We start from the raw sequence: 114322 nt of genomic DNA, 5'->3' as shown, positions 1-114322 counted from the left end.
GAGACGGACCTGCCCCACTTCGACGACGGCGCCGTGTCGCTTATCGGCACCGCGACTCTCGAGTGGTGCGCGCGCGAGCTGGGCGTCGATGCCGATGCGCGCCGGCTGCGCACCAACATCGTGGTCGCCACGTCGGAGCCCTTCGAGGAGGAAGCCTGGACGGGTCAGGTGCGCATCGGCGACGTGGTGTTCAGGCCCGCCGGGCGGGTCAAGCGCTGCCGCACGATTGATCTGGCGCAGGACGGCGTGGACACCACTACCCGCTGGCTCAAGGCTCTGGGTGCGGAGCGTGACATGCGCGTGGCGATCTACCTGGACGTGGTCGCCCCGGGCGAGATCGCGGTGGGCGACTCGGTGGAGTTGCTCTAGCAGCGCCACCCCCTTCGCCGCGCGCTGGAGGGACATGAGTGCAGGATTCGAGCCGGATCTCGCACTCATGTCCCTGTAGCGCGCAGTGGCGGGGCACGACCCAACGATTACCGGCTGCCGCTCCGTTGTCAGGGAGTAAGTGGGATGGTTCTGACGAGCGAATGGAGTGGCGATGGCGCGGTGGGAGCCGGTGCTCGACGAGGTGATGCGGCAGCGCACACCCCGCCTGCTCGCCTACGCGAGGCTGCTCACTCGGGACGACGCCGAGGCCGAGGACGTGCTTCAAGACGCGTTGGTGCGGTCGTTCTCGAAGGGCCGCGCCTTCCAGGACGCGGATCGCGCCGAGGCCTATGTGCGGCAGGCCATCCCTCACGTGTTCGTGGACCGGTACCGCTCCCGCCGTTCCCGAGAGGCCGCTCACGAGCGCCAGGCTCGGGCGGCGGGAGGCCACGCAGAACTCGGTGACCGAGCCGCGGTCCTCGACGTCCGCGCCGCGCTCGCGGAGTTGCCCCCGCGGCAACGCGCATGCATGGTGCTGCGGTTCTACGACGACCTCACCGTGCCACGGATCGCCGCCGAGCTGAGGCTCGCGGAGGGCACCGTGAAGCGCTACCTGGCGGACGCATCGGCCCGGCTTGCCGAAATGCTGGATGCGGAGGCGGACTGGGAGACGGAGCGCGAGCACGCTCCCGTGCAGGACGACGCGAAGGGAGGCCGGTGATGGACCGGCTCGAATCGATGATGGCGCAGTCAGTGAACGCTGATGCGGCGGGGCTCGATGGCGAGGCGTTCACCGCCCGCCACGGCGACACAGTGAGCGGACGGGTGCGCCGCAAGCGTCGCGGTCGCGCCGCGGGTGGAGCGGTCGCGGGACTCGGCGCGGTGGGCGCGGTCGCGCTCGCGGTGCCGATGCTCGGGAGCCCGGGCACGGTGCCCGCCACGCCTCTGGCGACCCCCTCGAGCAGCGCGAAGGCGTGCCTGACCGAGACAGTGTTCGACGACATCGATCCAGGAGCGTATTGGGACGTGATGTACCCGACGCCCCAGGCCACAGGCGCGGGGCAGTCGCGCTTTGTGGCTATGGCCAACACCGCGACCACTTTCGAGTACGACCCGGACCGTCCGTACACGTCCACGTACTACATATGGGACGTGCAGCGGCAGGCGTACCTGATGAGCGTCACGCTCGACTCGGCGGCCGCGGCGACCGTGACGCTCGCCGACGGAACCGAGATGGCGATCGATCCGACGGCAGACGAGCAGGGCGCGGACCAGGCGGTGGCGGTGGAATGGACGGACGTGGGTCGCTTCTCGATCGACTTCGGGTCGAGCGGCGACACCTTCAGTTACCGCACGGTCGACTCGGCCCAGACATCCGACCTCAGACCGGCCGACATGCTGGACGCCTCGGTCACCTCAACGCCTCCGTGCCCGTGGGCGCATCCAGCGGCAACCACCGAGCCTCCCCCTGGCCCGCCGGGATCCGCGAGTCCGACGCCCGAGCCATCGTCGAGGTGGGATTCAGGGATCGAGCCCGTGCCGCGCGCGACACCCGTGCCGGAATGGAGGGCGCCGAGCCCGCCACCCGAGTCCTTGATTCCGGACTAGCGGTCGTGCCGCGCGCGCTGGAGGGACATGAGTGCAAGATCTGGCGCAGATTCTGCACTCATGTCCCTCCAGCGCGCTGCGCGGGGTTGCGCTGCGCGGGGTCGCGCTGGGTGGGGTCGCGCTGGGCGGGGTCGCGCTGGGCGGGGTTGGGGTGAGCGCAGAGGGTGGCAACTCAGCGCAGGTAGTCGTCCACCAACTGCTCGGCCAGCCCCACGTAGGAGCCGGGTGTGAGCGCGGCCAGGCGCGACGCGGTCTCGGCAGGCAGCGGCAGCGACCCCACAAACCTCTGGATGGCTTCGGCGTCGATGACCTGGCCCCGCGTCAGGTCCTTGAGCCGCTCGTAGGGGTCCCCCATGCCGGCCACGCCCGCGATGGCGGCCGCGCGCATCGCCGACTGAATCGGCTCGGCAAGCACCTCCCACGAGGCGTCCAGGTCGGCGGCGAGAGTGGCCTCGTTCACGGTCAGCGTCTTCAGGCCGCGGCGCACGTTGTCGATCGCGAGCAGCGAGTGGCCGAACGCCACGCCGATGTTGCGCTGCGACGTCGAGTCGGTGAGGTCGCGCTGCAGTCGTGAGGTGACCAGGGTCGCACCCAGGGTGTCGAACAGCGCGGCGGAGATCTCGAGGTTCGCCTCGGCGTTCTCGAAGCGGATGGGGTTGATCTTGTGCGGCATCGCGCTCGAGCCGATCGAGCCCTTTGCTGCGGCCTGCGCGAAGTAGCCCAGCGAGATGTAGGTCCACACGTCGGTCGCGAGGTTGTGCAGCACGCGGCCGAAACGTGCGACGTCCGCGTACAGCTCGGCCTGCCAGTCGTGGCTCTCGATCTGCGTCGTCAGCGGGTTCCACGTGAGCCCCAGGCCCTCGACGAAGGTGCGCGACACCTGGATCCAGTCGGTGCCGGGGACGGCGGCCGTGTGCGCGCCGAAGGTGCCGGTCGCGCCATTGATCTTGCCCAGGAACTCCTGGCCGCGAACGCGGGCGAGCTGGCGCTCGAGACGATGCGCCAGGACCGCGATCTCCTTGCCCAGCGTGGTGGGCGTCGCGGTCTGGCCGTGGGTGCGCGACAGCATCGGCGCCCCCTTGGACGAGCGCGCGAGCGCCGCGATGTCCGCCACCAAGGACTCGGCGGCCGGGGTCCACACCTGCTCGACCGCACCCTTGACCATCAGGGCGTACGACAGGTTGTTGATGTCCTCCGACGTGCACGCGAAGTGCACCAGCTCGCTCAAGCCCGCGAGCGACGTGCCCTCGAGCCGGCGCTTGATGAAGTACTCGATGGCCTTGACGTCGTGGACCGTGACCTTCTCGATCTCGGCGTGCTCGGCAATCTCGTCGGCACCGAAGGTCGCGGGGATCGACCGCAGCAGTGCGACCTCGTCGCCCGTGAGCGCACGCACGCCCGGCACAGCATCGGTCGAGCACAGGTGGATGAACCACTCGACCTCGACGTGCAGCCGCGCGCGGTTGAGCGCGGGCTCCGAGAGGTGGTCGACCAGCGGCGCGGCCACGGGGCGATAGCGGCCGTCGAGGGGCCCCAGCGCGATGGCGGGCTCCACGTCGGTGAGGGGCACGAGGGCGGAGGGGTTCCAGTCGGTCACGGCGACCATTGTTCCACGCGCGCCCCCGCTCACCCCCGCGCGGGCCCGGACACTATCCACAACCCTCGCGCGACTGCCCCGAGAGCGCGCGGCGGAGCGCCCTAACGTCGAGCCATGACCGACCTCGCCACCGAATCGCCGGCCCCCGCGCCACTGCTGCTCCCGAGCCACCCGCTCGACGAGGCCCACGCGACGTTGGCGCGCGCGCTTGCGTCCCTTGCCGGCGCCCAGGACGTGGACTGGGTCTCGACAGCGGCCGCGCACTACCGATCGGAGCTCGCGGAGATGGAGGTTCAGGTGCGCCGGCTGATGGTGGCGGTCGACTGGGCGCGCGATGACTGGCACCGCGCGCGCACCCTGGCCTGGATGCACGGGCAGTGAGCGCCGGCACCCCTCCCCCGATCACCATCGGCGGCGGTGCCGGCGGCCACGCAGCGCTCACCGAGGACCTCGAACGCGCAAGCCGGGCGCTCGAGGGCGCCGCGTCCGAGGTCGATGAGGCTGCGCGCCAGTTGCGCATGGCCGTCTTCTGGCTCGAGCGCGCCATGGTGGATGCCCTTCCCCCGGTGCGGGGAGCCCTCCACGCGGCCGATGCGGGGGTCGCGGACGCACTCAACGGCACCGGCGGCGCAGGATTCGTCGCGGCCGAGCTGGCCGATGCGGGCGCCCGGCTGGCAACGGTCGCGCGCGCCTACGAGCAAGCGGAGGGGGCGGCCCAGCATCGCATCGGTGCCGGCGCGTGGATCAGCCGGGCCGGCGCCGACCTCGTCCACACGGGGCTGTTCTTTGCGCGCACGAACCTCGGGGTGGCCTGGAAGCTGAGCCCGCTGGGACTCGTGAGCGCCGCCGTGGTTGACGACCGCATCGGGGACGCGCTGTTGCCGGACGCACCGCCGCCCACCACCGGGTACCTCAATGGGCGCACCGTCGGCGCGGTCCTGGGCACTCTCGACGCGCCGCGCGGGCCCCTGCCCACGCAATACGAGGCGTCCGTCGGCTCGCTGGCGGCGGTGCTGGGCCTTCTCGAGTGGATGGGCGACGAGCCGCGCTACACGGGTGCCGTGCCGCGCATCGGGAGCGCCTCGGAGCGCCCCGCTCCGACTGGGGTTGCTGACCTGGTCGCAGGGATCGACGAGGTGCCCCTTGGCGGAGATGGCGCGGTCGCGATCGACACGATTGCCAGGGCCGACGGCTCCCGCGCTCACGTGGTCCGCATCCCGGGCACCCAGGACTTCTCCGTCACGGCCGCCTCGCCCTTCGACAACCGCACGAACACCGCGGCCGTGCTGGGCGGCGACACCGATGCTGCGCGCCTGGTGCGGGACGCCATGAGAGCCGCAGGCGTGCTCCCCACGGAGCCTGTGATGCTCGTGGGCCACAGCCAGGGCGGCATCGTCGCGGCCACGGTCGCCGCGAGCGGTTCGCCAGAGTTCGCCATCACGCACGTCTTGACGGCGGGCTCGCCGGTGGACCGGATCGCTCATCGTGAGGACGTCCAGTACCTGCACCTGTCGAGCGAGCAGGAGGTGGTACACCAGCTCGACGGCCGCGCTACCAGGGACCGGCCCCACGTCACGACGGTGGTCGCGGACCTGCGCGCATCGGCCGACACTGCTCTCGCGGGAGCCGCGACCGGACTGGTCTCCGCCCACCTCGTCTCGAGCTACGCGGCCACGGGCAGGGCCGCCGACGTGTCGCGCCACGGCTCGATGACCGCGTGGCGCGCGGGAGCCAGCGCCTTCATCGGCGACGGCACGGCATCGCGGCGCGAGTACGCGCCTACCTTCGCCGAGCGGCGTCGCACGCGGCGGGACCGAGGTACCCGCGCATCGGCCCCCTGCAGAGGGTTGCCGTGAGGCGAGGCCTCAGTCTCGGTTCGCCCCCACGATGGCGCTCATGATGGCCGAGGTGATCCCGATCACGATGGCCGCGAGCAGCGTCTGCCAGAACCCGCCGACGGACAGCGTCATGAAGTCCACGAACGACGACAGCCACGCGGTGAGCCACAGGATGAACCAGCTGATCACCAGCGCGAAGAGGCCGAGCGTGAGGATCGTGATCGGCAGCGTCAGCACGGCCAGGATCGGCTTGATGATCCTGTTAAGCAGCACGATGACGGCGCCGATCCCCAAGTAGGCCAGCGCGCGCGTCCACCACTCGGCCTCACCCCCGGAGACCTCCAGGTCGAGCGGCAGCAGTGAGGTGATCCATACGGCGACTGCGGTGACCGCCACTTGAGCCAAGAATTTCATGGCTACGAGTCTGGCACACCTGACATGCTGGGCACATGAATCTTCCCCGCCCCCGGCCAGCGATCGCCGCGCTTCCCAAGTACGTCCCCGGCGCTCGCGGCGAGGCCGATCGGCTTCCGCCCGTCAAGCTGTCGTCGAACGAGACGCCGTACGCGCCGCTGCCGTCCGTCGCGGCCGCGATCGCGGGCGCAGGTGAGGTCGCACACCGCTACCCCGACATGTTCGCGGTGGAGTTGCACGAGCGCATCGGCGAGCACCTGGGGCTCAGCGCGACATCGGTCGCGGTGGGAGGCGGATCGGTGGCCGCTCTGCAGCACGTGCTGCAGGCATACGCCGGCCCCGGCGACGAGGTGATCTTCCCGTGGCGCAGCTTCGAGGCGTACCCGATCCTCACCGCGGTGACCGGCGCGACCGCGGTGACGGTCCCCCTGACGGCCGATGCGCGCCACGACTTGGGTGCGATGGCGGCGGCGGTCACGGAGGCCACGCGCGTGATGCTGCTGTGCTCGCCCAATAACCCCACGGGGCCGTCCGTGCGGCTCGACGAGTTCGAGACCCTCATGGCCTCCGTACCCCGCCGGGTGCTGGTGGTGCTCGACGAGGCGTACGTGGAGTTCGTGCGCGACGGCGACACCGTGGACGGCCTTGCAGCATTGGGCCGCCATCCCAATCTGCTCATCGCGCGCACCTTCTCCAAGGCGTACGGCCTTGCGGCGCTGCGCGTGGGCTACGTCGCCGGATCCGAGGCGCTCATCGCGCCGGTGCGCGCCTGCGTCACGCCGTTCTCGGTCTCTGCTCCCGCCCAGGCTGCGGCGCTCGTGTCGCTGGCCGCGCGCGACGAACTGCTGGAGCGGGTCGACTCGCTCGTCGCCGAACGCGCCCGGGTGGTCGATGCGCTACGCGAGTCGGGCTGGGACGTTCCCGACGCGCAGGGCAACTTCGTCTGGCTGCCCGCGGGCGAGCGGACAGGCGAGATTGCATCGGCTCTCGCGGCGGAGGAGCCGGCCATCTTGGTGCGCCCGTTCGCCGGCGAGGGCATGCGCGTGACCATCGGCACACGTGCAGAGAATGACGCACTGCTGGCGGCGCTTGCGCAGGTGTAAACGCGGATCGCGCATTCGCTTGCATTGCATCCACTAGAATTTGTCGAACTCGACGGGCATTCGATGCGGCCCTTTCTCCGAATATCGCGAGGTGCACGTGGTGGGACAGGACACTTTGGCGGTGTCCTACGTAGTTCCGGTGCTGAATGAGGAGCTTTACGTACGGGCAACTGTCGAGAGCATCCTTTCGCAGGTTGGCGTGAAGGACCCTGAGGTCTTCCTGGTGCGCGGCACCTCGACGGATCGCACCGACGAGATCATCGACGAGCTCGCGGCGGTCCATCCCGAGATCACCGTCATCGAGAACCCCCGCAACGGCATCTCCATCGCCATGAATCTGGGCTTTGCCGCCGCCACCCGGGACATCGTGGTGCGGGTCGATGCGCATTCGGTGCTGCCGCCCGACTACACGCGCACCATGGCCGCGGCATTGCGCGAGTCCGGCGCCGTGAACGCGGGCGGCCGGATGAGGGCCGAGGGCCTGACCGCCTTCCAACGTGCCGTCGCGTGGGCCTACAACTCGCGGATTGGCCTCGGTGGAGGGATCTATCACGTGGGCGGTGCGTCAGGACCGGCCGAGTCCGCGTATCTGGGTGTGTTCCGCCGCGACGCGGTGCTCGAGGTCGGCGGATTCGACGAGACCCTGTCGCGCGGCGAGGACTGGGAGCTCAATCAGCGACTGCGCTCTGACGGCGGAGCGGTGTGGTTCGTGCCGGAGATCGAGGTGGTGTACCGGCCCCGGTCGACGGTCCGCACGCTGGCCAAGCAGTTCTTCGCCTCCGGCCATTGGCGCGGCGAGCTGATGCGACGCATGCCGGACCGCGTGTCCATCAGGTACCTGGTGCCGCCGCTGTTCGTCGTAGGGCTTGGTGCCGCGGTCGTGGCTGCGGGCGTGGCGCCCGCGGTCTCTGGTGTGGCGCGCACCGCGGCGCTCACCGTCGCGGCGCTGCCCGTCGCCGCGTACGCGGCATGGGTGGGAGCAGCCGTCGTGTCGCCCGGCGATCTGGACCGCTCGGCGCGACTGCGGCTGCTCGGCGTGATCCCGCTTACCCAGGTCTCTTGGGGAGTTGGCTGTTTGCTAGGTTTGGTCAGTCCGCGTCGCGGCCGTGGTGGTTTCCATGGGCGCTGACGGACCCGTGGAGGAGCACAGTGACTCAGACTGACTACAGTGAGCTGGCCCGTGAGGCGGGGCTCGAGCGAGTGGGGGCACGGCCGCCGCTCCCGGCGTACCTGAAGGATCTGTGGGCCACGCGGCATTTCGCGGTCTCGCTGGCACGGTTCCGCATCCAGGCGACGCTGGGTGAGAACCGGCTCGGGATCGGTTGGGTCGTGCTGCGGCCGATCCTGCTGGCGGTCATCTTTGGCACGATCTTTGGGCTCATCCTGTCGCGCGACACGCGTCCGGGCGTGAACTTCATCCCATTCCTCGTGGTCGGGATCTTCATCTTCGAGTTCTTCTCCAAGTCCTTCAGCGCGGGCGCGAAGTCCATCACCTCGAACTCGTCCCTGGTCCGAAGCCTGAGCTTCCCGCGCATGCTGCTGCCTCTCGCCCAGGTGATTCAGCAGGTGTTCGAGCTGATCCCGATGCTCGTGGTGATGGGCTTGATCCTGGTGATCTTCGGTGAGCCCGTGACATGGGAGTGGCTCATCGTGGTCCCGGTCATGGTGCTCATGACGCTGTTCAACGCGGGCATCGCGCTGATCGCCGCGCGACTGACGGTGCACGTGCGCGACGTGACGCAGATCATCCCGCTGGTGACGCGCGTGCTGTTCTACTCCAGCGGCATCTTCTACTCGCTCGAGGCCGTGCTCGAAGACCGGCCAGAGATCTTGGCTGTGGCGCAGCTCAACCCCGTGCACGGTTTCATCACGCTCGTGAGGCAGTTCACCGTGGAGGGATCGCCGCCGCTCGCGTATGGGGGCTGGATCGCCGTGGTGGTGGCCTCCGTCGTCGCCTTTATCGTCGGAGTGGTGTTCTTCTGGAGGGCGGAGGAGCGCTATGGCCACGACTGAGAAGGGCTCACCCGCGCTGACCGTCGTGGTCGACGATCTCCACGTCGACTACAAGGCGTACGCGTCTGGCAAGACCGCCAAGAGCCAGCGCGCCCTGATGACGCGGCAGCGTGGCGTCAGGGTGGTGCACGCGCTCAGGGGCGTGTCGTTCGTGGCACATGAGGGCGAGAGCATCGGCGTGATCGGGCACAACGGCTCGGGCAAGTCGACCTTGATGAGGTCGATCGCTGGCCTCACCTCCGCCACCTCGGGTGCCGTCTACGCCGCGAGCCGCCCCGCCCTGCTGGGAGTGAACGCCGCGCTCATCTCCGACCTGTCGGGCGAGAAGAACGTGATGCTCGGCGGTCTCGCGCTCGGCCACAAGCCCAAGGAGATCCGCGAGCGGTACGACGACATCGTGGAGTTCTCGGGACTCGAGGAGTTCATCGACCTGCCCATGAAGACGTACTCGTCGGGCATGCAGGCGCGGCTGCGCTTCTCGATCGCGCAGTCTCGCGACCACCAGGTGCTGCTCATCGACGAGGCCCTCGCGGTGGGCGACAAGGCCTTCCGAGCCAAGAGCGAGGCGCGCATCCGGGATCTCCGGGAGCAGGCCGGCACGGTGTTCCTGGTGAGCCACTCCATGCGTTCCATCATGGACACGTGCTCTCGAGTGATCTGGATCGACCACGGCGACCTCAAGATGGACGGCGACCCGCGAGAGGTCGTCGACGCCTACCAGGCATCCAAGTGAGTGGGGCCGCGGCGGCACCCGCATGACCCTGCACGCGTGGGTCGAGTCTCCGCTGCAGTTCCTCAACGCGGTGGAGTACGCGCATGCGTGTGATGCCGAGACCGTGATCCATCTGCGCCGGGACATCTCCACCCTGACTCGGATGGCCACTCTCCTCAAGCCTCACCTGCCGGCCGCCGTCTCGGTGGTGCCGGGCGGACGTTCGGCCGTGCTCTCGCGCTTCGCACTGTCTTCCGAGCGTGTCCTCGGCGACGCCTACTCCGGTCAGGTGCGCGCAGTGCTTGCTGGCGCTGGAGGCCGGCGCTGCGTGATCGTCGACGACGGCTCCGTGATGCTCGCCCTCGGGAAGCAGCTGGCCGACGGACGTCCCCTGCAGCGCCCGGGCAACGACGAGGGCTGGTCGATGCGGCGGCTGGGCGCCCTGGCGACGCGGCGGATCCGCCGCGGTATTGCCCGCGGGACGGTCGAGATCTTCACCGCGTACGGCTCACGCGCCCCGTTCCGCGAGTTGGCGCGGCTCGGCGCGCGTGTCACCAAAAACTCCTACGGCTGGGTGCGCGAGATTCAGCTGGAGGCCACTCGCGGCCTTCGCCCCACAGTGGTGGTCGGCGCCGCCTTGGTGCCGGATGGGCACCTTCGAGCCGAGCCGTATCTCGCCTGGCTGCGAGAGCGGGCGGCGGCGGGCGAGGTCACCTATATCCCGCATCGGCGGGAGCGCGGGCCGTGGCTGGACAGCATTGCGTCCATCCCGGGACTGGCCGTGCTTCACCCCGGCCTCCCGATAGAGGTGGTGCTGGCCGCCGCCTCGGATACCGTGGGGCACGTCGTGACGATGCCGTCCAGCGTCGTCGCCACCCTGCGTACGGTGCTTGCACCCGAGGTGAGCCTCGAGGTGCGAGTCATCCCGTCCGAATGGTGGTCGGATTCGGCGTCGCCGACGTTGAGGGCGATGATCGAGGCTATTTCGGAGGAGGACCCGACGTGACGGGAGATCACCCGCTGGCTGTGGCGGTCATCCCCGCGCGCGGCGGCTCCAAGGGCGTGCCCGGCAAGAATGTCGCTCCGGTGGGCGGCGTCCCCTTGGTGGCCCGAGCGATTCTGGCGGCGCGAGCCGCCCCCAGTATCGGCGCTGTCTATGTCACCACCGACGACGGTGAGGTCGCGGCAGTGGCCCGTGCTCACGGCGCTGAGGTCATCGACCGGCCCGCGACGTTGGCGACGGACACCGCGACGTCAGAGGACGCGCTGCTGCACGCGCTCGATCAGATCGAGGGCGTCACGGGCTCCCTGCCCACGGCGCTGGCCTTCCTGCAGTGCACGAGCCCGTTCATCGATTCGGGCGCCCTGGAGCGAGCAACGCGGCGCGTCCTGGAGGGCGATGACGACGCGGTCTTCTCCGCGTTCGAGACCTACGCCTTCCTCTGGCGGCAGGGGGACCAAGGCGCCGCAGGCGTGAACCACGACCACTCGTTCCGGCCCCGCCGGCAGGACCGCGAGCCCCACTTCCAGGAGACCGGGGCGTTCTATGTCATGCGGACCGCTGGGTTCCAGGAGGCCGGGTTCCGGTTCTTCGGTCGCGTGGGGCTCGAGCAGGTGCCGGAGGCTACCGCCGTCGAGATCGACACACCTGAGGAACTCGACGTGGCGCGTGCCATCGCGGCTCGGACCGGTGACACTGCGGGCGCGCGCCTCGACGTCGACGCGCTCGTCATGGACTTCGACGGGGTGCACACCGACGATCGGGTCACGGTCGATCAGGAAGGTGTCGAGTCGGTGCGCGTCAGCCGGTCCGACGGGATGGGAATCGGGATGCTGCGCGAGGCCGGACTGCCGATGCTGATCCTGTCGAAAGAGCGCAACCCGGTGGTGGCGGCCAGGGGGGCGAAGCTCGGCGTGGAGGTCATGCAGGGCATCGACGTCAAGGCGGAGGCGTTGCGTGACTGGTGCGAGGGCCGCGGCATCGACCTCGAGCGCGTGGCATACGTAGGCAATGACGTGAACGATGTCGAGTGCCTGCGCCTTGTCGGCTGGCCCGTCGTCGTCCCCGAGGCGAGCGCCGAAGTGGCGGCGCATGCGCGCATCGTGCTCACGCGGCCCGGTGGCGCCGGCGCGGTGCGGGAGCTCGCGGAGATGATCCTGAAGGGGCGCTGAGTGGAGTCGAACGCGCGCACCTCCGACCCCACGCGGAGCATGCTGGTGGTGGCCGACGCGGACTCGTACCTCAAGTGGGCGGTGACTCGCGCCCGCGAGGCTCAGGCTTCCTGGGACGTCGAGCTGGTGCTCGTGGACTCCGCCGTGACCCCCAGCGCGGAGCAGATCGCCGCGGCGGTTGACGGTCGGTGGCACGAGGTGCCCACGCCGATGTCGTTCGCAGACCTCGAACGCCGGCTCGTCTCGAGTCCTCCCGACGCCGTGCTCCTCGCCTGCAGGGGCCCCTTGATCGAGCTCGTGGTCGGCACGCTGTCGCGCGCGGGCGGAACGCAACCCGTGATCGCAAGCGGCATCCCGGGAATCTGGATGCCCCCTACGGCTCTGGGCCTCAGGCTGCGCAGCGGCACGGATGTGATGGTGGTGCATTCTCGCCGGGAGCGGCGTGCTGCGGCCGAACTCACGGGGGAGGGCGCGAGTCCACGAGAGTTCGCCCTCGCGAGTGTGGGAACGGCGACGACCCCTGTTGCCCCTGCGCCGCTGCGCTCAGTCATATTCGCTTCGCAGGCGCTCGTCCCGGCTGCCGCCGAGCATCGCGAGGCCATCGTGAAGGCGCTCGCGACGGTGGCGCACGCACACCCAGAGCTGTCCGTCGTGATCAAGGAGCGAGGCCGTGCGGGAGAGGAGCAGACCCACCGCGACCGTCAGCCGTTCCCGCAGATCCTCGACTCCGTGCCCGACAGGCCAGCCAATCTGGTGGTGGGGTACGGGCCGATGGCCGACTACCTCGAGCCCGGGGCCGCGCTGCTGACGGTCAGCTCGACGGCGGTGCTGGAGGCCGTCGCGCGCGGGGTGCCGGCGCTGTGCCTCGATGACTTCGGGATCAGCGTCGAGAACATCAACGTGGTCTTCGAGGGCTCGGGCCTCTTGGGCTCCCTCGATGACCTCGAGCGGCTCGACTTCCGGCTCCCGCATCCCGGGTGGCTGGACGACAACTACTTCCACGACCCGGCCGCGAACGATTGGCTTGAGGTGGTCGAGCGATTGGCGGACTCGGGCGAGCGGGCCGCAAGCGCCGGCCGCCGTGGTGGAGCCCGGGGTCGCATCGACGCAGTGCGCCGCGCGGCGCGGCGCTGGACGGCGCTGGGCTCCCGCGATGAGTGGTGGCGGCTGCCGGTGACGTGGACCGCAGCAGCGGTGGGAGTAGGCCTGCGCGTGGTGCGCCGCCACCGGCCTTGAGGCGCGCGGAGCGCGGCGCGTTACGATGGCCACTGCGACAAGTCCCGTAGCGGGGCAGATGTCTCGAGCACCTGGCGTGCTCGTCGCGTGAAGGGATTCGACCCGGATCGCGCTCCAAACCCGAAGGGAAATCAGTGTCTGACGCAGTGAAGATCGGCGACGTCCAGATCGGCGACGGCCAGCCCGTCTACGTGATCGCGGAGATCGGCCTCAACCACAACGGTGACGTCGAGAACGCCAAGAAGCTCATCGATGTCGCCGTCGATGCCGGCGCGCAGGCCGTGAAGTTCCAGAAGCGCACGCCGGAGATCTCGACGCCGGATCACATGAAGGCCACCCCCCGCGAGACTCCCTGGGGAACCATGACCTACCTCGAATACCGCTACAAGGTGGAGTTCGAGCAGGACGAGTACTCGGAGATCGACGCGTACTGCAAGGACAAGGGCGTGGTCTGGTTCGCCTCCCCGTGGGACGAGCCGTCGGTGGACTTCCTCGAGTCGATGGACGCGGTGGCCTACAAGATCGCCTCCGCCTCGGTGACGGACCTGGACATGCTGCGCAAGATCGCGGGCACCGGCAAGCCGGTAATCCTGTCGACCGGGATGTCGACCATCGAGCAGATCGACACGGCCGTGGAGACCCTCGGCAAGGACAACCTGATCATCCTGCACGCCACCTCGACCTACCCGCTTCCTGCGGAAGAGGCGAACTTGCGCACCATCCAGACCCTGAAGGACCGCTACGGCGTCCCGGTGGGGTACTCGGGCCACGAGCCGGGCCTGCAGATCTCTCTCGCGGCAGTGGCGCTCGGTGCGGTCGCGGTGGAGCGCCACATCACGCTCGACCGGACCATGTGGGGTTCGGACCACGCAGCCTCGCTGGAGCCGCAGGGCCTGCGCCACCTCGTACGCGACATCCGCATCATCGAGTCGGCTTTGGGCGACGGCGTGAAGCGCGTGTTCCCCGGAGAGCTCGCACCGCTCAGCAAGCTACGCCGCATCGGCGCCTGACTGCCTGGGCGCGCGGCGAGCGCGCCGCGCACCCGTCGCTTACAAGCGCACGCTGAACCACAGCGCCGCGAGCACGTTGCGCACACTGCGGTAGCGCCGTCGAGGGGACGACGCCCCGATCCGGCCGAACACGCCTTCTGCACGAACGGCGGCTGGCTCGCGGCGCGGGTGCGCTCCCGCAGGAGCGTCGACGAGTTGCTGCGCTCCGTCGCACGCTCGTACCGCTTCGAGGGCGGCGGAGTCCGGGCGGCGGTACCGGCGCGGTTGCATGTCGTGACACAAAACGTCGAGAAGCGACTGTGCCTCGACATCGAGCGGCGGATGCTCGCCATTGTCGAAGGTCGGAAGCATCACGCGGGTGAGCGCGAGGGCCACCCGTTGCGGTTCGTCCTCGCGGGTCATTGCCCGTGCGACATCCGCAGTTCCCACACTGAAGGCCGGTATGCCATAGACGGCCGATGCGATCGCTAGGGCGGTCGAGGAGGAGCCGAGCACAGCGCCGGGTCGGGTGCGCTCGAACATCACCTCGGCCGGCTCCGGATCGGTGAGCACGCGGAAGCGGATCGACAGCCGAGCCGCTCGCTCCGCGAGTGCCCCGTGGTAGCCGGGGCGCGAGTTCGGGTGGGGCTTGAACGCCACGGCGGAGTATCCCGCCTCCGCCGCCGCCTCGATCATGGCCAGCTGGAGCGCATCCTGCTGCGCGGGGGTGAGGATGCCGAGATCCGCAAGGCGCTCGCCCAGGATCCACGCTTCTTCGAGGTCTTCGGCCGCCGGGGACCCGGCCATCGCGCCTATCGCCCGGCGTAGCGACTCCGTCGCCACGGGGACCGGCGTCGCCCCGACGTTCCCGAACATCCGGGGCGTCGTCCCGGGTACGAGATCCGCGTAGAAGACCCGCTCCACTCGAGCCGAGATGTCGCGGTTCACATGCGCCGGCGCGGGGCCGTACGTCGCAAGTCGATCGGCGACCACGTCGACCCGTGCTTGGGGGAACATCTGGGTGAAGGCAGCGGAGGGAAGGTGATCGAGCGACGGTACGACGACCCGGTCGACGGTCTCCACTGCTAGCTGGGCGATCCGTGCTCGGGCGCTGCGAGCGGGAGGGCCGTCAGCCGCCCAGCCCCGCGGGTGGAGTGGCGCGATGGCCTCGTTGAGGCTCACAACAGCGTCGAACCGGGAGGCGAGCGACGCGAATCCAGGGTGATCGGCAATGTCGGATGTGATCTCGGGAATCGCGGCATCGTTGATCGTGACGAGGATGCGGCGACCCGGGAGATGACCGTCGTCCACGGTCGCCGCGATCATCGCGCCCGCCAGGAGGTGAGGCACCAGCACCGCTGTTGTCATGAGGCTCGACCCCTCCTGACGAGTGCGCGAGCGACCATGCGTTGCGACAGAGAAAGCGTGCGGATGGCGTCATCCATGGTGCTGTGCGGGTAGGAGGCGAGCAGTGACGCCGAGCGGAGGAACAGCTCGGCCTGGAGCTCGGGAGAGAGCCGCGAGCGGCGAGTGACGTGGAAGGCGCAGATGCGTGCCGCGGCGTAGGCGGCCTTCGTGGTCCACTCGGCGCGTCCGGCGGGGACGACGAGGTCCCGGATCCTGGCGGAAGCGTCGAGGAAGTGCAGTGTCTGCGCGTTCCCCGCCTGCGTCAGCGCCCGCGGGTTGTGGTCCTTGCGGTAGAAGTACCCGTGCAGGTCGACCACGGCCGTGGATTTTGCCTTCATGTACAACCGCCAGAACCATGGGCGGTCCGCAGCCGTCCGAAGGCTCTCGTCGAACAGGAACAGGTCGCGCGGCAGGCGGGTCGTGTCGTAGATGCCGGCCCACAGAAACGGGTAGTCGACCATCGCATTGGAGCCGGCACGGCCGATGCCGGACGCTGCCTCGAGTGGAACGCCGCGGTGCTTCTCGGGTGCACGATCCAGCGTGCGCTGGTAGCCGTCGACGCGGACGTGATCGGTGCGGACGAAGTCCACCTCAAGGTCTTGAATGGCTCGTACGAGAGCCTCCAGGTGTCCATGTCCGTACCAGTCGTCAACATCGAGGTAGGTCAGGTAGCGACCATCGGCGACGTCCAGTGCAATGTTGCGTGACCGCGCCACGCCCACATTGGTGTCGTTGCGGACCACCGTGAGCGTGGGCATGCGCCTGACCGCCGCATCGAGGATGTGAGGGGTCGCATCGGTCGAGTGATCATCCACCACGATGAACTGGGTGCCGTCGTCACCGCTGCGCCTCATGACCTCGAGGCAGGTCGGCAGAAAGTCCTCGGCGTTGTACGTCGGGACGATCACGCTCACGGTATGCACGACGAACTCCTGAGGGATCGGATGACCGGCGAACCGGCCTGCACCATCTTAGGGTGACCGTGCCCCCCGGCCGGGTGAGGGGGGCGTGTGCACTGTCACGCTCGGCGCGCGAGCACGCTCGGCGCTCCGACGCGCTGATACGCTCGTATTCGGTTGCATCATTCTCGGAGGAACGCGTGCGTAAGGTCTCGAAGTTCATCGTCGTGGCTGCAGCGACCCTCATGGTGGGGCTCGCGGGAGCGCTCGCCGCGGCTCTCGGGTCGGTGCAGCTGGGAGTGCTCGCGGGCAATCTCACACTCGTCCTTCTTGCGATGATGCTGGTGATCATCGAGCGTCGTTCCGCCGCCGTCGAACGGCGGGTGCGGAGAAACGATGCCAAGTTCGACGCGCTGCAGAGGCGCGTGCTCGGTTCTCTGAAGGCTTCGCGCGTGGCCAACAAAGCCACGCTCGACATGATGCAGAGACGGGTCGTCGGTGCATTGGAGACGGCGCGCCTTGAAGCGGAGGACAGAGACCGCAGTGCGCGCGACGAGCGCTAGCGCGCGCCCCTCGTCGCGGATCGCCGTTCGGCGGCCGCGAGGGTGAAGCCGGGGCACCAGTACAGCGAAGAGGGATTCGACCCGAGGCATGGGAGAACGAAGTTGACAGTAGACATGGTGGTTCTGGGGCTCGGCTATGTGGGCCTGCCTCTCGCCCGCGAGGCGGTGCTCGCGGGGCTCACAGTCCGGGGCTTCGATCCCAACAGCGCCGTGGTCGATGGTCTCAACAGTGGTCGATCCCACGTCGACGACCTCAGCGATGACGACGTGGCGGAGATCGTCGCGGCGGGATTCAGCTCGACAGCGGACATCGAGAGCCTGCGAGGGGCGCGCAGCGCAGTGATCTGCGTCCCGACTCCACTGAGCAGCTCGGGCGGCCCCGACCTCTCGGCGGTTCTCGCCGCCACGAGGTCAGTTGCCGCCATCCTCGAACCGGGCATGCTCGTCGTGCTCGAGTCGACGACGTACCCGGGCACCACGGAAGGCCCCGTGCGCGAGGAGCTTGAGCGCACGGGACTCGTTGCTGGTCAGGACTTCCACCTGGCGTTCTCACCCGAGCGGATCGATCCGGGCAATGCGCAGTTCGGAATGAAGAACACCCCGAAGGTCGTGGGCGGCCTCGACAGCGCGTCGACGGACCGGGCCGCGGAGCTCTACTCGCGGTTCGTGGATACCGTGGTCAAGGCCAAGGGCACCCGCGAGGCTGAGACGGCCAAGCTCCTCGAGAACACCTACCGGCATGTCAACATCGCACTCGTCAACGAGATGGCGAAGTTCTGTCATGAGCTCGGCATCGACCTGTGGGACGTCATCGACCTGGCCAAGACCAAGCCCTTCGGCTTCCAGGCGTTCTATCCGGGACCCGGCGTCGGCGGCCACTGCATTCCTATCGATCCGAACTACCTGAGCCACCGCGTCAAGGAAGAGCTCGGCTATCCCTTCCGATTCGTGGAGCTCGCACAAGAGGTGAACCTGGCGATGCCGAGCTACGTCGCGCAGCGTGCTCAGGACCTCCTCAACGACGCCCAACTCGCGATCAACGGGGCATCGGTGCTGATCCTCGGGGTGACGTACAAGCCGAACATCGCCGATCAGCGCGAGTCTCCCGCGATTCCACTCGCCTCCTCGCTTGCCCGCAAGGGAGCGCGAGTGCAGTTCCACGACCCATATGTGGAGACGTGGAGGACAGCCGATGAGGACCTCCCTCGCGTGGAGGAGCTCGACACGGCGCTGGCCGCAGCTGACCTGGTGATCTTGGTGCAGAGCCACCGTGATTACGACGTCGACGCGCTCGCGGGAGCGTCGCGCATCTTTCTCGACACCCGGGGCGTGACGAGCACCGGGAGCAGCGCCCACCGTCTGTGATCAGTGGCGGGATGGGGCGCTGCCGTTTCCTCGGAGGGCAAGGCAGGCATGGAAGGGCGTGACGTCATGATGGACGTGTGGCTGCGGGATACGCGGTGGCGCGCCTCGAGTCCCGTGGCTCACGCGAAGGCGGTCGCCAAGGAGGCGCGCGGCACGCGCTCGCACCTCCTACGTGAGGCGGTGATGCGTGAGGCTCGCTTCGATGCCCACCCGGATGCATTGCACGAGTCTGGCGGCGATCCCGTCCTCGCCACGTGGCGCCTGGAGTCTGCACGGCTGACATTTGAGATCGATGCGGACGTCCAGCGCGACTTCCGTGCTCTCCAGCAGTTCGACGCCGCGTGCGCCGCGGATCCAGCGCTGCAGTACTCAAGCCACGTTGCGCAGGAGGCGGCGACCGTCCTGTGGAACCTCGGGGAGCACGAACGACTGGCACACGACCGGCGCATCTTCGACGCGCTGGACTCAGAAGAAACGGGCTACTTGGAGGCCGACCTCATCGGAGCCGCCCACGGTGTGGACTCCCCCGAGTGGCTCGCTCACGTGAACAGCCACCTTGGCGAGGTGTGGCAGCACACCCCGATGGCCTTTGCCGGCGACGGGGCGGACCTCTTCGACCGTCTTGAGGCGAGGAGCGAACGCGCGGTGACCGACGGCCCCCTGGTCTCCGTCATCATGCCGACCCATCGTCGCGGCCGCGAGATCGTCACGGCAGTGCGATCCATCCTCCGCCAGACCTGGAAGAACCTCGAGCTCGTGATCGTCGACGACGCGAGCGGACCCGAGTTCGACGCCCGGCTCGAGCAGGTCGCGGCGCTCGACTCGCGCGTGCGGCTGATCCGTCTGGATCGCAATGTCGGCGCTTACGGCGCGCGCAACGTCGCACTGGGGTCCGTAAGAGGCGAGTACGTGACATTCCAAGACGACGACGACTGGTCGCACCCCGAGCGGATCGAACGCCAGGTTCTGCCGCTCATCGGGGACTCGGGGCTGTGCTCGACCATCAGCCAAAGCGCTCGCGTGACGGATCACATGGTGTTCCGCTACCGGGGACAACGCATCCTCAGGCCCAACGCGTCGTCACTGATGTTCCGGTCAGCCGATCTGGGCGCGGTGGGCTTCTTCGACGCGACGCGCAAGGCCGGTGACACCGAGCATGCGATGCGCCTGGCCGCCATGACCGGCTGCACCCATGTCGATATCCCCGACGTGCTCGCGTTAGTCCGCCTCACCGGTGGTTCTCTTTCTCGGACCGACTTCGGGGTGGGTTGGCGCCACCCCTCCCGTTCCGAGTACCGCGAGGCGTTCGAGTACTTCCACGAGCGCCTGGCGACCGGACGCGCTCGGGTGCCGGGCGCCTCGGGGGCCCGGGTGTTCCCCGCTCCTCGACGGTTCCTGTCCGCAGAGCAGTTGAAGGACCGGCCCACTCGCTACGACGTGGTGGTGGCCCGGGACTGGCGCACGGTCGATCACGGAGGTGACCTCGCGGCAACGGTGCTGCGTTGCGCCAAGAACAGCGGCATGACCGTGGGGATCGTCCACATCCCGGACCCGCGCCAGCCGGGCACCTGGGCAACCCCCATTGCTCCCGAGCTTCGATCTCTGATTCACGACGGAGTGGTCGACCGTTTGCTCCTCACCGATGAGGTCGAGGTCGACTCGTTGCTGATCGAGGACCCGGCACTCCTGCAGGTCGCCGAGCGCAGTCGCTGGAGCATGGATGTCGAGCGGGTCGTCTTCGTCCCTGTCGACGTGCCAGTGGAGTCCGGAACGCCCTCGGCGTGGAGCGTGGACGCGGTGACGGCACTCGCGAACGAGGACGTCGGCACCGCACGCGTCGAATGGATCGGGGGGGACGACGCGTCGCGGCGCACGCGCCTCATGGCCAGCGCGCAGATCGGCCCGGTGCGTGATGGAGAAGGTCGCGCGGGGCGCCTCACTCCCCCTGCACTGCGCCCGGGTGGGTTGGTGGTGGGCACGGTCGGAGGGCTCCCGGATGTCGAGCCCGCTGTGGAATCGAGTGCGCTCGATGTGCGCGTGCTCATGGACCCCAAGGACGAGCAGCCGACGGACGGCGCATTCTCCACGAGCCTGGTCTACCGCAGGGGCGACATCGGATTCCGGGTTTTCATCAACCAGCTCGACTTCTACCTCCTCGGTGATCCCAAGGCGAGCGGCATCGCCTCGAGGGCGACGGCTGTGCGCGCGGCCGCCTTGGGGCGGGTGGTGATCGCCGACCCTGAGTGTGAACCCGACCTTGGGGCAGCGGCCCTCTACCGCCCGAGAGATCAGGTGGCCGGGGCCATTGCTGAACTGGCGGCGAACCGGGGTGCGTACGACGAACAGGTGGGGCGCGCTCAGACGTACCTGGCGAGCGCGAGCGACGACGTCGCTGTGCTGGCGTTGCTCGCCAGCACCGAGGAGACGTGGCGGGTCGGCCAGTCGTGAGCGCCAGCACCACTGGGGCGGCAGCCGCCGCGCGCTCCGCCCACGTCTGCGCCGCGACTAGCGTGAACGCACCGCGTCCTGAGTTGAAGAAGGCTCGCCGGTGACCGCGGCATCGGCGCTCGAAGCCGCGGAAGAGGGCACACGCACCGGTCAGCGCGCGGCGCGGTCGTTCCGCCCGGACATCGAAGGCCTGAGAGCTCTCGCCATCGGACTGGTGCTCGTCTACCACGCGGGCGTGACGTTCGTGCCGGGCGGATACGTCGGCGTGGACGTGTTCTTCGTGATCTCCGGCTTCCTGATCACGGGCATGCTGCTGCGAGAGTTCCGTGAGCACGGCCGCATCTCGCTGACGCGCTTCTATGCGCGCAGGGCGAAGCGCCTCCTTCCGGCCGCCACCCTCGCGCTCGGCGCCACCGCCGCTCTCACGTGGTGGCTGGCGCCGCCCCTACAGCGCGGCGTCTACGGCTACGACATGCTTGCGTCCGCGGTGTCCTTGGTGAACTGGCGGCTCGCGGACCGTTCCGTCGATTATCAGGCCGAGGGAATCGGAGCGTCCCCGGTCCAGCACTACTGGTCCCTGGCGGTCGAGGAGCAGTTCTACATCGTGTGGCCACTCGTGATCGTGGCTGCCGGCCTCGTGGCGGCCGTCCTTCGACTGCGCGCATCCACCATCGCGGTCGGTGCGCTCGCCGTGATCGTGGTGCTGTCCTTCGCGTGGTCGATCCACATGACGGCGGACGCCCCCGCCGAGGCCTTCTTCGTGACCACCACGCGGCTGTGGGAGCTGGGCATCGGCGGGCTCATGGCCGCCTCCCTCACGTTGTGGCGCCGCCTCCCCAGGAGCGCAGCGCTGGTCCTCGGGTGGGCGGGAATCGCGGCGGTGGTCGCCAGCGCGCTGATGTTCGACTCGTCGACAAGTTGGCCAGGAGCCGCGGCCTTGGTCCCCACCCTCGGAACCGCCGCCGTCATCGCGGCTGGCTCCGCCGAGCGCAGCGGTGCACCCGGACCGTTGTCGTGGAAGCCAGCAGTGTGGATCGGCGGCATCTCCTACTCGCTGTACCTGTGGCATTGGCCGCTGCTCGTCGCGGCTGGGTGGCACTGGGGTGAGATCGGGCAGAAGGCCGGCTTGGCTATCGTCACGCTGTCCGTCATCCCAGCCTGGCTGTCCTACAGGCTCGTCGAGAACCCGGTGCGCCGCGCCAAGGTTCTTGAGCGCATGCCCGTGCTAGCGCTGTCGCTGGGAGCGAACCTGGTGGCGGCGACCGTCGTGATCGCGTTGCTGCTCGCCGCCTCCCTGCCTCGATCGAGTCCCGCGCAGGCGGACGCTGCAGCAGAGGGGGGGACAGCTGGTTCCGAGTTCGGCGCCAGGACGCTGGACTACGACGGCGGGGCGGTGTCGGGGGTCGAGGCGTCCCAAGAAGTGGTGCCGTTCGTCCCCGACCTGGTCGCCGCACGGGAGGACTCCTCGGACGTCACCAAGGAGTGCCACGCAGACTTCGCCACGGTCGTACCGGAGCCCTGTGTCATGGGAGACCCCGACGGTCAGGCCCGCGTCTTCCTCGCGGGCGACTCGAAGGCCGCCCAGTGGGGCGATGTCGTCGAAGCCGTCTCGACGGAGCAAGGATGGGTGTTCGAGAGCGCCACCAAGAGCGCGTGCGGTTTCGCCGATGCGCTGCGCGACGACGCAGACGGGCGTCCCTACACGGCCTGCCCCGAGTTCAACGCGAACCTCATGGAGCTGCTGCTTGCGGATCCGCCCGATGCGGTGGTCGTCTCGCAGCGCCACAGCCAGGCCTTCGACGAGGAGGGCGAGCTCTCGGGCGACGTGATGGTGGACGCCCTGGCCGATTACTGGAGCACCCTCGAGGACGCAGGCATCGACGTGATCGTGCTATTGGACAATCCGTCGCCAAGTGACCTGGTCGGGGGCGACGACTCTGGAGTCTTGGATTGCCTCGCGGTACACATGGAAGACCCGTGGCTCTGTGCGTTCCCCCTCGAATCGGGCACCAAGTCGAGCGGCGCAGTCGCTCAGCGGGCCGCGGCGGAGCGCGTGCCGGGAGTGGATGTGATCGACATGTCCGACACCTTGTGCAACACGGAGGTCTGTCCTCCGGTGATCGGCGGCGTGCTGGTCTACCGGCAGGGATCCCACGTGACCAACACATACACGATGACCACCCAGCACGTCCTCGCGGATCGGCTCGCTCCGATAGTGAGCGGGCTCGACCAGTAGCTGGCGGGGTCCGGGTCAGCGCCGGGAAGTCTTCTTGGCCGCTGCCCTGAACACGTCCGCATACATCGCCGACGTGGCTTCGCGGTCCCGACCGTCGAGGGACGGGCCGTCGGGCGGCGTGTCGGTCCGGACGCTGCTCAGTACCTCGGCTGCGACGGCCGGGTCGAGAGGTGCAGTAGAGCGGTGCACCCATTCCGCGCCGACGCTGTCGGCGACGCTCCTCATCAGCGGGCTATCAGGCACGAGGACGGGACGGTCGAGCGACAGTGCGAGGAAGACCATGTGCAGGTCGTCAAGCTCGCCGGCGTTCGGCAGTACCACGAGCTCCGACGCCGAGATCTCCATGACCATGGCACCGTCGGAGACCCGCTCGATCCGTGTCGAGACGGAGTCCTTCCCCGTCTCCGCAAACTCGCGCAGACGTGCCGCGCGCGCCGGGCCGGCCGACCCCACCACGCGCAGGGTCGTCTCGCGGACGTCGCCTTCGACGTAGTCCCTTACGAAGCGCTCGACGCTCGTGTGGAGATGCGCGGCGATGCACAGCAACCGGCCCGGGACCTGGGGGCTGCGGGGGTACCCGACGAACCTCTCCCGGTAGTGCCCGTAAGGGATCAGGGTCCCGGAGGCGCCGTTCGGAACCTTGGTCGAGGGGTCGACGATCACGAACTCGGTCGTCACGCGGTTGAGGATCCAGTTGGCAAGGCGTGCGGAACGCCCTCCCGCGTCGTTCGCATCGGCGCCGTGCCACGTGCGCACCAGCGCGATCCCGTTGCTACGGATCCGCGCAGCGAAGGCGAGGGCGACGGCGACCCGCTTCTTGCCGCTTCTTGCGCGCGCCCCACCCAATGCACTGAGCCGGTGGAGGTGGACCACGTCCACGTCGGTGGCGCGAGGCAGGCCCGAGAAGGCCTCGAAGATGACGTCGTTCTGGTCTTCGCCGACGATCTGGTCGACGTATCCGACGCTCGGCGACATGAGACGTTGGGACACCAACACTCGAGTGGGCGCATGGGAGTGAGCGAGCGGCGGGTCGTTTTTCACCACGTCACTATAGCCGCGCGGACTCTCTCGGCCCCGATCACGGTCCCGTAGACTCCCCCACTATGCATTCCCACTCCACGCAGGACGTGTTCGTCAACCTGGGGGGCCAGGACGACAACCTTGGCGACTCGGTTCTGCGCGCCGCCTACTTCGAGGCCGCTCGCGGCGAAGGCCGTAGTTTCCACGTCCTGCTCGAGGGAAGGTCGAGCGACTACGTGACCGGCCTGCCACTCGATCCGGCTGACACGATCTACACCACCAGAGCGGCCTGGGTCCGTGCGAGCACCGAGGCGACGCGGCCGGTTCACCTGTTCGAGGCAGGTGAGATCAACCCGCGCAGCGCTGTCTATCCCGCCGAGAGCCGGTCCGCGCCGCTGCGACACGCTATCGATAGCGGGGGGGCCGTGATCGTCGCTGGGCTCGGCCTCAAGACGCCCGCGCAGTCCAGCCCCTCGCAGTTCGACCAGGTGCTCCGCGACGCCGCGGTGGTCTCGTGGCGCGATGCCGGGTCGCGGGACGCGGCGGGGTTCGGCGGCGTAGCCCCCGACTGGGCGTTCTCCTACGGCCCTCACACCACGGAGTGGTCCAACCCGGACTCCCGGCCGCTGCTGGCCGTGACTCTTCGCTTCGACAGGCCGTGGCCAGACGACTCGTGGCTCGAGGCCGTACGCGCTCTCGCTGCGCAGACGTCCACCCGCGTGGTCACCGTGGCGCAGGTCGCGAGGGACGCACCCCGGGCCGTGCGCGTCGCGGAAGCCCTGGGAGGCGAGTACCTCATCGCACCGAGCACCCGTCATAGCGACCTCGATGCCCACGTCCGGAGCGTCTTCGGGCAGTCGCTCGCGATCATCTCCGACCGTGCTCACGGGCTAATCATCGGCGCGACTGAGGGCGCGTACCCGATCGGCTCGGCTGCCGACCCGCAGAAGATCAGTCGGCTCCTCGCGGCTGCCGGGCTCAGCGATCTGGTGGGCTCGTATGACCAACTTGCCGAGTTCGGCACCGCGCTCGAGAGCAAGCTGCCTGGCCTGGCTCCGGCGATCGACAGCGCTCGCTCCGAAGTGGCCGACCTGGGCGCGCGCATCCAGACGGCCATGCGTGCCGTCGCCTAGTACCGCTGCACCATCGCCTTAACGGAGGCCCCATGTCATCACCGACCGACGTCTCGATCGTCATCCCCGTCCATAACGACGAGGAGTGGATTGCGACCGCCCTGGACAGTTGCCTCCGTCAGAGCCTCGAACGCGTCGAGGTGATCTGCGTCGATGATGCCTCGACAGACGGCACCGCCGAGGTCATCGAGCGCTACCAGGCCCGCGACCCTCGCATTCGTCTGATCCGGATGGAGAGCAACGTCTCCGCCCTGCAGTGTCGGAGGGCCGGGGTCGACGCCGCCGCTTCCGACTACATCCTCATGCTCGACGGGGACGACGAGCTCGCCCCGAACGCGGCCGAGCGTTCCCTTGCGAAGGCTCGCTCGAGCGATGCGGACCTCGTCGGCTTCGGCATCGACGTGATCAACCCGGACGGTCGTCCTGTGGGGGGCTACCAGGCGCGACTGCAGCCTGTGCACGCGCTGCTCGAAGGGGAGGGCGTTCTGCAGGGCCTGTTCCCCGTCGGCAGGCCCGCGCAGGGACAGTTGTGGCGCTACCTCTTCAAGACCGCCGTGCTGCGCGAGGCGTATGGCATGATCCCTGCGGATCTAATCCTGCGCAGGGTCAACGATCTCCCGTTGACGTTCCTCGCGGCGGCGCTCGCGCGCCGCTACGTCTCGATCCCCGATCACCTCTACCGGTACCACTTCCGTCGAGGCGGAAGTGGCCATGCCGTCGAGGAGCTCTCACAGTTCGAGTTCTACCTAGGCGCCATCGATTCCGTCGACAGCATCGCTCCTGCCGTGGACTCGATCGCCCGGCAGAGGACGGACAGCGCGCCGCTGCGCGCAAGCTTCGAGTCCGCACGCCTGTCGCTGGTAGGCAATGTGCTGGGGTATCTGAAGAACAGTGTGACGGGCACACTGCGTGCCGACTGCCTGGCATTGCTGCACACGCGCGTCTCCGAGCGCGACGTGGCGATGGCCGCAGCCACCTACTTCAAGGACGGCCTCGAGGTGCTTGCGGCGCACGGCACGCGTCTCGCGGTCGGGGAGCGGACAGTGCGCAGCGTGCTGCTCGTCACGGCAACCCTGACCACTGGCGGGGTGTCGGGCGTGCTGCTGTCTCAGGCGCGGTACCTGCTCGATGCGGGCGTCCAGGTGACCATTGCGGCTCGCCGTGCCGGCAGTGACCTCGAGGGACTTCCCGCGGGTGCGACGTTCGTCGAGGTGAGCGGCGAGGACCTGCCCTCCCGCATGACGGCGTGGGCGAACATCTGCGAGACCGAGTCCATCGACCTCGTGATCGATCACCAGGTGCTGTACAGCAGGGATTGGCCCGCCTACGCGCTGATTGCCAAGGCCATTGGCGTGCCCACCATCGGGTGGATCCACAACTTTGCGCTGCGGCCGGTGTACGACAACAATGCGCTGCTGACCTTCCTCACGACGCACCTCAACGTGCTGGCCACGCTCGTCACGCTGTCCCCGCTCGACGTGGCGTTCTGGAAGCTGCGTGGCGTCGCCCACTCCGTCTACCTGCCCAATCCCCCGTCCCCGATGCTCCTGGAGTCCGCCGGCATCGACGCGCCTAGGCGTGCCCCCGAGGGCAAGGTCGAACTGGTGTGGGTAGGCAGGCTCGACCAGCACACCAAGCAGGTGCGCCAGCTCGTCGACGTCGCCGCCGAGCTCAAGCGCCTGTCAGTGCCCTTCCACCTCAGCGTCATCGGCCCCGAGTGGGCTGGCCTCACCGTCGAGACGTTCGCCGCGGAGGTCGCGGACCGCGGACTGTCGGAGCACGTGACGGTGGTCGGCCCCCTCCGGGGCGAGACGCTCATCCGCGCGATCGACGCCGCAGACGTGTTCGTGTCGACCAGCATCATCGAGGGCTACCAGCTGACATTGGCGGAGGCGCAGGCCAGAGGACTGCCCGTGGCCATGTACGAGCTTCCGTGGCTCACGTTGGTGCAGGACAACGAGGGCATGATCTCCGTACCGCAGGGAGACGCGGTGGCGCTTGCACGTCAGATCGTCGCGCTGAGCGAGGACTCCGAGCGCTACGTCCAACTGTCGAAGGCGTCGCTCGCGGCCGCCGAGCGGGCCCGTTCGTACGACTTCTCTCAGTTGTATCGGCAGCTCGTCGAGGGCACGTTGCCGCCCGAGTTCTCGCCCGAGCCGACGCTCGCCGACGCTCAGCAACTGCTTGACCTCACCATCTTCTTCGCCGAGCGCAACGCCAAGCGCTCACGCAAGCCGAAGGCACGTGCGAAGAGCTCGTTGGCGCGGCGGGTCGTACGCGCCGTGCCCGGGCTCGAGCCGATCGCACGCCGGGTGAGGAGCGCTCTGCCCTAGTAGACGCCGCTCGCGGCCGTCGGGACACGGCCGACTTGAGTCATACTGACCCTGAAAGGGGTGTCAATGCTCAAGCAGTACCTCGCGCGGGCCGCACAGTACCTGCCCGTGACCGGTCGGCGCGCCGGCTCGCTCGCAAGGAAGCAACGGCTGCTGGCCGAGAAGCAGCACCGCGAGGTCATGGCCGGTCACGAGGCGCTCCGGTCCCAGCTTGTCCGCCTGGAGGAGGAGCTTCTCCCGCACGGCAAAGGCGCACGGGGTGGAGTGAGGCAGACGCTGGACGAGCTGGCCAGCGCAGTGGACGAGGTGGGCCGCAGCTCACGCTCTGCGGGGCGGACGGCACTCGAGTCCGTCTGGGCCGCCGTCTACCGCGATACCACCGACCGGAGCGACTGGCTCACCGACCAGACCGTCTCGCCCGGACGCTGGGCGGTGGGCTATCCATTCCTCTACGTCTTGTATCGCGTGCTCGATGAGGCGCGACCCACGTCGATTCTCGAGCTCGGACTGGGACAGTCGACCAAGGTGACGGCGCAATACGCGGCACACGCCACAGCAGTGGACCACACCGTCGTCGAGCACGACCCGGAGTGGATCTCGACCTTCGCCGCGAACTTCGCTGTTCCGAGTACCACCCGCATCCGCTCGCTCGACCTCACCACGGTGGAGCTGGACGACGGCAACACTGCGCTGAGGTACGACGGCTTCGCCCAGGCCGTCGGTGAGGCGACGTACGACCTCATCGTGATTGACGGACCGTTCGGCGGCGGGGCGGAACGCGCCCGCATCGACGTGTTGGACCTCATTCCGCAATCGCTCGCGGAGCGGTTCATCATCATCCTCGACGACTACAACCGTCCGGGTGAGAAGCGCACCGCGACCGCGATCGTGAAGGCCCTCGATGCCGCCGGCATCGCGCACAAGACCACCAAGTACTCGGGCGAGAAGGACCTGTGGGTCGCCACCTCCCCTGATTTGAAATTCTTCACCTCGCTCTGAGCCCGCGCAAGACTCCGGGCGAGGGGGCGGACGAGCCGGGAGCCCATGAGAAAGCTGTCACGCGCCAGCCGGCTGGCCCGCGTGCTGGCAGACTTGCCCCATGTCCTCCACGTCCCCGAGAGATTCCCGCGTGGTCGCGGTGGTGGTCTCGTACAACCGCCGTGATCTGCTGCGCGAGGCGCTCGCCGCGATCGGCAACCAGACGGTCGCCTGTACGCTCGTGGTGGTCGACAACGGCTCCACGGATGGCTCTGCCGACGTGGCACGCGAGGCCGCACCGGGCGCGGACGTTCTCGAGTTGGCGGCCAACACCGGCGGCGCCGGGGGCTTCGCTGTCGGCCTGCGACGCGCCCTCGAAAGCCACGCTGCGGACTGGGTGTGGCTCATGGATGACGACACCATCCCCGAGCCGACCGCCCTCGAGGAGCTGCTGAACGCCGCGACCGCGACGGGTGCGGCGATCGCCGGCTCGCGCGTGGTGTGGTTCGACGGCTCTGAGCACCCGATGAACACGCCACGCCCGCGCCCGCTCGACAGCCGCGCACGCCGCGACGCGGCGGCAGCACAGGGTTGCCTGAGCGTGCGGTCGTCCTCGTTCGTCTCGATGCTGGTGGCGGCCGATGCGGTGGCGGAGGAGGGCTTTCCCGTCGCCGACTACTTCATCTGGAACGACGACTTCGAGTTCTCGACCCGCGTGCTGCGCTCGCGGCTCGGGCTCCACGTCCCCGCGAGCGTGGTGGTCCACAAGACCGTCAAGCTGGGAGCCACCGACGTCGACCCCGGCGAGCGCTTCTACTACGAGGTGCGCAACAAGGTGTGGATGCTCCGCCGATCCCGCTCCCTGGGTGCGGTCGAGAAGGCCCTGTATGGCGCATCGTCCCTCGCGCGCTGGGGCCGCACGTACGCGCGGTCAGAGGACAGGACGGTGCTGCGATCCGCGGGCGCGCGTGGCTGGCGGGACGGCTGGCGGACGGATCCGCGTCCCAATGACGAGGTGCTGGCCGGCGTGACCGGTTCCGGACAGACGGACGGGACGTCCGATGACTAACGACCGCTTCACGCTGCTGCTGCCGTTCTACAAGGGGGACCGGGCCGAGTTCCTCCGCGATGCCTTCCGCACGAGCGTCGACGAGCAGACCCGCCCGCCCAACGAGGTGGTGCTGGTCCGCGACGGGCCCGTGGGCGCGGACCTGGACGATGCCGTCGCCGACATCGGCCGGACCGCGAGCGTGCCCCTTCGCCGCATCGAACTCGACGACAACGACGGGCTGGCGAATGCGCTGACCGTGGGGCTCGACGCCTCTGCTCACGACATCGTGGCCCGCATGGACGCGGACGACCTGTCGTTCCCGGAGCGGTTCGCGCGCCAACTCGACTTGCTGTCGCAGGGGCTCGACCTGGTGGGCTCTGGCCTCGTGGAGTTTCACGGCGACCTGCGCCAGACCATGCGCGAACGCGTCCCCCCGGCGGGCGGCGCCATTCGGGACTACGCGCGGTTCCGCTCGCCGTTCAACCACCCGACGGTGGTCTACCGCCGGGCGGCCGTGCGCGCCGCAGGCGGCTACCTGCCCATGGGCCAGATGGAGGACTACTGGTTGTGGGTGCGCATGCTCGACGCGGGCACGCGCGCCGACAACATCACCGAGCCGCTGCTCGGCTACCGCGTCGATTCGGGGGCCTATGCACGCAGGGGCGGCGTCCGACAGCTCGAGGCGGAGATCCGGCTGCAGCGGGGGATGCGGCGGCTGGGCTTCACGAGCCGCAGGCAGTTCGTGCGCAACGTCGCGATCCGCGGCACGTATCGCCTGGTGCCCACCGGCCTGCGGCGCCGTTCGTATCAACTGCTCACGCGCCGAGCGTCCCCCACGGGCGGCGCCTGACGCCCTGCGAGGCCGCCGCAGGCGCGCGAGATAGAATGTGCCGGTGAAACTCTTCGTCCAGGTGCCATGCCTCAACGAGGAACAGACCCTCCCCACGGTGCTCCAGAGCATTCCGCGCCAGATCGACGGGATCGACGAGATCGTCCTGCTCGTGATCGACGACGGTTCGACGGATCGCACCGGCGAGATCGCTCGCGAGCACGGTGCCCACGTGCTCCGTCACGCGCGACCGATGGGGTTGGCGACGTCCTTCCGCGATGGCCTCGATTACGCGCTGTCCCACGGTGCCGACATCGTCGTGAACACCGACGGTGATAACCAGTACCCGCAAGAGCGGATCGGTGACCTCGTCGCGCCGATCCTGGCGGGCGACGCCGACATCGTGATCGGCGACCGCCAGACCCACACCATCGAGCACTTCTCGACGTTCAAGAAGACGATGCAGCGGTTCGGATCCTGGGTGGTCAACAAGGCGGCGGGCACCGATCTGCCCGATGCGGCATCGGGCTTCCGGGCGTACTCCAAGTTTGCGATCTACCGGATCAACGTGGTCACGCAGTTCAGCTACTGCATGGAGACCATCATCCAGGCGGGCAACAAGCGGCTGGCGATCACCTCAGTCGAGATCGACACCAACCCCAAGACCCGCGAGTCGCGGCTGTTCAGCAGCATGGGCGAGCACATGATGAAGTCGGGGCAGGCGATCCTCCGCTCGTACATCATGTTCAAGCCGTGGAGCATCTTCGCGGCGCTTGCGGCGATCTTCATCACCGTGGGCCTGATCCCGTTCGTGCGCTACGCGATCCTGATGGCGATGGGCGACCAGGGCGACCACTTCCAGTCGCTCATCTTGGGAACCGTGCTGATCATCGGCGCGTTCTTGTCCTTGGCGCTCGGGGTGCTCTCGGACCTGCTCAAGACAAATCGAGTGCTGCACGAGCAGACGCTCGAGCGCCTCAAGGAGAGGCAGTACGGCCACGCTGCATCGGCAGCGGCGCGTAAGGAGACCCAGTGATCGGCAAGCTCAAGCGGTTCGCGAAGACAGCGCTCGCGAACCCGGTGGTGCGCCGCACCTACAACGGCGCGAATCGGGCGGTCCTCGAGGTCGCGGGCTCGACGCGCGTGGGCGCGACGCTGTACTCGCTGCCGGGCTTCATCACGCACAACCGTGAGCAGTTCGCGGTGCTCTCCGGCCGCCGCGCCTACTACCGCAATCTCGGACGGCACCGTTCGAACCACGTGGAGCTGCGCCGCAACGTGCACCGCCTGGAGAAGGGCATCCTCATGCAGCCCCGGCGCGCGGTCTTCGCGCGCGACTACATCGAGGAGACCGTGGAGTTCTATGCGCTTGCCATGGAGCGGCCCACCTCGACCAGCAACATCGACGCCGGTGAGATGCAGTGGGCGCACGACGTCTTGGCCGAGTACTTCTCTATCGTGACTGACGACGACCCGGGCATCGCGCGCTCGCGCCAGCGGTTCGATTCGCTGCCGCGCTACGGCACCCCGTCGAGCATCCACCCCTATCCCCAGAAGAACCTCAAGCGCACGGACATCACCTATGCGCAAATGCTCGAGCTCGCCATCAGCCGCCGCTCGATTCGCTGGTTCCAGGACCAGCCGGTGCCGCGTGAGCTCATCGACCAAGCGCTCATGGTGGCGCGCCAGTCGCCGTCAGCATGCAACCGCCTGCCGTACGAGTTCCTGGTCTTCGACGACCCCGCGCAGGTGAAGACCATCGCGGGCATCCCGTTCGGCGCCGCCGGCTACTCGCACCAGGTCCCGACGGTCATCGTCGTCAAGGGCGACCTGTCGAACTACTTCTCCCCGCGTGATCGCCACGTGCCCTACATCGACGCCTCGTTGGCGACCATGGGATTCATCTACGCGCTCGAGACCCTCGGCCTCAGCTCGTCCGTGATCAACTGGCCGGACTTCGAGCCGCTCGAGGCGAAGATGGCCAAGACGCTGGGCCTCAAGCCCCACGAGCGCGTCATCATGCTGCTCGCGGTGGGCTTCCCGGACCCCGATGCCCTCGTCGCGTACTCGCAGAAGAAAGACATCGAGAGTCTGCGCAGCTTCAACCGCCTTGGTGACTGACGCTCCCGGCGCCGAGCCGGGCCCCGACGGCGCGCCGCCCGCGCGCCGGGCTCCTTGGTGGCGGGGTCGCGCCATGCGCGGGGCCATTGCGACGCTCATCATCGGGGTCGTCGCGTACTTCTTCGCACGGTCACTGTCCGAGAACTGGGACTCCCTGCGCGAGGAGGACCTGTCCCTCGGGTGGTGGGCACTCGCCGCCACGGTGCTGTTCGTCCTCGCCGTCGCGGTCTCGGGCCTGCTGTGGGGCCGGATCGTTCATCGCCTCGATGACCAGCCCATCACCGCCACCGAGTCGATACGAGTCCACTTCTCCTCCTGGCTGCTGAAGTACGTGCCCGGCCAGGTGGGGTTCGTGCTGAACAAGGTGGTGTGGGGTCAGCGCCGCGGCACCTCGCGCCTGCTGGTACTGATCTCCGTGGTCTACGAGAATGCGTTCCTGCTGCTCGGCTCCACGGTGCCCATGCTCGCGATCCTGATCGTCGCGCGCGGCGACTCCGTGGAGATCACCGGCACCGTGTGGGTCGCGCTGGCGGCGATGATCCCGCTCGCGCTGATGACGCACCCCGCAGTGTTTCACCGCGTGGTGGCCCTGCTCGGCAAGCGGACGCTCAAGCGGCCCGTGCCACGAGAGTACTTTCTGCCGTTCGGCACCACCCTGGGCTTCCAGAGCGCATTCCTGATCCCCCGCATCATCAATGGGGTCGGCATCGCGCTTATCGCCGGGGCGCTGGCGGGCGCCGGTCCCGACTCGTGGGTCCCGCTGGGTGCGGCCTATGCTATTGCAGGAGCCGTCGGCATCATGGCCGTATTCGTCCCGAGTGGCCTGGGCGTTCGTGAGGCGGTGTTCGTGCTCTTCGCGGCCCCATACGTGGGCACGGAGAAGGCGATCATCATCGCCCTCGTCGCACGCGTGCTGGCCACTATCGCCGATGCCGTGATCGCTGGCGTGTACGGCATCCTGACACTCACGCTTAAGAAGAGGAAGAGACGCACATGAAGGTCGCCATCATCGCATCAGCCTTTTCCGGGAACCGGGGCGCAGCCGCGATGCTCGAGAGCTCCATCGCTCACCTCACCGAGCAGGAGCCGGACGTCGAGATCGTCCACCTCAGCATGTACCCCAAGTCTGACGCGGATCTCAACAGCCACGCCAACGTGCGGGTGATGGACGCTTCCCCGCTGCGACTGGGCGTCGCGATCAACGGCGGCGCACTGCTGTGGCGCCTGGTGGCGCCCGCCCGCGGCGCGATCCGCAAGTTCGTCCCCGAGGTCGGCGAGATCGCAGACGCAGACGTGCTGCTCGACCAGGGCGGCATCACCTTCGTCGACGGCCGCGAGAAATACCTGATCTACAACGTGGCCTCGATCCTGCCAGCGCTCAACGTCAAGACCCCGGTCGTGAAGTGCGCTCAGGCTTCCGGCCCGTTCGAGGGCACCCTCAACCGCAACCTCGCGAAGGTCTTCTTGCCCAAGGTGGCCGCGATCGTCTCGCGCGGAGCGATCACGCACTCTCATCTGGAGGGCCTGGGCCTCACCAACGTCACCGCCGGCGCCGACATGGCCTTCACTCTCGACGTCACCCTGCGCGACGAGGCGCTGGCCAACGAGGCCATCCCTGCCGACTTCTTCGGCGGCGGCGACGTCGTGGGCTACTCCCCGTCTCAGGTGCTGCGCGAGTCGGCAGAGAAGAAGGGCGACGACTATGTCGCCGAGGTGGTGCGCCACATCGATCACCTCACCGAGGTGATGGGACGCAAGGTGTTCCTGGTGGCGCACTCGACCCGTCCCAACCCGGACAAGCTCCACAACAACGATCTGCCGGTGTGCCGCGAGATCCTCGCGCACGTCGCGTCGCCGGAGAAGGTGGCGTTCACCGACCGCGAGCTCACCCCCGGGGCGCTCCGCGCGCTGATCGGCCGCTGCGACCTCTTCGTTGCGTCCCGATTCCACGCGATGGTCTCGTCGCTGGCGATGAGCGTTCCCACGCTGGTGCTCGGGTGGTCGCACAAGTACCGCGAGGTGCTCGACCAGGTGGGCCAGGCCGAGTGGGCCATGGCCGCCTCCGACGTCACCATCGAGTCGTTCTCGGAGCGCATGGCCGCGCTCGATGCGGCCAAGACCGAGATCAACGAGGTCCTGAACGTCAAGGTGCCGCAGGTCCGCGCGACGGCGATGGAGCAGTTCGGGATCATCGGCCGGGTGGCCCGCGCGGGATCCGCAGCCGTGCGCGCCGCGAAGGGCGCGGCGAGCAGCGGGGCTTAGCCCCCGCATCGGCCCTGCGCACGGTCACTGCGTGCCGCGCTCAGGGCGTGCGGAGAAGGCCCTCGTCCCGCAGCGTGTCCTGGAGGTCTCCGGGTCCCACGAAGACGGTGTAGCCGTACGAAGGGTCGCTGTCGAGCGGCACCGCACCGAAGTCATCGGCGCCCTCCCACCATTCGCACGCGAAGATCACGGGGGACTCAGGCTGCTCGCCGTCCGCGGCGTAGAACAGGTCGACGTCCGTGGGAGCGAACCAGTACCCCGTCCAGTTCAGCGCGGTATCGCGGCTGCGGCCCACATCGCACGTCATCTCGAACGAGATGACGTCGACGTTCTCGCCGGACGCCCCCTCGATGTCGTCGAGTCCGCGCTCGAGGTTGTGCGGCGCCTCGCGTGCGAGATCCTCGTCCGCCTCGATCGCATAGAAGGCTGTCCCCGCGATCAGCGCCACCGCGAGAATCCGCGGGAACCGCGCGAGCAGCACCATGCTCAGCTGGATGAGCACCATGGCGACCGAGGCGATGAGCCAGAATCGGGCCTCGTTGGTGAAGGAGGGAACAAGCGGCGTCGCGAAGGGCTCGGTGGGCCACATCTCTTCCCACGCGCGTATCGCGGCGATGTTGCCGGGACCGTACGACGAGCCCCACAGCGGGATGGTGTCGGCGATGGCGAACACCACCACGGCACTGACGGCAGCGGTCCCACCGATGGCTGCCGCGACGAGCGGCCAGGACATGCGCCGCAGCAGGGCCGCCATGCCGATGACCACCGCGACGATCACGAAGGGCGCGATGTACCTCGTGTAGACCCACGAGTCGAAGCGGGGCTGGCCGCTCGTGAAGTGGCTCTCCTCTGCCGCCCAGTTGACCCACGACAGCGCGGAGCCGCCCAGCGTGAGGCCGAAGAGGAACACTCCCGGGCCGAACCGGCGCTCGCGCACGACCTCGTTCCAGCCCCACACCACAAGCACGACCGCACCGAAGGCGAGCAGGCCCAGGGTGCCGAGGGTCTGCGCCCAGGATTGCAGGAATGTGGTCTTGAGCAGCAGCAGCAGGTTCGGTTCGGCCAGAGCGTTGAAGAGCGAGTTGCCTTGGCCGAATTCGTCGACGAGGACGAGCGACGCGAGGTGATCCGCCGCCACCTTGGTGGCGTATGCGAGGGGCAGCAACGCGATGACAGTGACACCGGCGCCGCGGCGGCGGGACCGGTCGAAGAGGAGGCCGCACAGCCAGATCGCGACCACGGCCACCAGCACGATCCCGCGCGGGTGGGTGAACAGCGCGGCGAGGGTGGCCCCCACGAGCAGCGCCCCAGACGCGACCGAGGGCGCCGCCCAGAACCGGAATGCCCCGTAGGCCGCGAGCACGATGAAGAACGTCAGCACCTGCTCGGAGAGCACGTAGTCTGCCAGGCCGGCGTATGCCGGCAGGCACAGCGCGATGGCGCTGACCGCGATCGCCTGAGGCGTCGCGAGGCCCACGCGACGCGCGATGGCGGCGAGGGGCGCGATGGTGGTGAGCGCCAGGATGTTCGTCAGCAGGTTCGCCCACCCGTACGCCGTCTGAGCGTCGCTCGTGAACCAGTACACCGGTGCGACGAGCACCGAGGTCCCCGGGTAGTAGCCGCGGGTCGCCATCAGCGGCACGTCGTCCTCGCCGGAGATCACGCGCGCGAGCTGGAAGATGCCGTTCTCGTCCCACGGCGTTCGCGGTGCCCAGGCGGTCTGGGCGACCACGACCATCACGGTGATGAGGGTGGCGACCGCCAGCCCCGCGATGACCCACCACCAGCCGTTCGCACGCGCAGGCCGCGGGGTGTCGCCCTCGGGTGTGGCGGGAGAGACCGGCATGGGTGAGGGGGCGTCGGTCATGAAGCAGGGCCTTCCTTGCTGGTACGCGCCTTGGGCGGCGCGAGCCGTGAGCCCGGGTGCTCGTGGGTCCTTCGAGCACGCATGAGAGGGGCCCTGCGCAGAATACCCGACGGCGCTGGCGCGCGCGGAGCGGCCGAGGCCGCTGTCGCATTCTCGCCGTGTGCGAGAATGCGCCCGTGCAGACGTCGGGGGCAGGAGTCACCAGGGCTTCGCGTGCGTGGCAAGTGGGCGTCGCGCTCCTCGTGGGGACCATGTTCGTGCTCGGCGCGGCATGGTCGCTCATGACCGCTCCGTTCAGCACGGTGGACGAAGGGCGTCACTTCAATTCGATCGTCCGGCTCTGGGAGGGCGGCGGTTGGCCCGCGCCGCGCGAGGCCCCGATGCTGGACGCGGTCCGCTTGGCGGCCGTCGAGGCTGGACGGCCGCTCGAGGGCGACCCGGAACTGCCGGCGCCCATTGCTCCCGGCGACCGCTCCACACTCGATTCCGTCTCGGGTGCCGAACGGGGGATCGCGGGCGACCCCGACTGGATGACGCAGCACCCGCCGGGCTACTACGGCCTCACTGCCATCATCCTGGGTGCCCTCGGCGCTCACGGGTGGAGCTGGGATCACGCGCTTGTCGGTGCGCGGCTCCTCGGCGACCTGTGGGTCGCTCTCGCGGCCGTGCCCATCGCCGTCGCTGCCCGCCGCATGACCGGCAGCCCTCGTAGCGCGCTGGTCGCGACTGCAGCCTTGCTCGCAGTGCCGCAGTTCTTCCACATCGGGGCGCTGGTCTCGAACGACTCGTTGTCCGTGCTCCTGGCCTCGTCTGTGCTGTGCCTGAGCGTGATCCTCATGGACTCTCCGCGGCCGGGGTGGCGGCTGCCGCTCGCGATCGGCGTCGCGCTCGGGGCCGGCCTCATGACGAAGGGGCTGTTCCTCGCACTGATACCGGTCGCCCTGATCGCCGTCGCCATCCCTGCGTGGCGCGAGCACCGTGCGCAGTGGCGCGTGGCCGTCGCTCCCGCCATCGCGATGCTCACGGCCTTCGTCATCGGAGGCTGGTGGTACGTCCGCAACCTCGTGGTCTTCGGTGCGCTCCAGCCGAGCAACTTCGGCACCGGACGCAACGAGATAGCCGTGGAGGGCTACGACCTCGGACACTTTATGGTGCGCTGGGCGGTCACGATGAACCACACCTTCTGGGGATCGCTGCGGGGCAGTCTCGACCTGCCGGCCTGGTTCGATGTCATCGCCTTCACTGCCGCGGCGCTGACGCTCGTGGTCGGGCTCCTCGCGGCCTCGCACCGGCTCCGCATCCTCATCATCGGAATCTATCCAGTGGCGCTCGTGGCGATCACGCTGCACCACGCGTGGGAGATCTACTGGAACACGGGGGCCTTCCGGGGCATTCAGGGACGCTACCTGTATCCCGCAGCAGCGGTCTTCGTCGTGATCGCCGCCTTCGCGTGGTCCGCCGTCACGCGCCGGCTGTCCGCGGGCCTGACACGAACCTTGTCGTCGCTGGCGGTGGCCGCGTTCGCCGTGGTCGGGGCCGCAGGCTGGATCTTCGCGATGCGTCGGCTCTGGCCCGAGTCCGCCGGACTGGCGGGCTCCCTCACCGACATGGGCGAGGCTCTCGGGGTGGCGGGGCCGGTCGCGGTCGCGACGGCGCTGGCCTACCCCGTGGCCGCGCTCGCCCTCGTGGCCTGGGTGGCGCACGCGCGGCTCACGGCCGAAGACCGCCGTGACCCAGCCGAGTCGCTGCCCACCCCCACACGATGACCGCCTGCCCCACAAAGGCATCGGCCGCCCGTTTTGCACCCTTCTCGCGGGCGCAGGTACTCTAAGCGGCGACTGTGTGCACGGCCGTGCGCGCCAGCGGACGATCTTGGGAGATCTCAGATGACGGACGTCGTGGTGGTGGGCTCGGGTTTCTTCGGGCTGACCGTTGCCGAGCGACTGGCCGAGGAGCACGGCGCCAACGTGCTCGTTCTCGACCGGCGGTCGCACGTGGGTGGCAATGCGTATAGCGCGAACGAGCCAGAGACGGGGATCGAGGTGCACCAGTACGGTGCCCACCTGTTCCACACCTCGAACGAGCGCGTGTGGGAGTACGTCAACCGCTTCACCGCCTTCACGAACTACGTGCACCGGGTCTACACCACCCACCAGGGCGAGGTCTTCCCGATGCCCATCAACCTGGGCACCATCAATCAGTTCTTCCGCAGCGCCCTCGGACCCGACGCGGCGCGCGACCTCATCCAGGAGCAGGCCGGCGAGCTCGCGGGCAAGGACCCCGAGAACCTCGACGAGCAGGGCGTCTCCCTCATCGGCCGGCCGCTGTATGAGGCGTTCATCCGCGACTACACGGCCAAGCAGTGGCAGACCGACCCCCGGGACCTGCCGGCGTCCATCATCAAGCGCCTGCCCGTGCGCTACACGTACGACAACCGCTACTTCAACGACACGTACGAAGGGCTGCCGCGCGACGGGTACACCGCCTGGCTCGAGCGCATGGCCGATCACCCCCGCATCGAGGTGCGGCTCGACACCGACTTCTTCGACCCGGCGCAGCCCGTGACCAAGGACTCCGTCGTGGGCCAGGTGCCGGTCGTCTACACCGGCCCGGTGGACCGGTACTTCGACTTCACTGAGGGCGAGCTGTCGTGGCGCACGCTCGACTTCCAGCAGGAGGTGCTGCCGGTGGGCGACTTCCAGGGCGCCCCCGTCATGAACTACGCCGATGCGGACACGCCCTACACGCGGATCCTCGAGTTCCGCCACTTCCACCCTGAGCGCGACTACCAGCGCGAGAAGACGGTCATCGTGCGCGAGTTCTCGCGCTTCGCCGAACGTGGCGACGAGCCGTACTACCCGATCAACACCTCGGCGGACCGTGACCGCCTGGCCGTGTACCGGGACCTGATCAAGGGCGAGAAGGACGTGTTCTTCGGCGGCCGCCTGGGCACCTACCAGTACCTGGACATGCACATGGCGATCGGCTCGGCACTGACCATGGTCGACAACCAGCTCGCCGGGATCTTCGGAGGACGGTCATGACCGCGACCGCTGCCGCAGCGACCGCTGACGAGACCGAGGTTGAGCGCCGGGTCGTGCACCGCGTGGTGCTGCCCCCGGACGCCGACCCCGACACCCTCCCGCTGTACGTCGACTTCACGATGGCGCGCGCCTCCACGCCCGTCGAGAAGAAGGACGACAAGTTGCAGTTGCCCCCGGCACTGCACCCGGCGCTGTCGCCGGCAGAGGCGGGCGCCAACGTCCTGGGACGTCGCTCTCTCGAGTTGAACGAGGGCTCCCAGGCGTCGTTCGCGGCATACTTCAGCGCCTTTCCGGCGGCCTACTGGCGGCGCTGGACCAAGGTGAAGTCGGTGCGGCTCAGCGTGAGGCTGTCTGGTCCCGCAACCGTGGCGGTGCACAAGTCCAATGCGCGCGGCTTCGCGCAGCGTGTGGACCTGGTGCAGACCACCGACGGCCGCGTCGACGTCGATCTCCCGCTCGCGCCGTTCGGCGACGGCGGCTGGTACTGGTTCGACCTGTACGCGAGCGACGGCGCGGTCACCATGGAGTCCGCCGAGTGGAGCGTGGATGCGACGGTGGCGCGGCAGCGCTCGACGGCGTCCATCGGCATCACCACGTTTAACCGCCCCGACTATTGCGTCGCGCAGCTGCACACGCTGGGCTCCGACGATTCCCTCGCAGAGGTCATCGACCGGATCTACGTGGTCGACCAGGGCAACGACCTCGTGCAGGACGACCCGGACTTCCCCGAGGCCGCCGAGCGGCTCGGGGACCGCCTGAGCGTCATCCGGCAGGGCAACCTCGGCGGCTCGGGTGGGTTCTCCCGGAGCATGTCCGAGACCCTCGACGCCGGCGAGTCGGGCTACGTCCTGCTGTTGGACGACGACATCGTCGCGGAGCCCGAGGGCATCGCCCGCGCCGTGGCGTTCGGCGACTACGCCCGCACCCCGTCCATCGTCGGCGGGCACATGTTCTCGATGTTCGAGAAGTCGACGCTGCACGCCTTCGGCGAGCGGGTGAACCGCTACTCGTTCTGGTGGGGCGGCCTGGAGGACACCGAGGAGCGCCACGACTTCAGCCTGCAGCCGCTACGCACCACCCGCTGGCTCCACAAGCGCGTGGACGTCGACTACAACGGCTGGTGGATGTGCCTGATCCCCATCGAGGCGCTGCGGACCGTGGGACTGTCCCTCCCGGTGTTCATCAAGTGGGACGACGCGGAGTACTGCCTGCGCGCCGGCGAGGTCGGCATCCCTACCGTGTCGCTGCCCGGTGCCGCGGTATGGCACGTCCCGTGGATGGACAAGGACGATGCGATCGACTGGCAGGCCTACTACCACCAGCGCAACCGCTGGCTGGCGGCCATGCTTCACTCGCCCTACGCGCGTGGCGGCGGGCTTCCCCGGATCAGCTTCGCCTCCGACGTGAAGCACCTGCTCCAGCTGCAGTACTCGGCCGTGGAGCTGCGGCTCGACGCGCTCGAGGACCTGCTCGAAGGCCCCGAGCACCTCCACGCGACCATCGGCACCACGCTGGGCGAGGTGCGCGCCAAGCGTGCGACGTTCACCGACTCGGTGATCGAGAAGGACCCGGGCGCCTTCCCCATGACCAAGCGCCACCGTCCGCCGCCGCGTGGCAAGGTCCCGACCCAGCCCAAGAACGTGCCCGCCGCGCTGGCCTCGGCGGTCACCGGGGTCGCCAAGCAGCTGCGGAGCGTGCGCCCCGAGGCGACGCACGTCCCCGAGGAGCGCGTCGCGACGATGGCCGCCAAGTGGTGGCGGCTCTCGCACCTGGACTCCGCCGTCGTGACGTCCGCGGACGGCACGGGCGCGTCCATGTACATCCGCGACCCCAAGAAGTTCCGCGCCTACCTGCGACGCAGCGCCCGCCTTCACCAGCGCCTGATCCGCAACTGGTCGAGCCTCAGCGCGCACTACCGCAGGTCAATGCCTGAGTTCACGTCACCCGAAGCGTGGAAGGAGACGTTCGCGAACAACGGCTCCGGCGACGATGACTGAGGCTGCGCTGCGCCCGCTGCCAGAGGGGATGCGGCGACCCGGGATCGCGCGCGGGCTGACGAGCGTCTTCGCGCACCGCTACCTGCTGACCCTGCTGGTGCGCAAGGAGCTGCGCGTGCGCTACCAGGCCTCGGTCCTGGGGCTGGCGTGGAGCTACGTCAAGCCCGGCGCGCAGTTCGCCGTCTTCTACTTCGTGATGGGCGAGTTCCTCAACTTGTCGAGGGCGCTGCCGCCATTCGCGATCTTCCTGTTCAGCGGGATCATCGTCATCAACCTGTTCACCGAGATCCTGGGCAACACCACGCGGTCGATCGTCCAGAACGCGCCGCTGGTGAAGAAGATCTTCCTGCCTCGACAGCTGTTCCCGATGGCGTCCGTGCTCGTGGCGCTCGTGCACTTCCTCCCGCAGGTGGTGATCCTCGTCATCGGCGCGCTGGTATCGGGCTGGCGTCCGGACCTGATGGCCGTGCTGGCAGCGCTGCTAGGGCTCGCGCTCGTCATCGCGCTCGCGCTCGGACTTGGTCTGATCTTCGCCGCGGTGAACGTCGCGTTCCGTGACGTCGAGAACACCGTCGACCTCATCACCATGGTCGCGGTGTGGTTCTCGCCCGTGCTGTATCCGGTCGTCCTGGTGCAGGAGCACTTTGGCCCGGACTCGTGGCTGACCCGCCTCTACGAGGCCAGCCCCCTCACGGTCGCGGTCGAGCTGTTCCACCGTGCGTTCTGGTGGCCGGCGGCGGATCCGGGTGTCCGCGACGGCGCGATCATCGACGACGTGATGCTGCGCGGAGGCATCACGCTGCTTGTGTGCCTGGGCTTGCTCGTCATCGGCGACCGGGTGTTCACGCGCGTGTCCCGCAGGTTTGCGCAGGAGCTGTGACGGTGAACGAAAGCATCCTGGTCGACGGCGTCTCCAAGCGCTTCCGCATCCGCCACGTCCACTCCCTCAAGGAGCTCGCGGCCCGCGCCGTGCGGCGAAAGATGGTCGACGTCAACGAGTTCGATGCGCTCAAGGACGTGTCGCTCACCATCAACCAAGGAGAGACGGTCGCGTTGCTGGGCTTCAACGGCTCGGGCAAGTCCACTCTCCTCAAGTGCATCTCCGGGGTGCTCACGCCCGACGCGGGACAGATCGGGGTGCGCGGCCGCATCGCCGGACTCATCGAAGTCGGAGCTGGCTTCCATCCCGACCTCACCGGGCGCGAGAACGTGTACCTCAACGGCGCGATCCTCGGCATGAGCGAGGCCGAGATCGACGAGCGGTTCGACGACATCGTCGCGTTCTCGGAGATCGAGAGCTTCATCGACTCCGAGGTGAAGTTCTACTCCTCGGGCATGTTCCTGCGCCTGGCGTTCGCGGTGGCGGTGCACACCGATCCCGACGTCTTCCTGGTGGATGAGATCCTCGCCGTGGGGGATGAGCCGTTCCAGCGCAAGTGCCTGGAACGCATCCGGCTGCTGCGCGACCAGGGCAAGACCCTCGTCATCGTGAGCCACGACCTCAACATGGTGGCGGACCTGTGCGGCCGCGGAATCCTGCTCGAGCACGGGCGCGTGGTCAAGGACGGCGACCCCCACGAGGTCGTGCGTCACATGCGTGGCGAGGACTGACCCGACCCCCGTCCAGCGAGGCCGTGGCACCTGCGCAACCCGAGCATCGGCCGCGTGCCGCTTGAAACCTACGCAACCGTAGCCTACGCTTGCGTAAGTTAGCCAGGCGGGGCGTGCATGCTCCCGCAAAGCACGAGCCTTGGGAGCATCGGTGGACGATGTCGGACCGCTGTCCGTGGACGGCCTTGTCCAGTTGCTAGACCCGTCAGGCAACTCGGTCGAGCACGAGACCTTCTCTCCGTACGCCGCGCACCTCACGGCTGACGACCTGCGCGCGTTCTGGCGCGACATGACCGTGCTGCGGGCCTTCGACCTTGAGGCCACGAGCCTGCAGCGTCAGGGAGAGCTCGGCCTGTGGGTCCAGTCGCTGGGTCAGGAGGGCGCGCAGATCGGCTCCGGCCACGCGCTGCGCGAGCCCGACTTCGTGTTCCCCAGCTACCGCGAGCACGGCGTCGCCCTCACTCGGGACGTGGACCTCGTGGACGTGCTCAAGATCTTCCGCGGGCTGCAGCACGGTGCGTGGAACCCCAAGGACCACGGCTTCCACCTCTACACGCTCGTCATCGGCTCGCACGCGCTGCACGCCACCGGCTATGCGATGGCGCTCGATCGCGACGGACTGGTCGCCAGCGGCAATCCCGAGCGCGATGGGGCGGCAGTGTGCTACTTCGGCGACGGCGCGACGTCCCAGGGCGACGTGAGCGAGGCGCTGACGTTCGCCTCCGTCTACAACGCCCCCGTCGTGTTCTTCGTGCAGAACAACCAGTTCGCCATCTCCGAGCCCGTGACGCGTCAGTCGCGCGTGCCGCTGGCCGACCGCGGCAAGGGATTCGGCATTCCTTCCGTCAGGGTCGACGGCAACGACGTGGTCGCGTGCCACGCCGTCACCCAGTGGGCCGTGCGCCACGCCCGCGCCGGCGGCGGCCCGGTGCTCATCGAGGCGCTGACGTACCGCATGGGCGCCCACACGACCTCGGACGACCCGTCGCGGTACCGTTCGAAGGCTCAAGAGGCATACTGGGCCGAGCGTGACCCGATCGCGCGGCTCGACGCTCACCTCACCAACCGCGGCGAGCTGTCCGACGAGTTCCGTGCCGAGGTCGCAGCGGAGGCGAAGGCGCTGTGCGAACGCGCCCGCACCGCCGTCCGGTCGTGGGAGCGCGAGCCGCTGAGCACGATGTTCGACGACGTCTACGCGCTGCCCCACGCCACGGTCGAGGCCGAGCGGGCGTGGTTCGAGCGCTACGAGGCCTCGTTCGTCGACGGCGAGCTCGCGGCCGGTGCGGAGGAGGGCAAGTGAGCGAGCGGATGACGATGGCCGGCGCCATCAACGCGGGGATGCGCGCGGCGATGGAGCGCGATCCCAAGGTGCTGCTCATGGGCGAGGACATCGGCGCCCTCGGCGGGGTGTTCCGCGTCACCGACGGGCTGCACAAGGACTTCGGCGATTCCCGGGTCATGGACACGCCGCTGGCCGAGTCGGGCATCGTGGGCACCGCGATCGGCATGGCGATGCGCGACTACCGCAGCGTCATCGAGATTCAGTTCGACGGCTTCATCTTCCCGTCCTTCAATCAGATCACCACCCAGCTGGCGAAGATGCACTACCGCTCGCGTGGCGCCATCACGCTGCCGATCGTGATCCGCGTCCCGTTCGCGGGCGGCATCGGCGCGGTCGAGCACCACTCCGAGAGCCCCGAGGCGTTGTTCGCCCACACCGCCGGACTGCGGCTGGTCTCGCCGGCCACCCCGCAGGACGCGTACGACCTCATCCAGCAGGCGATCGCGTGTCCCGACCCGGTGATGTTCTTCGAGCCCAAGGCCCGCTATTGGGACAAGGGAGAGGTCGACATCTCGCGCGTGAAGGCCCAGCTCGACCAGGAGGACGGCGAGGCTCTCGCGACCGCAGAGATGGCCAAGGCGCGCATCGCTCGTGAGGGCGCGGACGTGACCCTCGTGGCCTACGGGCCCACGGTCAGGGTGGCGCTCCAGGCCGCCGAACTCGCCTCTGCTGAAGGAACGGAGGTCGAGGTCATCGACCTGCGCTCGATCTCCCCCCTCGACTCGGACACCGTGGTGGCCTCGGCCAAGCGCACGGGACGCGTGATCGTGGTGCACGAGGCCCCCACCTCGTTCGGGTCGGGTGCGGAGCTGTCCGCGCGCGTCACGGAGCAGGCGTTCTTCCACCTCCATGCGCCCGTGCTCCGCGTCGGCGGCTTCCACACGCCCTACCCTGGAGCCAAGTTCGAGCACGACTACTTGCCGAACCTCGACCGCGTGCTTGATGCCGTGGATCGAGTGATGGCGCACTGAGGAGCCCAGCATGCCGACATTCCAGCAGTTCACGATGCCGGACGCGGGCGAGGGTCTCACGGAGGCTGACATCGTCACGTGGCTCGTGGCGGCCGGCGACACCGTCGCGGTCAACCAGCCCATCGTCGAGATCGAGACCGCCAAGTCCCTGGTAGAGCTGCCATGCCCGTACGACGGTGTGGTGTCGCGGCTCCTGGTCGAGGAGGGCGAGACCGTCGAGGTCGGCGTGCCGATCCTCGAGGTGGACGTGGACCCGGAGGGTGAGGCACCCGCGCCCGCCGACACACCGGCCGGATCAACTGAGCCCGTCGAGTCAGCTCACGCGGAGCCCGGGGTGGCCGAGCCCAGTTCGTCCGGCCCGTCGGCGTCTCCGGAGGCTTCAGGAGCGCCCGATGCGCGTGCTGGCTTGAGCGACACGCCTCAGGCGGCCGATGCGGGGGCCGGCTCGGACGAGGAGTCCGGGGCCGTGCTGGTCGGGTACGGCGTCAAGGCCGGCTCGGCGCATCGGCGCACGCGTCGCGACGAGTCGGTGCAGCCCGTGGGCGGCGCCCAGGACCTGGGAGAGTACCCCGTGCTGGCCAAGCCTCCCGTGCGCAAGCTCGCCCGCGACCTGGGCGTGGACCTCACGACGATCACGCCGTCGGGACCGGGCGGGATGGTCACCCGCGAGGACGTCGAGCAGCAGGTGAAGGCCACCTCGGCGCAGACCCTCGCCACTTACGCGGGCGACGACCAGCAGTGGCTCGCATCCGGCACCACGCAGTCCGACGGCCGCACCACCCGCGTGCCGGTGAAGTCGGTGCGCAAGCGCACGGCCGAGGCCATGGTGCAGTCCGCGTTCTCGGCGCCGCACGTCACGGAGTTCCACACGGTCGACGTGACCGAGACCATGAACCTGGTGGCGAGGCTCAAGCAGGACAAGGACTTCGCGGACGTAAGGGTCACACCGCTCTTGATCGTGGCCAAGGCGCTGCTGCTCGCCGTGCGTCGCCACCCTGAGGTCAACGCCTCGTGGGATGAGGCAGCCCAAGAGATCGTCTACAAGCACTACGTCAACCTCGGCATCGCGGCGTCCACGCCGCGCGGGCTGGTGGTGCCGAACATCAAGGACGCCCACCGCCTGCCGCTGCGCGAGCTCGCCCTTGAGCTGCAGCACCTCACGGCCGAGGCGCGCGCCGGCAAGCTGTCGCCGGCCTCGATGTCTGACGGCACCATCACCATCACCAACGTGGGCGCGCTCGGCATCGACACTGGCACGCCGATCCTGAACCCTGGCGAGGCCGCGATCCTGGCCTTCGGCTCCATCCGGCAGCAGCCGTGGGTCCATGACGGCGAGATCCAGGTGCGATGGGTGACGCAGCTCGCCCTAAGCTTCGACCACCGATTGGTGGACGGCGGGCTGGGTGCACGGGTACTTTCGGACGTAGGCCGAGTGATGAACGACCCAGCACAGGGACTCGTCTGGGCCTGACGCCGGGGGGCGATTGACGCAGGGGGGGCGGAATCGTGACACTGACTGATGCCGCGAACGCCGCTGAGATGGCGCGCGAGGCGGGCCAAGTGCTGCTCGATCTGCGGCGCGCCTTCGACGAGGATGCGGCGCTCGCAGACGATCGGCCCGGGCGGGAGCTGGGTCATCGCGGCGACGCGGCGGCACAAGCGCGTCTCGCCCAACTGCTCGCCGAACGCTTCCCGGCCGATGCGGTGCTGAGCGAGGAGGCCTCGGACTCCGAGGCCCGCCAGCGTGCCGAACGGGTGTGGATCATCGATCCCCTGGATGGGACGCGCGAGTACTCCGAGGGCCGCGACGACTGGGCGGTTCACGTTGCACTGTGGGCCGGCGGCGAGTTGGTGGCGGGAGCGGTGGCGATCCCGGGCGAGGACCTGGTGCTCGACAGTGACTCCGTGCCGCACGTGGGCGAGCGCGGTGACGGCCCGCTGCGGCTCGCGGTGAGCCGGTCGCGGCCTCCGTGGATCACGGAACCCGTGCGGGCCGGCCTGGACGCCGAGCTGGTGCCGATGGGCTCGGCCGGGGTGAAGATCGCGGCTGTCGCGCGCGGACAGGTGGACGCGTATGTGCACGCAGGCGGTCAGTTCCAGTGGGATTCTGCGGCACCGGTCGCTGTGGCGCGCGCGGCGGGACTGCACGCGTCGCGCATCGACGGCTCGCCGCTGGTGTACAACGCCTTCGACCCGTACCTGCCGGACCTGGTCGTGTGCCGTCGGGAACTCGCGCCACGGACTCTTGATCTGATCGCTCAGGCCCGCACCAGCGAAGGAGTCTCATGACCAAGCCCGCCGTGGTGCCCAGCCAGCTCGATGCGCTGGAAGCGGAGGCCATCCACATCGTGCGCGAGGTGGTCGCGCAGATGGAGCGCCCTGCCTTGCTGTTCTCGGGCGGCAAGGACTCGCTGTGCCTGCTGCATGTGGCGATGAAGGCGTTCGCGCCGGCGCGGCTGCCCATGCCGGTGGTGCACATCGACACGGGCCAGAACTTTCCTGAGGTGATCGAGTTCCGTGACCGCATGGTCGCGCGCCATGGCCTGAATCTGGTCGTGGGCTCGGTGCAGCAAGCGATCGACGCCGGCACCGTCCGCGAGGCGCCCGACGGGTCGCGCAATCGGATCCAGACGCCGGTGCTGCTCGACACGATCGAGCAGCACAGGTTCGACGCATGCATGGGCGGCGCCCGGCGCGACGAGGAGAAGGCGCGGGCGAAGGAGCGGGTGTTCTCCTTCCGTGACGAGTTCGGACAGTGGGACCCGCGCAATCAGCGCCCCGAGCTGTGGAGCCTGTACAACGGCAAGGTCCATCCCGGAGAGTCGATCCGGGTGTTTCCGCTCAGCAATTGGACCGAGCTGGACGTGTGGGACTACATCCGCTCGCGCGACGTGGAGGTGCCGAGCATCTACTACGCCCACGAGCGGGAGGTGTTCGAGCGCGACGGGATGTGGATGGCCGCGAACGAGTTCGCGGTGCCCGGCGAAGGAGACGCGGTCACCGTGAAGAAGGTGCGGTACCGCACCGTGGGGGACGCGACGCTGACGGCGGCGGTGGAGTCCGAGGCGGACACGATCGACAAGGTCATCGAGGAGATCGCGGCCACCCGTCTGACGGAGCGCGGCGCGACCCGCGGCGACGACCGCGTCTCGGAGGCCGCGATGGAGGACCGGAAGAAGGAGGGGTACTTCTGATGGACCTGCTCAGATTCGCCACCGCCGGTTCCGTCGACGACGGCAAGTCCACCTTGATCGGTCGCCTGTTGTACGACTCGAAGTCGATCTTCGAGGACCAGCTGGAGTCCGTGCAGCGCGCCTCGAAGTCCCGCGGCAACGACTACACCGACCTGTCGCTGCTCACCGACGGGCTGCGCGCCGAGCGCGAGCAGGGCATCACCATCGATGTCGCCTACCGCTACTTCGCGACCCCCAGGCGCAAGTTCATCATCGCGGACACGCCCGGCCACGAGCAGTACACGCGCAACATGGTGACGGGTGCCTCAACTGCGGATCTGGCGATCATCTTGGTTGACGCCCGCAAAGGCCTCACGGAGCAGTCGCGCCGTCACGCCACCATCGCCTCGCTGCTGCGCGTGCCCCACGTGGTGCTGGCGATCAACAAGATGGACCTCGTCGGCTGGTCCGAGCAGCGTTTCGAGGAGATCTACCAGGAGTTCGCCGCATTCTCCTCCAAGCTGGACATCCCCGATCTGACGGCAATCCCGCTCAGCGCGCTGCTGGGCGACAATGTCGTCACCCGCTCCACCCACATGGATTGGTACGGAGGCACGAGCCTGCTGCACCACCTCGAGCACGTCCACATCGCATCGGACCGCAACCTCCAGGACGTGCGCTTCCCGGTGCAGTACGTGATCCGCCCCCAGCAGTCTGCGGTCCGCGACTACCGCGGCTTCGCAGGCCAGGTGGCCTCCGGCATCCTCAAGGTCGGCGACGAGGTGCTCGCACTGCCGTCGGGTCTCACCACCACCGTTGCCGCGATCGATGGACCGAACGGCCCCGTGGACCAGGCGCACCCACCGATGTCGGTCACGTTGCGCCTGAGGGACGAGATCGACGTCTCCCGCGGCGACATCATCTGCAGGGTCGGGAATCACCCCGCCCCGACCCAGGACGTCGAGGCGATGGTGTGCTGGATGGACGCCGACCCCATGACAGTGGGACGCAAGCTCGGCATCCTCCACACCACCCGCATGGCACGCACGGTCGTGAAGGACATCGCGTACCAACTCGACATCAACACCCTCCACCGCGACACCGACACGCATGAGCTGGGCCTCAACGGCATCGGCCGCGTGAGGTTGCGCGTCACCACACCGCTGCTAGTCGACGACTACGACGACAACCGCACCACCGGATCGTTCATCCTCATCGACGAGGCCACGCACCGCACCGTCGGTGCCGGCGTGGTCCGAGACAGCTGATCGGGACGGCCGTGCGCCAGCCGCCAAGGAGGGAGGGGCCATGACGGACGTGACGCTCAGCGTGCCGCAGCTGCACGAGTGGGAGCTGATGCGCGCCGGCGCCTACGGGCGCGCACTGCGCTACGAGCTTCCCGGCGACGACCCGCACCGTCCCAGCCTGCTCGTGCGTGACACCGCGCCGGGCTCGACGTTGACCCTGCTGGACACCGAGGCCACGCCCATCGCCCGGGTGCGAGTGGACGGCAGCCGCACGGAGCCGGAGGGCACCTGGGTAGGCGGGGTGGTCGAGCCGCTGCGCGAGCCGGCGACGCCCACGTTCCCCGAGCTGCGGCCTGTCGAGACGGGAGAGCTCGTCGCCCAGGCGACGCTGCTGCTCGGCAGGCGGCACGGAAGGCTCGACGGCACCGTGATCGTGGTGGACACCGGCGACGCGCACGCCGTGTCGCAGACCGTCAGGGGCCTGCGCCACGATCAGGTGGACCTGCGGCTGCTTCCCGAGCCCGCGGCCGCACACCTCGAGGGTGCCGCGCGCACGGAGCTGCTGGTGCACCTCGCGTCGGTGGTGTTCGCGTCCACGGTCCACGTGATCCGGGGGGAGGCGCCGGCCCCGGGGGACGGACTGGTGGTGCTGTTCACAGGCCTGTCGGGCTCAGGCAAGTCCACCGTGGCGCGCCAGCTCACGCGCCGGCTGCGCGCCGAGACGAGCCAGCGAGTCACCCTCCTGGACGGCGACCAGGTGCGCTCGATGCTCTCCAGCGGACTGGGGTTCTCACGTGCCGACCGCGAGCTCAACGTGCGGCGCATCGGTTGGGTCGCCTCCCAGATTGCAGCCCACGGTGGCATAGCGATCTGCGCGCCCATCGCTCCCTACGACTCGATGCGCCAAGAGGTTCGCGCGATGGCCGAGCGCGTTGGCCGATTCATCCTCGTCCACGTCGCGACACCGCTCGAGGTGTGCGAGGCGCGGGACCGCAAGGGCATGTACGCGAAGGCCCGCGCGGGCGAGATCAAAGAGTTCACCGGCATCTCCGACCCGTACGAGGAGCCCGCGGACGCGGACATCGTGATCGGTCGGGACGATGCGGACGCGGAGACGATCACGGACCGCGTCTATCGGCTCGTGATGGGCGGGCCCGAGCCGGACTACGCGATCTAGGCGGCGCAGTGCCGGGTCATGCCGAGCCCCACCTCACCTCCACCTCGCGGCCGAGGAACTGCCCGTACCGCGCGAACGCCTCCTCGAACGAGTGGCGGTCGTGTGCGCCGTGAGCGTCGAACGGCACAGTCTCGACGACCACGATCTGCGGCTTCACGGAGCGCTTCCAGGTCCCTACCACGCGTCCGTCGCGCACGAGCGTCGCGCGGAACACGCCGTTGCGTCCGGGGACCACGGCCTCGAACTGTGCGGCGGTGAGCATGGCCGTGCGGTCGCCGTACCCGAGCATGTACTCGTCGAACCCGGGCGGCACGGCGTGGCCGCCCGCGCTCGGAGGCACGCCCTCGTCGAGAGAGTCCGCTGCGGCAACCATGGGGCCCCACTCGGTCTCGACCTCCCGCAGCGCCGGCCCTGCCGCCGCGACGCCGGCGCGGCAGTCCTTCATGCCGAGCCCCGTCCACCGGGAGAAGTCCTTGACCGTGGCGGGCCCCCGGCCGCGGAAGTATCGCAGTGCGATGGTAGCCAACGCCTCCTCCGGGCCGAGACTGACCTGATCCGGCGCCCACTCGTCGAGGAGCGCGAACGTCTGCTCCTTCCCCACATGTGGGGCGATGCAGGTGAGCCCCACCTGCGACGCGTACCAGAGCAGGTGATAGCCCACCTGGCCGGGGGTCTCGACCCCCGCATCGGCCACGGCCGCGAGGCACTCCGCGCGCGTGAGTCTCTTGCCGCCGCGCAGGGCGCCCTGAAGTGCGGCGTTGGCGCGCTGGACGGTGTCCTCGGTGATCCCCAGCTGCTCGCGCCTCCCGGCGGCGCCGGCGAGCGGCTTCGCGGACATCAGGTCGAGCATCCACCTCGCGTCGCGCGACGGCACCAGGTGCACGGTGCCGCGCATGGGCCACGTGCGCAGCGCCTCGCGCCGCTCGAGCGCCGCCGTGATGTCGCCCTCGGTCCGCCCCGGTAGCCGAATCCCGAGCGACCAGAGCCCGCTCGCAAGGTCCTGCGCCTGCATGGCGCCCATCCAGGTGACCACCTCGCGCACGGTGCCATGGGGGTGGTTGCCCGCCAGCAGTAGCGCGCGCATGCGCAGCGCGCGGACGTCGGCTACGGCGAGGGTGCTCATGCGGTTCACGCTAGCGCCGGTGACCGACGCGGCGCCCCAGCGACAGCGCGCAGCAGCGCCAGACAGGTGCCGCCCGGACCCGCCGCGGCTCTGGGCGCGACGGGCGAAGACTGTGAGAGTCTCACCCATGGCCACCTTCGACTGGTCGGCGCGCGACCGCGACGACCTTGAGAGCACCGCCGCTGTGGTGCAGGAATGGATCCCGCACGCCCCCGACTCGCCGCTCTACCAGGGGCTGGCGCTGCGCATCGCACAGGACGACGTGATGCTGCGCCTGGTCTCCCGAATCGACAACGTGCCGCCGCTGAACCTGCTGTTCGCGGGGGTCAAGCTCCTGCTTCGCCCGGCCGATGCGCTCGCGGCCTGGTATCCGCACCTCGCCTCCGGCGCCGTGCGAGAGCCGCAGGACGCGTATCCGGCCTTTCGCGACTTCGCTCTCGCCCACGAGGAGGAGCTGGTCCGCATCGGGTGCGAGCGTCGCACCCAGACGAACGAGGTCGGGCGCACCGCTGTCCTGCTGCCGTGGCTGCCGCGCACCGAGGCGGGCCTGCACGCGATCGACATCGGTGCATCGGCCGGATTGAACCTGTGCCTGGACCGCTTCGCCTACCGCTACTCGGGTAGCGGCCGGGACGCGCACCTGGGCTCAGGCGAGCTCGTGCTGGAGTGCGAGAACCGCGGGGGGTTCGGTCTGCCCGCGGCCCCGCCGCGCCTGGCCAGCCGCACGGGAATCGACCTTGACCCGATCGATGCGACCGACGCCCAGCAGTCGGCCTGGCTCGAGGCGCTCGTGTGGCCCGAGCACGAGGACCGGCTCGCGCGGCTGCGCAAGGCGATCGCCGTCCGTCGCGCAGTGCCGGTACGAATGGTCGCGGGCGATGCGGCCACCGTGCTCGCGGACGTGGAGCGCGCGTTGCCTCCCGGTCCGCTCGCGGTCTGGCACACCGTCGCGCTCTATCAAGCCGATGCGGGGGCGCGGGCGGACATCGACGCGGCGGTCGAGGACGCGGCACGGCGGCGGGACGTCACCCGCGTGGGGTGCGAACCGGTCGACGGCTCCCTCCACCCTGAGATCCATGTGGGTTCATCGTTCGACTTCGGAGAGACTGTGGCGATCGCGCATGCGCACGGGCGGTGGATCGACCGGCCGTGACGCACGGAGACTCAGCCCTCGAGCGCCTCGGAAACCACGTCGCGCGCGGCGGACTGGACCTCGCCCAGGTGGGACTCCGAGACGAACGACTCGGCGTAGATCTTGTACACGTCCTCGGTGCCGGACGGGCGCGCGGCGAACCACGCATCGGCTGTGGTGACCTTGAGCCCGCCGATGGCGGCGCCGTTGCCCGGTGCCTCGGTGAGCTTGGCGGTGATGTCCTGACCCGCGAGACTGGTCGCCGAGACTTGCTCGGGAGAGAGCTTCTTCAGCGTGTCCTTCTCCGCCTTGGTGGCGGGCGCGTCGACGCGCGCGTACCAGCTCTCACCCAGCTCGTTCGTGAGCCCGCGGTGCAGCTCCGACGGGCTCTTGCCGGTGGCACCCGCGATCTCGGAGGCCAACAGGCACAGGATGATCCCGTCCTTGTCCGTGGTCCACACGCGGCCGTCGCGGCGCAGGAACGAGGCGCCGGCCGACTCCTCGCCGCCGAAACCGACCTCTCCGCTCAGGAGCCCGGGCACGAACCACTTGAATCCCACCGGCACCTCCTCGACGGTGCGGCCCAGCTGGCGGCCGACGCGGTCGATGAGGCTCGAGGACACGAGCGTCTTGCCGATCCGGGCGTTCGACGGCCACTCCGGCCGGGCTCCGCCATACAGGTAGGAGATCGCGGTCGCGAGGAAGTGGTTCGGGTTCATCAGGCCGCCGTCGCGAGTGACGATGCCGTGGCGGTCCGCGTCCGCGTCGTTCCCGGTCGCGAGGTCGTAGGGGGCGTTGGGGTCGTCCATGAGCTTCCGAAGGCCGGCCATCGCGTGGGGCGACGAGCAGTCCATGCGGATCTTGCCGTCCCAGTCGAGGTACATGTTCGGCCACGCCGGGTCGACCGTCTCGTCCACCACGGTGAGCTCCAGGCGGTGCTCCTCAGCGATCGCGCCCCAGTAGTCGACAGCCGCGCCGCCGAGCGGGTCGGCGCCTATCCGGACACTGCCCGAGCGAATGGCGTCCATGTCGATCACGTTCGGCAGGTCGCGCACATAGTTGGCCATGAAGTCGTGCGGCCTCACCTGCGGTGCCGTCCGGGCGAGCGCGTAGCGCACACGCGGGATCTGCTTCCAAGCGCCCCCGACGAGGAACTCGTTGGCGCGGCGGGCAATCCACCCTGTCGCGTCCGCATCGGCCGGACCGCCGTGAGGCGGGTTGTACTTGAAACCGCCATCGCGCGGCGGGTTGTGCGAAGGGGTGACGACGATGCCGTCAGCGAGCCCGGGCCCGGAGGTGCGCAGGCCCTCGCGCGATGTCGCGCCGTTGGCGGTAAGGATTGCGTGGCTCACGGACGGAGTGGGCGTGTAGCGTCCGCGGGCGTCGACTCGCACCTCGACCTCGGCGGCGACGAGCACCTCGATGGCGGTCTCCATGGCGGGCAGGGACAGCGCGTGGGTGTCGATGCCGAGGAACAACGGCCCGTCGGTGCCCTGGCCGCGCCGGTACTCGACGATCGCGGCGGTCGTCGCGACGATGTGAGCCTCGTTGAACGCGGTGTCGAAGGCGCTGCCCCGGTGGCCCGACGTGCCGAACACGACGCGCTGATCCGGCTCGGCAGGATCGGGGACCAGGTCGTAGTACGCCGACAGCAGGGCTGACGGATCGATGAGGTCCTGGGGCTGGGCAGGTGTTCCGGCGCGCTCATGCATGGTGTCCACTCTCCCACCATTACCTCGGGTCCGGCAATGGCAACGGCTCCGTGGCGTTGGGTCACGAGACGTTTACGTTTGCGTCAACGTCTGACAAAACGTCCCAGTGATAACGCTAGGCTGTTCGCGTGGCCGCGAAGCGCAAGCAAACCGCGTCCCCATCGCCAGCGAAGGGGGACGCGCTCGTCGAGACGAGCCCGGTCGGCGAGGTCGCCGAGCGGGCACCCGCTCCTGCGCGCAAGCGGCCCCGGGGCTCTGCCGCCCGCCGTCGTCTCGCGGGCAAGGAGCCTGAGGACCTGCGCGGCGCCGCTGCCCTCATCGTCGCTCACAACCAGGCGCGGCGCATCGCAGCGACGGTACGGGCCGCCCGCGCCATTCCGGGCGTCGACCTGGTCCTCGTGGTCGACGACGCCTCTGGTGACAACACTCAGGAGCTCGCTCGCAAGGCGGGCGCAGTCGTGGTGCGCCACTCACATCAGCGTGGCCGGACCGCATCCGTCGAGACCGGGGCCTCCGTCATCGGCATGCGCGATGAGCCCGGCCGCACCTCGCGGGCCATCCTGCTGCTGCCAGGAGGGCTCGGCCACCGTGCCATTGGGGCCGCGCCACTGGTGCCGGCCGTGACCGAGCACGTGGCGGATCTGGCGATCGCCCTCACCGAGGTTCCCGGCAAGGCGACCGGGGCCTCGTCGAAGGCGGCCCGCCGAGCCATCGAGCGCACCTCGGGCTGGGTGCCCGCGGAGCCGCTCGGACCCATCCGCTGTCTCACCCGAGACGCCCTCGAGGCGGCCATCCCGCTCGCGCATGGCGCCGGGCTCGAGGTGGGAATGACCATCGACGTGCTGCGCGCGGGCCTCACTGTGACCGAGGTCGAGTGCGAGATCCGGCACCGGCCGCAGAGCTCCGGCGCACGGTCGGCGGCGGCGCGCGCGAGCCAGTACCGTGACGTCATGATGGCCGTGACAGCCCGCCGCGTGCGCGGCTCCCTTCCCGGTGGCCGCGCCCCCGTAGGACGCCGCGGGAAGTGGGGCGCTGACGACGCCGGCGTCGACATGTCCGAGGACCAGGTTGCCGTTGACGACACGGCTGGTTCTGACAGCAACGCGCCGGCCGACGGGCACCCGGAGTCTCCGGAGCCGCGGGAGTGACCGGCCTGCCGCGCTACGCCTTCTTGGGGCCGGAGGGAACCTTCACCGAGGCCGCGCTGCGCAGGATGGTTCCTCCGGACCAGGCAGAGTACATTCCCGTCATCGACGTCCCGACGGCCATCGCCGCCGTGCGCGGAGGAGACGCCGACTACGCGGTGGTGGCGATCGAGAACACGGTCGAGGGGGGCGTCACCGCGACGCTCGACACGCTGGCGGAAGGCTCGCCGCTCGTGATCGTGGGTGAGACCGTGCTGCCCGTGGCATTCGAGCTGCTGGTGCGGCGCGGAGTACGTGTGCGCCAGATCCGGCGTGTGAGCGCCCATTCGCACGGCTGGGCACAGGTGCGGCGGTGGGCGCACGCCACCTTGCCCGATGCCGTCTTTGTCCCGTCCTCCTCGAACACCGCGGCTGCGCGGCTACTCGCCGACGCGGCGATCCCGGCCGATCAGGTGGGCTTCGACGCCGCCCTCGCGCCGCCGGGAACTGGGGCCGCGCTGGGGCTTGAGGTGCTGGCGGACGGCATCGCGGACAACGTGAACGCCGCGACCCGGTTCGTGCGCGTGGGGCGACCCGAGGAGCCGCCTGCGCCCACGGGAGCGGACAAGACCACGCTCGTCGTGCACCTGCCCACCGACAAGTCGGGCGCGCTGCTCGAGATGCTCGAACAGTTCGCGGTGCGCGGCGTCAACCTGTCGCGAATCGAGTCACGGCCCATCGGCGAGCGACCCGGCGAGTACTCGTTCTCGATCGACGCTCTCGGTCACATTGCGGAGCAGCGCATGGCTGAGGCTCTGATGGGGCTGCGGCGCACCTGCCCCGTGGTGCGGTACCTGGGCTCGTACCCGGCGGTGCACCGGGAGGTGACGCCCATCGCGACGGGCACGTCGGACGCGGACTTCGCGACCGCGCGCACGTGGGTGGATGAGTTGAGGCGCGGTCAGCACGCCTGAGCGCTGACCGTCACCACCGCTGGCTGGCCGGCTGGGCCTCGGGGGCCCAGAGTCCGCAGGCTGCGCCCACACCGATAGAGCGGTCAGCCGCGCGCGACAGGCTTCGCGGGCACCCGCACTCGGAGCGCTCCTGGCTCGAGGAAAGCGGTCACCCGCTTGGCGCGCCCGAGTGACTCGCCGTCAACCTGGACGCGGTAGGGGGCATCCATCTCGATCTCGACCTTTCTGCCACGCGCGTGATCGATGCGGGAGACCCGCCAGGCCTTGAGCAGCTCCGACTGCTTGATGCCCGCGCCTTGAGCGACCACGGACCCGAACAGATCGGTCCAGCCGACGATCCCGGCGCGTGCATCGAGCGTCGCGATGTCGAGCTGGCCGTCCGTGATCGACGCGTCCGGGATGAGCTGCAGCCCGCCGGGAAGCCGGCCCGCGTTGGCGACCAGCACCGTGCGCATCTCGTTCTGCACCGCATGGGCACCGTCGATCGACACGGTCGCGGTCATGCGCTTGTCGTGCAGATGGCGCAGCGCGGCGAAGAAGTACGCGAGCCAGCCCAGCCGCCGCTTGAGTGTGGGATTGGTGCTCGCGACCATCTCCGCGTCCATGCCCGCTCCGGCCATCACGAGGAACAGGTAGCGGCCGTCCTCGCCGTGCCCGGTGAACGCGCGCTCGATGTCGACGTACCCGACGTCCACCGTGAGGTCGTCGCCGTCGAGGATGGCCCGCAGCAGCGCGGGGGTGTCGCCCACGGGGAAGTCCAGGTTGCGGGCGAACAGGTTGCCGGTGCCGAGCGGGAGGATGCCCATCTTGGCGTCGGTTCCTGCGCATGCCTCGGCCACCGAGCGCACCGTGCCGTCACCACCCACGGCGACCACCACGTCCGCGCCCGCGGCGATCGCGTCCTTGGCCATCCCGTACCCCGAGTCCTCCAGGGTCGTGTGGAACCACATGGGCTGCGGCAGATAGCGGATCGAGCACGCGCGCAGCGCCCGCTCGTGCATCTCCTGCACGCCCTCCTTGGTCGGGTTCGCGATGAACGCGATCGAGGTCTTCTCGTGCGAGTCGGGCGAGAACTGCCCCGTGTTGCCCGGGATGGTGGAGCGCACCATCAGCACGCGCCGCCACATCCGGGGAACAGCGAGAGGGTCGCGGGCACCCAGGCTGCGAGTGAGGGTGACGGCCATCACGAGCGCGACGAGGGCGAGGATCAGAGCGACTGATCCGAGGACGGTGCCAAGCATGAGGTGAGCCTACGCGCCGCCGATAGACTCGCGGGCATGATCGACCTCAAGCTGTTGCGTGCCGAGCCCGACGTCGTGAGAGCCAGCCAGCGCTCTCGGGGAGCCGATCCGGGGATCGTGGACCAGGTGCTGGACGCGGACTCCGCTCACCGGGCCGCCCTCGCAGACTTCGAGGCCAGGCGCGCCGAGCAGAAGGCGCTCGGCAAGCAGGTCGCGCAGTCGTCGGGCGAGGCCAAGCAGGAACTGCTGGCCCGCACCAAGCAGCTCTCCGCCGAGGTCAAGCAACTCCAGGCAAGCGCCGATGCGGCAGCAGCTCGCGCGGTCGAGCTCGCCCGGTCCTTGGGCAACATCCCCGAGCCCGGGGTGCCCAGCGGCGGTGAGGACGACTTCACGGTGCTGCGCCACGAGGGCCAGCCGCGCGACTTCGCGGCCGAGGGCATCGACGTGCAGGACCACCTGGCTGTCGCTGAGCGGCTGCGCGCGATCGACATGGAGCGCGGCGCCAAGGTGTCGGGGGCGCGCTTCTACTTCCTCACCGGAATCGGAGCGCGGCTCGAGCTCGCGATCCTGAACGCGGCGATGAACGTCGCTCAGGAGGGCGGCTTCAGCCCCATGATCACCCCCACGCTGGTGCGCCCCGAGACCATGGCGGGCACGGGCTTTCTCGGCAGCCACGCGGAGGAGATCTACTACCTCGAGCGCGATGAGCTGTACCTGACCGGGACATCGGAGGTGGCGCTCGCGGGCTATCACACGGACGAGATCCTCGACCTCGCGCACGGACCGCTCCGCTACGCGGGCTGGAGCGCGTGCTACCGACGCGAGGCCGGCTCCGCGGGACGCGACACCCGCGGCATCATCCGCGTGCACCAGTTCCACAAGGTCGAGATGTTCAGCTACGTCACGGCGGCCGATGCGGCGGCTGAGCACGAGCGGTTCCTGGAGATCCAGGAGCGCATGCTGCAGGCGCTCGAGCTGCCGTATCGGGTGATCGACACCGCAGCGGGCGACCTCGGGTCCTCGGCAGCGCGCAAGTTCGATTGCGAGGCGTGGCTGCCGAGCCAGGAGCGGTGGATGGAGGTCACATCCACCTCCAACTGCACCACCTATCAGGCCCGTCGCCTCGCGATCCGCGAGCGCGGCGAGCAGGGCACCACGCCGGTGGCGACGGTCAATGGCACCATCGGCACCACCCGGTGGATCGTGGCGCTGCTCGAGAACCACCAGCAGGCCGACGGCAGCGTCCATGTGCCCGAGATCCTGCGCCCGTTCCTGGGCGGCCTGGAGCGCTTCGAGCCGGTCGCCTAACCTCTTCGCCGCCTCCACTCCCAATGGTCCGTGTGACTCAGGGGGCGCTTGAGCCACACGTGCACACCCCTGTGTCACATCCGCCACACGCGTCCCACCGACCATTGGGAGTGATGGGGGGAGCGGGGTGGGGGTGCGGGGAGCCGGGTGGTGGGACAGCGCGCCAGGGTTGACGGGGGCGTCACCTGGCCGTCGTAGGCTCGTCGCATGAACCAGGCTCCCGATCAGCTCAGCCGTCCGCTCGACAACGACACCTGGCGACTGATCGGCCTCGACATCGACGGCACCTTGATGCACTGGGGCGGCGACATCTCGCCCGCCGTGGTGAGCGCGATCGAACAGGTGCGCATGTGCCGCAACCACGTCATCCTCGCCACCGGGCGCAACATCGTCGGCACGATGCCCGTGGCGCAGACCCTCGGGATCCGGCGCGGCTGGGCGGTGTGCTCGAACGGCGCCGTGACCGTCCGCCTCAATCCGGCGAGCCCGGGCGGCTACGACATCGTCGAGACTGTCACGTTCAACCCCCGCGCCGCGCTCGAGCTGATCCGCGAGGAGATGCCTGACGCGTTCTTCGCGGTCGAGGACCTCGGCGTGGGCTTCCGCGTTAACCGCGAGTTCCCGATGGGAGAGCTGGAGGGGCGCCAGCGAGTGGTGGAGGACTTCGACGACCTCGCTCACGAGGAGGCCACGCGCGTGGTGATCCGGGCACCTGGCCAGGACGTCAGCCACTTCGATGACCTGGTTCACCGGATCGGCCTCAACGACGTCACCTACGCCGTGGGTTACTCGGCGTGGCTGGATCTGACCCCGCCGGGAGTCTCCAAGGCCTCGGCGCTCGAGACTCTGCGTCGTCAGCTCGGCGTCGAACTCGAGCACACAGTCACGGCGGGAGACGGCAACAACGACACCGAGATGCTCAAGTGGGCCGGGCACTCGGCCGCTATGGCCTCCGCGCCCGAGCACGTGCGCACCATCGCGAACGAGGTGCTGGGCTCGGTCGAGGACGATGGCATCCTGCCGCTGCTCGAACGGCTCATCGACCCTGATCGCCTCGTGGTGCGCTGACCCCGCAGCCCTGTTCAGCCCGCAACCCACGCCCTAGGCTCGTGTCATGACGTGGCTCACGACCCCTGCCCACCATCGCTGGCTCGAGGCCGAGGCAGACCGCTTGCTGGAGTTCGGCGCGGGGAGTGCGGACCCTAGCGGCGGCTTCGGCTGGCTGGATGAGGCGGGAGAGCGCGTCGAGAACCACGACATCGAGCTGTGGATCACGTGCCGCATGACCCACTCGTTCTCCCTCGCCACGATGATGGGCCGACCGGGAGCGGCGGCACTCGCCGACCACGGCCTGGACGCGCTGCGCGGCCGGCTCAGGGACGACGAGCATGGCGGGTGGTTCGCAGCCGTGAACGCGAACGGCCCCACCGACACCGCGAAGCAGGCCTACGGCCACGCCTTCGTAATCCTCGCCGCGGCATCCGCCACCGCCGCCGGCCGCCCCGAGGCCCGTGAGCTCCTGGACGAGGCCATCGCCGTCCACACCGAGCACTTCTGGGACGACGAGGCCGGCATGAGCCGCGAGGCATTCGCGCGGGACTGGTCGGGCGAAGAGGACTATCGCGGCATCAACGCGAACATGCACACTGTCGAGGCCTATCTCGCGGCGGCGGACATCACAGGGGACAAGACGCTGCTGCAGCGCGCGCTGCGCATCGCCGAGCGCGCCGTTCACGGCTACGCCCGCGGCAATCACTGGCGCCTGCCCGAGCACTTCGACGCGCACTGGGATCCCGTGCTGTCGTACAACGAGGAGACACCCTCGCACCCGTTCCGTCCGTACGGCGCGACCATCGGCCACTGGTTCGAGTGGGCGCGCCTGACCCTTCAGCTGGCCGCATCCTTGCAGCAGTCGGGCCTGGCACACCCCGAATGGATGCGCGACGACGCGTGCGCGCTCTACGACGCGGGAGTCCGGGAGGGCTGGAGCGTGGACGGAGCGACCGGGTTCGTCTACACCGTCGACTGGGACGGTCGGCCGGTGGTGCGCGAGCGCATGCACTGGGTCGCGGCCGAGGCAATCGCCGCCGCCGCCGTGCTGTGGCAGGTCACCCGACAGGCCACATACGCCGACCAGTATCAGCGCTGGTGGGACTACGTGGGCGAGCACCACCTGGACCGCGAAGGCGGGTCGTGGTGGCACGAGCTCGGCCCGAGCAACCGGGTGTCGCGCACCGTCTGGGAGGGGAAGGCGGATATCTATCACGCGCTTCAGGCGACCCTCATTCCGCGCCTGCCCACCTCGCCGGCGCTCGCGGCCTCGCTCGCGGCGGGCAACCTGCGCTGACACAAGCCTCCGGACGGCCGATGCGCGGGCCGGGTCAGTCGCCCGTCGTGAGCACGAGCTTCCCGAACACCGTGCCGCTTTCCAGCGCCCGATGCGCGTCTGCGGCCCGGCTCAGCGGCACCGTCGCGTGGATGATCGGTCGCACGGCCTGGGGGACGAGGGGCCAGATCTGCTCCTCGACCGCGGCGACGATCGCACGCCGCTGCGCGAGAGGCCGCGACCTGAGAGTGGTGCCGATCACGTGGGCTCGCTTGGTCAGCAGCTGACCGAGGTTCAGCTCCGCCCGTGCGCCTCGCTGCATGCCGATCACCACGAGCCGCCCTCCCGAGGCCAGTGCTTCGATGTTGCGGGACAAGTAGGCAGCACCCACCACGTCGAGGATCACGTCGGCACCCCCGGCGGCCGCCATCGTGGTCTCGAACTCGTCGTCGCGATAGTCGATTGTCTGCGCGCCGAGCTCCGCACACCGTGCCGCGCGCTCGGGCCCGCCCGCGGTCGCCCACACGTCAAGACCGAGAGCGATGCCGATCTGAATCGCGAGGTGCCCCACCCCGCCCGAGCCTCCGTGCACGAGCAAGCGCTCCCCAGCCCGCGCATCGGCCGCCTGGAGGTTGGACTGCACCGTGCACGCCGCCTCCATGAGCCCTCCCGCCTCGGCCATGGTCAGGCCCGCGGGAACCGGGAGCACCAGGCCCGCGTCGACCGCTGCCAGCTCCGCGTACCCGCCGCCGGGCAGCAGGGCACACACCGCGTCTCCGACGGCCCATCGCTCCACGCCCTCGCCCACCGCGGCGATCTCGCCCGCGACTTCGAGACCCGGCCATTTCGGGGCGCCGGACGGAGGCGGGTACCGGCCCTCGCGCTGGAGCACGTCGGCGCGGTTCACTCCGGCGGCGAGGATGCGGATGAGCACATCCGTCGGGCCGGGCCGCGGCTCGGGGGCCTCGCCGAGCACCAGGGCCTCGGGGCCGCCGTGATCATGGAAAGTGGCGATTCTCACACTATTGCTCCCGTGTCTTCGCGTCATGGCCGCGTCACTGTAGCGTCTCACTCCATAAGTCGGCCCTAAGATTTCAGGTTCTCGGCAGGGCGGCCGATAAGTGGGGGGTCCAGGCGCATGGAAGCGCGTCCGGGAACCGGACGCCGCAAGCGCAGCGGGACATGAGGGAGAGAATAGATGCTCCAGAGGCTAGGTATCCGCGGGAAGCTCCTCGCGGTGGTCGCGGTGCCCATTCTCGTGCTCGTGCTCGCAGCAGGCTTCATCACCTTCGGGTCGGTGCAGGATCTCAGCGCGGCGCGCAACACCTCCGCGCTGGTCGACACCCTTGCTGAGGCCCGGTCGCTCGAGAGCGTGCTCCAGGAGGAGCGCCGCGCGGCGATCAACTTCGTCTCGAGCGAGGACGACGGCTCGGATGCGCTCACCGCTGCGATCAGCGCCACCGGATGGGCGTTGACCGACGTGGGGGCTGCGATCGATGCCTTCGAGCCGGCGCCGGACGCCGAGGAGCAGGACGATCGCGCCGCCCAGCTCCGCGAGCAAGTCGTGGGCGTGCTCGGTTCGACCGAGAACGCTGCGATCCTGGAGGCCGAGCGCGCTGTCGAGGTCGTTCCCGCCGCAGGCGGCGAGTGGGCCACCTTCCCCGATGAGGCCACGGCGGCTGCCATGACGCAGGGCTACGAGACCGCGGCCACAGGGATCGAGTCCATCGCGGCTGATGCACCCGGAGCGGTTTCGGAGGAGCTGCGGGCTCTGGCGGACCAGATTCGTGCCGAGAACGAGGCAGCCCAGGCGGCATACGTCGAGCCCGAGCGCTGGAAGCAGGCGCTGCAGGAGCTCTACCCCGAGGTCGATGCCGCCGTCGCCGGCCTGCTCGAGCAGCTCGATCAGCTCGGCGCCGACGACCGCAACCAAGCAGCGGTCGCATCGCTGCTCGAGGGCCGTGACCTCCTCGGCAACCTGGAGTCCACTCGCGACTCGACGAGGTCGCTGAGCGTCCTCGTCGCCACGCTGACCGGCTACTACGACGGCGCGCTGGGCAGCATCTCCGCAGCCCCGGACGACGTGGTGGTCGCGGTCTCGGACCCCGAGTTGATCGAGACGCTGCGCGCATATGGAGACCTTTCCGCGCTCGACGAGCGCATGCTGCGCGAGGGCCTGCTCGCCGAACGCATCATCCGCGTCGGTGCATTCGCCCCCGACGGTGGCGAGATCAACCTTCTGCAGGACTACCAGCTCCGCACCAACCTCGCTCTCGAGCGGGCGCAGGCGTCATCGCTTGCCTTGGGCGACGACTGGGCCCTCCCCCCGTTCGGCGCCTCCACGGACATCACGGGCAACCGGGCCGAGTCCTTCGTCTCCACGCGTACCAGCATCTCGAGCGGCCTCGACTTCTCGGTCGCCCAGGAGGACCCGGACGTGTGGGCGGGCGCCGTCGACGCTGAGGCTGAGCAGTACGAGGCCGCGCGAGAGTCCGTGCTGGGCGAGATCGAGTCGCGCGCCTCGGCAGCCTCGCAGGCCGCGCTGACCCAGCTGCTGCTCACGATCGCCATTGCCGCGCTCGTGATCATCGTCTCGATCGTCGTCGCGCTGCTGATCGCGCGCCGCATCATCGGCCCCCTGCGGCGCCTGACCACGACGGCGACCGCGGTGCGACAGGAGTTGCCGCGACTCGTGGAACGCGTGGCCATGCCAGGGGAGACGGTCGACGTCAACGAGGTGCAGATCCCGGTGGAGTCCAGCGACGAGGTGGGACGACTCGCGGAGGCGTTCAACGGCGTCAACGCGGCCACCCTCGCGATCGCAGGCGAGCAGGCCGCGCTGCGTGGTTCGATCTCGGAGATGTTCGTCAACGTCGCCCGTCGCGACCAGGTGCTGCTGAACCGCCAGCTGTCCTCCATCGACGAGATGGAGCGCTCTGAAGACAATCAGGAGACGCTGACCAACCTCTTCGCGCTCGACCACCTCGCGACGCGGATGCGCCGGAACTCGGAGTCGCTGCTGGTGCTGGCCGGGATCGACACGGGCCGTCGCCTTCGTCGCCCCATGCCACTGTCCGACGTGGTCCGCACCGCGTCCTCCGAGATCGAGATGTACGAGCGCGTCCAGCTCGAGCTCGACGCCGACCCGCCCATGCTCGGCCACTCGGCCCTGATCGTGGCGCACATGCTCGCGGAGCTGCTCGAGAACGCGACGGTGTTCTCCGACCCCGACACCGCAGTGGTGGTGCGCACCTCGGAGCGCGGCGACGACTTCGTCGTGGAGATCGAGGACGCAGGCATCGGCATGACGGAGAAGGAGCTCGGTGCCGCCAACGACCGCGTGGACTCGACCGCCGCATCCGAGATCCTCGGCGCGCAGCGGCTCGGGCTGTTCGTGGTGGGACGCATCGCCCGTCGCGTGGGCGCGCGCATCGAGCTCCAGTCGCAAGAGGGTGCAGGCACGCTCGCGATCGTGGCCATGCCTCGCGCGCTGTTCGTCCGCGATGAGGACGTGGCACCGCGTCACGCTGCATCTCCCGCCGCGGACGAGGAGGCTCAGGCTCCGACGGCGCTCCTGCCCCATGACGGGGCCGAGGAGCTTACCCACGTCGCGGACGGATCACGCCCGGACGCCTACATTCCCACTGTCATCGAGGAAGGGGCCAGCCTTACCGGGAGGGCGGACCTGGACGCGGCGGACCCCGATTCGATCGAGGCCCGCATTGCTGCGGACGCAGCGGCCGCGCCGACGGCAGAGCCGACCAACCCCGAAGAGCTGACGACGGGCACGTCGTCGGCAGGTCTCCCCGCTCGCCGCCGTCGGGGCGCGACGGCGGCCGAGGACGCGTCGCGAGAGCAGACGTCGATCGTCGGCCTGCCCGCCAGGGCGACCGATGCGCAGATGTCCGCCCTGGCAGCCGAGCAGGCGGGCGGGTTCACGCCCGCCATCTCGCCGACAGAGATCACCCCGCAGTCTCCCGAGCAGCGCTCGTCCATGTTCCGCGGCTTCCGTTCCCGTCGCGAGACCGAGGAGCAGGTGGGAGGGGCGCCCGAGGCTTCGTTCGCACCGGAACTGCCGCGCCGCGAGCAGCCCTCCATCCCGTCGCTCGAGCCCGATCACGACGAGGCAGCCGACGCCTTCGGATCCGACGACGCTCACCCTGCCGAATCCACGGACCTCGGCGCTGCTGGCGTGGGCGGCTTGGGCGGCTTGGGCGAGAGCGATGCCGATGCGGGCGAGCCTGAGCCCAGTGCACCCACAGCCGAGCAGGCACAGGCCAGTGAAACAGCGCCGACCGGCGCCCCCGAGGCGGCGGGTGCTGTCGCGTTCTTCTCGAGGCGCGAGCGCCATCGCGGTACGGCCCGTCAGGATGCAGACCGGTCAGAGGGAGTCACCTTCTCCGACGACGCCGTCCCCACGGAGAGTGATTCGCCGTCGGACGAGGCCGTTCAATCAGAACAGCCGGCGCAGTCCGAAGACGCGCCGCTCGCCGCGAGCGACGGATTGCCGCTCTTCCGCATGCCCAAGCTGAGCCCCGCGCCGGCCGAAGGATCCGAACGGACCGCGAACGCGGCTCCCTCTGAGCCAGAGCCCCTGCTCGAGCCCGACCACGACGAACCGCGCAGCAGTGAGCTCGACGCGGCACCCGCCAGGGATGATGGCCCGTTCGTGGTGCCGTCGCTCGAGCTGGACGACGACGAGGACGAGTCGCCCGCCGCTTCCTACGCGCCGGCCGACGGGACGCCCGAACACGACGCGGCGCCCGAGTTTGGAGCGACGCCCGAATACGAAGCCGAGCCGGCATCGTACGGCGGCGTCGAGCATGTCTCCCTCGCGGACGATGCGACGCAGCACGCCGACTCGCCGTACGCGCCGTCTCCCGACGCTGCCCCCTGGGACGCAGGGGCCGGCACGGCAACCCCCGAGCTTGGCGTCGAGGCACCTCTCCCGTGGCACTCGCAGATCCCCGCGCAGCCGGAGACCCGTGACGACGCGGCGTCCGCACCCGGCTTCATGCCGAGCCCGGAGGTCGCAGCGGACGAGTGGACCGAGAATGAGCGCGCCACGCACCACGCAGCACCTGCAGACGAGGCAAGCGAGGAGCCTGCTGGCCCGCAGGTCGCCACCCCAGTGCTGGGCGCGGTGCCTGTCGACCAGTCCGCTGCGCCCGGTCACCCGGCGGCAGAGCCTGCGGCTGAGCAAAGCCCGAGCCTCGACGCGCTCATTCAGAGTGCCGTCGACGACGAGACCGAGCAGCGGCCCGGCTTCTTCTCGCGACTGTTCGGCCGCGGCCGGCGCGGCGACTCTCGCGCGCAGGATGCAGGGGGCACGGCCCCCGGCGCGCCTGCCGCTCAGTGGGCCGCCACCGATGCGCCGTCCTCTTTGCCCAGCGCTGCCACCCCGCCACCGGTCGGCGTCTACCAGCCCGTGACCGACCAGCCGGTCGCGCCCGCATCGTGGCAGTCCGCCCCAGAGACCGCATCGGCTCCCGAGAGCCAGCCGGCTCACCTGGACCAGCCAAGCGCCGCATCGGCCCTGCCGACGTCCTTCGCGCCCGCAGCGGCGGACCCGCCGTACCAGGCGCCCGCGTCTGCCGCACCTCAGCACGACGCGCAGCCAACCGATGACGACGTGCCGTGGTGGGAGCGGACCGAGGCGGAGCCCGCCGGGCAGCAGCCCGAGGAGTGGCAGGAGCCGCACAGCGCACCGCAGGCGTTCGAGCCCGGCGTGGGCGACGGCGCCGAGGCCGAGGAGTGGCCGACAACTGCCCCCTCGGCGGCCTCGAGCGCGGCAGGGTACACGCCCGACGAGCTCGCCCAGGCCTCTGGCTGGGAGACCGCCGGTGCGAGCGCACTCGAAGCAGCGGAACCCGACGGAGCGACCACCTACCAGCCAGTCATCCAGCCGGACAACAACGGTGACGGCGGGGCAGACCTCACGAGCGCGGTGTTCTCCGAACTCAGCTCTCTCGCGTCCGAGCGGCCGAAGGTGGAGAAGACGCGCGCAGGGCTCCAGCGCCGCCGCCCCGCTGACGCCGCTCCTGTCGAGGTCAGGCCCATCGAGGAGGACGCCTCCCTCGCGCCGGCGGAGCGCGACGCGGACGCCGTGCGCAGCCGCTTCAGCTCCTTCTACTCGGGCACCAAGAGGGCGCGCGACGATGTTGCGGCCTTCGAGCGCCAGACCGAGCCCGCGGAGGCCTCCGACTCATGAGAGCCTTCGCGAGCACCATTCCGCCTATCGAGATCTCGCTCCTGAACCGGAGCGGCAATTGCAAGGAGACGCAGTGACCGAGCTCAGTACCGAGGCCACCAATTTCGGATGGCTGCTGGACAACTTCGTTCAGACAGTCCCGGGAACCCGACACACGTTGGTGGTGAGCGCTGACGGCCTGCTCATGGCGATGTCGAAGAACCTGGACCGTACTGGCGGCGACACTCTCGCAGCGGTGGTGTCCGGCATGGCCAGCCTCACGCGCGGCGCCGCACGCCAGCTCCGGGCGGGAGAGGTGCGGCAGTCGATCATCGAGATGGACGAGCTGTTCCTGTTCCTCATGAGCGTCTCGAACGGCGCGGTGCTGGCGGTGGCCGCCGATTCGACATGCGACGTGGGCCTGGTCGGGTACGAGATGACGCTTCTCGTGTCGCGCACCGAGAATGCGCTCACGCCGCAGCTGATCACTGAGATGCGTCAGAACCTGCCCACCGACGGTCACACGCGCTCGTAAGGGAGACGGCCGCCATGACAGACGCGACGACGCCCTTCGGCGACGACGAGACGTACGGGGTCCGTCCGTATGCCGTCACCGGCGGCCGAGTGAGCGCGGCGACCACGGGCCTCCCGATGGAGGCGCTGGTCGAGGCGCGCTCCGATCCACAGGCTTTGAAGGGGCTGACCCCCGAGAAGAAGACGATCCTGCAGCTTGCTACGGGTCAATATCAATCTGTTGCCGAGCTCTCGGCCCACACCCGGCTTCCGCTGGGCGTGGTCCGCGTGCTGGTGACGGATCTTGCTGAAGAAAATTACCTGACGATCTACACCGGCGGAACGGCCGACGACACGTCCACCCATGACGAGTCCGGCGGTCTGTCCCTGAGCCTTCTGGAGAGTGTCCTCGATGGCATCGCAGCCCTCTGACGCGGCGGTCGCGACCCCCGCGCCCCACATCGCCCCCACCGTCGTCAAGATCGTCATCGCCGGCGGCTTCGCGGTGGGCAAGACCACGTTCATCGGGTCGATCTCGGACATCGACCCGTTGAACACCGAGGCCGCGATGACGGAAAAGTCGATCGGTATCGATGACGCCGGCGGCGTGACGGACCGCAAGACCACCACCACGGTGGCCATGGACTTCGGGCGCATCGCGCTCCCGGGTTCGCTGTGGCTGTACCTGTTCGGCACCCCCGGCCAAGACCGGTTCCTGTTCATGTGGGACGACCTGGTGCGCGGTGCGATCGGCGCGGTCGTGCTGGTGGACACCGAGCGTCTCGACCAGTGCTTCCCGGCCGTCGACTATTTCGAGGGGCGCGGCGTTCCGTTCGTGGTGTGTGTGAACTGCTTCGATGGCGTCGCCCGCCATACTCTCGAGGACGTTCGCGAGGCCCTTGGTATCCCTGCCGGTGTGCCCGTCATGTACACCGATGCACGCGAGAAGGCGGCGACCAAGCAGGCCCTGATCGCGGTCGTGCAGCTCGCGATGCGTCAGTTGGCCCCGTAGCGCCGGCGCGCAAGGAGGCACCAATACCACCCTTGTGCGGATTGTCTGGAAGTCCGTCCGGCCGCTGCGGCGATAGTGTGGACGGGTGATCTATCTCGACGGCTCCGCGCTCTGCAGGTTCCTGCCGGGCGTGAAGTACTTCGACGAGTGGAACGCCTGGGCGGTGCCACGCATCGACGACGTCGCCATGACTCAGCTGGGGCTCACCGAGTTGCGCCAGGCGGCGGAGCTGTTCCCGCGGGAGACCAAGGGCCGGGCATACGACATCGTCGACCAGGTGCGGCGCACCATTCCGGTGATCCGATTCTCCGACGAGAACGTCTCCGTGTCGACGCACGCGGCAGCGGTGCTGAAGCCGTTCGCGGCGCTTCACCTCGGCGCGGCGGTCGCTCATCCCTCGATCGACACGGTGGCCACGTACGACGCCGAGTTCGCTCAGGCGGCGGAGCTGTACGAGTTGGCGGTGGTCTCACCAGGACTGCCGCAGGGCTGGCACAATGGCACGGCTGGCGCGTAGCACGCGCCAAGGAGAGTTGACCGAGCGGCCTAAGGTGACAGTCTTGAAAACTGTTGAGGCGTAACCCGCCTCCGCGGGTTCGAATCCCGCACTCTCCGCTCTTCCTGTCCGGCACTCACTGTCGCCTGGAGTGGCTCCGGAGCTCCTGTCCGGCACCCCTGGTCGGCAACTGCCGGACAGGGCGGCGGTCCGGCCCCCAGGCGACCACCAGTGCCGGACGAGGGGAACGGAGCCGCTTTGCTCCGTGCGCCATGGGACCGGTACGCTGTGCTGGACCAATCGGGAGACGTGACTGAGCGGCCGAAAGTGCATCCCTGCTAAGGATGTGATGGGGTAACCCATCCGTGGGTTCAAATCCCACCGTCTCCGCCACGAGAGCCGATGTTCCGCCCGGACGGGCGGGCATCGGCGAGGCTGTATACTCGTGACTCGGCCCGCGCGGCCGTGCGCCCGTAGCTCAACGGATAGAGCATCTGACTACGGATCAGAAGGTTGGGGGTTCGAATCCCTCCGGGCGCGCTCACGACTTAAGGCTCCTACCGCTGCTGCGGTGGGGGCTTTTGTCGTTCCACGCGCATTCCCGCCACCGCCGGGACGGGATTAGAGTCGTGCACATGAGCGCTCTCATCACCCTTGCCGACGAGTATTACGCCTACCGCCAGACGACGGACATCAACCGCCACCTGTGGGACTGCTCTCTCGAACACCTCGAGGAGTGGGAGGACGTGGCACCTGATGCCGTGGCCGCCCGCCAGGAGCGCCTGCGTGAGTTCGCCGACCAAGCCGAGGGACTCACGATCGACGAGCACGATCCCATGGAGATCGCACTCAGGGATGCGATCGCCTTCACCGCCCGCTCGGAGGCTCATCAGCTGCAGTGGAGCTCCGAGCTTCACGCGATCAATCCCGCAATGGGCCTGCTGCCCCTCGCGATGGTGTTCGTGAGCCGCTTCCCGCTGCGGACCGACGAGCATGGCGAGCAGTACCTGCGCAAGATGAGCGCGCTCGCCCCCCTGCTCGACGACCTCGTGGCGGCGGTCCAGGCCGCGGCCCTCGAGGGCCGGATCGGCCTGTCGCGCCACCTCTCCGCCTCGGCCGATGCGGTTGAGGCATATCTGAGCGAGCCGGTTGCGGGCGCCGATGCGCTCGCGGCACAGGCGCCGCCCACCGAGTCCTCCGACCCCGAGGCATGGGCGGGGGCGCTCGTGGGCGTGATCGAGACGGAGGTGCGGCCGGCTCTTCGCCGCTACGCCGATGCGCTGCGAGCCCTCGCAGAACGCGGTCGAGACGACGAGCACGCAGGGCTGGTGCACCTCGAGGGAGGCCTCGAGCATTACCGCGACCTCGTGTGGGCGCACACGACCCTGCCGCTGGAGCCAGCGGAGGTGCACCAGCTCGGCCTGGAGGTGGTCGAGGCGCTCGAGGAGGAGTACCGCGATCTCGCTGGCCCGCTGCTGGGCACCACCGACAATGCGGAGATCTACGCGCGGCTGCGCGACGACACCCAGATGCACTACCGCTCTGGCGAGGACATCGTCCGCGATGCCACTGCCGCGCTGGAGCGCGCGAACGAGGCCGCACCCGAGTGGTTCGCCCACGTGCCGCGCTCTGCCTGCGTGGCGAACGCGATCACCTCAGGGCCGGTGGCCTTCTACTCGCCGCCCGCGGTCGACGGGTCGAAGCCGGGCGAGTTCTTCTTCAACGCCTCGGACCCGAGCGCGTGGTCGACCTATGAGCTCGAGGCGATCACGTACCACGAGTCGATTCCGGGCCACCACCTGCAGTTCGCCCTGCACGCTGAGTCCACTCAGCTTCACCCCGTTCTGCGCCAGCTCCACGTCACGTCCTACCTCGAGGGGTGGGGTCTGTACACGGAGCGGCTTGCGGACGAGATGGGGCTGTACACCTCGGATCTGTCGCGCGTGGGCATGTTGGCGGCGGACTCGCTGCGGGCGTGCCGGCTCGTGGTCGACACCGGGCTGCACGCGCTGCGGTGGAGCCGGCAGGAGGCCATCGACTACATGGCGGCCCACTGCCCGCTCAGCATCCAGCAGATCACCGGCGAGGTCGACCGGTACATCGGCCTGCCGGGCCAGGCGCTCGCATACATGATCGGGCGCCGCGAGATACAGGCGATCCGGACCGAGGCGGAGACGGCCTCGGAATTCGATATCCGCGAGTTCCACGACCGGGTGCTGCGCCACGGGATGGTGCCTCTCACGACCTTGCGCCGTCTCGTGCTCGGGTAGCGGCTCCCTTCGCCGCGCGTTGACTCGCGGCCATGGCTAGCCTGGCCTCATCGGCGCCGACGGCGACCGGCCTGGCCTGCGGGGCGTCGAGCACACGGGAAGGCGACCGCCATGGATTTCTTCGAGGGCTTCTTATCGATCCTCATGTACACGCTGTGGTTCATGATCGTGATCTCGTTCTTCGTGATCGTCATCAGGATCATTCTCGATGTCTTTCGCGACCCCGAGCTGAGCGGCTGGGGCAAGGCGGGCTGGCTCGTCCTCATCGTGCTGCTTCCCGTGCTCGGCAGCGTCGTCTACCTATTGGCCCGCGGCAAGGGCATGGCGATGCGTGACGTCGAGGCGGCGAAGGCGGTCCGGGAGGCCCAGGTGGACTACACCAAGGGCCTGATGGACGAGGCCGGGGGTGCGGCTGGCCAGATCCGCGCCGCCAAGGAGCTGCTCGACGCGCGCGTGATCACGCCGGATGAGTACGAGAGGCTGAAGGCCAAGGCGCTCGCCTAGCGAAGACCGTCCTGCGTGGGCGTACCGCTCTCGTCGAGCGCGGTGCGTTCGACTCTCTCGCCGTCGTCCGCCACGATCGTGAGGGCGGACTGCCGGCCGGCGGGGAGCAGGCGCACGGTCACCCGGCCTCGATGTGCGCGCGAGAGTGTCGAGGCGATGACATCGACCATCCGGCTCAGCACCTCGCCATCTCCAGGGCCGCTCCCGCGGTCGTCCAGGATGGTCACCTCGACGCCTCGTCGGCGCGCGTCGGACGCCGCCTCGACGACTGCCGGCACGGCGAGTGAGCGTCCCCGCACGCTGTCGCGCAGCAGCGCCTCCGTCAGCGCGAACTCGCGCCGCATGGCCGCGTCCGTGGAGCCGCCGTCCACGATGCGGTGGAGCAGGGGGACCGCCACCTCCGCGAGCTCGGCCACCCGCACCCTCCGCACTTCGCTTGCCGCATCGCTGGCCGCAGCATCGGCCGCCGAGGCGACAGACCGCTCGTTGAGTGCGTTGATGCGCGCGGATGTGCGCCGGAGGATGAGCGCGAAGAGCGTGGCGACCACGAGGATGCCCACGTGCGTGTCGAGCATGGTCAGGCCGGTCAGCGCTCCCCGGCCGGACTGCACTCCCCAGGCGGCGGTGATCACGATCATGAGCGCCATACCTAGCCACGCGATCCACGCCCTGCGACGCACTGCCAGGAAGAACAGCAGCCAGGTGTTCGACCCCAGATGCCACGTCGCTCTACCCAGCTCCCCATCATCGGGCAATGCCATTGAGATCAGCATGCTCGAGGCCACGACCACCGCGATCACCATCGCTGTGTCGCGCGCGGGGAAGGGATCGGGGTGGGTGCGCACGAGCAGCACGGACGCGGCGTTCACGAGCACCATGGCGGCGAATGCGGGCCACTGATTCTCGAGCACACCGGCCGTCGCGAAGGTGAACACGGCGTTCGACACCATGAACAGTGCGACCAGCAGCCGCGCGGGAGTGCTGCTGAGGAACAGCAGTCGGCTTACGTCGGTGCGTTCCACCGCGCTCCCGTCCTGCGGGGCCGTCATGGGCGCGTCCACATCAGCGTTACCCAGGTGCCGCGGCCTGGACGCGAGCTGACCGAGGCGGCGCCGCCCTCGATCGCAGCCATGCGATCTTCGATGCTTACGCGGATCCCCAGCCGGGATGCAGCCACGGAGCGGGGATCGAAGCCGTCGCCGTCGTCCTCGACCGTGACCACCACGGCATCGTCGTCCAGCACCGCGTTCGCGCGGGTGGTGGCGCCGTCACCAGCGTGGCGGCTCGCATTGCGCAGCGCCTCTGCGAGCGCCTCCGCCAGCGCAGCGACGGTCGCACGGGGAACGTGGGCGGCCCCGCGGAGCTCGTAGGTGAATTCGAGATCCGCGATCACCTCCCCGGCCGTGGCGCGCAGCAGCGCCACCACCTCGCTCGGCGTGTACTCGGCGGGTGCATCCCGGTCAGGCGACGCGATCTCCGTCATGGCGGTGAGGGCGCGCTGGGCCTGCACCGCGAGGTCGGGTGACGGATCCGCGCGCGAGGCGGTGAGCAGGACCGACATGATGTCGTCGTGGACGATCGCGTCGATGCGGCCGAGCTCCTGCTCGCGCGTACGACGGCGCGCGTCGATGGAGGCTTGCGTCCGAGCCCGTTCGCCGGCCTCATCCTGGGCGTCAGCCGCCCGGACGACGGCCAAGGCGGTCCCGGCGAGGATCGAGCAGAACAGCACGGCGCCGAGCCCATTGAGCACCGCGTCCAGGGCCGGGCCCTCGGCCGCTTGGATCTGCACGAGCGCGACGAGGGGCCCCTGTCCCAGTGGAACCGCCCACGCCCACCGGCTGCGCCATGCGACCACGGCGAGCGTGGATGGGAGGGCATTGATCCCCTGAAGCCAGGGGTCTCCGTGGTCCGCGAGCATGGGCACTGTCATGGCGGGGACCCACAGCAGCTGCGCCGCGATGAAGCCCAGCACTGATGCGCGGGCGACCCAGCGAGCCGCAGGGACGGACACCCTCGTGATGATGATGAGAGACAGAGGGAGTGCTATTGCGAAGACCAGTGAGCCGACCCAGAACCACGGCATGAGCTGGGTGCGCTGGGCAACGAAGCCGCTGGGTCCGCCGACGAGCAGCGCGCCAAAAACGATGGCCCCGATTCCGGACGCCGTGTAGACGACGCGCTCCATGCGCGCGCCTGCCGTCCGGATGTCGCGGCTCACTCGAGGATGCCGTCCTCGACGGCCCGCCGGTACAGGTCGACACGGGAGGCTGCGGGGCGTCCCACGCTGCTGTACTTGCGACGGATCGCCTTGACGTAGTCGGTGACCGTGTCTCGGGTGATGCCCAGGGCGGTGGCGACGGACACCGCGGTCTCACCGGAGGCGTACATGCTCAGCACCGCTTGCTCCCGCTCCGACAGCCGCGCATTGGGAAGCTCGGCGTCCGAGTCGATCGCGGCGGCCCAGTCGGTGTTGAAGACGGCGTCGCCGCGCACGGCGCGCCTGATCGCGGCCAGCAGGGTCGCGGGGTCGGAGGACTTGCGCACGAGGCCGAGGGCTCCCGAGCGTGCTGCGGCCTGCACCAGCGCGCGGTCCTCCGCGCCGGTATGGATCAGCACGTACGCGCCGAGTGCGTGGATGGCGGAGATGTTGGCGGCGGGGTTCGATCCGTCCGCGAGACGCAGATCGAGCACGACGAGGACGGGAGGGGGTGTGATCGTGGCGAGCTCGGCCACCGACCCCACCGCGGCGACCAGTTTCAGGTCGGGAGCCTGAGCGATGAGATCCGAGAAGCCGCGGGCGATGAGGGCGTGATCCTCGACCAGCGCGATCCGACGCGGCCCTTCCATGTCTAACCCCCTCGGCTCACCTGGTCGACGGCTTCAGGATACGCGGTCCGGTCGCTTGCGTCCGCATCTGCGAGATCGAGTCGTTCACCTAATGTTCATCTTCTCCCCCCATAAGCGGGGATACCGCGTCACGACGGCCGATGCGAGGCTCGGTAACGAGGTCGGGAGGGCTTAGGTCCTTCCCGCCACTCGGCCCGGGAGGTTAGCGATGTACTGGTCGGCGGAGGAGTTCGTCCTAGTCATCACTGCTTTCCTCTTTCTGGCCATCGTGGCGTCCTCGTTCCTACCGAGGGTGGAACTCACCCCGACGTCACGCGCGACGTTTGCCATCGGCGCCGCAGCGTGTATCGGGTCCGCCGCACTCTTGGTGAGGATCGAGGACGTCCACCACGCGCAGTTCCTGTGGGTGCTGCCCGTCATCCCGATCACCGTGATCGCGGTCATGGCTCGTGATGCCATCAGCCGCTCCCTCCAGCCAGCGCTAGCCGCCGCCCCCGCCACACACGTGCGTCGCATGCCGGCCTTCGTGGCTCCGGTCGGCGAGGTCGCGGTTCGCGAGGAACGGGGCCAGCGAGTGCTGCGCGAACGCGCCGCGAGCCCGGATGCCTCGCCTCAGGAGTTGGCGAGCATCGCTTACTCCCACCCCGAGATCCGCGCGACGATCGCTGGCAACCCCGCGACGCCCGCGAGCCTTCTCGAGTGGCTGGCCTCCGGCGGGGACACCGCAGTCCACGCGGCGATCTCCGCGCGGGAATCGGCCCCGCGCTCCGCGGCCGCAGCGGTTCGCACTCGCGTTTGAGCGCCGTAGGTTGGCGCCGAACCTGGAGCCCGCCCTACGCGTCCTGACTGTCGCGCGCCGGCTCGTCGTCCTGCTCGTCTTCCTGGAGAGCCTCGATGCCGGCAGGGCTCAGCGGCTCGTCGCGAGGCTCGTCGAATACCGCGATGCACAGCGCCACGCGGTCCCCTCGCTCCCATGAGGCCTCCGACGGGGCCCACGCCACCCAGGAGGAGTCCTCGGGAAGCAGCTCGTCGAGGCGGGTGCCGCACATCTCCAATGAGTCCGCGATCATCTGCTCGTCACCGGGGTAGGCGAAGAGCTCAAACCGCGCCGCGGTGAACACCTCTGCCAGGTGGGGATCGTCGCATGCCACGACAGCGGCGTCGACGACCGAGCTGTCGTCGCCCACGGAGTCGAGGCACATGCCTGGTACGACCTGCATGGGGTGGAGGTCACCCGTCTCGCCTAACTCGGCCTCCGCCAGGTTGCGGTCCGACCACGAGAGAGCAGCGGACCACGAGACGCCCACCAGGAGCGCCAGTCCCGCACCGATCGCTACCCAGGCCGCTACCGCGACGCCCTTGCCGGTGCGCAGCATGCTGCGCGGCCCGGCGGTCTCACGGGCGTCGGCCGCGGGCTCAGTCGTTCGCGGCTCGCGCGAAGACGAGCCCTCGGTGGCGCCGCTGGGCCCTGGCGGCGGCGAGAACCCGCTCATGGCGCGTCGATCTCCGCGACCACGGGAACGTGGTCGGACGCGCCCTTGCCCTTGCGCTCGTCACGCATGATCGACACGGCGGTGGTGCGATCCGCGAGTGACTGCGACCCGTAGATGAAGTCGATGCGCATGCCCTCGTCACGGGGGAATCGCAGCTGCTTGTAGTCCCAGAACGTGTACTTATGGGGCTCCGGCAGGTGGCGGCGCGACAGTTCGACGTAGCCGGCCTCGGTGAAGTCGGCGAATGCCGCGCGCGCGGCCTCGGTGATGTGGGTCTCCGCTTCCGAGTCCTCTTCGGACCAGATGTCCTCGGCGGTGGGTGCCACATTGAAGTCCCCCACGAGCGCGGTCGGCTCGTCCGCCCACCCGGCTGCGGCCTCGCGCAGCGTGCGCAGGAACTCGAGCTTGTACGTGTAGTGCGGGTCGTTCAGGCCTCGACCGTTCGGCACGTACAGGCTCCACACTCGCACGCCCCCGGCCGTGGCGCCGATGGCCCGTGCCTCGACCACCGGTTCTTGCCCAGGCTTGCCGAAGGCGGGCTGGCCCGGGAACTGGGTGTCGACGTCGGACAGGCCCACGCGCGATGCGATCGCGACACCGTTCCACTGGCCCAGCCCGTGCAGCGCTACCTCGTAGCCCGCGGCCTCGAAGGGCGCCAGCGGAAACTGCTCTGGCTTGCACTTGATCTCCTGCATCGCGAGCACGTCCGTGTCGGTGCGTTCCAGCCACTCGACCACGCGGTCGCAGCGGGCACGGATGGAGTTCACATTCCAGGTGGCGAGGCGCATGCTCCCACGCTACCGGGAGGCGTGCGGCCGATGCGCTCGCGTGGGCTTGGTCGCGCCGGCGCCACGTGGGCGCGGCGTACCCTGGGCAACATGGCTACCGCACTGATCACCGGCGCGAGCAGGGGGCTGGGCGAGGAGTTCGCCTGGCAGCTGGCTACCGCGCGGCACGACGTCGTACTGGTCGCGCGCAACCGCGACCGGCTCTCCGAGCTTGCAGACACGATCCGGGGCGCAGCGGGCGTGCAGGCAGAGATTCTCGTGGCGGACCTGTCCACTGAAGAGGGCAGGGCCGCCGTCGCAGAGCGAATCGGTGACGAGGCGTCTCCCGTGAGCCTGCTCATCAACAACGCGGGTTACGGACTCGGTCGCGGCATGCTCTCCACGACGTGGGAGGAGGAGCGGGCGGCGCTTGACGTGCTCGTCACCGCGACGCTGCAACTGTCGCAGGCAGCGGCGAAGTCCATGACGTCTCGCGGCCACGGGGCAATCCTCAACGTGTCCTCGGTCGCCGCCCACCTGTCGAACAGCACGTATGCGGCGCACAAGCGCTGGGTGCGGGACTTCACCGAGGCCCTCGCGGGTCAGCTCCACGGCACGGGTGTCTCGGCCACGGCGCTGGTGCCCGGGCTCGTGCGCACCGAGTTCCACGACGGCCCGGATCTCGAATACATGAAGAGCGAGTACCCCGACATCGCGTGGCTGTCGTCCGAGAAGGTGGTCGAGGCCGCTCTTGCCGGTGTGCGCCGCAAGGCCATCGTCGTGACGCCCAGCGCTCGCTACGCCGCAGGCGTGGGCCTGCTGCGCATGCTGCCCGGTGCGGCCACGCGTCGCTCGGGATCCCTGCGCCGCAACTGAGCGGACACTGTCCAGCGTGGCTCAGCCCGCGCATCGGCCGCCCCTCCCGGTCCCGCGCCTGCCCCATCACCGCCGGTACTGTGACCGCATGACTACTGGGACTCCTCGCGAACAGCTCCGCGATCTGATCACCGATCTGGCCGTGGTGCACGGCCGCATCACGCTGGCCTCGGGCAAGGAGGCCGACTACTACGTCGACCTGCGCCGGATCACTCTGCATCACCGCGCGGCACCGCTCGTGGGCCACGTGCTCCTCGATCAGCTCGAGGTGGCGGGGTTCGGGCCGGCCGACATCGACGCGGTGGGGGGCCTCACCCTCGGCGCGGACCCAGTCGCGACGGCACTGCTGCACGCTGCCGCCTCGCGTGGGCTCGAGCTCGATGCCTTCGTCGTGCGCAAGGAGAACAAGGCGCACGGCCTGCAGCGGCGGATCGAAGGCCCCGACATTGCGGGGCGCACGGTAGTGGCCGTCGAGGACACGTCGACCACCGGCGGCTCCGTCCTGACCGCAGTGGAGGCGATCCGGGAAGCTGGAGCCACCGTCGCGGCCGTTGCGGTGATCGTGGATCGCGATACCGGTGCCCGCGAGCGCATCGAGGCTGAGGGCCTGCCGTACCTGTCGCTGTTCGGACTCGATGACCTAGGACTGTCGTAGTCAACGCGCACGCTGCCCTTCCGGGGCTGGCACGCCGCGAGTAGTCTGACCGCCATGGTGCGCCACATGCGAGCGCTCGGCGGCGGGATCGCCGTCGCGGCGATCTGCGTGGCCGCCGTCGTGGGCACGAACGGCTCGGGCTGGCTGCTGGCGCTTGCGGCGGTGGCGTTGCTGGGCGGTGGAGCGTGGTCGGCGTATGACTTCACGCGCGCCCGGCGCCTCCACGACGAGTATCAGACGTTCGCGCACTCTCACGGGTGGGAGTACCTCGCCCGATCCTTCGAGTACGACTCGCGGTTCGCCTCCTTCCCCTTCGGCGAGGGAGGCGCTCGCCGGCAAGAGTCCGTGGTGCGCGGCGAGTTCAACGGGCAGCGGTGTGCGACCTTCGCGCAGGTCTACGAGATTGCTCGCGAGCGCGGAGCACCGGCCACGGTGCACGCGTACCAGGTGACGATGGCGGAACTGCCCGTAGCGCTGCCGCGCATCGACATCGTGCCTCAGAGCCTGCCCGCCACGCTCGCGAAGGCGCTCGGCGGTCGCGACATCGACGTGGAGTCCCACGAGTTCAATGTGCGGTGGCGGGTGCTGTGCGATGACGCCCGCTACGGGCACGCCGTCATCGATCCGCGCATGATCGAGCGGCTGCTGTACTCCGACGTCGAGGGCATGGCGGTCCGTATCGAGGGTGGCGCGGTGTACGTCTGGACGGCCGGTCGCCAAGGCGCGCATGATCTGGCCCGACGGTTGGCCGTCGTGTCCGGCATCGCGCGCCGGATCCCCGCGCACGTGATCCGCGAGTTCACCGAGCTCGGGTACAAGGTGCGGCATGGAGATGCCGCCACGCGCCCGCTCACGGGGCCGGCGTGGGCCATCGAGCCGGGTGCCCTCACCTCCCGCCGCTACACGGGCATCGGCGTCGATGCTGACGGCGACGGCATCGAGGACTGGCGCCAGCTGGGCTGAATGGCGGTGCGGCTAGTGTCCACCGGGGAACGTCGATAGGCTCGTGACGCTCGGCGGGCGTGCCCCGCCATCGACCTCAGGGGTATGTGACATGGAGTGGTTCTTCCTCGCGCTCGGCGCGATCATCGTCATGGTCGTGATCTGGGCGATTGTGCAGTACAACGCTCTGGTGCGCCTGCGAAACCTGGTGCAGGAGGCCTGGCGCCAGATCGACGTCGAGCTGCAGCGCCGTCACGACCTGATCCCCAATCTGGTCGAGACAGTCAAGGGCTACGCGAAGCACGAGCGCGAGACCCTCGAGGCTGTCACGCAGGCGCGCACGATCGCCGCCGCTCCTGGCTCGACGCCGGCCGAGCAGGCCCAGCAGGAGAACGTGCTCACTCAGGCGCTCGGCCGTCTGTTCGCGGTCGCGGAGGCGTATCCGGACCTCAAAGCGGACCAGAACTTCATGCAGCTCCAGCAGGAGCTCACCAACACCGAGGACCGGGTGGCCGCTGCGAGGCGGTTCTACAACGCGAACGTGCGCGCGCTCAACACCAAGATCGAAACGTTCCCCGTCAACGTCATCGCGGGGATGTTCCACTTCTCGCGCGAGGAGTACTTCGAGACCGAGGACCCGGCCGCGCGCCAGGCACCGAACGTCTCCTTCTAGCGGGTGACGGCCCTCCCGGAGCCGGGCGTGGGGCGCGTCCGGGCGGAGAGCCCGCGTGGCCCAATGACCCCCGGCGCGGTCCATTGACCCCGGTGCCTCCTCAACCATTGCGATGCACGCGTGGGTCCGCCAGCATGGGGACGTTGAGGCGCGGACACGGCAACCTGGCGCCGGGGGTGTCGATGTGGCCTCAGTGCTGCGTCATGAGGGTGAGACTCGGGGCTGGCCCGGGCTCGTACATCCAAGGAGACCGACATGCGCTATCTGTTGATCATCGCCTCTGACCCTACTTTGCCGTCCCCCGAGCCGGGTGACCCGGAGTTCGACGCCTACATGAAGGGTTGGACCGACTACGACGAGGAACTGACGGCCGCTGGGGCATTCGTGGCGGGCGAGGCGCTGCTGCCGACCGAGACCGCGACCACTGTGCGGCACAAGGAGGGCGCCACGCATGTGATCGACGGACCTTTCGTGGAACTCAAGGAGCACCTCGGCGGCTTCTACCTCATCGACGTCGACACGCTCGACGATGCGATCGAGTGGGTCCGCAAGCTCCCGGTCGGCGAGGGCGCCGTCGAGGTGCGGCCGATCATGGACTTGTCAGCGTTCATGTGACGACGTCGCAGACTGCGGCCGACGCGCTCACACGCGTCGCGCGCGAGGAGGGCGGGAGGATTCTCGCCCTCCTCGCCGACCGCGGCTATGACCTGGATCTGGCTGAGGAGAGCATTCAGGACGCCTACCTCAGAGCGGCCGCAGCGTGGACCAAGGGCGCGGTCCCCGACAACCCCGCGGCATGGATCTACACCGTGGCTCGCAATAGTGCGATAGACCGGTGGAGGCGCGCTCAGACCGCGAAACGGCGCGCATCGGCTTCCGCTCCGCTGCTTGAGCCTGCCTCAGCGGAAGATGACGGCCGTCGGCCCATCGAGGAACTCACCGAGGTCGGCGACGAGCAACTGCGGCTGATGCTGCTGTGCTGCCACCCAGCACTCGCGCGGGATGTTCAGGTCGCGCTGACGCTCCGCCTCGTCGGCGGACTCACCACTGCCGAGATCGCCGCGGCCTATCTGGTGCCAGAGGCGACGATCGCGCAGCGCATCGTCCGCGCCAAGCGCAAGATCAGGGCGGCGCGTATTCCACTCGTGATCCCTGCGGACCTGTCCGAGCGTGCCGAGACCTTGGCCACAGTGCTCTCACTGATCTTCAACGAGGGGTATCTCGCAAGCACCGCAGACGCCGGTACGCTCACGCGGGCGCAACTCGCGGACCAGGCGATCCGGCTGACGGCGACCGCCGCCGACGCTTTGCCAGGAGAGCCCGAGTTGGGGGGCTTGCTTGCGCTGCAGCTCTTTCACCGCTCGCGCGAGGCTGCGCGCGTCGACGCCGACGGGGTTCTCGTACCTCTCGCCGACCAGGATCGGGCGAAGTGGGACCGCGGCTTGATCGCCAAGGGGCATCGCGTGCTGGCCATGGCCATGGCGCAGCGTCGACTCGGACCGTGGCAAGTGCAGGCGCTCATCGCGGCCGAGCACGCGTCCGGTACCGCGCGATGGGACCGCGTGGTTCGGCTGTATGACCTGCTCATGCGGATGGCCCCGAGCCCGGTGGTAGCGCTCAATCGTGCCGTCGCAGTCGCGGAGTCGGAGGGCCCCGTCAAGGGGCTCGCCGCCATCGATGGTGTACCCGGACTCGACACCTTTCACCTGCGTCACGCGGCGCGGGGGCACCTGCTTGGCAGGCTGGGGCGCTCGGCCGAGGCCAGGCGTGCGTGGGAACGTGCGGCAGCGCTGACCGACAATCCGTCAGAGGTGGCCTTCGCCCTCTCGCGTGTCGCGCAGATCGATGGCACCGGGCCCGGCAGGCGCCGGGATCCCGTGCCGAGCAGCCGCATCGGGACCTGATCAAGAACAGCGTCGTGGTGAACTGCGAGGGCGAGCGGACGGAGTTCTGCGGTCCGTTGCAGGGCATCGTCAGCTTTCTTGACGGGCGCATCCAGAGCCGGAGGTTCGAAGGCGACGCCGTCATCACCCACCACTGGCACGGGATCACCATGTCCAACATCCATGACTCTGTGGTGCGCGACGACGTCGCGCACGATCCCGACACGCTGGCGGATGTGGGCCCGGCGTGGATGCGGATGAACACGTTGAGCACCGCACTCGACGCGCGGCCGCCCGAGGGATGCTGACGTAGCCTGAGCCGGTGAACGACGTCCCCCCAGAGCACGGAGTCGGGCCCTACCCGGATGGCGAAGGCGCGTGGCCCGACGACCCGCGACTCGATCCCGAGCTGCTGCGCGACGGCGACCGCCGGAACGTCGCTGATGGCTACCGCTACTGGCGCCACGAGAGCATCGTTGCGGACCTTGACGAGCGGCGCCACCCGTTCCATGTGGCGATCGAGAACTGGCAGCACGATTTCAACATCGGCTCCGTGGTGCGCACCGCCAACGCCTTCCTGGCCCGCGAGGTGCACATCGTGGGCCGCCGGCGCTGGAACAGGCGTGGCGCCATGGTCACAGACCGCTATCAGCACGTCCGTCACCACGCATCCGTCGAGGAGTTCGTGGCATGGGCGAAGGCTGAGGGCCTGCCGGTGATCGGGGTCGACAATCTGCCCGGTTCCGTTCCCCTCGAGACTGCGACCCTGCCACGTGCGTGTGTGCTGGTATTCGGCCAGGAGTCGACCGGTCTCTCCGACCCGATGCGCGAGGTCGCGGGCGCCACCCTCGCGATTGCGCAATATGGCTCGACGAGGTCGATCAACGCCGGCGCTGCGGCGTCGATCGCCATGCACTCGTGGATCCGTCAGCACGCCGACATCGACGCGGGGCACCGCTGACCGCAGGAAGGCGCGGTCACTATGCTCGAAGGCGACGGCCGACGGGAAGGGCACCATGGCGACTGAGACGACCATTGAGGACTACCTCAAGGCCGTGTGGAACGCGGGCGAGTGGTCCGACGCTCCGGTCACCGTCACCGCACTCTCTGCACGGTTGGGGCTGTCGCCGTCGTCTGTGTCCGAGATCGTGCGCAAGCTGACCGAGCGCGGGCTCCTCACCCACGAGCGCTACGGCAGCGTCGACCTCACCGCGTCCGGTCGCACCATTGCGCTCGCCACGGTCCGCAAGCACCGCCTGATCGAGACGTTCCTCGTCGACTACCTCGGCTACGCGTGGGACGAGGTTCACGACGAGGCCGAGGTGCTCGAGCACGCCGTCTCCGACGAGTTCGTCGAGCGGCTCGCGACCCGGCTGGGCGAGCCTACCCACGATCCCCACGGCGACCCGATCCCCGGAGCCGACGGCTCCCTCCCCGCGGAGGAACAGACCGATCTCGCTTCCGTGGCGGAGGGTCAGCGCGTGCGGGTGGCCCGGGTCTCGGACGACGATCCTGCGCTGCTGCGCCATCTGCGGGAGGTAGGCATTGACATCGGCGCAGTGGTGGAGGTGCATGCGCGCCGGACGGCGGCGGGAACCATCGACCTGTCCATCGCTGGCACCGGCGTGACGCTCGGCATTCCTGCAGCGCGCGTCATCCTCACCGAACACGCGGGCTGAGCCGCCGGGACCCCCGGCCCATGCCGCCTGTCGGCGAAGTCTGACAGAATGGGTGTCGGTTCATTTCCCACTACTTCAGGAGAGACGCATGGCACTCGCCAACCCAGAGTCCTACAACGCAATGCTCGATGCCGCCAAGAGTGGCTCGTACGCGTTCCCGGCCATCAACATCACATCGTCGTCGACGATCACCGCGGCCATTCAGGGCTTCGCGGAGGCCGAGTCCGACGGCATCCTCCAGGTTTCCGTGGGCGGCGGTCAGTATGCGTCCGGTTCCACCATCAAGGACCAGGTCATCGGTTCTCTTGCGCTCGCCGCGTATGCCCGTGAGGTGGCCGACTCCTACGGCGTCACGATCGCGCTGCACACCGACCACTGCCACCCCGACTACGTCGACTCATGGCTGCGCCCCCTGCTCGCGGCCTCGACCGAGCGCGTGAAGAACGGCCAGGAGCCCATCTTCCAGTCGCACATGTGGGACGGCTCGCCTGTGCCGATCGACCAGAACCTGTCGCTTGCAGCCGAGCTGCTCGAGCTGTCGCAGGCCGCGAAGACGATCCTCGAGGTCGAGATCGGCGTCGTGGGCGGCGAAGAGGACGGCTACGCCGCCGAGATCAACGACAAGCTGTACACGACGATCGAGGACGGCCTGAAGACGGTCGAGGCGCTCGGCACCGGCGAGAAGGGCCGCTACCTGACCGCGCTCACGTTCGGCAACGTGCACGGCTCCTACAAGCCCGGCTCCGTCAAGCTGCGCCCCGAGATCCTCGGTGAGATCCAGACCGCCGTTGGAGCATCGGTCGGCAAGGACAAGCCCTTCGACCTCGTGTTCCACGGCGGCTCCGGCTCGACGGCCGAGGAGATCTCGATCGCCGTCGGCCACGGCGTCATCAAGATGAACGTCGACACGGACACGCAGTACGCGTACACCCGTCCGGTGGTCGACCACATGATGAAGAACTACGACGGCGTGCTCAAGGTCGACGGTGAGTGGGGCAACAAGAAGGCCTACGACCCGCGCGCCTGGGGCAAGCTGGCCGAGGCAGGCATGGCGGCCCGCGTGATCGAGGCATGCCAGCAGCTCGGCTCCGCCGGCAAGAAGATCTGACCGAATCGCGTCAGGTGGAGCCCCGGGAGTCGGCAGACGCCCGGGGCTCCACTACGTAAGTCTCGAGATGTACCAAGCCCCCGGCCGAGTTCCGGGGTGAGGGGAGGGCCCAGTGCCCGGTGTAGTGATTGTCGGTGCCCAGTGGGGCGACGAAGGCAAGGGCAAGGCCACGGACGTGCTGGGAAGCCGCGTCGACTATGTGGTGAAGTTCAACGGCGGCAACAACGCCGGTCACACGGTGGTGATCGGTGACCAGAAGTTCGCGCTCCACCTGCTGCCGTCGGGAATCCTCACCCCTGATGTGACGCCGGTGATCGGCAACGGCGTGGTGGTCGATATCGGCGTGCTGTTCAGCGAGATCGATGCGTTGATCGAGCGCGGCGTTGACCCTTCGAAGTTGCTCATTTCGAACGCGGCCCACGTCATCGCGCCGTATGCGCGCACTCTCGACAACGTCACCGAGCGGTTCCTCGGCAAGCGCAAGATCGGTACGACCGGCCGCGGCATCGGACCCGCATACGCGGACAAGATCAACCGGCTTGGCATCCGCATGGGTGATCTGTTCGACGAGCAGCTGTTGCGCGACAAGATCGAGGGCGCTCTCGAGCAGAAGAACCACCTGCTCGTGAAGGTCTACAACCGCCGCGCGATCGAGGTCGAAGAGGTTGTCGAGGAGCTCCTCCAGTACCGCGACCGGCTCGCGCCCATGGTGACGGACACGTCGTTGGTGCTCAACCAGGCACTCGATCGTGGCGAGACCGTGCTGTTTGAGGGCGGTCAGGCCACCATGCTGGACGTGGACCACGGCACGTACCCGTTCGTTACCAGCTCGAGCGCGACTGCCGGCGGCGCCTGCACCGGTTCCGGCGTGGGACCCACACGCATCGACTCGGTGATCGGCATCGTTAAGGCGTACACGACGCGCGTGGGCGAGGGGCCGATGCCCACGGAGCTGTTCGACGCGAACGGCGAGCACCTGGCTCAGGTGGGGCACGAGTTCGGCACCACTACGGGGCGCCCGCGCCGATGCGGTTGGTACGACGCGGTCATCGCGCGCTATTCGGCGCGCATCAACGGCCTCACCGACTTCGTGCTGACCAAGCTTGACGTGCTCACCGGGCTCGAGCAGATCCCGGTATGCGTCGCATACGAGGTGGACGGTGTGCGCTACGAGGAGCTGCCGCAGGATCAGGCCGCCTTCGCCGCTGCGACGCCCGTGTACGAGTACCTGCCAGGGTGGACCGAGGACATCTCCGCAGCGCGCGAGTTCGCGGACCTGCCACAGACCGCGCAGGACTACGTGCTCGCGCTCGAGAAGGTGTCCAACTGCCGCATCAGCGCAATCGGCGTGGGTCCCGGCCGCGACGAGATCATCGTCAACCACGACCTGCTGCACGCCCGCGGGGAGTAGTCGGCTAGTCGAAACGCGCGGCTTGCTCGAGTCGCGCGAGCCACTCCACGACTACTTCGCCTCCGCCTGGCCTGATCCGGTAGGAGCGCCATGGCCCGTCTGGGTAGACGTCGACCAGTTCGGCCTCGGCGAGCACCCGTAGGTGCTGCGAGCCGCGCTTGGCCGAGATGCCAAAGTTCACTGCGGCTGATGCGGCGAGGTCGCCAGCAGTCGCGTCGCAGTCGGCCAGCAGTTCAAGCAGGAACCGGCGCGCGGGGTCGTCCAGCGCCGTGAGCGTACGCCGAAGTTGGACATCCGGTTCGACCCGGTCGAAGAAGGCTTCGTCCTCGATCGAGGCCATCGCGGGCTCCTCTCGCACCGGGTGGTGGCGGTCGTTTCAGGCATCCTAGGAAATCCGAGAATGCCTCGAAGAGAAACGTGTCCCCCGGCTGTGGAGGAGCCGCGGCGCATCGCCGCGGGGGGACAATGCGGCGAACCGGGCCGTCGCGCGGTCCGGGGTGAGTGCGGCACCGCCATCGTTGAACGCGGGTTGCCGGCGACCGCGATGGGTTGCGCCTGTTCACTGGGCTGATCGAAGGCTGAACGGTCTCGCGTCGATAGACTCGCTCGCGTGAAGGTACTGATCGTCGGCTCGGGGGCCCGTGAGCATGCGCTCGCCCGCTCCCTCCATCTGGACCCCGACGTCGAGGAGCTGCACGCCGTCCCTGGCAACCCGGGGTTGGGCCAGCTCGCGACGTTGCACTCGCAGGACCCTAACGACGGCGTTGCTATCGCTGCTCTCGCGGTCAATGTGCGCGCGGACCTCGTGGTGGTCGGACCCGAGGCGCCGCTGGTAGCCGGCGTGGCCGATGCCGTACGCGAGGTCGGGATTCCCTGCTTTGGCCCCACGGCACAGGCCGCGATGCTCGAGGGCTCGAAGGCCTTCGCGAAGGAGATCATGGCCGCGGCGGGCGTACCGACTGCTGAGCCGCGCGTGTGCCGCACGCGCGAGGAGTTGGCCGCCGCTCTCGGCGAGTTCGGCGCACCCTACGTGGTGAAGGACGACGGCCTGGCCGCAGGCAAGGGCGTCGTGGTGACCTACGACCTCACGGAGGCGACTGCGCACGGTGCCGCGATCCTCGACCTCGGTGGCGTGATCGTGGTCGAGGAGTTCCTCGACGGGCCCGAGGTGTCCCTCTTCTGTCTCTGCGACGGCACCACGGTGGTGCCGTTGCAGCCCGCGCAGGACTTCAAGCGCGCCTACGACGGCGACGCCGGGCTCAACACCGGCGGCATGGGCGCCTACTCGCCGCTGCCATGGGCGCCCGCCGGTCTGGTCGACGAGGTGGTGCGCACCGTCGCCCAGCCCACGGTGGACGAGATGGCGAGCCGTGGCACGCCGTTCCAGGGCGTCCTGTACTGCGGCCTCGCGCTCACCAGCAAGGGCATGCGCGTGGTCGAGTTCAACGCGCGGTTCGGCGACCCCGAGACGCAGTCGGTGCTCGCGCGGCTCGCGACCCCGCTGGGCGGCGTGCTGCTAGCGGCGGCGGAGGGCCGCCTGGCAGACCTGCCGCCGCTGGAGTGGCGCGATGACGCCGCCGTCACCGTGGTGCTCGCCGCTCACGGCTATCCGGAGAACGTGCGCGGCGGTGACCCGATCATGGGGACGGACGCCGCAGAAGAGGTGAGCGGCGCCCACGTGCTGCACGCGGGTACTGCAAGGGACGACGAAGGTCAGTTGGTCGCCGCGGGCGGCCGCGTGCTGTCCGTGGTGGGAACGGGCGCCACACTCGCCGATGCCAGGGCGACGGCGTACGAGGCCCTCGACCGCATCGGCCTACCGGGCTCGCACCACCGCAATGACATCGCCCTCGCTGCGGCGGCTGACGCCTGATGCCTGGCCACGTCACCGAGCCGACCGCGCCGCAGCTGCCGGGCTGGCGGCACGTGTACTCGGGCAAGGTGCGCGACCTCTACGAGCCCACCACGCCGCACCCGCGCGGCGACGTCCTGCTGGTCGTGGCAAGCGACCGGATCAGCGCGTATGACTGGGTGCTGCCCACCGAGATTCCAGGTAAGGGCGGCGTGCTGACGGCGCTGTCCCTGTGGTGGTTCGACCGGATGAGCGACATCGTGCCGGACCACACCGTCGAGGCACCCGTGCCGGACGAGGTCGCGGGCCGCGCGATGGTGTGCCGGCGGCTAGACATGTTCCCCGTCGAATGCGTGGCCAGGGGATATCTGACCGGATCCGGGCTGGCCGAGTACCGCGAGTCGGGCACCGTCTGTGGAATCGCGTTGCCGGACGGGCTCGTGGACGGGTCGCGCCTGCCCGAGCCGATCTTCACTCCGGCCACCAAGGCCGATGTGGGCGAGCACGACGAGAACGTGACGTTCGAGAATGTGGCAGAACGCATCGGCCGCGCGGACGCTGAACGACTGCGCGACCTGACCCTCGCGCTGTACTCCCGTGCGCACGAGATCGCGGCGTCGAAGGGCATCATCCTGGCGGACACCAAGGTCGAGTTCGGTCGCGACGCCGACGGCACGATCGTGCTGGGCGACGAGGTGCTGACCCCCGATTCGAGCCGGTTCTGGCCGGCCGATACGTGGGAGCCGGGGCGGGCACAGCCGAGTTTCGACAAGCAGTTCGTACGGGACTGGCTGACGTCCGAGGAGTCGGGGTGGGACCGTGCGTCAGATTCGCCGCCGCCGGAGCTCCCCGACCACGTGGTCGAGCGCACACGCCAGCGGTACCTGGAGGCGTACGACCGCCTTGCCAAGCATTAGCGGGGGTCGTCGTCGTGGGCGCTCAGGTCGACGGGCTTGCCGCCGATGGTGGGCACGCCCCATCCGAATTTGAGTGAGGCGAGGCGGATCGCGAGCACCACCGCGATCGGCACCCAGATCACGGCGGTGCGCGGCACGTCGAGCGCGATCAGCGTGGCGTAGATGGTCGCGCCGGCCAGCGCGGCCGTGGCGTAGAACTGGCCGTTGCGCAGCACATCGGGGACGTCGTTGGCGAGCATGTCGCGGATGATGCCGCCGCCCACGCCGGTGAGGATGCCCATCACCGCGGCCGTGACGGCGCTCGCCCCGGCGTCGATTGCGATGCCGGTGCCGACGGCGACGAAGACCGCGAGCCCTAGGGCATCGGAGATCTGCACGATCCGGTAGCGGCCCAGCCGGTCCGGCGGATGCCAGCGGGCGAGGAGGGCGACCGCCAGCCCCGTGCCGGCGCCGACGAGTAGGAAGCTCGGGCTCTCCATCCAGAACACCGGAGCGTCGAGGAGCACGTCGCGCACGGTCCCGCCGCCGACGGCGACCATGCTCGCGAGCACGACGGCGCCCACCAGGTCCATCCGTTTGCGCCCCGCGGCCACAGCCCCCGAGATGGCGAAGGCCACCGTGCCCACGTATTCGAGCACGGTCTGCAGCGTCTGGAGCGCGGAGTCGATGAGCTCGGGCGCGTCGATCATGAACTGCAGCACTGGAGGCCCCTCTCTCGATCTCGGAACACGGGCGGTGGGGCCCACGCCAGCGTAGTCGCGGTCCATGCGTGCAGCCGGCCGCCGGGCGTGCGCGGTCGAGCCGTTAAGATGCAGTCATGCCCACGATCGTCGTCCACGTGATGCCCAAGCCTGAGATCCTCGACCCCCAGGGCAAGGCCGTGGGCGCCGCGCTCCCGCGGCTCGGTTTTCATGGCTTCGCGTCGGTCCGCCAGGGTAAGCGGTTCGAGCTTGCCGTCGATGGCGACGTGACGGAGGAGCTGCTCGCTCAGGCCCGCGACGCGGCCTCGACGATGCTCAGCAACCCTGTGATCGAGGACGTGGTGGCCGTGGAGGTCGTCGACTGATGGCCCGCATCGGCGTCGTCACCTTTCCCGGATCGCTCGACGATCGCGACGCCGCGCGCGCCGTGCGCCTCGCCGGCGGCGAATCCGTCAACCTGTTCCATACCGACGCTGACCTTCAAGGGGTCGACGCGGTGGTGCTGCCCGGTGGCTTCAGCTACGGCGACTACCTGCGCGCGGGCGCGATCTCGCGGTTCTCGCCCATCATGGAACGCGTGGTGGATGCTGCCCGTGGAGGCATGCCGGTGCTAGGCATCTGCAACGGCTTCCAGGTGCTCACTGAAGTGCACCTGCTGCCAGGGTCGATGATCAAGAACGAGCACCTCCACTTCGTGTGCCGCGACCAGGTCTTGCGGGTCGAGAACGCCACCACCGCGTGGTCCGGCGACTATGAGGCGGGACAGGAGATCACCATCCCGCTCAAGAACCAGGACGGCCAGTACGTCGCGGACGAGCACACGCTCGACGAGCTCGAGGGCGAGGGCCTGGTCGCGTTCCGTTACTCGGGCTGGAACCCCAACGGCTCGCGGCGCGACATCGCCGGCATCACCAACGGCCGCGGCAACGTCGTGGGTCTCATGCCTCACCCGGAGCACGCGGTTGAGCCCGGGTTCGGACCCGATTCGCAGCTCAACGGCCGTCGCGGCACTGACGGCCTCGCGTTCTTCACCTCGGCGATCAAGGGACTGGTCGCCACCGGGTAGCCATGGATCGCCGCCAGAAGGTCATCGGCACCGTCGCCGACTCGCTCCCTCGGCCTGAGGGCGCGCCGGTGCTGATCGCGATCGATGGGCCTGACGCGGCGGGCAAGACCACCCTGCGAAAAGAGCTGGGTGCCGAGTTGCGCTGCCGCGGCCGCGACGTGGTCGAGGTCAGCATGGACGACTTTCACCATCAGCGTGAGCATCGCTACCGCCAGGGGCGAACGAGCCCGCGCGGCTTCTGGGAGGACTCGTTCGACCATGAGGCCTTCATCGAGAAGGTGCTGAAGCCGCTCGCCCCGGGCGGAGACCGGGTGGTGACACTGCGTCACCACGACCTGAAGTCGGACGAACTCCTGCCCGACACCCGGTCGGTGGGCGTCGGCGACGAGGTGACGCTGCTCGCCGACGGGCTGTTCATGCAGCACCCCGGCCTCGCTGACTGGTGGAACGCCGTGGTGTGGGTCGAGGCGCCCTACTCGGTACGGTTCACCCGCATGGTCAAGCGAGACGGCCTCGAGGCCGACCCGGACGATCCCTTGCAGCGGCGTTACTTCGATGGCCAACTGATCTACCGCCGCGAGGTGGCTCCCCGGCACAAGGCGCTCGTCGTGGTCGACAATGCCGATCCCAAGCGCCCCCGAATCCTGTCCGGGCCGTCGCTCGGTTCCGTACCCGTCATCTGACGACGCCGGCAGTCGGTCCCGCCCAAGCCCCCCTTCCTGCCTTCGCGACAACCGGTGTGAGCCGTGATGGCCGCTACCGTGGTGCGGGTGACGGAACCCTCAGCCCTCGCGGCGTTCTGGAACGACTGCCGGGAACTGATGCCTCACCTTCCCGAGGCGCTGCCGGAGGCATGGGCGTTCGGAGCCACCCCTGCGCATGCGGACAGCTTGCTGGCGCTGGTGCTGGACGGTGCCAAGACCGGGACAGCGTCATCGCTGTGGGACTACGAGCCCAGTGGAGAGCCGCTACCGCAGGAGGGTGAGTTGAGCATCATCCTCGACGGGGCCGGCATACCCCGAGCGCTGATCGAGACCACCAAGATCCGCATCGTCCCGTTCGACCAGGTTGACGCCGATCACGCTCGCGCAGAGGGCGAAGGTGATCGGACCCTTGCCTACTGGCGGGCGGTGCATGAGCGCTACTGGCGCGAGCACTCGGAGAATCCGCGTGGATTCGAGCCGGACATGCCGGTCGTGTGCGAGCGATTCCGGCTCCTCGCTCCCGAGCCGGGCACCGCACGGTAGTGCCGCTCGAAACCGCGTAGTCCCCCGGGCAGCCCGCGCCGTCAGCGCGGCGTCGGCACGAGGGTGACGTCGCGCAGAACCCCGTCGTCGGCAACGGCCGTCATGACGGTTCCCACGGGCTGTCGGCGACGGTCGGTGGGCGAGCCGGGGTTGAGCAGGCGCAGTCCGCCGGGCGTCGTCGAATCCCAGGGAATGTGCGAGTGACCGAACACGAGAACGTCGGCCGGCTCGGGGCTGGTGGGCCCGAACCTCGCATCGCAGCGTCGCTCGCGCCGCGCCGCATCCCCGGTCTCATGAGTCATGGCGAACCGCACGCCCTCGATCTCCACACGCGCGATTTCGCCCAGCCGCCTCCACAGCGCGGGCCCATCGTTGTTGCCCGCGACGCCCACGAGGCGGGATGCCCGGCCTTCGATCTCGTCGAGGAGCGCCTCATCGACCCAGTCGCCTGCGTGCAGCACGATGTCGGCCTGCTCGATGAGCGCCCACACCTGCGGCTGCAGGGCGCGGGCCTTCTTCGGAACATGGGTGTCGCTTATGAGCAGGATGCGCGTGGTCACACCTCCGAGGATTGCATGGCCGTCACGCCAATGAGGTCACCGCGCTTAGTGCCGCTCGAACCCCCGCAACCCCTCGCGCGGCCCGGTGTGGTGCGGCGCAAGCCGGTCGCGCAGCTCCTTGAACGCGTGGAAGGTGCGGTGATTGAAGTCGGCGCCTAACTGGTTGGGAATGGTCACCAGCAGTGTGTCGGAGCTCATGACTGCCTCGTCGTCCCGCAGCTCGCGTTCGAGCTTGTCCATGTCGCCCACGTAGGTCTTCCCGAACGTGGCGATGAAGTTGTCGATCGAGCCCACCTGGTCGCGGTTGGCCCCCATCTTGTCCCGCTCAAGGGTGGGGCTGAAGTACAGGGCGGTCTCCTCGTCGATGATCGGCTGAATTGAACGCGACACGGACACTCGCGGCACGTCCCCGTGGCCGGCGTCGGCCCACGCGGACCGGAAGCCGTCGATCTGGCGCGACTGGATCACTGCCAGCGGCTCGCCGGTACCGCCTTCGACCAGCGTCGAAGACATGAGGTTCATGCCCAGTTCGCCTACCTTGCGAGCCGACTCCTCGCCGCCCGCGCCGTACCAGATGCGCTCGGTGAGGCCGGGGGACTGCGGAGTGATGGGCAACTTGGTGCCGGGGCGCACGTGTGCGTTCGCACCCGGGTCGGCGATGCCGGTGCCCGAGATCGCGTCGCGGAACTGAGCGATGCGCTCGGCCGCGTCCTCGACCGGAAGCTTGCCCACCGGGAGGGGGTAGCCGAAGGTGCCAGGGCCATCGGCTGCGGGCTCGGGGCTGCCGCGGCTCACGCCGAGCTGGAGCCGCCCGCCCGAGATCAGGTCCGCGGTGCCGGCCGCCTCCGCCATGTACAGCGGGTTCTCGTAGCGCATGTTGATCACGCCGGTGCCGAGCTCGACGCGCGAGGTGCGCGCCCCCATCGCGGACAGCAGCGGGAACGGCGACGAGGTGTTCTGCTCGTAGTGGTGGATGCGGATCCACGCGCCGTCCATCTCCGCGTCCTCAGCGGCCTCGGCAAGCCGAATGGTGTCGTGCATGAGTTCGCTCGCGGTGCGCACGCGCGAGCCGGGCGCGCCGGACCACCAACCGAAGCTCAAGAACCCGATATTCAGCATGCAATCCTCCGTAGTTGAAGCCTCAAGTATCCACCGAGATCAACGTGAGGAGTGCATCGGCCATTCCGGGCGGCCGATGCGGGGGCTAGGAAGTCGCGGAGTCGCCTTGTTCGCGCTTGAGGTCGCGCAAGATGCGGCGGTAGGAGCCAGCGAAGCCGGCGATCAACAGCAGCCACAGGATGACCGAGAGTGGTTCGGACACTGGAAGGATCCACCGAGGCGGGTTCGAGAGCGTGGCGAAGAACCAAACCGTGAGAATGGTCAGTGCGATGCCGAACGGGGCCATCGCGATCGATGCCCAGCGCGGAGGGCGAGCGGTCAGCCAAGTCTTGAAGGCCTGTCGGCGCAGTTCGTGCTCGGTCACCGGATCTCACCCGTCTTCGCGGCGCGGTAGTTCTCCCCCTTGCCGGCAATCGTCGCTCCGACGATGACGGCCAGGCTGCCGTAGAAGGCGAACGGCACCCACAGTGGGGTTTCCGCATCGCGGATCATGTCGACGTACATGAGGAGGACGAATGCCGAGAAGATGACCTGGCTGGCCTTTGCGCCCGCCTGGGCCCAGCGTTCCTCGGCGAAGGACAGCGCCAAGCCAATCAATGCGACCGCTAGCGCCACGTACGCCAGACCCACTGGCCAGTTCCGGTCGTCGGGGAAGTTCGCGACCGTCCAGACAATGGCTGCGGTCAAGGGGACGAGCGCTACGTAGTTGACGATCCTGACGCGGCGCGGGAGAGGGCGAGTCAGTGCGGTCCGCAGAGCGGGCGTCCGTGTCGCGGATTCACTCATGTCGGCTCACGCTCCGAGAGTTGGCGAGTGCTCCGGCGACCGTCGCGCCGACGATGATCGCAGTGCCGCCACAGACTGCGAACGGCACCCAGATTGGGGGTTCGGAGGCGTTCAGCCATCGCCATGCGGCGAACAGTATGTGCAGTGAGATGACGACCCGGATGGCCTTCGTGCCGGCGCGGGCCCATCCGCTGTCCGCCAGGCTGAAGACGATGCCGAGGACGACCAATGCGAGCATCGTGGGCAACAGAGGCCAGGGCCCCGCCCATGGTGGTTCGCCGGCGCCCTTGAGAATCACCCAGATCATGCCTGCAGCGAGCGGGGCGAGGCCTGCGAGAACGGCGACGGTTGCACCGCGAGGCTGGGGCTCGGTCAGCGCGGCCTTCATCGTAGACCCTCGCGAGGCAGGCACGAGCTCATTCTCTTGCTGCGTGCGCACGGAAGTGCCTCCTTGGGCAAATAGCGTCGGTGCCACCGGCGTCTTCCATGCTGGCACACTGCGGCGTCTCGCGAATGTCGTCCCCGTACCCGCCAGCACGCGCATGCACCAGGATGGACGTATGACCGAGGCCGATCCCCGCACTGCCCGCCGCGCGCCCGAGGTGCTCGACGACTTCCAGCTGGCTGAGAGGAATCCCCACTTCCGGGTGGACCTGGAGCGCATCCGCTTCTCGCCGTACTTCGCGCGGCTGTCCGCCGTCACCCAGGTCATCTCGCAGTCCGGCGCGGGCCTGGCCGTCCACAACCGGCTCACCCACTCGGTCAAGGTCGCTGCTGTGGCGCGTGCCATCGCGATGCACCTGCACCGCGACACGGGCCCCGTGGGACAGCTCGTCGAAGAGCTGGGCGGGTGCGACCCCGTGGTGGTGCAGGCCGCCGCCAGCGCCCACGATGTGGGCCACCCGCCGTTCGGCCACCTCGGGGAGCGCGCCCTCGACAGGCTGGCCCGTGACCGGTTCCGCCTCCAGGAGGGGTTCGAGGGCAACGCGCAGACGTATCGGATCCTCACCCGGCTCGACGAGCACGACGTCTCCGGGGTGGGGCTGAACCTCACGAGCGCCGTGCGCGCCGCAGTGCTCAAGTACCCGTGGCGGCGGGGCGAGGGCGGCAGCCGGCGGGGAGCGACGAGTCACAAGTTCTCGATGTATGTGATCGATGCGGCCGATGCGCGGGCCGCCCGGGACGCCTATCCCACCATCGCGGCCGGCCAGCAGACGCTCGAGTGCTCGGTGATGGACATCGCTGATGACATCGCCTATTCGCTGCACGACCTCGACGACTTCTACCGTGCGGGCCTGCTCAACCAGGGGACGATCGCGGGGGAGTTCCGCGAGTGGCGCCGGAACCTCGCCGAGCTGCGCGCTCTCGACACGCTGACCCTGCAGTCGCGCAGCCGGGCCCCCGGATACTCGCTCGAGATCCTGTGGCGCCGCCTCGCGGAGCGCGACCCGTGGATCGCGGACGCCGAGGCCTTCGACAATGCCGTCGCGCGGGTCACCGAGGAGGTAATCGAGGGACTGCTCACGGTGCCGTTCGACGGTTCGCTGAGCGCGGACCGCGCGCTCGCGCGCTTCACGGGCGATTGGATTCGTCACCTGCAGTCCTCGGTCGAGGTGCACCGCGAGCCGGCTGAGCGCTCTGGGCACGTGATGCTCGACCGGACGGCGTGGCACGAGGTCGCCGTGCTGAAGTTCCTGCACGAGCGGTTCATCCTCGACCGTCCCGACCTCGCGGTCTACCAGCGTGGCCAGGCGAGCCTGCTGGAACGGCTGGTGGATGGATTCACCGAGTGGCTCGACGACGCTCACGACGTGCGGCGGGCCCCGCGCCGCATGATCGAGCTGGTGGACCTGGCGACCCACGACTACCTCGCCGTGGCCCGCGAGCACCCGGAGGCGCTGCCCGATATCGACGAGCGCGAGCTGCGCCGGCGCGCTGCCGGCCGCGGCGTCATCGACTACGTGGGCGCCCTGACCGACGCTCAGGCCGCTCACCTCGACGCGCTGCTGGCCGGGCACACGGAACGTCTCTGGGACGCGGGCCAGGGTCTGTAGGCGCGGCCTCCACTCCCTACAATCCCTTCATGATCACTGTCCGCAGCGTGGCCGCTGACGATGCCGACGCGCACCGGCTGTGGAAGGCCCAGGAGCGCGACCTCGCCGAGCGCTACGACGAGCCCGACCTGGAGCTGGAGACGCAGTTCCCCACGCTGGTGGGCTCGTGGGTGGGCTACGCCGAGGACGGTGCGCCGGTCGCGTCCATCGTCGCCCGCTGGTCTCCGTATGCCGAGACCGCGCCGGGTGACGTCGAGCTCAAGCGGCTGTGGGTCGATCCCGGTCATCGGGGCCACGGTCACGCGCGGGTGATGCTCGGCGCCGCCGAGGCCACCGCGCGCAAGGCCGGCGCCACCCGGCTGATCCTCGAGACTGGCACCGGCCAGCCCGAGGCGATGGCGCTGTACGAGTCCGCGGGGTGGACGCCCATGGCGCCGTACGGCGAGTATCGGGACGAACCTGACTCCCGCTGCTACGCCAAGCACCTCGCCACTCGGGTGGTGGTCATCAACGGCACTGTGGGCGCGGGCAAGACCACGGTGGCCGCCGCGATGCACGATCTGCTGGGAGCGCGAGCCGCGCGGAGCGGGTTCATCGACGCGGACGCGCTGTGTCAGGCGGTGCCGGCGCCAGGCTCCGACCCCTATCAGCAGGCGCTGCTGTTCGACTCTCTCGCCGCGGTCGCCGGGGTGTTCCGAGCGCGCGGCTACGGGCTCATGGTCATCCCGCGAGTCGTGGAGGACGCGAACGACCGCGCGCGCTACGAGCGCGCCTTCGCGAGCGCCGATCCGGGTGCGGCTGAGGTGACGATCGTCCGGGTGGTGGCACCACAGGAGACTCGACTCGAGCGGGTTGCCGCGCGCGAGCCCGAGGGCTATTGGCGCGACTGGGCGACGGCGCGCACCGTCGAGCTAGACGCGGTGCTGGAGGACCTGGAGCTGGATGACGCGGTGGTGGACAACGCGGGCGACCGAGACCGGCTCGAGGTAGCCGCCGAGGTCCTCGACCGCATCGGCTGGTAGCCGCCCAGGCGGGCGTCATTCGGCGAGCGCGAACTCCAGCGCCGCCTCGACGTGCAGGCCCATCGAATCGAAGTACGGCTCGCCGACGTCCTCGGCGGTCAGCACCATGGGGATCTCGGTGCAGCCGGAGATGACCCCCTGCGCGCCGCGCTCGCGAAGCGCCAGGTAGAGAGCGCGCACCTGAGCGCTGGCGCCGGCGGGCACGATGCCGCGGGCGAGCGATCCGTAGATGAGCTCGTGGAGTTCGGCAAGCGCGGGCTCGTCGGGCACGATCGTGGTGACGCCCCGCGCCGCCATGTGTTCGCGGTAGAACGGGTCGCGCATGGTGTACCCGGTGCCGAGCAGCGCGACGGTGTCGAGGCCGGCGGCCACGATCGCATCGGCCGTCGCGTCGAGCATGTGGATGAGCGGCACCTCGATCGCACCCGCGACCGTGGGTGCCACCTTGTGCATGGTGTTGGCGCAGATCAGGATCGCCTCCGCGCCCGCGTACTCGAGAGCCGCAGCATCCGCCGCGAAACGCGCGCCCAGTGCCTCCCAGTCGCCCGCAGCCTGGGCATCGGCGATCTGCTGGAAGTTGTACGAGCGGACCAGCAGGTCGGCGGCGCTCGACCCTCCCAGGCGGTCGTTGACGCCCTCGTTCAGCAGTCGCTCGAACTCGAGAGAGCTGTGCCAGGTGATTCCTCCGAGCAGGCCAAGGCGGCGGGGTTCGGTGCGCATCAGTCCAGGCTATTGGCTCGGTGCGGCCGATGCGAGGGCCAGGTCGTGCGCTTGCGGCACCTGCGTCTACGGCTGGGCGGCCGGCTCGTGGCCCCTATGCGGGAACCCTCCAGCGCGCTGTAACGTTGACGAGACGAACCAACCCACGGGAGTGACCATGCGCATCGGCGAATTGGCCCAGCAGGCAGGCGTGACCGCCAAGACGGTCCGCTACTACGAGTCGGTGGGTCTGCTGAAGGATCCGGGGCGCACCGGATCCGGATACCGGGACTACGACGAGGACGCCGTGGAGCGACTGCAGTTCGTGCGCGACGCGCAGGCCGCGGGACTGACTCTCAAGGAGTCGCGCGCCATCCTGGACATGAAGGCCGAGGGACACGGCACGTGCGAGCACACTCGTGCCCTGCTGAACCGCCACCTCGAGGACATCGACGCGCAGATCGCGTCGCTGCAGTCCGCGCGGGCGGAGCTCGTGTCGCTGTCGCAGCGTGCGGACGTGCTCGACCCCGCCGCGTGCAACGACCCCAACCGCTGCCAGGTGGTCGGCGCGCACTGAGGCGACGCGGCTGACTGCCGTGCCCGCGCATCGGCCGGACCTCGCCGCCCGGCGACCGAGCGACCGGATCAACTGAGCCGCTGCGAGCGGGTCGGTGCTTGAGACGCGACGCATGACTCAACTGGTCCGGCCCGTCGGTCCGCGGACCGGCCCCGCCGACGCGCCGGGCCTCTTGCTGGGACGTGGGTCCCGCAGAAGCCGCCCTGGAACGGCCCTAGTCTGAGAGCAGATGGCGGCGGTGCGCACCCTGCGCGGCACGGCCGCCATCTCCCAGACTCGAGACGGAGGGCGCGCCCAAGCATGCTCATCACAGTCCCCAAGGAGACCCGCGCGGGCGAACGCCTGGTCGCCGCGACCCCCCGCACCGTCGAAAAGCTCGTGGCCCTCGGCTACGACGTCGCCGTCGAGTCCGGTGCCGGCATGGAGGCGAGCCTTCCCGACGAGGCCTACGTGGCCGCGGGCGCCCGCATCTGCAACCGCGCGGACGCGTGGTCCGGAGACATCGTCATCGCCGTGAACGCGCCCACCGACACCGAGCTGGCCCTGGTGAAGAAGGGCGCGATCCTCGCGGCCTCGCTCACGCCGCACTCCCACCCCGAGCGCATGTCCGTCTACGCCGAGCGCGGCATCACGGCGCTGGCGCTCGACGCGGTCCCGCGCATCTCGCGCGCCCAGGCTCTCGACGTGCTGTCGAGCATGTCCAACGTCGCCGGCTACCGAGCTGTGATCGAGGCTGCCGAGTCCTACGGCGGCATGTTCGCCGGCCAGGTCACCGCGGCCGGCAAGACCCCGCCCGCCACCGTGTTCGTCATCGGCGGAGGGGTCGCGGGACTCGCGGCCATCGGTGCCGCGGTGTCGCTCGGCGCCCAGGTGCGGGCCTTCGACGTGCGCCCCGAGGCCGCCGAGGAGATCGAGTCGATGGGCGCGACCTTCGTGTCGCTGCCCGCCGCACAGCAGGAGGTCTCGACCGACGGCTACGCGAGCGTGCTGACCGAAGCGCAAGAGCGCCTCACCCACGAGCTCTACGCGCGGGAAGCCGCGGGAGCGGATGTGGTCATCACCACCGCGCTCGTGCGGGGCCAGGCGCCCACGACCATCACGGCCGATGCGGTCTCGGGGATGCGTCCAGGTTCCGTCATCGTCGACCTGGCTGCCTCCGGCGGAGGCAACTGCGAGCTCACCGTCCCCGGCGACAGGGTTGTCACCGAGGGCGGTGTCACGATCCTGGGTTGGACCGACCTGCCCGGCCGCATGCCGCAGCACTCGTCGCAGCTACTCGGCACCAACATCGTTCACCTGCTCGCGCTGCTCACGCCCGCGAAGGACGGCGCCGCCGTGCTGGATCTCGAGGACGTGGTGGTGCGCGGGATGACCGTCGCCCACGAGGGCGAGGTGCTGTGGCCGCCACCCCCGGTGCAGGTCTCCGCTGCTCCCGCGCCTGCTGAGCCCGCCGCCGTGATGCCGGAAGCGGCCGAGCCGCCTGCCGCATCGGCCGCAGCCAAGCAGCGTATGGATCCGAGGACCCGCCGCACGTGGCTGATGGGAATCGGCGCCGGAGCGCTGGCCATCGCGCTCGCGTTCTCCTCGCCGACGTTCCTCGCGATGTTTACGGTGTTCGTGCTCGCGGTGGTCATCGGCTACTACGTGATCTCGAACGTCAGCCACTCCCTCCACACGCCCCTGATGAGCCAGACCAATGCCATCTCGGGAATCATCCTCGTGGGCGCGCTGCTGCAGCTCGGGTCCTCGAACCTGGTGGTGACCGTGCTGGCGTTTGTGGCAGCGGCGGTCGCCTCGGTCAACGTGTTCGGTGGATTCCTCGTGACCTATCGCATGCTCGGCATGTTCCAGAAGGGGGCGTGACACCGTGACGGTGCTGTCCATCGCTCAGGTCGCCTACCTCGTCGCGGCCGTGCTGTTCATCCTGTCCCTCGCGGGGCTGTCCAAGCAGACCACCGCCCGCCGCGGCAACCTGATGGGCATGGTCGGGATGGCCATCGCGATCCTCGCGACCATCGCCCTCGCGCTCGAGCGGTCGGAGCGGCCCGTAGGCGTCACCGCGGTGCTCATCCTCGCGGTGCTCCTCATCGGTGCGCTCGTGGGAACCTGGCGGGCCCGCTCGGTCGAGATGACTCAGATGCCCGAGCTCATCGCGATCCTGCACTCGTTCGTGGGTGCCGCCGCCGTGCTGATCGGCTTCAACTCATACCTCACCGAGCCGCACGACGCGATGCACCAGGTCGAGGTCTTCCTCGGCGTATTCATCGGCGCGATCACCTTCACCGGGTCGATCGTGGCGTACCTCAAGCTGTCCGCGAAGATGTCCTCCGCGCCGCTGACGCTGCCCGGACGGCATCTGCTGAACCTCGCGGGCCTGGTCGCGAGCGCTGGCCTGATGGCATGGTTCATCGCCGCGCCGTCCGTGTGGCCGCTGGCGATCATGACCCTGATCGCACTGGCGATTGGCGCACACCTGGTCGCGGCGATCGGCGGCGGGGACATGCCCGTCGTGGTGTCGATGCTCAACTCGTACTCGGGTTGGGCCGCAGCCGCCGCCGGCTTCATGCTCGGCAACACCCTGCTGATCGTGGTGGGCGCGCTGGTGGGCTCCTCTGGAGCGATCCTCAGCTACATCATGTGCAAGGCCATGAACCGCACGTTCATCGCCGTCATCCTGGGAGGCTTTGGCGGGGGAGGCGTGGCGCCTTCGTCGGGATCGGGCGAGGTCGATTCGGATCTGACCCACACCGAGATGACCGTCGACGAGACCGCTCAACTGCTCGCGACCGCCAAGTCCGTGGTGATCGCTCCCGGATATGGCATGGCCGTCGCGAAGGCGCAGTACCCCGTGGCGGAGCTGGTGCGCCGGCTGCGCGCGGGTGGGGCCGACGTGCGCTTCGCCGTCCACCCCGTGGCCGGACGTCTGCCGGGCCACATGAACGTGCTGCTCGCCGAGGCGCGAGTGCCCTACGACATCGTGCTCGAGCTCGACGAGATCAATGCGGACTTCGCGGATACCGACGTGGTGCTGGTGATCGGCGCCAACGACACGGTGAACCCCGCAGCGCTCGAGGACCCGTCTTCGCCGATCGCCGGCATGCCGGTGCTCGAGGTGTGGAAGTCCCGCCAGGTCGTGGTGTTCAAGCGCTCGATGGCCACCGGCTACGCGGGCGTGCAGAACCCGCTGTTCTTCCGCGACAACGCGTCGATGCTGTTCGGCGACGCCAAGACCCAGGTCGAGGCGATCCTGGCCGCTCTACCCGTGTCGGACCCGATCGAGGCCTGACCGGTCCCGCGCACGCGCCAGCGGGGACGCTGACCCGGCCCGCGCATCGGCCGTAATGCGCTGTCAACGACCGAGCGGCCGGATGAACTGAGCCCACTCGCGCGTTACCGTGCTGAGCGCGCGAGGGGCGACTCAGGTGGTCCGTCCCGCCGGTGCGAAACTCCGCAGAACTCCCGCTTGACCTTCCACCCCACTGGAAGGTTTAACGTGGTCACATGACGGGTCGCAGGGGCGATCCACGAGAGGAGACAGCCATGAGCGAGACCATCGAGATCACCGTCGAGGGCATGACCTGCAACGGTTGCGCGGGCAAGGTGCGCGGCGCGCTCGAGAGCACCGATGGCGTCGCGGCTGCCGAGGTCGACCACGCCACCGGGCTGGTCCAGGTGCGTCCCGACGGCACCGTGCCGGCCGAGGACCTGGGGTTCGCGATCGACGAGGCCGTGGAGAGCACCGGCTACCGCGTGGTGGCCTCGTGACCACCTCGCAGAGCGCCACGTCACCTAACAGCGCCACGTCCTCGGACACCACCGACGGTATTCCGCAGATCCAGGCGATTAACCTCGCCGTGGACGGCATGACGTGCTCCAGTTGCGCCGCCTCGATCCAGGGCGGCCTGTCTAAGCTTCCCGGCGTGGACGATGCGGTCGTGAACTACGCGACCCGGCGCGCCACGGTGCGGCCCGACGGCAGCGTGGACGCCGCGCAGCTCGAGGAGCAGATGCGTGGCTCGATCGAAGGGCTCGGCTACAAGGTGCTGAGCCGCCCGCGCCCGCGCCCGGGCACGGTTGACGGCCAGTTGGCCGATGCGCTCCAGGCTTCGGCGGCGCACGGCACCGACGGCGCTCAGGGGCAGCACGGCTCGCACGACGACGACATGGACGAGCACGCCGCGCACATGCAGGCGGACGCCTCGCGCATCGCCGACTACCGGCGGCGCTTCATCGTCGCGGCCATCCTCACCGTCCCGCTGACCGCGATCTCCATGGTGATGCCCTGGCAGTTCGCCGGCTGGGAGTGGGTGGCCGCCGCGCTCGCGACCCCGGTGATCGGCTGGGCCGCGTGGCCGTTCCACCGCAGCACCCTGATGTCTGCGCGCCATGGCGCCACCAACATGGACACGCTCGTCACGATGGGCACCGTCGCGGCGTGGACGTGGTCCACGGTGGTGCTGATCGGCCACGCCTTCGGTGCCCTCAGCGAGGGGCACATCTACTACGAGACCGGCGCGGTCATCGTCACGCTGATCCTGCTGGGCAAGTGGCTCGAGACTCGTTCGACGGCGCGCGCCGGCGACGCGATTCGGGCGCTCAGCTCGCGTCAGAGCTCCACGGCGCGGCTCGAGGATGGCACCGTCATCGAGCGGGACGCACTCGAGGTGGGGATGCGGTTCGTGGTGCGCCCCGGCGAGACCATCGCGACCGACGGCACCGTCGTGGAGGGCTCCGCCGCGGTTGACGCGAGCCTCGTGACCGGCGAGTCCGTGCCGGTGCGCGTGGAGGCCGGGACCGGCAAGGAGTCCCAGGTCATCGGCGGCACCATCGCCACCGATGGCGCGCTAACGGTCGAGGCAACCAAGGTGGGCGCGGAGACCATGCTCGCGCAGATCGCCCAGATGGTGGACGACGCGCAGTCGGGCCGCGCCCGCGTGCAGCGACTCGCGGACCGCATCTCGCGGGTGTTCGTTCCCGTCGTCATCGCCATCGCACTGATCACGCTCGCCTCGTGGTGGGCGCTCACCGGGGACGTCAACGCGGCCTTCACGGCCGCCGTCGCGGTGCTGATCATCAGCTGCCCTTGCGCATTGGGCCTGGCAACTCCGCTGGGCATCATGGTCGGCACCGGTCGTGGCGCGCAGTTGGGCGTGCTCGTGCGCGGGCCCGAGGCGCTCGAAGACACCCGCGACATTCAGACCATCGTGCTCGACAAGACCGGCACGGTCACCGAAGGCAAGATGTCGCTGGTCTCCGCGGCGGCGCCCGGCGTGCGTGACAAGCACGGCGCCGATGCGGAGGCGGCCTTGCTCGACGCCGTCGCCTCGGTCGAGGCCCGCTCCGAGCACCCGGTGGCCCAGGCGATCGCCGATGCGCGGCCCGGGCGGTTGCGCCTCAAGGGCTTCCGCAACGTGCCCGGTCAGGGCGTGATCGCGACCGTCCAGCACGTGGGGCACGCGGGTGAGGCTCCGGGCGAGCAGGCTGCGAACGCCGACGTCTTGGTGGGGTCGCGCCGCATGTTCGACGAGGTGCCTCACGCTCTCGAGGAGCTTGCCGCCGCTGCCGAGGCCGAAGGCCAGACCGCGATCTTCGCGGGTCGCGTGCCGACGGACGGAGGCGGGCTGGGCTCGGGCACCCTGGCGACCCGCGCATCGGCCGTCGCCGAGGCCGTCGTCGCCGTGAGCGACACCGTCAAGCCCACCAGCTCGGAGGCCATCGCGGCGTTCCGCGAGCTCGGTCTCGAGGTGGTGCTGCTGACGGGCGATAACGAGCGGGCAGCGCGCGCGGTGGCCGAGCCGCTCGGCATCGACCGGGTGATCGCCGAGGTGCTGCCTGGCGACAAGGCCGACGTGATCCGCGAGCTGCAGGCGGGTGATGGCGGCTCCAAGCGCGTGCGCGTCGCCATGGTCGGCGACGGCATCAACGACGCCCCCGCGCTGGCGCAGGCCGATCTGGGGCTCGCCGTGGGCACCGGCACGGACGTGGCTCGCGAGGCCTCGGACCTCACCATCGTCACGGGCGACCTGCGGGCGGCGGCCGATGCGATTGCCCTGTCCCGGCGCACGCTCGGCACGATCAGGGGGAACCTGTTCTGGGCCTTCGCGTACAACGTGGCGGCGATCCCGCTCGCGGCGCTGGGAATCCTCAACCCCATGATCGCGGCCGGCGCGATGGGGGCCTCGAGCCTGTTCGTGGTGGGCAACTCGCTGCGGCTGCGTACATTCGCGGGCTACCGCGCGCGCTGACCCGGATATCAGAGCTCTCGGCGCGGGCGGGAATCAGCGGCGCGGTGAGTACCCCTCGGGAGCGGGCCGCCGGCGACGCAGGTCGGACTCAGCCTGACGGCGGTCGAGCGTCACCGCGAGGATTCTGACGTCGCGTGACAGCTCGACTGTGCGCGGCGACCCCCACCCGTCCTCGTGCGCCGCGGTGAGCAGGCTCAGTTGCGCGCCTTGCAGCCGCTTGAGGGCGCGTGCCGTGGCGTATCCGCCCCGGTGGCGCGCCCATCGCCGTGCGCGACGGCGTGCTCGCCGCGTGGCGAGGGTGCTGAAGTCGCCCGGGCTCACCAGGTCGTCGGGCACCACGTGGGCGGCGAGACCGGCGAAGGTACGCCGCTCGCGCACGTGCGCCCACCGCAGCACGGCCAGGAATAGCAGCAGCACGGGTAGGCCCTTCACCACCGAACTCACGTATGGATCCGCGCCAAGCAGCGGCGCATTGAAGAACCCGTGCACCGCGATGGACAGCCCTAGCGTGCCGCACAGCACGGCGAGCCGTTGGCGCCGAGGGGCGGTCGCATTGAAGAAGTACCCGAGCCCCGCGCCGGCCATCGCGGCGAACGTCGCGTGGCTCCACAGCCCGCCGATGATGCCTCTCAGCAGGAACATCGCCGTCACGGTGCCGGTCTCGGCGTCGGCGGCGAACGTGGCCGTGTAGAGGAATCCCTCCGACACCTGGAAGCCCAGGCCCACGACGGCGCCGTAGAACAGGCCATCCGCCGCGGACCGCACACGGGCGCCAGGGATCAGCGCGAGGGCGAGGACGCCGAGCAGCTTGAGGGGCTCCTCCACGAGCGGAGCGGCGAAGGACGGGATCCATGGGTTGTCGGCGCCGATCAGTCCGGCCACCAGATCGTGCATCGCGGGCGCGGCGATGGCCCCCAGTCCGGGGCCCGCGAGAGCGCCCCACAGCAGGGCGCCGAAGACAGTGGCGGGGGAGCGACGCTCGAACAGCTCGAGCCGGTAGAGCAGGACGAGGAAGGCGAACCCGTACAGCACCCACAGAATCCCCGACAGCACCCCCGTGGTGGGATTTCCCGCGAGGCCGCCCACCACCAGCGGGGCCCAGCGCACCAGGCCAAAGGCCGTGAGAAAGACGAACACCCAGAAGACCCACGAGCGGACATCGACGAACGACGAGGTGCGCGGCGACAGCCGCGGCAGCGCCGAGAGCGTGACGGTGAGCGGCTGAGGCTCGCGCGCGTTCACGGTCCGACTCCCGCCGAGTCGTCGGCGAACACCAAGGAATCGACCATTGCCTGCGCCTGCGGCTCCGCGATAGCCCAACTCTCGATGGTGGTGGAGAGCACCGCAACCGTGGTGAGGCCGTCGTGGCTCACCGCCCACACCTCGCGAGCGTTCGTCTCGCTGCTCGCGGAGATCGTCACGCCGGTGTCTCCCGCCTCGGTGGTGAAGGTCTCTGGCTCGCCGGTCACCCACGAGCTGGACTGGTCTCCTTCGACCGCGGCGATCTCTGCGGCTACCACCGCGCTCGACGAGCGGGACTCCTCATAGGCCGGTATGACGACCAGTTGGGAGCTGCCACTCGACAGCACGGTCGCGCGGCCGTCCTGCGAGTCGATGCGCCAGTCCTCCGCCACCGTGAGCTCGATCTCGTTGCCGACCGAGATGACCTCGCCGGTCGCCTGGGCAGCATCGAGCTGGAGCGTGGCGGCCAGGGGCACCGCCCCGATGAAGACGAAGGCGATGGCCAGTACCAGCAGCGCGCCCGGGAGCGAACTGCGCCCGATCAGGCGGATCGACAGCGGCAGGCGCGTGCGCAGGAGCTCGAGCGTCTGGCTGGTGGGCTGTTGGGGCACCCAGGGTTCCGGAGCGTGAGCGCCGCCGCGCACCCGTCGCCCCGGGCGGTCGTTGTCGCTCCGTGGTGCGTCGCCGCCGGCCCTTTCGTACTCGCCGCCGGTGCGTCTCTGCTCGCCCCCCGCCCCCGCATCGGCCGCGGGAGGCAGTTCATCGGTCATGACGTACGGCGTGCGCTAGACGTGCGCGAGCGCCTGCTCCAGGTCGGCACGCAGGTCCTCGACGTCCTCGAGGCCTATCGACAGCCGTACCGTCGTCTCGGAGATGCCCACCGACGCGCGGGCCTCCGGCGTCATCTTGTTGTGGGTGGTGGTCGCGGGGTGCGTGGAGATCGACTTGGCGTCGCCCAGATTGTTAGAGATCGTGAACAGCCGCAGCGCGTTCATGAACCGGAATGCAGCGGCCTGCGACTCGGGACCGGCGATGTCCACGCCGTCGCCCACGCTCAAGTCAAGGGTCACCAGCGTGCCGCCGATGGTCATCTGGCGGGCCGCGCGCTCGTACTGCGGGTGAGACGGCAGCAAGGGATAGCGCGCGAGGGCGACCTTGGGGTGAGCCTCGAGCCAGCGCGCCAATTCGATCGCGCTCGCGGCCTGTCGCTCGACTCGCACCGACAGCGTCTCGAGGGCCTTCACGAGCACCCATGCGTTGAATGGCGAGATCGTGGCGCCCATCTGGCGCACCATGGTCTTGACGGGGCCGTCAACGTACTCGGCCGAGCCGAGGATCGCGCCGCCCAGCACCCGGCCCTGGCCGTCGATGTGCTTGGTCGCGGAGTAGACCACGGCATCGGCCCCGAGTTCGAGCGGCTTCTGGCCGATCGCAGTGGCGAAGACGTTGTCGACGATGAACAGCGCGCCGGCCTGTTTGGTGAGCGTCGCCACGAACGGAATGTCGACCACATCCTGCATGGGGTTGGTCGGCGACTCGATGTAGACGGCCTTCGCGGGGGTCGCGAGCACGCGCTCCCAGTCTTCGTTGTCGTGGGCGTCGACGTAGTCGATCTCGATTCCCCACTTGTCGAAGAAGTTCGCGAACACCTGGAGCGTGGAGCCGAACAGCGCGCGCGAGGCGACCAGCCTGTCCCCCTGACCGAGGATCGACGCGAGCGAGACGAACACCGCACTCATGCCGGTGGACGTGGCGAAGCAGGACTCGGCGCCCTCGATCGCGGCGAGCCGCTCCTGGAAGGCGGTCACCGTGGGGTTGCCGTAGCGCGAGTACATGTAGATGTCGATGTCGCCGGCGAACGCGTCACGCGCCTGCTCGGCGTTCTCGTATGCGTACCCCTGCGTGAGGTACAGGCCCTCGGACATCTCATTCGCCGCGGAACGGTGGATGCCGGTGTGGAGCGCGAGCGTGTCCGGTCGAAGGCCGCGAGGGAGGTCCTGTGCTGTCATGGGATCAGGGTAGCGGCGCGTGCGGGGCGCGAGCGGAGGCCGGGCGCTGGCGGTGCGCGGCATTCGCAGTTTTGAGGGTGCTGCGGCAGTGAGGCAGGGTGGGCGGATGTCCCCCGACCTTGTTGCTAGCCGCACGCGCTGGCTGGTGCGCGTGGCGGTGGCGCTGCTCATCGCGACGCTCGCGGCCACCGGCGCGCTGTTCTACGGTGCGCTCGGGTGGAGACAGATGGCCACCGCGTGCTCCGCCGAGGAAGCGGTACCGGCGCGGGCGACGGGATCCTCGGTCCAGTTCTCCTGGTCGTGGACGCCGCCGGGCTTTGCGTGCACGTGGCCCGGGACCGGCGGGGATGGCGTGACCGTCACCAAGCTGTGGTGGTGACCGCCGCCAGGGCAAGGCCGTCCCCGTCGGGGTCGACGGACAGCGTCACGGTCGCTCCGCGGGCGGCCGACGCGGGGGCCGAGATCGCGCATTCGCCCGCCACAACTGGCCGACCGGCCGGACGAACTGAGCCCCGCGCGGCCACGCCCGCACGGGCACCGGCACGGGGCTGAGTTGATCCGGCCCGCCGGTCACGGGCTGCGGGAGGAGAGATGGCGCGGCCCCCGGTCGCAGGGTGGGGGCCGCGCCGCGCGTCAGCGGTGGACGTGCACCGTCGCGCCGTCGGTGGTGGCGGAGTCGCCCGAGCCCGTCACGCGGAACGTGACCCGTCGACCCTCTGCTGTCACCACATCAACGTTCGTGTCGATCTCATCCGCTGAAGGGTAGACGTCGAGGACCAGCCCGTCGAGGAAGTCGTAGTCCGGACAGTCGCTGCGGGCACCGCGCGGGATCACGGCACCGGGCCGCACGTACACGGGCAGGGTGTCGAAGCCGTGAGTCTCGCGCACCCAGCGGCCGCCCTCGACCCGCTCGCCGGTGAGGAGCGACGTCCACGTGCCCGCGGGCAGGTAGAAGTCCACCACCCCGTCGGCGGACATCACCGGCGCGATCAGCAGGTCCTCGCCGAGCATGTACTGCCGGTCCAGGTAGCCGACCGCCGGGTCCTCGGGGAACTCGAAGAACATGGGGCGCGCCACCGACACTCCGCTGGCTGCCGCATCGGCACCCGCGGTGTAGAGGTAGGGCATCAGCGTGTTCTTAAGCTCCGCGAACCGCTTGGTCACCGCGACGGCCTCGTCGTCGAACGCCCACGGCACCCGGTACGAGGTCGAGCCGTGCAGGCGTGAGTGTGAGCTCAACAGCCCGAAGGCCAGCCAGCGCTTGAACACGCCAGGGTCGGGCGTGCCCTCGAAGCCGCCGATGTCGTGGCTCCAGTACCCGAACCCGGACGAGGCGAGCGACAGCCCGCCGCGCAGAGTCTCCGCCATCGACACATAGGTCGACGAGTTGTCGCCGCCCCAGTGCACCGGCATGGTCTGTCCGCCGGCGGTCGCGGAGCGTGAGAACAGCACCGCCTCGCCCTGGCCCCGCTCCTCGAGCAGCACCTCCCACACGGCCTCGTTATACAGCTGCGTGTAGAGGTTGTGCATGGTCTGGGGCGACGAGCCGTCGTGCCACACCACATCGGTGGGAACCCGCTCGCCGAAGTCGGTCTTGAGCGCATCCACGCCCTGACGGATGACCTCGCGCAGGCGGTCCTTGAACCACGCGCGCGCATCGGGATTGGTGAAGTCGACGAGTCCCATGCCCGCCTGCCACATGTCCCACTGCCACACGGTGCCGTCGGCCCGCTTGACCAGGTAGCCCGCCTCCACGGCCTCCGCGAACATGCGGCCTCGCTGCGCGATGTAGGGGTTGATCCACACGCACACGCGCAGGTCCTTGTCATCGTGCAGGCGCGCGAGCATGCCTTCCGGATCGGGGAAGGTCCGGGAATCCCACTCCAGGTCGGTCCAGTTGAACTCGCGCATCCAGAAGCAGTCGAAGTGAAAGACGCTCAAGGGAATGTCGCGCTCACGCATGCCGTCGACGAACGAGTTGACGGTCTGCTCGTCGTAGTCGGTGGTGAACGAGGTCGACAGCCACAGGCCATACGACCAGGCCGGCACTACCGGCGGCCGCCCCGTGAGGCGCGTGTAGCGGTCGATGACGTCGCGCGGCGTGGGACCGTCGAACACGAGGTACTCGAGCGCCTCGCCGGCGGTGGAGAACTGCACGCGCTCCACGGCCTCGGACCCGACCTCGAACGACACGTGCTCGGGCTGGTTCACCAGCACGCCGTACCCGCGCGAGGACAGGTAGAACGGCACGTTCTTGTAGGACAGCTCCGAGCTGGTCCCACCGTCGGCGTTCCAGATGTCTATCGCTTGGCCGTTCTTGACGAACGCCCCGAACCGCTCGCCGAGCCCGTAGATCAACTCACCGACGTCGAGGTCGAGCTGCTCGTGCACATAGGTGCGCGACGGCGCGAGACCGGTCTCCGTGTACCCAGCGACCCCTGCAGGCCCCACGGTGACGGGCGCATCGGCCGCAAGCGCCATGTGGCCCACGGACTTGTGCCCGGAGCCGGTGAGCCGGCGGCCTGCGCGCGAGAAGGACAGGTCCCACGGCGCGCCCTTGCCGATGCGCGCGGTGAGGCCGCCCGTGACCAGGCTGGCCCCCGCATCGTCCGTGTGGACGGTAGCCGCGCCGGGCTCGGTCGCGAGGGCGAAGCCCGGCGACCGATGCGCTCCCTGGTGGTGCTCGATCCGCACCCGCACCACTCCCTCGAGGGGCGAGGACAGCGTGACCGTGAGCAGCGCCCGGTTGAGCACGTTGCCGCGAGACTCGATGCGCTGCGAGGGCGCATGGACGACGATCCCGTCGCCGTCAGGGGTCTGTGCGGGCGCGATGTCGTATGCCTCTTGAGCGTAGTTCGCGGTGACGCCGGGGCGCAGATGCCAAAAACCGTCGGTGAACTTCATTACTTCACTGCTCCTGCCGTGATTCCTCGGGTCAGCGTGCGCTGGAAGATGAGGAAGAAGATGATGGTCGGGATGATGCTGATCAGCGTGCCGGCGATCAGCGTGGTGGTGTCCGTCTGACGCTCGCCGCTGAGCTGCTCGAGCACGAGCGGGACGGTGAGCGAATCGGACGTGTTGAGGAAGGCCAGCGGCAGCAGGAACTCGTTCCAGGTCCAGATGAAGAAGAACACCATCAGGACGGACAGCGTCGGGCGCACCACCGGCACGATGATCGAGCGCAGGATCCGCCACCGGCTCGCGCCGTCAACGGCGGCCGCCTCGAGGATCTCCTTGGGGAACGTGCCCAGCAGGCTCGACAGCAGGTACGTGCCGAACGCGGACTGGATCACCACGAACGTGATGATCACGGACCACGAGTTGGACAGCAGCCCCAGGTCGTCGTAGAGGGTGAACAGCGGGTCGAAGAGCATCTCCTGGGGCACCAGGTTGGCCATCAGGAACAGCAGCACGAGCCACGTGCGGCCGCGCACCCGGCCGATGCCGATCGCGAACGAGTTCAGCACCGACAGGATGACCGCGAGGAACGCGACCATCGTGGAGATGAAGATCGAGTTCCACAGCGCGCGCGGGAAGTTGTTCTGCTCCCAGAACGTCTGGATGCCCGTGAGGTCGAAGCTGCGGGGCAGATCGAGCGGGCTCGACGTGGAGTAGTCGGAGGGCGACTTGAACGCGTTGATGAGCAGCAGCAGTATCGGGAAGATGACGATGAGGGCGCCGAGGACGCCCAGGATCATCAGGACCCATTCGGCGGCGGTACGGGGGCGGCCTCCGCGGCGACTGCGGGCCTTGAGACGTCGCTCCTCGCTCGGGGGCTCACCGCCTGCGGCCGATGCGGGGGCGGGGATTTTGCGGACAGGCGTGGTGGTCATGGGTCACGCGTCCTTTCGCTCGGAGCGGTTCTGCACGCGGATGAAGATGACGGCCACGATGGCCACGAGGATCGTGATCGACGAGGCGATCGCGGCCGCGTAGCCCTTGTCGGTCCCGTTCACGAACTCGTTGTACGCGTAGAAGGACGGCACGTAGGTGGACTTGTTCGGTCCGCCTTGGGTGAGGATGAACACGGGCGCGAAGACCTTCATGGCCGCGATGGTGGTCGTCAGCGACACGACGAACACCTCGGGCTTGATCTGCGCGAGCGTGATGGCGCGGAACCGCTCGTACCAGTTGGCGCCGTCGAGTTCCGCGGCCTCGTACAGCTCGGGGTCGACGCGCTGCAGTGCCGCCATGAAGATGACGACCGGATAGCCGATCTGGATCCAGATCATCAGCACCATGACGGATCCCATGGCCGTCGGGTATGAGCCGCCGAGCCAGTTCACGGTGGTCTCGGAGCCGGTGATGAAGGTCAGGAACTGGTTGACGACGCCGCTCGAGTTGGGCCTGAGCAGCCATCCGAACAGCACGCCGGCCACGGCGATGGGGAGGATCTGCGGCAGGTAGTACGTGGCGCGCAGGAAGCTCGACAGCTTGCCGCCGAACCGCCGGCCGATCACGTCGAACAGCAGCGCCGCGATGACCAGGCCAAGCAGCGTGGGGATGATCACCATGGCGAAGATCACCAGGATGATGTTCTGGAAGGACTGGATGTACTCCTGGTCCTGCAGGAGCGCGGCCCAGTTCTCCAGGCCAGCGAACTCCTCCTCCGCGCGTCCCCCGCGCCAATGGAAGAAGCTCAGGCGCAGGTTGCGGACGATGGGGTAGATGATGATGACCGACACCAGGAGGGCGCCGGGCAGAAAGTAGAGCCAGTAGCCGAGCTTGCGGCCGCCGCGCTCAGGGATGCGGGCGGGCTGGTCGGCGCGCCGTCGCCGCTTGGGCGTCATCGTGGGGGTCATGAGTGTCCTTCTCCGGTGCGGCCCGGGCGGTGTCGCCCGG

At 69.2% G+C, this 114322-nt stretch carries 106 protein-coding genes and 3 tRNA genes (1 of these 109 cut by a window edge); 80 read left to right on the top strand and 29 right to left on the bottom strand.

Annotated elements, in window-relative coordinates:
* The 3 genes from ACNI3K_RS02295 to ACNI3K_RS02285 all read left to right on the top strand — a co-directional run.
* Window positions 1–369, top strand: the 3' portion of a protein-coding gene (locus ACNI3K_RS02295; protein ID WP_419390241.1) for an MOSC domain-containing protein. It extends 312 nt beyond the left edge of the window; only the last 369 of its 681 coding nucleotides appear in the window; the start codon falls outside the window, past its left edge; it ends in the stop codon at window positions 367–369.
* 172 nt (window positions 370–541) lie between these two features.
* Window positions 542–1090 (top strand): sigma-70 family RNA polymerase sigma factor, encoded by a 549-nt coding sequence (locus ACNI3K_RS02290; protein WP_419390240.1) that lies wholly within the window; start codon window positions 542–544, stop codon window positions 1088–1090.
* Window positions 1090–1977 carry a hypothetical protein gene (locus ACNI3K_RS02285; RefSeq protein WP_419390239.1) on the top strand — a complete coding sequence of 296 codons (888 nt, stop codon included), beginning with the start codon at window positions 1090–1092 and terminating at the stop codon, window positions 1975–1977. The genes ACNI3K_RS02290 and ACNI3K_RS02285 overlap by 1 nt, the downstream gene beginning before the upstream one ends.
* Before the next feature lie 172 nt (window positions 1978–2149).
* Here ACNI3K_RS02285 and purB read toward each other — a convergent pair whose 3' ends face one another.
* Window positions 2150–3583 carry an adenylosuccinate lyase gene (purB, locus tag ACNI3K_RS02280; RefSeq protein ID WP_419390238.1) on the bottom strand — a complete coding sequence of 478 codons (1434 nt, stop codon included), beginning with the start codon at window positions 3581–3583 and terminating at the stop codon, window positions 2150–2152.
* A 105-nt stretch (window positions 3584–3688) separates the two neighbouring features.
* Between purB and ACNI3K_RS02275 the strand changes: the two genes are divergently transcribed.
* Entirely contained in the window at window positions 3689–3955 is a 267-nt protein-coding gene (locus ACNI3K_RS02275; RefSeq protein ID WP_419390237.1) for a hypothetical protein, read from the top strand.
* On the top strand, window positions 3952–5430 hold the full coding sequence (locus ACNI3K_RS02270) for a PGAP1-like alpha/beta domain-containing protein (RefSeq protein WP_419390236.1): 1479 nt from the start codon (window positions 3952–3954) through the stop codon (window positions 5428–5430). The genes ACNI3K_RS02275 and ACNI3K_RS02270 overlap by 4 nt, the downstream gene beginning before the upstream one ends.
* A 9-nt stretch (window positions 5431–5439) precedes the next feature.
* Here ACNI3K_RS02270 and ACNI3K_RS02265 read toward each other — a convergent pair whose 3' ends face one another.
* Window positions 5440–5826, bottom strand: coding sequence for a phage holin family protein (locus tag ACNI3K_RS02265; protein WP_419390235.1), 387 nt, complete (start codon window positions 5824–5826; stop codon window positions 5440–5442).
* Window positions 5827–5861: 35 nt separating this feature from the next.
* On the opposite strand from ACNI3K_RS02265, the gene hisC reads away from it, so the two are divergent.
* The 8 genes from hisC (at window position 5862) to ACNI3K_RS02225 (ending at window position 14072) form a co-directional block, all read left to right on the top strand.
* Window positions 5862–6929 (top strand): histidinol-phosphate transaminase, encoded by a 1068-nt coding sequence (gene hisC / locus ACNI3K_RS02260; RefSeq protein ID WP_419390234.1) that lies wholly within the window; start codon window positions 5862–5864, stop codon window positions 6927–6929.
* Between the two features lie 100 nt (window positions 6930–7029).
* Window positions 7030–8058 (top strand): glycosyltransferase family 2 protein, encoded by a 1029-nt coding sequence (locus ACNI3K_RS02255; RefSeq protein WP_419390233.1) that lies wholly within the window; start codon window positions 7030–7032, stop codon window positions 8056–8058.
* A 20-nt stretch (window positions 8059–8078) separates the two neighbouring features.
* A complete protein-coding gene (locus tag ACNI3K_RS02250; RefSeq protein ID WP_419390232.1) occupies window positions 8079–8942 on the top strand; it encodes an ABC transporter permease in 864 nt (287 codons plus the stop codon).
* Window positions 8929–9675 carry an ABC transporter ATP-binding protein gene (locus ACNI3K_RS02245; RefSeq protein ID WP_419390231.1) on the top strand — a complete coding sequence of 249 codons (747 nt, stop codon included), beginning with the start codon at window positions 8929–8931 and terminating at the stop codon, window positions 9673–9675. The genes ACNI3K_RS02250 and ACNI3K_RS02245 overlap by 14 nt, the downstream gene beginning before the upstream one ends.
* Before the next feature lie 22 nt (window positions 9676–9697).
* Window positions 9698–10660 carry a hypothetical protein gene (locus ACNI3K_RS02240; RefSeq protein WP_419390230.1) on the top strand — a complete coding sequence of 321 codons (963 nt, stop codon included), beginning with the start codon at window positions 9698–9700 and terminating at the stop codon, window positions 10658–10660.
* Window positions 10657–11826, top strand: coding sequence for a cytidylyltransferase domain-containing protein (locus ACNI3K_RS02235; RefSeq protein ID WP_419390229.1), 1170 nt, complete (start codon window positions 10657–10659; stop codon window positions 11824–11826). Before ACNI3K_RS02240 ends, ACNI3K_RS02235 begins: the two co-directional genes overlap by 4 nt.
* On the top strand, window positions 11827–13062 hold the full coding sequence (locus ACNI3K_RS02230) for a DUF6716 putative glycosyltransferase (protein WP_419390228.1): 1236 nt from the start codon (window positions 11827–11829) through the stop codon (window positions 13060–13062).
* A 134-nt stretch (window positions 13063–13196) separates the two neighbouring features.
* Entirely contained in the window at window positions 13197–14072 is an 876-nt protein-coding gene (locus ACNI3K_RS02225) for an N-acetylneuraminate synthase family protein (RefSeq protein ID WP_419390227.1), read from the top strand.
* A gap of 39 nt (window positions 14073–14111) precedes the next feature.
* On the opposite strand, the gene ACNI3K_RS02220 is transcribed toward ACNI3K_RS02225, so the two are convergent.
* Both ACNI3K_RS02220 and ACNI3K_RS02215 read right to left on the bottom strand, forming a co-directional pair.
* Window positions 14112–15419: a polysialyltransferase family glycosyltransferase gene (locus tag ACNI3K_RS02220; RefSeq protein WP_419390226.1), complete on the bottom strand. Its 1308-nt coding sequence runs from the start codon at window positions 15417–15419 to the stop codon at window positions 14112–14114.
* Window positions 15416–16381 carry a glycosyltransferase family 2 protein gene (locus ACNI3K_RS02215; RefSeq protein ID WP_419390225.1) on the bottom strand — a complete coding sequence of 322 codons (966 nt, stop codon included), beginning with the start codon at window positions 16379–16381 and terminating at the stop codon, window positions 15416–15418. Before ACNI3K_RS02215 ends, ACNI3K_RS02220 begins: the two co-directional genes overlap by 4 nt.
* A 53-nt stretch (window positions 16382–16434) precedes the next feature.
* On the opposite strand from ACNI3K_RS02215, the gene ACNI3K_RS02210 reads away from it, so the two are divergent.
* The 4 genes from ACNI3K_RS02210 to ACNI3K_RS02195 all read left to right on the top strand — a co-directional run bounded on the left by ACNI3K_RS02210 (window position 16435) and on the right by ACNI3K_RS02195 (window position 22969).
* Window positions 16435–16920 carry a hypothetical protein gene (locus tag ACNI3K_RS02210; protein WP_419390224.1) on the top strand — a complete coding sequence of 162 codons (486 nt, stop codon included), beginning with the start codon at window positions 16435–16437 and terminating at the stop codon, window positions 16918–16920.
* 102 nt (window positions 16921–17022) lie between these two features.
* Entirely contained in the window at window positions 17023–18285 is a 1263-nt protein-coding gene (locus ACNI3K_RS02205; RefSeq protein WP_419390223.1) for a nucleotide sugar dehydrogenase, read from the top strand.
* Between the two features lie 66 nt (window positions 18286–18351).
* Window positions 18352–20733: a glycosyltransferase family 2 protein gene (locus ACNI3K_RS02200; RefSeq protein WP_419390222.1), complete on the top strand. Its 2382-nt coding sequence runs from the start codon at window positions 18352–18354 to the stop codon at window positions 20731–20733.
* Between the two features lie 100 nt (window positions 20734–20833).
* Window positions 20834–22969: an acyltransferase family protein gene (locus ACNI3K_RS02195; protein WP_419390221.1), complete on the top strand. Its 2136-nt coding sequence runs from the start codon at window positions 20834–20836 to the stop codon at window positions 22967–22969.
* 15 nt (window positions 22970–22984) lie between these two features.
* On the opposite strand, the gene ACNI3K_RS02190 is transcribed toward ACNI3K_RS02195, so the two are convergent.
* A complete protein-coding gene (locus tag ACNI3K_RS02190; RefSeq protein ID WP_419390220.1) occupies window positions 22985–24010 on the bottom strand; it encodes a glycosyltransferase family protein in 1026 nt (341 codons plus the stop codon).
* A gap of 62 nt (window positions 24011–24072) precedes the next feature.
* On the opposite strand from ACNI3K_RS02190, the gene ACNI3K_RS02185 reads away from it, so the two are divergent.
* From ACNI3K_RS02185 to ACNI3K_RS02145, 9 genes are all read left to right on the top strand, one after another.
* Window positions 24073–25122: a hypothetical protein gene (locus ACNI3K_RS02185; RefSeq protein ID WP_419390219.1), complete on the top strand. Its 1050-nt coding sequence runs from the start codon at window positions 24073–24075 to the stop codon at window positions 25120–25122.
* A gap of 32 nt (window positions 25123–25154) precedes the next feature.
* Window positions 25155–27455, top strand: coding sequence for a glycosyltransferase (locus ACNI3K_RS02180; protein ID WP_419390218.1), 2301 nt, complete (start codon window positions 25155–25157; stop codon window positions 27453–27455).
* Between the two features lie 66 nt (window positions 27456–27521).
* A complete protein-coding gene (locus tag ACNI3K_RS02175; protein ID WP_419390217.1) occupies window positions 27522–28454 on the top strand; it encodes a class I SAM-dependent methyltransferase in 933 nt (310 codons plus the stop codon).
* Between the two features lie 100 nt (window positions 28455–28554).
* Window positions 28555–29502: a glycosyltransferase family 2 protein gene (locus tag ACNI3K_RS02170; RefSeq protein WP_419390216.1), complete on the top strand. Its 948-nt coding sequence runs from the start codon at window positions 28555–28557 to the stop codon at window positions 29500–29502.
* Complete coding sequence (locus ACNI3K_RS02165; protein ID WP_419390215.1) at window positions 29495–30334, top strand: glycosyltransferase; 840 nt, start codon at window positions 29495–29497, stop codon at window positions 30332–30334. Before ACNI3K_RS02170 ends, ACNI3K_RS02165 begins: the two co-directional genes overlap by 8 nt.
* A 43-nt stretch (window positions 30335–30377) precedes the next feature.
* Window positions 30378–31349 (top strand): glycosyltransferase family 2 protein, encoded by a 972-nt coding sequence (locus ACNI3K_RS02160; protein ID WP_419390214.1) that lies wholly within the window; start codon window positions 30378–30380, stop codon window positions 31347–31349.
* Window positions 31346–32434, top strand: coding sequence for a nitroreductase family protein (locus tag ACNI3K_RS02155; protein ID WP_419390213.1), 1089 nt, complete (start codon window positions 31346–31348; stop codon window positions 32432–32434). The genes ACNI3K_RS02160 and ACNI3K_RS02155 overlap by 4 nt, the downstream gene beginning before the upstream one ends.
* Before the next feature lie 73 nt (window positions 32435–32507).
* Complete coding sequence (locus tag ACNI3K_RS02150) at window positions 32508–33431, top strand: lysylphosphatidylglycerol synthase domain-containing protein (protein WP_419390212.1); 924 nt, start codon at window positions 32508–32510, stop codon at window positions 33429–33431.
* Entirely contained in the window at window positions 33428–34696 is a 1269-nt protein-coding gene (locus ACNI3K_RS02145) for a polysaccharide pyruvyl transferase family protein (RefSeq protein ID WP_419390211.1), read from the top strand. Before ACNI3K_RS02150 ends, ACNI3K_RS02145 begins: the two co-directional genes overlap by 4 nt.
* 40 nt (window positions 34697–34736) lie before the next feature.
* On the opposite strand, the gene ACNI3K_RS02140 is transcribed toward ACNI3K_RS02145, so the two are convergent.
* Window positions 34737–36563 (bottom strand): hypothetical protein, encoded by a 1827-nt coding sequence (locus ACNI3K_RS02140; RefSeq protein ID WP_419390210.1) that lies wholly within the window; start codon window positions 36561–36563, stop codon window positions 34737–34739.
* A 176-nt stretch (window positions 36564–36739) separates the two neighbouring features.
* Here ACNI3K_RS02140 and ACNI3K_RS02135 point away from each other — a divergent pair, with 176 nt between their 5' ends.
* The 12 genes from ACNI3K_RS02135 (at window position 36740) to cysC (ending at window position 51125) form a co-directional block, all read left to right on the top strand.
* Window positions 36740–38329: a DUF2142 domain-containing protein gene (locus ACNI3K_RS02135; RefSeq protein ID WP_419390209.1), complete on the top strand. Its 1590-nt coding sequence runs from the start codon at window positions 36740–36742 to the stop codon at window positions 38327–38329.
* A 120-nt stretch (window positions 38330–38449) separates the two neighbouring features.
* Window positions 38450–39607: a UDP-galactopyranose mutase gene (glf, locus tag ACNI3K_RS02130; protein ID WP_419390208.1), complete on the top strand. Its 1158-nt coding sequence runs from the start codon at window positions 38450–38452 to the stop codon at window positions 39605–39607.
* On the top strand, window positions 39604–41604 hold the full coding sequence (locus ACNI3K_RS02125; RefSeq protein ID WP_419390207.1) for a glycosyltransferase: 2001 nt from the start codon (window positions 39604–39606) through the stop codon (window positions 41602–41604). Before glf ends, ACNI3K_RS02125 begins: the two co-directional genes overlap by 4 nt.
* A complete protein-coding gene (locus tag ACNI3K_RS02120) occupies window positions 41597–42484 on the top strand; it encodes an ABC transporter permease (RefSeq protein ID WP_419390206.1) in 888 nt (295 codons plus the stop codon). Before ACNI3K_RS02125 ends, ACNI3K_RS02120 begins: the two co-directional genes overlap by 8 nt.
* Window positions 42485–42486: 2 nt before the next feature.
* Entirely contained in the window at window positions 42487–43215 is a 729-nt protein-coding gene (locus tag ACNI3K_RS02115; protein ID WP_419390205.1) for an ABC transporter ATP-binding protein, read from the top strand.
* 151 nt (window positions 43216–43366) lie between these two features.
* Window positions 43367–44515 (top strand): thiamine pyrophosphate-dependent dehydrogenase E1 component subunit alpha, encoded by a 1149-nt coding sequence (locus ACNI3K_RS02110; protein ID WP_419390204.1) that lies wholly within the window; start codon window positions 43367–43369, stop codon window positions 44513–44515.
* Window positions 44516–44523: 8 nt separating this feature from the next.
* Window positions 44524–45528, top strand: a complete 1005-nt coding sequence (locus ACNI3K_RS02105) for an alpha-ketoacid dehydrogenase subunit beta (protein WP_419391087.1) — start codon at window positions 44524–44526, stop codon at window positions 45526–45528.
* Between the two features lie 10 nt (window positions 45529–45538).
* Entirely contained in the window at window positions 45539–46999 is a 1461-nt protein-coding gene (locus tag ACNI3K_RS02100) for a dihydrolipoamide acetyltransferase family protein (RefSeq protein ID WP_419390203.1), read from the top strand.
* Between the two features lie 35 nt (window positions 47000–47034).
* Window positions 47035–47817 carry a 3'(2'),5'-bisphosphate nucleotidase CysQ gene (locus ACNI3K_RS02095; protein ID WP_419390202.1) on the top strand — a complete coding sequence of 261 codons (783 nt, stop codon included), beginning with the start codon at window positions 47035–47037 and terminating at the stop codon, window positions 47815–47817.
* Window positions 47814–48722, top strand: coding sequence for a sulfate adenylyltransferase subunit CysD (cysD, locus tag ACNI3K_RS02090; protein ID WP_419390201.1), 909 nt, complete (start codon window positions 47814–47816; stop codon window positions 48720–48722). The genes ACNI3K_RS02095 and cysD overlap by 4 nt, the downstream gene beginning before the upstream one ends.
* Window positions 48722–49969, top strand: a complete 1248-nt coding sequence (locus tag ACNI3K_RS02085; RefSeq protein ID WP_419390200.1) for a sulfate adenylyltransferase subunit 1 — start codon at window positions 48722–48724, stop codon at window positions 49967–49969. Before cysD ends, ACNI3K_RS02085 begins: the two co-directional genes overlap by 1 nt.
* A gap of 40 nt (window positions 49970–50009) precedes the next feature.
* Window positions 50010–51125 carry an adenylyl-sulfate kinase gene (gene cysC, locus ACNI3K_RS02080; protein WP_419390199.1) on the top strand — a complete coding sequence of 372 codons (1116 nt, stop codon included), beginning with the start codon at window positions 50010–50012 and terminating at the stop codon, window positions 51123–51125.
* A gap of 16 nt (window positions 51126–51141) precedes the next feature.
* Here cysC and ACNI3K_RS02075 read toward each other — a convergent pair whose 3' ends face one another.
* Window positions 51142–52248, bottom strand: coding sequence for a winged helix DNA-binding domain-containing protein (locus tag ACNI3K_RS02075; protein WP_419390198.1), 1107 nt, complete (start codon window positions 52246–52248; stop codon window positions 51142–51144).
* 127 nt (window positions 52249–52375) lie between these two features.
* Here ACNI3K_RS02075 and ACNI3K_RS02070 point away from each other — a divergent pair, with 127 nt between their 5' ends.
* Window positions 52376–53401: a DUF2332 domain-containing protein gene (locus ACNI3K_RS02070; RefSeq protein ID WP_419390197.1), complete on the top strand. Its 1026-nt coding sequence runs from the start codon at window positions 52376–52378 to the stop codon at window positions 53399–53401.
* A gap of 11 nt (window positions 53402–53412) precedes the next feature.
* On the opposite strand, the gene pgm is transcribed toward ACNI3K_RS02070, so the two are convergent.
* A complete protein-coding gene (pgm, locus tag ACNI3K_RS02065) occupies window positions 53413–55092 on the bottom strand; it encodes a phosphoglucomutase (alpha-D-glucose-1,6-bisphosphate-dependent) (RefSeq protein ID WP_419390196.1) in 1680 nt (559 codons plus the stop codon).
* Window positions 55093–55220: 128 nt separating this feature from the next.
* Between pgm and ACNI3K_RS02060 the strand changes: the two genes are divergently transcribed.
* Both ACNI3K_RS02060 and pheA read left to right on the top strand, forming a co-directional pair.
* Window positions 55221–56240 (top strand): glycosyltransferase family 2 protein, encoded by a 1020-nt coding sequence (locus ACNI3K_RS02060; RefSeq protein WP_419390195.1) that lies wholly within the window; start codon window positions 55221–55223, stop codon window positions 56238–56240.
* On the top strand, window positions 56237–57190 hold the full coding sequence (gene pheA / locus ACNI3K_RS02055) for a prephenate dehydratase (RefSeq protein ID WP_419390194.1): 954 nt from the start codon (window positions 56237–56239) through the stop codon (window positions 57188–57190). Before ACNI3K_RS02060 ends, pheA begins: the two co-directional genes overlap by 4 nt.
* Before the next feature lie 83 nt (window positions 57191–57273).
* On the opposite strand, the gene ACNI3K_RS02050 is transcribed toward pheA, so the two are convergent.
* The gene (locus ACNI3K_RS02050) at window positions 57274–58431 is read right to left on the bottom strand and encodes a diacylglycerol/lipid kinase family protein (RefSeq protein WP_419390193.1); all 1158 of its coding nucleotides are present in this window, start codon (window positions 58429–58431) and stop codon (window positions 57274–57276) included.
* Window positions 58432–58467: 36 nt separating this feature from the next.
* Here ACNI3K_RS02050 and serS point away from each other — a divergent pair, with 36 nt between their 5' ends.
* From serS to ACNI3K_RS02035, 3 genes are all read left to right on the top strand, one after another.
* Window positions 58468–59739: a serine--tRNA ligase gene (gene serS, locus ACNI3K_RS02045; RefSeq protein WP_419390192.1), complete on the top strand. Its 1272-nt coding sequence runs from the start codon at window positions 58468–58470 to the stop codon at window positions 59737–59739.
* A 207-nt stretch (window positions 59740–59946) separates the two neighbouring features.
* A complete protein-coding gene (locus ACNI3K_RS02040) occupies window positions 59947–60807 on the top strand; it encodes an HAD family hydrolase (RefSeq protein WP_419390191.1) in 861 nt (286 codons plus the stop codon).
* A gap of 46 nt (window positions 60808–60853) precedes the next feature.
* Window positions 60854–62086, top strand: coding sequence for an AGE family epimerase/isomerase (locus tag ACNI3K_RS02035; protein WP_419390190.1), 1233 nt, complete (start codon window positions 60854–60856; stop codon window positions 62084–62086).
* Between the two features lie 34 nt (window positions 62087–62120).
* On the opposite strand, the gene ACNI3K_RS02030 is transcribed toward ACNI3K_RS02035, so the two are convergent.
* A complete protein-coding gene (locus tag ACNI3K_RS02030; RefSeq protein WP_419390189.1) occupies window positions 62121–63086 on the bottom strand; it encodes an NAD(P)H-quinone oxidoreductase in 966 nt (321 codons plus the stop codon).
* Between the two features lie 177 nt (window positions 63087–63263).
* Here ACNI3K_RS02030 and ACNI3K_RS02025 point away from each other — a divergent pair, with 177 nt between their 5' ends.
* The 10 genes from ACNI3K_RS02025 to ACNI3K_RS01980 all read left to right on the top strand — a co-directional run bounded on the left by ACNI3K_RS02025 (window position 63264) and on the right by ACNI3K_RS01980 (window position 73050).
* Window positions 63264–68276, top strand: a complete 5013-nt coding sequence (locus ACNI3K_RS02025; protein ID WP_419390188.1) for an ATP-binding protein — start codon at window positions 63264–63266, stop codon at window positions 68274–68276.
* 73 nt (window positions 68277–68349) lie between these two features.
* On the top strand, window positions 68350–68790 hold the full coding sequence (locus ACNI3K_RS02020; RefSeq protein WP_419390187.1) for a roadblock/LC7 domain-containing protein: 441 nt from the start codon (window positions 68350–68352) through the stop codon (window positions 68788–68790).
* Between the two features lie 14 nt (window positions 68791–68804).
* Window positions 68805–69200: a DUF742 domain-containing protein gene (locus ACNI3K_RS02015; RefSeq protein ID WP_419390186.1), complete on the top strand. Its 396-nt coding sequence runs from the start codon at window positions 68805–68807 to the stop codon at window positions 69198–69200.
* Window positions 69181–69780: a GTP-binding protein gene (locus tag ACNI3K_RS02010; RefSeq protein ID WP_419390185.1), complete on the top strand. Its 600-nt coding sequence runs from the start codon at window positions 69181–69183 to the stop codon at window positions 69778–69780. The genes ACNI3K_RS02015 and ACNI3K_RS02010 overlap by 20 nt, the downstream gene beginning before the upstream one ends.
* An 85-nt stretch (window positions 69781–69865) precedes the next feature.
* Window positions 69866–70297, top strand: a complete 432-nt coding sequence (locus ACNI3K_RS02005; protein WP_419390184.1) for a PIN domain-containing protein — start codon at window positions 69866–69868, stop codon at window positions 70295–70297.
* A gap of 10 nt (window positions 70298–70307) precedes the next feature.
* Window positions 70308–70395, top strand: a tRNA-Ser gene (locus ACNI3K_RS02000).
* Window positions 70396–70579: 184 nt separating this feature from the next.
* Window positions 70580–70669: transfer RNA gene (locus ACNI3K_RS01995), tRNA-Ser, on the top strand.
* 74 nt (window positions 70670–70743) lie between these two features.
* A tRNA-Arg gene (locus ACNI3K_RS01990) sits at window positions 70744–70816 on the top strand.
* A gap of 95 nt (window positions 70817–70911) precedes the next feature.
* Window positions 70912–72546 (top strand): DUF885 domain-containing protein, encoded by a 1635-nt coding sequence (locus ACNI3K_RS01985; RefSeq protein WP_419390183.1) that lies wholly within the window; start codon window positions 70912–70914, stop codon window positions 72544–72546.
* A 111-nt stretch (window positions 72547–72657) separates the two neighbouring features.
* The gene (locus tag ACNI3K_RS01980; RefSeq protein ID WP_419390182.1) at window positions 72658–73050 is read left to right on the top strand and encodes an SHOCT domain-containing protein; all 393 of its coding nucleotides are present in this window, start codon (window positions 72658–72660) and stop codon (window positions 73048–73050) included.
* Here the strand turns inward: ACNI3K_RS01980 and ACNI3K_RS01975 are convergent.
* The 3 genes from ACNI3K_RS01975 to ACNI3K_RS01965 are packed head-to-tail and all read right to left on the bottom strand — an operon-like array spanning window position 73047 to window position 75897.
* Window positions 73047–74099 carry a DUF8320 family protein gene (locus ACNI3K_RS01975; protein ID WP_419390181.1) on the bottom strand — a complete coding sequence of 351 codons (1053 nt, stop codon included), beginning with the start codon at window positions 74097–74099 and terminating at the stop codon, window positions 73047–73049. The two genes, ACNI3K_RS01980 and ACNI3K_RS01975, sit on opposite strands and share 4 nt — an antisense overlap.
* Window positions 74096–75268, bottom strand: coding sequence for a sensor histidine kinase (locus tag ACNI3K_RS01970; protein ID WP_419390180.1), 1173 nt, complete (start codon window positions 75266–75268; stop codon window positions 74096–74098). The genes ACNI3K_RS01975 and ACNI3K_RS01970 overlap by 4 nt, the downstream gene beginning before the upstream one ends.
* Window positions 75265–75897, bottom strand: coding sequence for a LuxR C-terminal-related transcriptional regulator (locus ACNI3K_RS01965; protein WP_419390179.1), 633 nt, complete (start codon window positions 75895–75897; stop codon window positions 75265–75267). Before ACNI3K_RS01965 ends, ACNI3K_RS01970 begins: the two co-directional genes overlap by 4 nt.
* 208 nt (window positions 75898–76105) lie before the next feature.
* On the opposite strand from ACNI3K_RS01965, the gene ACNI3K_RS01960 reads away from it, so the two are divergent.
* Window positions 76106–76696: a variant leucine-rich repeat-containing protein gene (locus ACNI3K_RS01960; protein WP_419390178.1), complete on the top strand. Its 591-nt coding sequence runs from the start codon at window positions 76106–76108 to the stop codon at window positions 76694–76696.
* 34 nt (window positions 76697–76730) lie between these two features.
* Here the strand turns inward: ACNI3K_RS01960 and ACNI3K_RS01955 are convergent, their stop codons facing one another.
* Together ACNI3K_RS01955 and ACNI3K_RS01950 are read right to left on the bottom strand one after the other, a co-directional pair.
* Window positions 76731–77390 (bottom strand): septum formation family protein, encoded by a 660-nt coding sequence (locus ACNI3K_RS01955; RefSeq protein ID WP_419390177.1) that lies wholly within the window; start codon window positions 77388–77390, stop codon window positions 76731–76733.
* A complete protein-coding gene (locus tag ACNI3K_RS01950; protein WP_419390176.1) occupies window positions 77387–78178 on the bottom strand; it encodes an exodeoxyribonuclease III in 792 nt (263 codons plus the stop codon). Before ACNI3K_RS01950 ends, ACNI3K_RS01955 begins: the two co-directional genes overlap by 4 nt.
* A 90-nt stretch (window positions 78179–78268) precedes the next feature.
* On the opposite strand from ACNI3K_RS01950, the gene ACNI3K_RS01945 reads away from it, so the two are divergent.
* The 11 genes from ACNI3K_RS01945 to ACNI3K_RS01895 all read left to right on the top strand — a co-directional run bounded on the left by ACNI3K_RS01945 (window position 78269) and on the right by ACNI3K_RS01895 (window position 87384).
* Complete coding sequence (locus tag ACNI3K_RS01945; protein ID WP_419390175.1) at window positions 78269–79033, top strand: SDR family NAD(P)-dependent oxidoreductase; 765 nt, start codon at window positions 78269–78271, stop codon at window positions 79031–79033.
* 88 nt (window positions 79034–79121) lie between these two features.
* Window positions 79122–79688, top strand: a complete 567-nt coding sequence (pyrE, locus tag ACNI3K_RS01940) for an orotate phosphoribosyltransferase (protein WP_419390174.1) — start codon at window positions 79122–79124, stop codon at window positions 79686–79688.
* Between the two features lie 54 nt (window positions 79689–79742).
* Entirely contained in the window at window positions 79743–80651 is a 909-nt protein-coding gene (locus ACNI3K_RS01935; protein WP_419390173.1) for a hypothetical protein, read from the top strand.
* Between the two features lie 91 nt (window positions 80652–80742).
* On the top strand, window positions 80743–81303 hold the full coding sequence (locus ACNI3K_RS01930; RefSeq protein ID WP_419390172.1) for a LemA family protein: 561 nt from the start codon (window positions 80743–80745) through the stop codon (window positions 81301–81303).
* A 255-nt stretch (window positions 81304–81558) separates the two neighbouring features.
* On the top strand, window positions 81559–81918 hold the full coding sequence (locus tag ACNI3K_RS01925) for a YciI family protein (protein WP_419390171.1): 360 nt from the start codon (window positions 81559–81561) through the stop codon (window positions 81916–81918).
* Window positions 81915–83207 (top strand): RNA polymerase sigma factor, encoded by a 1293-nt coding sequence (locus tag ACNI3K_RS01920; protein WP_419390170.1) that lies wholly within the window; start codon window positions 81915–81917, stop codon window positions 83205–83207. Before ACNI3K_RS01925 ends, ACNI3K_RS01920 begins: the two co-directional genes overlap by 4 nt.
* Before the next feature lie 14 nt (window positions 83208–83221).
* Entirely contained in the window at window positions 83222–83494 is a 273-nt protein-coding gene (locus ACNI3K_RS01915; protein ID WP_419390169.1) for a hypothetical protein, read from the top strand.
* A gap of 14 nt (window positions 83495–83508) precedes the next feature.
* A complete protein-coding gene (locus ACNI3K_RS01910; protein WP_419390168.1) occupies window positions 83509–84147 on the top strand; it encodes a TrmH family RNA methyltransferase in 639 nt (212 codons plus the stop codon).
* Between the two features lie 55 nt (window positions 84148–84202).
* Window positions 84203–84865 (top strand): metal-dependent transcriptional regulator, encoded by a 663-nt coding sequence (locus ACNI3K_RS01905; RefSeq protein WP_419390167.1) that lies wholly within the window; start codon window positions 84203–84205, stop codon window positions 84863–84865.
* A gap of 88 nt (window positions 84866–84953) precedes the next feature.
* The gene (gene fbaA, locus ACNI3K_RS01900; protein WP_419390166.1) at window positions 84954–85973 is read left to right on the top strand and encodes a class II fructose-bisphosphate aldolase; all 1020 of its coding nucleotides are present in this window, start codon (window positions 84954–84956) and stop codon (window positions 85971–85973) included.
* 112 nt (window positions 85974–86085) lie between these two features.
* Window positions 86086–87384 carry an adenylosuccinate synthase gene (locus tag ACNI3K_RS01895; RefSeq protein ID WP_419390165.1) on the top strand — a complete coding sequence of 433 codons (1299 nt, stop codon included), beginning with the start codon at window positions 86086–86088 and terminating at the stop codon, window positions 87382–87384.
* Window positions 87385–87388: 4 nt separating this feature from the next.
* Here the strand turns inward: ACNI3K_RS01895 and ACNI3K_RS01890 are convergent, their stop codons facing one another.
* The gene (locus tag ACNI3K_RS01890) at window positions 87389–87724 is read right to left on the bottom strand and encodes an ArsR/SmtB family transcription factor (RefSeq protein WP_419390164.1); all 336 of its coding nucleotides are present in this window, start codon (window positions 87722–87724) and stop codon (window positions 87389–87391) included.
* 270 nt (window positions 87725–87994) lie between these two features.
* Here ACNI3K_RS01890 and purD point away from each other — a divergent pair, with 270 nt between their 5' ends.
* Both purD and ACNI3K_RS01880 read left to right on the top strand, forming a co-directional pair.
* Entirely contained in the window at window positions 87995–89257 is a 1263-nt protein-coding gene (gene purD, locus ACNI3K_RS01885) for a phosphoribosylamine--glycine ligase (RefSeq protein WP_419390163.1), read from the top strand.
* Window positions 89257–90153, top strand: coding sequence for a phosphoribosylaminoimidazolesuccinocarboxamide synthase (locus ACNI3K_RS01880; protein WP_419390162.1), 897 nt, complete (start codon window positions 89257–89259; stop codon window positions 90151–90153). The genes purD and ACNI3K_RS01880 overlap by 1 nt, the downstream gene beginning before the upstream one ends.
* Here the strand turns inward: ACNI3K_RS01880 and ACNI3K_RS01875 are convergent.
* The gene (locus ACNI3K_RS01875) at window positions 90150–90854 is read right to left on the bottom strand and encodes a trimeric intracellular cation channel family protein (RefSeq protein WP_419390161.1); all 705 of its coding nucleotides are present in this window, start codon (window positions 90852–90854) and stop codon (window positions 90150–90152) included. The two genes, ACNI3K_RS01880 and ACNI3K_RS01875, sit on opposite strands and share 4 nt — an antisense overlap.
* Window positions 90855–90970: 116 nt before the next feature.
* On the opposite strand from ACNI3K_RS01875, the gene purS reads away from it, so the two are divergent.
* From purS to ACNI3K_RS01855, 4 genes are all read left to right on the top strand, one after another.
* On the top strand, window positions 90971–91219 hold the full coding sequence (gene purS / locus ACNI3K_RS01870; RefSeq protein WP_419390160.1) for a phosphoribosylformylglycinamidine synthase subunit PurS: 249 nt from the start codon (window positions 90971–90973) through the stop codon (window positions 91217–91219).
* Complete coding sequence (purQ, locus tag ACNI3K_RS01865) at window positions 91219–91920, top strand: phosphoribosylformylglycinamidine synthase subunit PurQ (RefSeq protein ID WP_419390159.1); 702 nt, start codon at window positions 91219–91221, stop codon at window positions 91918–91920. Before purS ends, purQ begins: the two co-directional genes overlap by 1 nt.
* Before the next feature lie 2 nt (window positions 91921–91922).
* The gene (locus ACNI3K_RS01860) at window positions 91923–92603 is read left to right on the top strand and encodes a nucleoside/nucleotide kinase family protein (protein WP_419390158.1); all 681 of its coding nucleotides are present in this window, start codon (window positions 91923–91925) and stop codon (window positions 92601–92603) included.
* 66 nt (window positions 92604–92669) lie between these two features.
* Complete coding sequence (locus tag ACNI3K_RS01855) at window positions 92670–93167, top strand: ASCH domain-containing protein (RefSeq protein ID WP_419391086.1); 498 nt, start codon at window positions 92670–92672, stop codon at window positions 93165–93167.
* Window positions 93168–93208: 41 nt separating this feature from the next.
* On the opposite strand, the gene ACNI3K_RS01850 is transcribed toward ACNI3K_RS01855, so the two are convergent.
* The 5 genes from ACNI3K_RS01850 to ACNI3K_RS01830 form a co-directional block, all read right to left on the bottom strand.
* Window positions 93209–93727, bottom strand: a complete 519-nt coding sequence (locus tag ACNI3K_RS01850) for a metallophosphoesterase family protein (RefSeq protein ID WP_419390157.1) — start codon at window positions 93725–93727, stop codon at window positions 93209–93211.
* A 45-nt stretch (window positions 93728–93772) separates the two neighbouring features.
* On the bottom strand, window positions 93773–94846 hold the full coding sequence (locus tag ACNI3K_RS01845; RefSeq protein ID WP_419390156.1) for an LLM class flavin-dependent oxidoreductase: 1074 nt from the start codon (window positions 94844–94846) through the stop codon (window positions 93773–93775).
* Between the two features lie 85 nt (window positions 94847–94931).
* Complete coding sequence (locus ACNI3K_RS01840; protein ID WP_419390155.1) at window positions 94932–95210, bottom strand: hypothetical protein; 279 nt, start codon at window positions 95208–95210, stop codon at window positions 94932–94934.
* Window positions 95207–95533: a hypothetical protein gene (locus tag ACNI3K_RS01835; protein ID WP_419390154.1), complete on the bottom strand. Its 327-nt coding sequence runs from the start codon at window positions 95531–95533 to the stop codon at window positions 95207–95209. Before ACNI3K_RS01835 ends, ACNI3K_RS01840 begins: the two co-directional genes overlap by 4 nt.
* Window positions 95534–95624: 91 nt before the next feature.
* Entirely contained in the window at window positions 95625–96020 is a 396-nt protein-coding gene (locus ACNI3K_RS01830; RefSeq protein ID WP_419390153.1) for a hypothetical protein, read from the bottom strand.
* A 172-nt stretch (window positions 96021–96192) separates the two neighbouring features.
* Here ACNI3K_RS01830 and ACNI3K_RS01825 point away from each other — a divergent pair, with 172 nt between their 5' ends.
* Together ACNI3K_RS01825 and ACNI3K_RS01820 are read left to right on the top strand one after the other, a co-directional pair.
* Window positions 96193–97686 (top strand): deoxyguanosinetriphosphate triphosphohydrolase family protein, encoded by a 1494-nt coding sequence (locus ACNI3K_RS01825; protein ID WP_419390152.1) that lies wholly within the window; start codon window positions 96193–96195, stop codon window positions 97684–97686.
* 29 nt (window positions 97687–97715) lie between these two features.
* The gene (locus tag ACNI3K_RS01820; protein WP_419390151.1) at window positions 97716–98708 is read left to right on the top strand and encodes a GNAT family N-acetyltransferase; all 993 of its coding nucleotides are present in this window, start codon (window positions 97716–97718) and stop codon (window positions 98706–98708) included.
* A 15-nt stretch (window positions 98709–98723) separates the two neighbouring features.
* Here ACNI3K_RS01820 and ACNI3K_RS01815 read toward each other — a convergent pair whose 3' ends face one another.
* Entirely contained in the window at window positions 98724–99428 is a 705-nt protein-coding gene (locus ACNI3K_RS01815) for an aspartate/glutamate racemase family protein (protein WP_419390150.1), read from the bottom strand.
* 157 nt (window positions 99429–99585) lie between these two features.
* Here ACNI3K_RS01815 and ACNI3K_RS01810 point away from each other — a divergent pair, with 157 nt between their 5' ends.
* The 5 genes from ACNI3K_RS01810 to ACNI3K_RS01790 all read left to right on the top strand — a co-directional run bounded on the left by ACNI3K_RS01810 (window position 99586) and on the right by ACNI3K_RS01790 (window position 106229).
* Window positions 99586–99984, top strand: a complete 399-nt coding sequence (locus ACNI3K_RS01810; RefSeq protein WP_419390149.1) for a heavy metal-responsive transcriptional regulator — start codon at window positions 99586–99588, stop codon at window positions 99982–99984.
* A 300-nt stretch (window positions 99985–100284) separates the two neighbouring features.
* Window positions 100285–101847: a Re/Si-specific NAD(P)(+) transhydrogenase subunit alpha gene (locus ACNI3K_RS01805; RefSeq protein ID WP_419390148.1), complete on the top strand. Its 1563-nt coding sequence runs from the start codon at window positions 100285–100287 to the stop codon at window positions 101845–101847.
* A gap of 4 nt (window positions 101848–101851) precedes the next feature.
* Window positions 101852–103270, top strand: a complete 1419-nt coding sequence (gene pntB, locus ACNI3K_RS01800; RefSeq protein WP_419390147.1) for a Re/Si-specific NAD(P)(+) transhydrogenase subunit beta — start codon at window positions 101852–101854, stop codon at window positions 103268–103270.
* A gap of 254 nt (window positions 103271–103524) precedes the next feature.
* Window positions 103525–103749 (top strand): heavy-metal-associated domain-containing protein, encoded by a 225-nt coding sequence (locus ACNI3K_RS01795; protein ID WP_419390146.1) that lies wholly within the window; start codon window positions 103525–103527, stop codon window positions 103747–103749.
* A complete protein-coding gene (locus tag ACNI3K_RS01790) occupies window positions 103746–106229 on the top strand; it encodes a heavy metal translocating P-type ATPase (RefSeq protein ID WP_419390145.1) in 2484 nt (827 codons plus the stop codon). The genes ACNI3K_RS01795 and ACNI3K_RS01790 overlap by 4 nt, the downstream gene beginning before the upstream one ends.
* A 33-nt stretch (window positions 106230–106262) precedes the next feature.
* Here ACNI3K_RS01790 and ACNI3K_RS01785 read toward each other — a convergent pair whose 3' ends face one another.
* From ACNI3K_RS01785 to metZ, 3 genes are read right to left on the bottom strand one after another with little or no spacing between them, the layout of a single operon-like run.
* Window positions 106263–107471: a PrsW family intramembrane metalloprotease gene (locus tag ACNI3K_RS01785; protein ID WP_419390144.1), complete on the bottom strand. Its 1209-nt coding sequence runs from the start codon at window positions 107469–107471 to the stop codon at window positions 106263–106265.
* The gene (locus ACNI3K_RS01780; RefSeq protein WP_419390143.1) at window positions 107468–108241 is read right to left on the bottom strand and encodes a hypothetical protein; all 774 of its coding nucleotides are present in this window, start codon (window positions 108239–108241) and stop codon (window positions 107468–107470) included. Before ACNI3K_RS01780 ends, ACNI3K_RS01785 begins: the two co-directional genes overlap by 4 nt.
* A gap of 15 nt (window positions 108242–108256) precedes the next feature.
* The gene (gene metZ, locus ACNI3K_RS01775) at window positions 108257–109480 is read right to left on the bottom strand and encodes an O-succinylhomoserine sulfhydrylase (protein WP_419390142.1); all 1224 of its coding nucleotides are present in this window, start codon (window positions 109478–109480) and stop codon (window positions 108257–108259) included.
* Between the two features lie 106 nt (window positions 109481–109586).
* Between metZ and ACNI3K_RS01770 the strand changes: the two genes are divergently transcribed.
* On the top strand, window positions 109587–109859 hold the full coding sequence (locus ACNI3K_RS01770) for a hypothetical protein (protein WP_419390141.1): 273 nt from the start codon (window positions 109587–109589) through the stop codon (window positions 109857–109859).
* Window positions 109860–110113: 254 nt separating this feature from the next.
* Here ACNI3K_RS01770 and yicI read toward each other — a convergent pair whose 3' ends face one another.
* From yicI to ACNI3K_RS01755, 3 genes are read right to left on the bottom strand one after another with little or no spacing between them, the layout of a single operon-like run.
* Window positions 110114–112384 (bottom strand): alpha-xylosidase, encoded by a 2271-nt coding sequence (gene yicI, locus ACNI3K_RS01765; RefSeq protein ID WP_419390140.1) that lies wholly within the window; start codon window positions 112382–112384, stop codon window positions 110114–110116.
* The gene (locus ACNI3K_RS01760; protein ID WP_419390139.1) at window positions 112384–113313 is read right to left on the bottom strand and encodes a carbohydrate ABC transporter permease; all 930 of its coding nucleotides are present in this window, start codon (window positions 113311–113313) and stop codon (window positions 112384–112386) included. The genes yicI and ACNI3K_RS01760 overlap by 1 nt, the downstream gene beginning before the upstream one ends.
* 3 nt (window positions 113314–113316) lie before the next feature.
* Entirely contained in the window at window positions 113317–114282 is a 966-nt protein-coding gene (locus ACNI3K_RS01755; protein WP_419390138.1) for a carbohydrate ABC transporter permease, read from the bottom strand.
* Window positions 114283–114322 lie beyond the last annotated feature (40 nt).

Origin of the sequence: Demequina ureilytica, from assembly GCF_048553575.1 — a bacterium.
Taxonomy (GTDB): Bacteria; Actinomycetota; Actinomycetes; order Actinomycetales; family Demequinaceae; genus Demequina.
Note: the sequence above shows the minus strand (reverse complement) of the source record. Positions and strands in the feature narration are given on the sequence as shown.

Coding starts and splice junctions, on each gene's coding strand:
- ACNI3K_RS02290 (WP_419390240.1), top strand. CDS start 542: ATGGCGCGGTGGGAGCCGGTGCTCGACGAGGTGATGCGGCAGCGCACA.
- ACNI3K_RS02285 (WP_419390239.1), top strand. CDS start 1,090: ATGGACCGGCTCGAATCGATGATGGCGCAGTCAGTGAACGCTGATGCG.
- purB (WP_419390238.1), bottom strand. CDS start 3,583: ATGGTCGCCGTGACCGACTGGAACCCCTCCGCCCTCGTGCCCCTCACC.
- ACNI3K_RS02275 (WP_419390237.1), top strand. CDS start 3,689: ATGACCGACCTCGCCACCGAATCGCCGGCCCCCGCGCCACTGCTGCTC.
- ACNI3K_RS02265 (WP_419390235.1), bottom strand. CDS start 5,826: ATGAAATTCTTGGCTCAAGTGGCGGTCACCGCAGTCGCCGTATGGATC.
- hisC (WP_419390234.1), top strand. CDS start 5,862: ATGAATCTTCCCCGCCCCCGGCCAGCGATCGCCGCGCTTCCCAAGTAC.
- ACNI3K_RS02245 (WP_419390231.1), top strand. CDS start 8,929: ATGGCCACGACTGAGAAGGGCTCACCCGCGCTGACCGTCGTGGTCGAC.
- ACNI3K_RS02240 (WP_419390230.1), top strand. CDS start 9,698: ATGACCCTGCACGCGTGGGTCGAGTCTCCGCTGCAGTTCCTCAACGCG.
- ACNI3K_RS02220 (WP_419390226.1), bottom strand. CDS start 15,419: ATGACAACAGCGGTGCTGGTGCCTCACCTCCTGGCGGGCGCGATGATC.
- ACNI3K_RS02200 (WP_419390222.1), top strand. CDS start 18,352: ATGATGGACGTGTGGCTGCGGGATACGCGGTGGCGCGCCTCGAGTCCC.
- ACNI3K_RS02185 (WP_419390219.1), top strand. CDS start 24,073: ATGCATTCCCACTCCACGCAGGACGTGTTCGTCAACCTGGGGGGCCAG.
- ACNI3K_RS02180 (WP_419390218.1), top strand. CDS start 25,155: ATGTCATCACCGACCGACGTCTCGATCGTCATCCCCGTCCATAACGAC.
- ACNI3K_RS02175 (WP_419390217.1), top strand. CDS start 27,522: ATGCTCAAGCAGTACCTCGCGCGGGCCGCACAGTACCTGCCCGTGACC.
- ACNI3K_RS02170 (WP_419390216.1), top strand. CDS start 28,555: ATGTCCTCCACGTCCCCGAGAGATTCCCGCGTGGTCGCGGTGGTGGTC.
- ACNI3K_RS02165 (WP_419390215.1), top strand. CDS start 29,495: ATGACTAACGACCGCTTCACGCTGCTGCTGCCGTTCTACAAGGGGGAC.
- ACNI3K_RS02150 (WP_419390212.1), top strand. CDS start 32,508: ATGCGCGGGGCCATTGCGACGCTCATCATCGGGGTCGTCGCGTACTTC.
- ACNI3K_RS02145 (WP_419390211.1), top strand. CDS start 33,428: ATGAAGGTCGCCATCATCGCATCAGCCTTTTCCGGGAACCGGGGCGCA.
- ACNI3K_RS02140 (WP_419390210.1), bottom strand. CDS start 36,563: ATGACCGACGCCCCCTCACCCATGCCGGTCTCTCCCGCCACACCCGAG.
- glf (WP_419390208.1), top strand. CDS start 38,450: ATGACGGACGTCGTGGTGGTGGGCTCGGGTTTCTTCGGGCTGACCGTT.
- ACNI3K_RS02125 (WP_419390207.1), top strand. CDS start 39,604: ATGACCGCGACCGCTGCCGCAGCGACCGCTGACGAGACCGAGGTTGAG.
- ACNI3K_RS02120 (WP_419390206.1), top strand. CDS start 41,597: ATGACTGAGGCTGCGCTGCGCCCGCTGCCAGAGGGGATGCGGCGACCC.
- ACNI3K_RS02105 (WP_419391087.1), top strand. CDS start 44,524: ATGACGATGGCCGGCGCCATCAACGCGGGGATGCGCGCGGCGATGGAG.
- ACNI3K_RS02100 (WP_419390203.1), top strand. CDS start 45,539: ATGCCGACATTCCAGCAGTTCACGATGCCGGACGCGGGCGAGGGTCTC.
- cysD (WP_419390201.1), top strand. CDS start 47,814: ATGACCAAGCCCGCCGTGGTGCCCAGCCAGCTCGATGCGCTGGAAGCG.
- ACNI3K_RS02085 (WP_419390200.1), top strand. CDS start 48,722: ATGGACCTGCTCAGATTCGCCACCGCCGGTTCCGTCGACGACGGCAAG.
- cysC (WP_419390199.1), top strand. CDS start 50,010: ATGACGGACGTGACGCTCAGCGTGCCGCAGCTGCACGAGTGGGAGCTG.
- ACNI3K_RS02075 (WP_419390198.1), bottom strand. CDS start 52,248: ATGAGCACCCTCGCCGTAGCCGACGTCCGCGCGCTGCGCATGCGCGCG.
- ACNI3K_RS02070 (WP_419390197.1), top strand. CDS start 52,376: ATGGCCACCTTCGACTGGTCGGCGCGCGACCGCGACGACCTTGAGAGC.
- pgm (WP_419390196.1), bottom strand. CDS start 55,092: ATGCATGAGCGCGCCGGAACACCTGCCCAGCCCCAGGACCTCATCGAT.
- ACNI3K_RS02050 (WP_419390193.1), bottom strand. CDS start 58,431: ATGCTTGGCACCGTCCTCGGATCAGTCGCTCTGATCCTCGCCCTCGTC.
- serS (WP_419390192.1), top strand. CDS start 58,468: ATGATCGACCTCAAGCTGTTGCGTGCCGAGCCCGACGTCGTGAGAGCC.
- ACNI3K_RS02040 (WP_419390191.1), top strand. CDS start 59,947: ATGAACCAGGCTCCCGATCAGCTCAGCCGTCCGCTCGACAACGACACC.
- ACNI3K_RS02035 (WP_419390190.1), top strand. CDS start 60,854: ATGACGTGGCTCACGACCCCTGCCCACCATCGCTGGCTCGAGGCCGAG.
- ACNI3K_RS02025 (WP_419390188.1), top strand. CDS start 63,264: ATGCTCCAGAGGCTAGGTATCCGCGGGAAGCTCCTCGCGGTGGTCGCG.
- ACNI3K_RS02015 (WP_419390186.1), top strand. CDS start 68,805: ATGACAGACGCGACGACGCCCTTCGGCGACGACGAGACGTACGGGGTC.
- ACNI3K_RS02010 (WP_419390185.1), top strand. CDS start 69,181: ATGGCATCGCAGCCCTCTGACGCGGCGGTCGCGACCCCCGCGCCCCAC.
- ACNI3K_RS01985 (WP_419390183.1), top strand. CDS start 70,912: ATGAGCGCTCTCATCACCCTTGCCGACGAGTATTACGCCTACCGCCAG.
- ACNI3K_RS01980 (WP_419390182.1), top strand. CDS start 72,658: ATGGATTTCTTCGAGGGCTTCTTATCGATCCTCATGTACACGCTGTGG.
- ACNI3K_RS01975 (WP_419390181.1), bottom strand. CDS start 74,099: ATGACGGCCCCGCAGGACGGGAGCGCGGTGGAACGCACCGACGTAAGC.
- ACNI3K_RS01965 (WP_419390179.1), bottom strand. CDS start 75,897: ATGGAAGGGCCGCGTCGGATCGCGCTGGTCGAGGATCACGCCCTCATC.
- ACNI3K_RS01960 (WP_419390178.1), top strand. CDS start 76,106: ATGTACTGGTCGGCGGAGGAGTTCGTCCTAGTCATCACTGCTTTCCTC.
- ACNI3K_RS01955 (WP_419390177.1), bottom strand. CDS start 77,390: ATGAGCGGGTTCTCGCCGCCGCCAGGGCCCAGCGGCGCCACCGAGGGC.
- ACNI3K_RS01950 (WP_419390176.1), bottom strand. CDS start 78,178: ATGCGCCTCGCCACCTGGAATGTGAACTCCATCCGTGCCCGCTGCGAC.
- ACNI3K_RS01945 (WP_419390175.1), top strand. CDS start 78,269: ATGGCTACCGCACTGATCACCGGCGCGAGCAGGGGGCTGGGCGAGGAG.
- pyrE (WP_419390174.1), top strand. CDS start 79,122: ATGACTACTGGGACTCCTCGCGAACAGCTCCGCGATCTGATCACCGAT.
- ACNI3K_RS01935 (WP_419390173.1), top strand. CDS start 79,743: ATGGTGCGCCACATGCGAGCGCTCGGCGGCGGGATCGCCGTCGCGGCG.
- ACNI3K_RS01930 (WP_419390172.1), top strand. CDS start 80,743: ATGGAGTGGTTCTTCCTCGCGCTCGGCGCGATCATCGTCATGGTCGTG.
- ACNI3K_RS01925 (WP_419390171.1), top strand. CDS start 81,559: ATGCGCTATCTGTTGATCATCGCCTCTGACCCTACTTTGCCGTCCCCC.
- ACNI3K_RS01905 (WP_419390167.1), top strand. CDS start 84,203: ATGGCGACTGAGACGACCATTGAGGACTACCTCAAGGCCGTGTGGAAC.
- fbaA (WP_419390166.1), top strand. CDS start 84,954: ATGGCACTCGCCAACCCAGAGTCCTACAACGCAATGCTCGATGCCGCC.
- ACNI3K_RS01890 (WP_419390164.1), bottom strand. CDS start 87,724: ATGGCCTCGATCGAGGACGAAGCCTTCTTCGACCGGGTCGAACCGGAT.
- ACNI3K_RS01880 (WP_419390162.1), top strand. CDS start 89,257: ATGCCTGGCCACGTCACCGAGCCGACCGCGCCGCAGCTGCCGGGCTGG.
- purS (WP_419390160.1), top strand. CDS start 90,971: ATGCCCACGATCGTCGTCCACGTGATGCCCAAGCCTGAGATCCTCGAC.
- purQ (WP_419390159.1), top strand. CDS start 91,219: ATGGCCCGCATCGGCGTCGTCACCTTTCCCGGATCGCTCGACGATCGC.
- ACNI3K_RS01860 (WP_419390158.1), top strand. CDS start 91,923: ATGGATCGCCGCCAGAAGGTCATCGGCACCGTCGCCGACTCGCTCCCT.
- ACNI3K_RS01855 (WP_419391086.1), top strand. CDS start 92,670: ATGGCCGCTACCGTGGTGCGGGTGACGGAACCCTCAGCCCTCGCGGCG.
- ACNI3K_RS01845 (WP_419390156.1), bottom strand. CDS start 94,846: ATGCTGAATATCGGGTTCTTGAGCTTCGGTTGGTGGTCCGGCGCGCCC.
- ACNI3K_RS01830 (WP_419390153.1), bottom strand. CDS start 96,020: ATGAAGGCCGCGCTGACCGAGCCCCAGCCTCGCGGTGCAACCGTCGCC.
- ACNI3K_RS01825 (WP_419390152.1), top strand. CDS start 96,193: ATGACCGAGGCCGATCCCCGCACTGCCCGCCGCGCGCCCGAGGTGCTC.
- ACNI3K_RS01820 (WP_419390151.1), top strand. CDS start 97,716: ATGATCACTGTCCGCAGCGTGGCCGCTGACGATGCCGACGCGCACCGG.
- ACNI3K_RS01815 (WP_419390150.1), bottom strand. CDS start 99,428: ATGCGCACCGAACCCCGCCGCCTTGGCCTGCTCGGAGGAATCACCTGG.
- ACNI3K_RS01810 (WP_419390149.1), top strand. CDS start 99,586: ATGCGCATCGGCGAATTGGCCCAGCAGGCAGGCGTGACCGCCAAGACG.
- ACNI3K_RS01805 (WP_419390148.1), top strand. CDS start 100,285: ATGCTCATCACAGTCCCCAAGGAGACCCGCGCGGGCGAACGCCTGGTC.
- ACNI3K_RS01795 (WP_419390146.1), top strand. CDS start 103,525: ATGAGCGAGACCATCGAGATCACCGTCGAGGGCATGACCTGCAACGGT.
- ACNI3K_RS01780 (WP_419390143.1), bottom strand. CDS start 108,241: ATGACCGATGAACTGCCTCCCGCGGCCGATGCGGGGGCGGGGGGCGAG.
- metZ (WP_419390142.1), bottom strand. CDS start 109,480: ATGACAGCACAGGACCTCCCTCGCGGCCTTCGACCGGACACGCTCGCG.
- ACNI3K_RS01770 (WP_419390141.1), top strand. CDS start 109,587: ATGTCCCCCGACCTTGTTGCTAGCCGCACGCGCTGGCTGGTGCGCGTG.
- yicI (WP_419390140.1), bottom strand. CDS start 112,384: ATGAAGTTCACCGACGGTTTTTGGCATCTGCGCCCCGGCGTCACCGCG.
- ACNI3K_RS01760 (WP_419390139.1), bottom strand. CDS start 113,313: ATGACCACCACGCCTGTCCGCAAAATCCCCGCCCCCGCATCGGCCGCA.
- ACNI3K_RS01755 (WP_419390138.1), bottom strand. CDS start 114,282: ATGACCCCCACGATGACGCCCAAGCGGCGACGGCGCGCCGACCAGCCC.